The sequence below is a fragment of the Natrinema sp. DC36 genome (assembly GCF_020405225.1).
GTDB lineage: Archaea > Halobacteriota > Halobacteria > Halobacteriales > Natrialbaceae > Natrinema.
This window is the reverse complement of record NZ_CP084472.1, coordinates 2,917,375-3,028,203: the sequence shown is the minus strand read 5'-3', so window position 1 is coordinate 3,028,203 and position 110,829 is coordinate 2,917,375. Positions and strand designations below refer to the sequence as shown.

General features: G+C 64.5%; 118 protein-coding genes and 2 pseudogenes (1 of these 120 only partly in view). 51 read left to right on the top strand and 69 right to left on the bottom strand.

Annotated elements, in window-relative coordinates:
• From LDH74_RS15650 to LDH74_RS15630, 5 genes are all read right to left on the bottom strand, one after another.
• Positions 1–1,238 carry the 5' portion of a DUF3488 and transglutaminase-like domain-containing protein gene (locus LDH74_RS15650; protein WP_226039637.1) on the bottom strand. It extends 1,066 nt beyond the left edge of the window, so only the first 1,238 of its 2,304 coding nucleotides appear in the window; the start codon lies at positions 1,236–1,238; its stop codon lies off the left edge, out of view.
• Positions 1,235–2,377 carry a DUF58 domain-containing protein gene (locus tag LDH74_RS15645; protein WP_226042539.1) on the bottom strand — a complete coding sequence of 381 codons (1,143 nt, stop codon included), beginning with the start codon at positions 2,375–2,377 and terminating at the stop codon, positions 1,235–1,237. The genes LDH74_RS15650 and LDH74_RS15645 overlap by 4 nt, the downstream gene beginning before the upstream one ends.
• Before the next feature lie 14 nt (positions 2,378–2,391).
• On the bottom strand, positions 2,392–3,372 hold the full coding sequence (locus LDH74_RS15640) for a MoxR family ATPase (RefSeq protein WP_226039636.1): 981 nt from the start codon (positions 3,370–3,372) through the stop codon (positions 2,392–2,394).
• Between the two features lie 264 nt (positions 3,373–3,636).
• The gene (locus LDH74_RS15635; RefSeq protein ID WP_098725289.1) at positions 3,637–3,831 is read right to left on the bottom strand and encodes a cold-shock protein; all 195 of its coding nucleotides are present in this window, start codon (positions 3,829–3,831) and stop codon (positions 3,637–3,639) included.
• Between the two features lie 96 nt (positions 3,832–3,927).
• Positions 3,928–4,311 carry a hypothetical protein gene (locus LDH74_RS15630; protein WP_226039635.1) on the bottom strand — a complete coding sequence of 128 codons (384 nt, stop codon included), beginning with the start codon at positions 4,309–4,311 and terminating at the stop codon, positions 3,928–3,930.
• A gap of 126 nt (positions 4,312–4,437) precedes the next feature.
• Here LDH74_RS15630 and LDH74_RS15625 point away from each other — a divergent pair, with 126 nt between their 5' ends.
• Positions 4,438–4,641: a hypothetical protein gene (locus tag LDH74_RS15625; RefSeq protein WP_226039634.1), complete on the top strand. Its 204-nt coding sequence runs from the start codon at positions 4,438–4,440 to the stop codon at positions 4,639–4,641.
• Between the two features lie 17 nt (positions 4,642–4,658).
• Here LDH74_RS15625 and LDH74_RS15620 read toward each other — a convergent pair whose 3' ends face one another.
• Both LDH74_RS15620 and LDH74_RS15615 read right to left on the bottom strand, forming a co-directional pair.
• A complete protein-coding gene (locus LDH74_RS15620; RefSeq protein ID WP_226039633.1) occupies positions 4,659–5,687 on the bottom strand; it encodes a 5,10-methylenetetrahydromethanopterin reductase in 1,029 nt (342 codons plus the stop codon).
• Positions 5,684–6,454 carry a coenzyme F420-0:L-glutamate ligase gene (locus LDH74_RS15615; protein ID WP_226039632.1) on the bottom strand — a complete coding sequence of 257 codons (771 nt, stop codon included), beginning with the start codon at positions 6,452–6,454 and terminating at the stop codon, positions 5,684–5,686. The genes LDH74_RS15620 and LDH74_RS15615 overlap by 4 nt, the downstream gene beginning before the upstream one ends.
• Positions 6,455–6,605: 151 nt before the next feature.
• Here LDH74_RS15615 and LDH74_RS15610 point away from each other — a divergent pair, with 151 nt between their 5' ends.
• Together LDH74_RS15610 and LDH74_RS15605 are read left to right on the top strand one after the other, a co-directional pair.
• Positions 6,606–6,977, top strand: coding sequence for a helix-turn-helix domain-containing protein (locus LDH74_RS15610; RefSeq protein WP_226039631.1), 372 nt, complete (start codon positions 6,606–6,608; stop codon positions 6,975–6,977).
• Complete coding sequence (locus LDH74_RS15605; protein WP_226039630.1) at positions 6,974–7,120, top strand: hypothetical protein; 147 nt, start codon at positions 6,974–6,976, stop codon at positions 7,118–7,120. Before LDH74_RS15610 ends, LDH74_RS15605 begins: the two co-directional genes overlap by 4 nt.
• A 259-nt stretch (positions 7,121–7,379) precedes the next feature.
• On the opposite strand, the gene LDH74_RS15600 is transcribed toward LDH74_RS15605, so the two are convergent.
• The 5 genes and pseudogenes from LDH74_RS15600 to LDH74_RS15580 form a co-directional block, all read right to left on the bottom strand.
• Positions 7,380–9,032: a hydantoinase B/oxoprolinase family protein gene (locus tag LDH74_RS15600; protein ID WP_226039629.1), complete on the bottom strand. Its 1,653-nt coding sequence runs from the start codon at positions 9,030–9,032 to the stop codon at positions 7,380–7,382.
• Positions 9,029–11,110 carry a hydantoinase/oxoprolinase family protein gene (locus LDH74_RS15595; RefSeq protein ID WP_226039628.1) on the bottom strand — a complete coding sequence of 694 codons (2,082 nt, stop codon included), beginning with the start codon at positions 11,108–11,110 and terminating at the stop codon, positions 9,029–9,031. The genes LDH74_RS15600 and LDH74_RS15595 overlap by 4 nt, the downstream gene beginning before the upstream one ends.
• 12 nt (positions 11,111–11,122) lie before the next feature.
• Positions 11,123–12,328: pseudogene (locus tag LDH74_RS15590) on the bottom strand (Nramp family divalent metal transporter).
• 269 nt (positions 12,329–12,597) lie between these two features.
• Positions 12,598–13,143, bottom strand: a complete 546-nt coding sequence (locus LDH74_RS15585) for a ribbon-helix-helix protein, CopG family (protein WP_226039627.1) — start codon at positions 13,141–13,143, stop codon at positions 12,598–12,600.
• 80 nt (positions 13,144–13,223) lie between these two features.
• Positions 13,224–13,775 (bottom strand): YfcE family phosphodiesterase, encoded by a 552-nt coding sequence (locus tag LDH74_RS15580; protein WP_226039626.1) that lies wholly within the window; start codon positions 13,773–13,775, stop codon positions 13,224–13,226.
• 156 nt (positions 13,776–13,931) lie between these two features.
• On the opposite strand from LDH74_RS15580, the pseudogene LDH74_RS15575 reads away from it, so the two are divergent.
• Positions 13,932–15,274: pseudogene (locus tag LDH74_RS15575) on the top strand (NUDIX domain-containing protein).
• 281 nt (positions 15,275–15,555) lie between these two features.
• Here the strand turns inward: LDH74_RS15575 and LDH74_RS15570 are convergent.
• On the bottom strand, positions 15,556–16,059 hold the full coding sequence (locus tag LDH74_RS15570) for a hypothetical protein (protein ID WP_226039625.1): 504 nt from the start codon (positions 16,057–16,059) through the stop codon (positions 15,556–15,558).
• Between the two features lie 131 nt (positions 16,060–16,190).
• Here LDH74_RS15570 and ddh point away from each other — a divergent pair, with 131 nt between their 5' ends.
• A complete protein-coding gene (ddh, locus tag LDH74_RS15565) occupies positions 16,191–17,132 on the top strand; it encodes a D-2-hydroxyacid dehydrogenase (RefSeq protein ID WP_226039624.1) in 942 nt (313 codons plus the stop codon).
• 419 nt (positions 17,133–17,551) lie between these two features.
• Here the strand turns inward: ddh and engB are convergent, their stop codons facing one another.
• The gene (gene engB, locus LDH74_RS15560; RefSeq protein WP_226039623.1) at positions 17,552–18,169 is read right to left on the bottom strand and encodes a GTP-binding protein EngB; all 618 of its coding nucleotides are present in this window, start codon (positions 18,167–18,169) and stop codon (positions 17,552–17,554) included.
• A gap of 84 nt (positions 18,170–18,253) precedes the next feature.
• Positions 18,254–18,727 carry a hypothetical protein gene (locus LDH74_RS15555; protein WP_226039622.1) on the bottom strand — a complete coding sequence of 158 codons (474 nt, stop codon included), beginning with the start codon at positions 18,725–18,727 and terminating at the stop codon, positions 18,254–18,256.
• Positions 18,728–18,853: 126 nt separating this feature from the next.
• Here LDH74_RS15555 and LDH74_RS15550 point away from each other — a divergent pair, with 126 nt between their 5' ends.
• Positions 18,854–20,146, top strand: a complete 1,293-nt coding sequence (locus LDH74_RS15550) for a TIGR00341 family protein (RefSeq protein WP_226039621.1) — start codon at positions 18,854–18,856, stop codon at positions 20,144–20,146.
• A 98-nt stretch (positions 20,147–20,244) separates the two neighbouring features.
• On the opposite strand, the gene LDH74_RS15545 is transcribed toward LDH74_RS15550, so the two are convergent.
• Entirely contained in the window at positions 20,245–20,565 is a 321-nt protein-coding gene (locus LDH74_RS15545; RefSeq protein WP_226039620.1) for a hypothetical protein, read from the bottom strand.
• A 70-nt stretch (positions 20,566–20,635) separates the two neighbouring features.
• A complete protein-coding gene (locus tag LDH74_RS15540; protein WP_226039619.1) occupies positions 20,636–21,625 on the bottom strand; it encodes a GTPase in 990 nt (329 codons plus the stop codon).
• Positions 21,626–21,707: 82 nt separating this feature from the next.
• Here LDH74_RS15540 and LDH74_RS15535 point away from each other — a divergent pair, with 82 nt between their 5' ends.
• Positions 21,708–22,079: a DUF5518 domain-containing protein gene (locus LDH74_RS15535; RefSeq protein WP_226039618.1), complete on the top strand. Its 372-nt coding sequence runs from the start codon at positions 21,708–21,710 to the stop codon at positions 22,077–22,079.
• 87 nt (positions 22,080–22,166) lie between these two features.
• On the opposite strand, the gene LDH74_RS15530 is transcribed toward LDH74_RS15535, so the two are convergent.
• The 4 genes from LDH74_RS15530 to pdxT form a co-directional block, all read right to left on the bottom strand.
• Positions 22,167–22,520 (bottom strand): four-helix bundle copper-binding protein, encoded by a 354-nt coding sequence (locus LDH74_RS15530; protein ID WP_226039617.1) that lies wholly within the window; start codon positions 22,518–22,520, stop codon positions 22,167–22,169.
• A gap of 116 nt (positions 22,521–22,636) precedes the next feature.
• A complete protein-coding gene (gene hisE / locus LDH74_RS15525; protein ID WP_226039616.1) occupies positions 22,637–22,921 on the bottom strand; it encodes a phosphoribosyl-ATP diphosphatase in 285 nt (94 codons plus the stop codon).
• Positions 22,922–23,389 carry a bifunctional nuclease family protein gene (locus LDH74_RS15520; protein WP_226039615.1) on the bottom strand — a complete coding sequence of 156 codons (468 nt, stop codon included), beginning with the start codon at positions 23,387–23,389 and terminating at the stop codon, positions 22,922–22,924.
• A gap of 113 nt (positions 23,390–23,502) precedes the next feature.
• Positions 23,503–24,120, bottom strand: coding sequence for a pyridoxal 5'-phosphate synthase glutaminase subunit PdxT (gene pdxT, locus LDH74_RS15515; RefSeq protein WP_226039614.1), 618 nt, complete (start codon positions 24,118–24,120; stop codon positions 23,503–23,505).
• 126 nt (positions 24,121–24,246) lie between these two features.
• Between pdxT and LDH74_RS15510 the strand changes: the two genes are divergently transcribed.
• Together LDH74_RS15510 and LDH74_RS15505 are read left to right on the top strand one after the other, a co-directional pair.
• Positions 24,247–24,462: a DUF4177 domain-containing protein gene (locus tag LDH74_RS15510; protein WP_226039613.1), complete on the top strand. Its 216-nt coding sequence runs from the start codon at positions 24,247–24,249 to the stop codon at positions 24,460–24,462.
• A gap of 96 nt (positions 24,463–24,558) precedes the next feature.
• Positions 24,559–25,539, top strand: a complete 981-nt coding sequence (locus LDH74_RS15505; protein ID WP_226042538.1) for a hypothetical protein — start codon at positions 24,559–24,561, stop codon at positions 25,537–25,539.
• A 129-nt stretch (positions 25,540–25,668) separates the two neighbouring features.
• Here the strand turns inward: LDH74_RS15505 and LDH74_RS15500 are convergent, their stop codons facing one another.
• Positions 25,669–25,830 carry a preprotein translocase subunit Sec61beta gene (locus LDH74_RS15500; protein ID WP_097379553.1) on the bottom strand — a complete coding sequence of 54 codons (162 nt, stop codon included), beginning with the start codon at positions 25,828–25,830 and terminating at the stop codon, positions 25,669–25,671.
• Positions 25,831–25,948: 118 nt separating this feature from the next.
• On the opposite strand from LDH74_RS15500, the gene LDH74_RS15495 reads away from it, so the two are divergent.
• Positions 25,949–26,218 carry a thioredoxin domain-containing protein gene (locus tag LDH74_RS15495; RefSeq protein WP_098725315.1) on the top strand — a complete coding sequence of 90 codons (270 nt, stop codon included), beginning with the start codon at positions 25,949–25,951 and terminating at the stop codon, positions 26,216–26,218.
• Between the two features lie 170 nt (positions 26,219–26,388).
• On the opposite strand, the gene npdG is transcribed toward LDH74_RS15495, so the two are convergent.
• Positions 26,389–27,057 carry an NADPH-dependent F420 reductase gene (gene npdG, locus LDH74_RS15490; protein WP_226039611.1) on the bottom strand — a complete coding sequence of 223 codons (669 nt, stop codon included), beginning with the start codon at positions 27,055–27,057 and terminating at the stop codon, positions 26,389–26,391.
• Positions 27,058–27,236: 179 nt separating this feature from the next.
• Positions 27,237–27,494, bottom strand: a complete 258-nt coding sequence (locus LDH74_RS15485) for a hypothetical protein (RefSeq protein ID WP_226039610.1) — start codon at positions 27,492–27,494, stop codon at positions 27,237–27,239.
• A 107-nt stretch (positions 27,495–27,601) separates the two neighbouring features.
• On the opposite strand from LDH74_RS15485, the gene LDH74_RS15480 reads away from it, so the two are divergent.
• From LDH74_RS15480 to LDH74_RS15460, 5 genes are all read left to right on the top strand, one after another.
• Positions 27,602–28,432, top strand: coding sequence for a glycerophosphodiester phosphodiesterase (locus tag LDH74_RS15480; protein WP_226039609.1), 831 nt, complete (start codon positions 27,602–27,604; stop codon positions 28,430–28,432).
• Positions 28,433–28,668: 236 nt separating this feature from the next.
• Positions 28,669–31,140 carry a cbb3-type cytochrome c oxidase subunit I gene (locus LDH74_RS15475; protein ID WP_226039608.1) on the top strand — a complete coding sequence of 824 codons (2,472 nt, stop codon included), beginning with the start codon at positions 28,669–28,671 and terminating at the stop codon, positions 31,138–31,140.
• Between the two features lie 103 nt (positions 31,141–31,243).
• On the top strand, positions 31,244–32,011 hold the full coding sequence (locus LDH74_RS15470) for a Nif3-like dinuclear metal center hexameric protein (protein WP_226039607.1): 768 nt from the start codon (positions 31,244–31,246) through the stop codon (positions 32,009–32,011).
• Positions 32,012–32,121: 110 nt separating this feature from the next.
• Complete coding sequence (locus tag LDH74_RS15465) at positions 32,122–32,406, top strand: hypothetical protein (protein ID WP_226039606.1); 285 nt, start codon at positions 32,122–32,124, stop codon at positions 32,404–32,406.
• 85 nt (positions 32,407–32,491) lie between these two features.
• Positions 32,492–33,571, top strand: coding sequence for a deoxyhypusine synthase (locus LDH74_RS15460; protein WP_226039605.1), 1,080 nt, complete (start codon positions 32,492–32,494; stop codon positions 33,569–33,571).
• Positions 33,572–33,620: 49 nt separating this feature from the next.
• Here the strand turns inward: LDH74_RS15460 and LDH74_RS15455 are convergent, their stop codons facing one another.
• Both LDH74_RS15455 and LDH74_RS15450 read right to left on the bottom strand, forming a co-directional pair.
• Positions 33,621–34,007 (bottom strand): pyridoxamine 5'-phosphate oxidase family protein, encoded by a 387-nt coding sequence (locus LDH74_RS15455; RefSeq protein ID WP_226039604.1) that lies wholly within the window; start codon positions 34,005–34,007, stop codon positions 33,621–33,623.
• Positions 34,008–34,080: 73 nt separating this feature from the next.
• Positions 34,081–34,761, bottom strand: coding sequence for a glycosyltransferase (locus tag LDH74_RS15450; RefSeq protein ID WP_226039603.1), 681 nt, complete (start codon positions 34,759–34,761; stop codon positions 34,081–34,083).
• Between the two features lie 283 nt (positions 34,762–35,044).
• On the opposite strand from LDH74_RS15450, the gene LDH74_RS15445 reads away from it, so the two are divergent.
• A complete protein-coding gene (locus LDH74_RS15445; protein ID WP_226039602.1) occupies positions 35,045–35,269 on the top strand; it encodes a hypothetical protein in 225 nt (74 codons plus the stop codon).
• Positions 35,270–35,587: 318 nt separating this feature from the next.
• On the opposite strand, the gene LDH74_RS15440 is transcribed toward LDH74_RS15445, so the two are convergent.
• The 3 genes from LDH74_RS15440 to LDH74_RS15430 form a co-directional block, all read right to left on the bottom strand.
• Entirely contained in the window at positions 35,588–36,583 is a 996-nt protein-coding gene (locus LDH74_RS15440; protein WP_226039601.1) for a linear amide C-N hydrolase, read from the bottom strand.
• 532 nt (positions 36,584–37,115) lie between these two features.
• On the bottom strand, positions 37,116–37,838 hold the full coding sequence (locus LDH74_RS15435; protein WP_226039600.1) for an aspartate/glutamate racemase family protein: 723 nt from the start codon (positions 37,836–37,838) through the stop codon (positions 37,116–37,118).
• A gap of 118 nt (positions 37,839–37,956) precedes the next feature.
• Positions 37,957–38,511, bottom strand: coding sequence for a hypothetical protein (locus LDH74_RS15430; protein ID WP_226039599.1), 555 nt, complete (start codon positions 38,509–38,511; stop codon positions 37,957–37,959).
• A 7-nt stretch (positions 38,512–38,518) separates the two neighbouring features.
• Between LDH74_RS15430 and LDH74_RS15425 the strand changes: the two genes are divergently transcribed.
• Positions 38,519–39,169, top strand: coding sequence for a hypothetical protein (locus LDH74_RS15425; RefSeq protein WP_226039598.1), 651 nt, complete (start codon positions 38,519–38,521; stop codon positions 39,167–39,169).
• A gap of 140 nt (positions 39,170–39,309) precedes the next feature.
• Here LDH74_RS15425 and LDH74_RS15420 read toward each other — a convergent pair whose 3' ends face one another.
• Positions 39,310–40,092: a MarR family transcriptional regulator gene (locus LDH74_RS15420; protein ID WP_226039597.1), complete on the bottom strand. Its 783-nt coding sequence runs from the start codon at positions 40,090–40,092 to the stop codon at positions 39,310–39,312.
• Between the two features lie 251 nt (positions 40,093–40,343).
• Between LDH74_RS15420 and LDH74_RS15415 the strand changes: the two genes are divergently transcribed.
• From LDH74_RS15415 to LDH74_RS15400, 4 genes are all read left to right on the top strand, one after another.
• Positions 40,344–40,778, top strand: coding sequence for a hypothetical protein (locus tag LDH74_RS15415; protein ID WP_226039596.1), 435 nt, complete (start codon positions 40,344–40,346; stop codon positions 40,776–40,778).
• Between the two features lie 9 nt (positions 40,779–40,787).
• Positions 40,788–41,336 carry a hypothetical protein gene (locus LDH74_RS15410; protein ID WP_226039595.1) on the top strand — a complete coding sequence of 183 codons (549 nt, stop codon included), beginning with the start codon at positions 40,788–40,790 and terminating at the stop codon, positions 41,334–41,336.
• Between the two features lie 22 nt (positions 41,337–41,358).
• Positions 41,359–42,105, top strand: a complete 747-nt coding sequence (locus tag LDH74_RS15405) for a hypothetical protein (protein WP_226039594.1) — start codon at positions 41,359–41,361, stop codon at positions 42,103–42,105.
• A gap of 237 nt (positions 42,106–42,342) precedes the next feature.
• Positions 42,343–43,779, top strand: coding sequence for a DUF389 domain-containing protein (locus LDH74_RS15400; protein ID WP_226039593.1), 1,437 nt, complete (start codon positions 42,343–42,345; stop codon positions 43,777–43,779).
• Here LDH74_RS15400 and LDH74_RS15395 read toward each other — a convergent pair.
• Together LDH74_RS15395 and LDH74_RS15390 are read right to left on the bottom strand one after the other, a co-directional pair.
• Complete coding sequence (locus tag LDH74_RS15395) at positions 43,705–44,100, bottom strand: hypothetical protein (RefSeq protein ID WP_226039592.1); 396 nt, start codon at positions 44,098–44,100, stop codon at positions 43,705–43,707. The genes LDH74_RS15400 and LDH74_RS15395 overlap by 75 nt on opposite strands.
• Before the next feature lie 70 nt (positions 44,101–44,170).
• Entirely contained in the window at positions 44,171–44,824 is a 654-nt protein-coding gene (locus tag LDH74_RS15390; protein ID WP_226039591.1) for a class I SAM-dependent methyltransferase, read from the bottom strand.
• Between the two features lie 252 nt (positions 44,825–45,076).
• Here LDH74_RS15390 and LDH74_RS15385 point away from each other — a divergent pair, with 252 nt between their 5' ends.
• Positions 45,077–45,916: an ion transporter gene (locus tag LDH74_RS15385; protein WP_226039590.1), complete on the top strand. Its 840-nt coding sequence runs from the start codon at positions 45,077–45,079 to the stop codon at positions 45,914–45,916.
• 434 nt (positions 45,917–46,350) lie between these two features.
• Positions 46,351–47,733, top strand: coding sequence for an FAD-dependent oxidoreductase (locus tag LDH74_RS15380; protein ID WP_226039589.1), 1,383 nt, complete (start codon positions 46,351–46,353; stop codon positions 47,731–47,733).
• 43 nt (positions 47,734–47,776) lie between these two features.
• Here LDH74_RS15380 and LDH74_RS15375 read toward each other — a convergent pair whose 3' ends face one another.
• The 3 genes from LDH74_RS15375 to LDH74_RS15365 form a co-directional block, all read right to left on the bottom strand.
• Complete coding sequence (locus LDH74_RS15375) at positions 47,777–48,241, bottom strand: pyridoxamine 5'-phosphate oxidase family protein (protein WP_226039588.1); 465 nt, start codon at positions 48,239–48,241, stop codon at positions 47,777–47,779.
• Between the two features lie 67 nt (positions 48,242–48,308).
• Positions 48,309–49,295 carry an LEA type 2 family protein gene (locus tag LDH74_RS15370; RefSeq protein ID WP_226039587.1) on the bottom strand — a complete coding sequence of 329 codons (987 nt, stop codon included), beginning with the start codon at positions 49,293–49,295 and terminating at the stop codon, positions 48,309–48,311.
• A gap of 146 nt (positions 49,296–49,441) precedes the next feature.
• Positions 49,442–50,041, bottom strand: a complete 600-nt coding sequence (locus LDH74_RS15365; RefSeq protein WP_226039586.1) for an alpha/beta hydrolase — start codon at positions 50,039–50,041, stop codon at positions 49,442–49,444.
• A gap of 186 nt (positions 50,042–50,227) precedes the next feature.
• On the opposite strand from LDH74_RS15365, the gene LDH74_RS15360 reads away from it, so the two are divergent.
• The 5 genes from LDH74_RS15360 to LDH74_RS15340 all read left to right on the top strand — a co-directional run bounded on the left by LDH74_RS15360 (position 50,228) and on the right by LDH74_RS15340 (position 55,331).
• Complete coding sequence (locus tag LDH74_RS15360; RefSeq protein WP_226039585.1) at positions 50,228–51,823, top strand: choline dehydrogenase; 1,596 nt, start codon at positions 50,228–50,230, stop codon at positions 51,821–51,823.
• Between the two features lie 102 nt (positions 51,824–51,925).
• The gene (locus tag LDH74_RS15355; RefSeq protein WP_226039584.1) at positions 51,926–52,591 is read left to right on the top strand and encodes an AIM24 family protein; all 666 of its coding nucleotides are present in this window, start codon (positions 51,926–51,928) and stop codon (positions 52,589–52,591) included.
• Positions 52,592–52,660: 69 nt separating this feature from the next.
• The gene (locus tag LDH74_RS15350; RefSeq protein WP_226039583.1) at positions 52,661–54,046 is read left to right on the top strand and encodes a sodium:calcium antiporter; all 1,386 of its coding nucleotides are present in this window, start codon (positions 52,661–52,663) and stop codon (positions 54,044–54,046) included.
• Positions 54,047–54,095: 49 nt separating this feature from the next.
• Complete coding sequence (locus tag LDH74_RS15345) at positions 54,096–54,836, top strand: ZIP family metal transporter (protein ID WP_226042537.1); 741 nt, start codon at positions 54,096–54,098, stop codon at positions 54,834–54,836.
• Between the two features lie 51 nt (positions 54,837–54,887).
• Complete coding sequence (locus tag LDH74_RS15340; RefSeq protein ID WP_226039582.1) at positions 54,888–55,331, top strand: DUF2391 family protein; 444 nt, start codon at positions 54,888–54,890, stop codon at positions 55,329–55,331.
• Positions 55,332–55,353: 22 nt separating this feature from the next.
• Here the strand turns inward: LDH74_RS15340 and LDH74_RS15335 are convergent, their stop codons facing one another.
• The 3 genes from LDH74_RS15335 to LDH74_RS15325 all read right to left on the bottom strand — a co-directional run bounded on the left by LDH74_RS15335 (position 55,354) and on the right by LDH74_RS15325 (position 57,173).
• Positions 55,354–56,220 (bottom strand): GNAT family N-acetyltransferase, encoded by an 867-nt coding sequence (locus tag LDH74_RS15335; protein ID WP_226039581.1) that lies wholly within the window; start codon positions 56,218–56,220, stop codon positions 55,354–55,356.
• 82 nt (positions 56,221–56,302) lie between these two features.
• Entirely contained in the window at positions 56,303–56,728 is a 426-nt protein-coding gene (locus tag LDH74_RS15330) for a universal stress protein (RefSeq protein ID WP_226039580.1), read from the bottom strand.
• Between the two features lie 109 nt (positions 56,729–56,837).
• Positions 56,838–57,173, bottom strand: coding sequence for a hypothetical protein (locus tag LDH74_RS15325; protein ID WP_226039579.1), 336 nt, complete (start codon positions 57,171–57,173; stop codon positions 56,838–56,840).
• A gap of 126 nt (positions 57,174–57,299) precedes the next feature.
• Between LDH74_RS15325 and LDH74_RS15320 the strand changes: the two genes are divergently transcribed.
• Both LDH74_RS15320 and LDH74_RS15315 read left to right on the top strand, forming a co-directional pair.
• Positions 57,300–57,890, top strand: a complete 591-nt coding sequence (locus tag LDH74_RS15320) for a Rieske 2Fe-2S domain-containing protein (protein ID WP_226039578.1) — start codon at positions 57,300–57,302, stop codon at positions 57,888–57,890.
• Between the two features lie 114 nt (positions 57,891–58,004).
• A complete protein-coding gene (locus LDH74_RS15315) occupies positions 58,005–58,457 on the top strand; it encodes a response regulator (RefSeq protein WP_226039577.1) in 453 nt (150 codons plus the stop codon).
• Between the two features lie 28 nt (positions 58,458–58,485).
• On the opposite strand, the gene LDH74_RS15310 is transcribed toward LDH74_RS15315, so the two are convergent.
• From LDH74_RS15310 to LDH74_RS15300, 3 genes are all read right to left on the bottom strand, one after another.
• Positions 58,486–59,367, bottom strand: coding sequence for a TIGR01548 family HAD-type hydrolase (locus tag LDH74_RS15310; protein ID WP_226039576.1), 882 nt, complete (start codon positions 59,365–59,367; stop codon positions 58,486–58,488).
• A gap of 40 nt (positions 59,368–59,407) precedes the next feature.
• Positions 59,408–60,037 (bottom strand): metalloprotease family protein, encoded by a 630-nt coding sequence (locus tag LDH74_RS15305; protein ID WP_226039575.1) that lies wholly within the window; start codon positions 60,035–60,037, stop codon positions 59,408–59,410.
• Positions 60,038–60,173: 136 nt separating this feature from the next.
• The gene (locus LDH74_RS15300) at positions 60,174–60,578 is read right to left on the bottom strand and encodes a UPF0146 family protein (RefSeq protein ID WP_226039574.1); all 405 of its coding nucleotides are present in this window, start codon (positions 60,576–60,578) and stop codon (positions 60,174–60,176) included.
• A gap of 39 nt (positions 60,579–60,617) precedes the next feature.
• Here LDH74_RS15300 and LDH74_RS15295 point away from each other — a divergent pair, with 39 nt between their 5' ends.
• Entirely contained in the window at positions 60,618–61,139 is a 522-nt protein-coding gene (locus LDH74_RS15295) for an archaemetzincin family Zn-dependent metalloprotease (protein ID WP_098725348.1), read from the top strand.
• A 53-nt stretch (positions 61,140–61,192) separates the two neighbouring features.
• Here the strand turns inward: LDH74_RS15295 and LDH74_RS15290 are convergent, their stop codons facing one another.
• From LDH74_RS15290 to LDH74_RS15265, 6 genes are all read right to left on the bottom strand, one after another.
• Entirely contained in the window at positions 61,193–63,007 is a 1,815-nt protein-coding gene (locus LDH74_RS15290) for a ribosome biogenesis/translation initiation ATPase RLI (RefSeq protein ID WP_226039573.1), read from the bottom strand.
• Positions 63,008–63,009: 2 nt separating this feature from the next.
• The gene (locus LDH74_RS15285) at positions 63,010–63,327 is read right to left on the bottom strand and encodes a hypothetical protein (protein ID WP_226039572.1); all 318 of its coding nucleotides are present in this window, start codon (positions 63,325–63,327) and stop codon (positions 63,010–63,012) included.
• Between the two features lie 119 nt (positions 63,328–63,446).
• Entirely contained in the window at positions 63,447–64,319 is an 873-nt protein-coding gene (locus tag LDH74_RS15280; RefSeq protein WP_226039571.1) for a hypothetical protein, read from the bottom strand.
• A gap of 362 nt (positions 64,320–64,681) precedes the next feature.
• A complete protein-coding gene (locus tag LDH74_RS15275) occupies positions 64,682–65,734 on the bottom strand; it encodes a hypothetical protein (RefSeq protein WP_226039570.1) in 1,053 nt (350 codons plus the stop codon).
• Entirely contained in the window at positions 65,731–66,303 is a 573-nt protein-coding gene (locus tag LDH74_RS15270) for a hypothetical protein (RefSeq protein WP_226039569.1), read from the bottom strand. Before LDH74_RS15270 ends, LDH74_RS15275 begins: the two co-directional genes overlap by 4 nt.
• Positions 66,304–66,428: 125 nt before the next feature.
• The gene (locus LDH74_RS15265) at positions 66,429–69,044 is read right to left on the bottom strand and encodes a vWA domain-containing protein (protein ID WP_226039568.1); all 2,616 of its coding nucleotides are present in this window, start codon (positions 69,042–69,044) and stop codon (positions 66,429–66,431) included.
• Between the two features lie 454 nt (positions 69,045–69,498).
• Here LDH74_RS15265 and LDH74_RS15260 point away from each other — a divergent pair, with 454 nt between their 5' ends.
• The 7 genes from LDH74_RS15260 to LDH74_RS15230 all read left to right on the top strand — a co-directional run bounded on the left by LDH74_RS15260 (position 69,499) and on the right by LDH74_RS15230 (position 77,058).
• Entirely contained in the window at positions 69,499–70,104 is a 606-nt protein-coding gene (locus LDH74_RS15260) for a hypothetical protein (RefSeq protein WP_226039567.1), read from the top strand.
• A gap of 182 nt (positions 70,105–70,286) precedes the next feature.
• Positions 70,287–71,420 (top strand): CARDB domain-containing protein, encoded by a 1,134-nt coding sequence (locus LDH74_RS15255; RefSeq protein WP_226039566.1) that lies wholly within the window; start codon positions 70,287–70,289, stop codon positions 71,418–71,420.
• A gap of 340 nt (positions 71,421–71,760) precedes the next feature.
• On the top strand, positions 71,761–72,942 hold the full coding sequence (locus LDH74_RS15250) for a signal peptidase I (RefSeq protein WP_226039565.1): 1,182 nt from the start codon (positions 71,761–71,763) through the stop codon (positions 72,940–72,942).
• Positions 72,943–73,103: 161 nt separating this feature from the next.
• Complete coding sequence (locus LDH74_RS15245) at positions 73,104–74,288, top strand: DUF5305 domain-containing protein (RefSeq protein WP_226039564.1); 1,185 nt, start codon at positions 73,104–73,106, stop codon at positions 74,286–74,288.
• A gap of 111 nt (positions 74,289–74,399) precedes the next feature.
• Positions 74,400–76,010, top strand: a complete 1,611-nt coding sequence (locus LDH74_RS15240; protein WP_226039563.1) for a long-chain-fatty-acid--CoA ligase — start codon at positions 74,400–74,402, stop codon at positions 76,008–76,010.
• 295 nt (positions 76,011–76,305) lie between these two features.
• The gene (locus LDH74_RS15235) at positions 76,306–76,599 is read left to right on the top strand and encodes a helix-turn-helix domain-containing protein (protein WP_226039562.1); all 294 of its coding nucleotides are present in this window, start codon (positions 76,306–76,308) and stop codon (positions 76,597–76,599) included.
• A 45-nt stretch (positions 76,600–76,644) separates the two neighbouring features.
• On the top strand, positions 76,645–77,058 hold the full coding sequence (locus LDH74_RS15230; RefSeq protein ID WP_226039561.1) for a hypothetical protein: 414 nt from the start codon (positions 76,645–76,647) through the stop codon (positions 77,056–77,058).
• 49 nt (positions 77,059–77,107) lie between these two features.
• On the opposite strand, the gene LDH74_RS15225 is transcribed toward LDH74_RS15230, so the two are convergent.
• Together LDH74_RS15225 and LDH74_RS15220 are read right to left on the bottom strand one after the other, a co-directional pair.
• Positions 77,108–78,025 (bottom strand): NAD+ synthase, encoded by a 918-nt coding sequence (locus LDH74_RS15225; RefSeq protein WP_226039560.1) that lies wholly within the window; start codon positions 78,023–78,025, stop codon positions 77,108–77,110.
• 391 nt (positions 78,026–78,416) lie between these two features.
• Positions 78,417–80,318 (bottom strand): PINc/VapC family ATPase, encoded by a 1,902-nt coding sequence (locus tag LDH74_RS15220; protein ID WP_226039559.1) that lies wholly within the window; start codon positions 80,316–80,318, stop codon positions 78,417–78,419.
• 224 nt (positions 80,319–80,542) lie between these two features.
• Here LDH74_RS15220 and LDH74_RS15215 point away from each other — a divergent pair, with 224 nt between their 5' ends.
• Positions 80,543–81,643, top strand: coding sequence for a M20/M25/M40 family metallo-hydrolase (locus tag LDH74_RS15215; protein WP_226039558.1), 1,101 nt, complete (start codon positions 80,543–80,545; stop codon positions 81,641–81,643).
• Between the two features lie 48 nt (positions 81,644–81,691).
• Here LDH74_RS15215 and LDH74_RS15210 read toward each other — a convergent pair whose 3' ends face one another.
• Complete coding sequence (locus LDH74_RS15210; protein WP_226039557.1) at positions 81,692–82,060, bottom strand: hypothetical protein; 369 nt, start codon at positions 82,058–82,060, stop codon at positions 81,692–81,694.
• A 234-nt stretch (positions 82,061–82,294) separates the two neighbouring features.
• On the opposite strand from LDH74_RS15210, the gene LDH74_RS15205 reads away from it, so the two are divergent.
• Positions 82,295–83,878, top strand: a complete 1,584-nt coding sequence (locus LDH74_RS15205) for a carboxypeptidase M32 (RefSeq protein WP_226039556.1) — start codon at positions 82,295–82,297, stop codon at positions 83,876–83,878.
• A gap of 277 nt (positions 83,879–84,155) precedes the next feature.
• On the opposite strand, the gene LDH74_RS15200 is transcribed toward LDH74_RS15205, so the two are convergent.
• A complete protein-coding gene (locus tag LDH74_RS15200) occupies positions 84,156–84,545 on the bottom strand; it encodes a hypothetical protein (protein ID WP_226039555.1) in 390 nt (129 codons plus the stop codon).
• Between the two features lie 93 nt (positions 84,546–84,638).
• Entirely contained in the window at positions 84,639–85,229 is a 591-nt protein-coding gene (locus tag LDH74_RS15195; RefSeq protein WP_226039554.1) for a hypothetical protein, read from the bottom strand.
• Positions 85,230–85,436: 207 nt separating this feature from the next.
• Between LDH74_RS15195 and LDH74_RS15190 the strand changes: the two genes are divergently transcribed.
• From LDH74_RS15190 to LDH74_RS15155, 8 genes are all read left to right on the top strand, one after another.
• Positions 85,437–86,183, top strand: coding sequence for an SDR family oxidoreductase (locus tag LDH74_RS15190; RefSeq protein WP_226039553.1), 747 nt, complete (start codon positions 85,437–85,439; stop codon positions 86,181–86,183).
• Between the two features lie 99 nt (positions 86,184–86,282).
• Complete coding sequence (locus tag LDH74_RS15185) at positions 86,283–86,804, top strand: hypothetical protein (protein ID WP_226039552.1); 522 nt, start codon at positions 86,283–86,285, stop codon at positions 86,802–86,804.
• 380 nt (positions 86,805–87,184) lie between these two features.
• Complete coding sequence (truA, locus tag LDH74_RS15180; RefSeq protein WP_226039551.1) at positions 87,185–88,030, top strand: tRNA pseudouridine(38-40) synthase TruA; 846 nt, start codon at positions 87,185–87,187, stop codon at positions 88,028–88,030.
• A 92-nt stretch (positions 88,031–88,122) separates the two neighbouring features.
• Complete coding sequence (locus tag LDH74_RS15175; protein ID WP_226039550.1) at positions 88,123–88,359, top strand: hypothetical protein; 237 nt, start codon at positions 88,123–88,125, stop codon at positions 88,357–88,359.
• A 54-nt stretch (positions 88,360–88,413) separates the two neighbouring features.
• The gene (gene pepF, locus LDH74_RS15170) at positions 88,414–90,258 is read left to right on the top strand and encodes an oligoendopeptidase F (RefSeq protein ID WP_226039549.1); all 1,845 of its coding nucleotides are present in this window, start codon (positions 88,414–88,416) and stop codon (positions 90,256–90,258) included.
• Between the two features lie 122 nt (positions 90,259–90,380).
• On the top strand, positions 90,381–91,613 hold the full coding sequence (locus LDH74_RS15165) for a proteasome-activating nucleotidase (protein WP_226039548.1): 1,233 nt from the start codon (positions 90,381–90,383) through the stop codon (positions 91,611–91,613).
• 393 nt (positions 91,614–92,006) lie between these two features.
• Entirely contained in the window at positions 92,007–92,492 is a 486-nt protein-coding gene (locus LDH74_RS15160; protein ID WP_226039547.1) for a pyruvoyl-dependent arginine decarboxylase, read from the top strand.
• A 54-nt stretch (positions 92,493–92,546) separates the two neighbouring features.
• Complete coding sequence (locus LDH74_RS15155; RefSeq protein ID WP_098725374.1) at positions 92,547–92,942, top strand: DUF5811 family protein; 396 nt, start codon at positions 92,547–92,549, stop codon at positions 92,940–92,942.
• Positions 92,943–93,287: 345 nt separating this feature from the next.
• Here the strand turns inward: LDH74_RS15155 and LDH74_RS15150 are convergent, their stop codons facing one another.
• Complete coding sequence (locus tag LDH74_RS15150) at positions 93,288–94,034, bottom strand: V-type ATP synthase subunit D (protein WP_226039546.1); 747 nt, start codon at positions 94,032–94,034, stop codon at positions 93,288–93,290.
• Positions 94,035–94,130: 96 nt separating this feature from the next.
• Entirely contained in the window at positions 94,131–94,334 is a 204-nt protein-coding gene (locus LDH74_RS15145) for a zinc ribbon domain-containing protein (RefSeq protein WP_226039545.1), read from the bottom strand.
• Positions 94,335–94,398: 64 nt separating this feature from the next.
• Here LDH74_RS15145 and LDH74_RS15140 point away from each other — a divergent pair, with 64 nt between their 5' ends.
• Positions 94,399–94,683 carry a hypothetical protein gene (locus tag LDH74_RS15140; protein WP_226039544.1) on the top strand — a complete coding sequence of 95 codons (285 nt, stop codon included), beginning with the start codon at positions 94,399–94,401 and terminating at the stop codon, positions 94,681–94,683.
• A gap of 36 nt (positions 94,684–94,719) precedes the next feature.
• On the opposite strand, the gene LDH74_RS15135 is transcribed toward LDH74_RS15140, so the two are convergent.
• The 5 genes from LDH74_RS15135 to LDH74_RS15115 form a co-directional block, all read right to left on the bottom strand.
• Positions 94,720–95,733, bottom strand: coding sequence for an ABC transporter ATP-binding protein (locus tag LDH74_RS15135; protein WP_226039543.1), 1,014 nt, complete (start codon positions 95,731–95,733; stop codon positions 94,720–94,722).
• Positions 95,734–95,815: 82 nt separating this feature from the next.
• Positions 95,816–96,763 carry an ABC transporter permease subunit gene (locus LDH74_RS15130; RefSeq protein ID WP_226039542.1) on the bottom strand — a complete coding sequence of 316 codons (948 nt, stop codon included), beginning with the start codon at positions 96,761–96,763 and terminating at the stop codon, positions 95,816–95,818.
• 1 nt (position 96,764) lies between these two features.
• Positions 96,765–97,688 (bottom strand): ABC transporter permease subunit, encoded by a 924-nt coding sequence (locus tag LDH74_RS15125; protein WP_226039541.1) that lies wholly within the window; start codon positions 97,686–97,688, stop codon positions 96,765–96,767.
• A gap of 6 nt (positions 97,689–97,694) precedes the next feature.
• Positions 97,695–98,840: an extracellular solute-binding protein gene (locus LDH74_RS15120; RefSeq protein ID WP_226039540.1), complete on the bottom strand. Its 1,146-nt coding sequence runs from the start codon at positions 98,838–98,840 to the stop codon at positions 97,695–97,697.
• A gap of 121 nt (positions 98,841–98,961) precedes the next feature.
• Positions 98,962–100,575: a long-chain-fatty-acid--CoA ligase gene (locus LDH74_RS15115; RefSeq protein WP_226039539.1), complete on the bottom strand. Its 1,614-nt coding sequence runs from the start codon at positions 100,573–100,575 to the stop codon at positions 98,962–98,964.
• Between the two features lie 178 nt (positions 100,576–100,753).
• Between LDH74_RS15115 and LDH74_RS15110 the strand changes: the two genes are divergently transcribed.
• A complete protein-coding gene (locus LDH74_RS15110) occupies positions 100,754–100,978 on the top strand; it encodes a hypothetical protein (RefSeq protein WP_226039538.1) in 225 nt (74 codons plus the stop codon).
• 54 nt (positions 100,979–101,032) lie between these two features.
• Here the strand turns inward: LDH74_RS15110 and LDH74_RS15105 are convergent, their stop codons facing one another.
• The 9 genes from LDH74_RS15105 to ahaH form a co-directional block, all read right to left on the bottom strand.
• A complete protein-coding gene (locus LDH74_RS15105; protein ID WP_226039537.1) occupies positions 101,033–101,311 on the bottom strand; it encodes a hypothetical protein in 279 nt (92 codons plus the stop codon).
• Between the two features lie 197 nt (positions 101,312–101,508).
• Positions 101,509–102,918, bottom strand: a complete 1,410-nt coding sequence (locus LDH74_RS15100) for an ATP synthase subunit B (RefSeq protein WP_226039536.1) — start codon at positions 102,916–102,918, stop codon at positions 101,509–101,511.
• A gap of 3 nt (positions 102,919–102,921) precedes the next feature.
• Positions 102,922–104,685 (bottom strand): ATP synthase subunit A, encoded by a 1,764-nt coding sequence (locus tag LDH74_RS15095; RefSeq protein ID WP_226039535.1) that lies wholly within the window; start codon positions 104,683–104,685, stop codon positions 102,922–102,924.
• Between the two features lie 3 nt (positions 104,686–104,688).
• The gene (locus tag LDH74_RS15090; protein ID WP_226039534.1) at positions 104,689–105,021 is read right to left on the bottom strand and encodes a V-type ATP synthase subunit F; all 333 of its coding nucleotides are present in this window, start codon (positions 105,019–105,021) and stop codon (positions 104,689–104,691) included.
• Positions 105,018–106,070 (bottom strand): V-type ATP synthase subunit C, encoded by a 1,053-nt coding sequence (locus tag LDH74_RS15085; protein ID WP_226039533.1) that lies wholly within the window; start codon positions 106,068–106,070, stop codon positions 105,018–105,020. The genes LDH74_RS15090 and LDH74_RS15085 overlap by 4 nt, the downstream gene beginning before the upstream one ends.
• Complete coding sequence (locus LDH74_RS15080) at positions 106,067–106,648, bottom strand: V-type ATP synthase subunit E (protein WP_226039532.1); 582 nt, start codon at positions 106,646–106,648, stop codon at positions 106,067–106,069. The genes LDH74_RS15085 and LDH74_RS15080 overlap by 4 nt, the downstream gene beginning before the upstream one ends.
• 22 nt (positions 106,649–106,670) lie before the next feature.
• Positions 106,671–106,928 (bottom strand): hypothetical protein, encoded by a 258-nt coding sequence (locus tag LDH74_RS15075; protein WP_226039531.1) that lies wholly within the window; start codon positions 106,926–106,928, stop codon positions 106,671–106,673.
• Positions 106,929–106,951: 23 nt separating this feature from the next.
• On the bottom strand, positions 106,952–109,192 hold the full coding sequence (locus LDH74_RS15070) for a V-type ATP synthase subunit I (RefSeq protein WP_226039530.1): 2,241 nt from the start codon (positions 109,190–109,192) through the stop codon (positions 106,952–106,954).
• Positions 109,179–109,511: an ATP synthase archaeal subunit H gene (gene ahaH / locus LDH74_RS15065; RefSeq protein ID WP_226039529.1), complete on the bottom strand. Its 333-nt coding sequence runs from the start codon at positions 109,509–109,511 to the stop codon at positions 109,179–109,181. Before ahaH ends, LDH74_RS15070 begins: the two co-directional genes overlap by 14 nt.
• A 157-nt stretch (positions 109,512–109,668) precedes the next feature.
• Here ahaH and LDH74_RS15060 point away from each other — a divergent pair, with 157 nt between their 5' ends.
• Positions 109,669–110,292 (top strand): methyltransferase domain-containing protein, encoded by a 624-nt coding sequence (locus LDH74_RS15060; RefSeq protein ID WP_226039528.1) that lies wholly within the window; start codon positions 109,669–109,671, stop codon positions 110,290–110,292.
• 23 nt (positions 110,293–110,315) lie between these two features.
• Here the strand turns inward: LDH74_RS15060 and LDH74_RS15055 are convergent, their stop codons facing one another.
• Complete coding sequence (locus LDH74_RS15055) at positions 110,316–110,813, bottom strand: type IV pilin (RefSeq protein WP_226039527.1); 498 nt, start codon at positions 110,811–110,813, stop codon at positions 110,316–110,318.
• Positions 110,814–110,829 lie beyond the last annotated feature (16 nt).

Sequence of the window (110,829 nt, the reverse complement as noted above, 5' to 3'; positions counted from 1 at the left end):
GCGGTGCGCTCCCGGAACTCGCTCGAGGTACCTTCGGGCGTCTGCAGGTGGTGGTCGGTGACGTCGTCGGGATAGTTCGTCCCGGCGGCCCGGAGCGCGGACGGACTGGGGTCGACGATCGCGCTCTCGACCCTGTAGCTGTCACCCGCCTCGAGCGGCGTTTCGGGGCGCGGCTGGCCGTGGGTGGAAACGCTCGTCCGCCGCGTCACGTCGCCGCCGAGCGAGATCGGCTGTGGGGCGACGGGCATGATCCCCAGTTTCGTCTCGGCGGTGATGGTCTGTTCGACCCGGTCGTAGTTGCCCGGCGGCGATCCGATCCGTCCGTCGTACCGGTTGCTCTGCCCGGTCCGGATCCACTCGTCGCCGGTGAAGCGATCGTAGACGCCCGTGCGCCAGTACGACTGTCGGTCGGACTCGACCGTAAACCGCACTTCCGGTGAGAGATCGACCTGTCCGGAGATTCCCGACCGCTGGGGCGCGGTATCGAGCGTCGCCTCGAGCGTGCCGGGTTCGCCCTGGACGAGGTGGGTCGGCCCGGACGGCTGGCCGGGGACGATCGTGACCGTCATCGAGAGGACGACGATCAGCGCGAACAGGGCCGCGAGCAGGTCCGCCTGCCGGATCGAGCCGCCCCGTTTCTCGAGTTCGCCGGCGGCGACGGCGCCGATGGCGGCGAGGGTGCCGGCCAGGGTGGTGAGCGTGCCCGCGTCGCCGGTCAACACGAGAAAGCCCAGCGCGGCCCCGCCGGGGATGACGCCGAGCGCGTACCGGCCTCGAAGGGCGAGATACCACGAGAGGAAGACGGGAGCGGGCGCGAATCCCAGCGTCCAGACGCCCGCCTGCAGCATCCGGAGGAGGGGGAGACCGGTCGCGAGCGCGACGGTATCGGAGACGAGTGCGTCGGTGGCCGTAAAGACGACGCCGGGATCGACGCCGGCCGACGTGAGGTAGTAGCTGAAGCCGATTCCGGTCGCTGCCAGCGCGAGGACCGCCGCGGTCAGCGGCCGGATCAGCCGCGCGAGTACCGTCGCCGCGACGAGCATCGCCGCGACGAGCGCGAACAGTGTCTGACTGCCGCCGACGACCTGCGTTATTCCGTAGAGGACGCTCACGTACGACGCCGTTAGAGCAAGCACGCAGCCCAGGGCGACGGGCCGGACGATGTCGGAGTCGACGGATCGGTCCGTATCGAGCGATATCGTCCGATCGCCGACGCGTCCGGACGAGTCCGTACTCATGGACTCACCTCCGATCGTCCGCCGTCGTCGCGTTCGCGTCGACTGTCGTAATCGCCCTGGCCGCGTTGCGCGTTGTGATCCCCCCCGCCGCGTCGCTCGTCGTGATCGCCATCGCCGCTTCCCTCTCCTCGCCCTCGATCTCGACCGCGGAGCCGGTCGAAGGGGATCTCGCGGTCGTCGACGACGATCGTCGTCCCGTCGGCGTCGGTTCGAACCAGCACGTCGGCGTCCCGCCGCGTCCGGTCGTCGAGTTCGCCGGGCCCGGCGACGGCCAGCAGTCCCAGCAGTTCGCGGTGGTGTTCTCGGCCGTCTCCCGGCTGCTGCGTCTCGTCGGGAAGGCTGAGCCCGACCGGCGCGCCTCGCTCGAGGAGAACGGTGACAACGCTTGCGGTGGCCGCCGCCCACTCATCGTCGCGATCGGCGAGCTCGTCGAATCGACGCGAACGGCACTCCGCGGCGACCGTGACGGCTCCGACCGCCTCGTCGTCAGCGTACTCCGCGACGACCAGTTCGTCGTCGGGGCGCTTGGCGGCGGTCTTCCAGTGGACGTCGCGGAGCGGATCCCCGCGTTGGTACTCTCGAAGGTGATCGAACTCCTCGCGGTCGCGCCGATCGGCGACGCCGGTGAGGGCTCGAAGGTCGGCGGCCGGGCCGTTGCCCAGCTCGTGAACGTACGGATAGACGAGCACGGGCGTCATTTCCTCGTACTCGAATCGGCGCTCGACGAGGCCGACGACGTCGCTGACGACGATCGACAGTGGACCGACCCGGTGACGGCCCCGCGCCTCGAGTCGCACGTCGTAGGTAACCGTTTCATCGCCCTCGAGAGTCGTCTCGGCGACGGGTTCCGCGGTCGACGAGAGGCCGTCACCGACGGTGTCGCGGACAGTTGCGGCGATCGCGCCGTCGGTCTCGATCGCGATCTCGACCCGTCGCTGCTCGCCGATGAACCCCTCACTGACGGGCTGCCGGTCGACGCGCGGTCGGTCGGTTCGGGCGGTCGTGACGAGGCCGGCGAGCAGGACGACGACCAGCGGGACGACGATCGCGTTCAACGCACGGGGGCCGAACCCCCAGCTCAGCGCGACGGCAACGAGCACGGCCACGACGACGGTCCAGCCGCGGTGCGTCAGCCGCAGTCGAGGTGGGGCCCTCATTCGACGGGAACGCGCTCGAGTGCGTCCTCGACGACCGCGTCGCCGGTGCGGTCGCGACCGTCCGTCTTGATCCGGTGGCTCATGACGACGGGGGCCTCGGCCTGCACGTCGTCGGGAGTCACGTACTCCCGGCCGTTCGTGACGGCGCGGGCCTGTGCCGCCCGGAGCAACGAGATCGTCCCGCGGGGACTGACGCCGATGTGCGCGTGCTCGCGGGTGTACGCCGCGAGCCGCGTCACGTACGCTCGAACCGGCTCCGCGACTTGCACCGTCGAGACGGTTTCGCGGGCGGCGACGAGCGTCTCGCGGTCGGTCACCGGCTCGAGCGACTCGATGGGATGGTCGCCGACGGTCCGGCCGAGCAGTTCCGCCTCCTCCTCGGGCTCCGGATAACCGAGGTGGAGCTTCTTCATGAACCGGTCGAGTTCGGCGAAGGGCAGATCGTAGGTACGATTCGGTTCGACGGCGTTCTGGGTCGCGATCACGGTAAACGGCGTCGGCAGCTCGCGCGTCCGGCCGTCGGTGGTGACCTGCCCCTCCTCCATGGCCTCGAGCAGCGCGGCCTGCGTCTTGGGCGGTGCGCGGTTGATCTCGTCGCCGAGGACGATGTTTCCGAAGACGGGGCCGGACTGGAACTCGAATTCGCGTGTCTGCTGGTTGAAGATGTTCACACCGGTGACGTCGGTGGGGAGGAGATCCGGCGTGAACTGGACGCGACTGAACGTGCAGTCGACGGATTTGGCGATCGAGCGCGCCAGCATGGTCTTGCCGACGCCGGGAACGTCGTCGAGCAGGACGTGTCCGCGCCCGAGGACGGCGGTAACGACGTGCTCGATGACATCGTCGTGGCCGACGATTACGCGCGAAACGTTCGTCTCGATGGCGGCACACAGTCGTTCGACCGTCGAAATTCGGAGGGTGTCGCCGTCGGCCGTCAACTCGGTGCCTGCGTCTACTGTCGGGTTTGCATCAGTCATACTGTCGAAGTGTCTGCGGGGACCCGGCCGACCCGGTCATTACGACGACATCCGTTGCTCCGGAACATATGCTTTGTGTCACATGAACTACCAGTTATGTGAGAAGACGCCGCCGCTGTCGTCCCTGTCGTAACGCTCCGCTCGGGACGAGCGCGATCCTCGAGTGAGTCGCGAACGATCTCACACGAGACTCGTTCCACTCACACCCGAGAGCCGTCGCTACCCGAGTAGCAATCAGAAAACGATACCACTCGACGGAACAGCTTAGACTCGCTCGAGGTTCGTCGCGCGTGGCCCTTTTTCGGCCTCCTCGATATCGAACTCGACCTCCTGCCCCTCTTCGAGGTCCGGGCCGCCGACGTCTTCCATGTGGAAGAACACGTCGTCGTCCGCGTCGTCAGTTTCGATGAATCCGTAGCCGCCTGTGTCGTTGAAGAAGTCGACCGTACCTTTCGCCATTGCATCTCAATAGAACCGCGACGAAGATATAAATCTTCGGGAGCACATTCGCAGGCACCCCTCGAGAAGTCCGCTATTACCCCGGCCAGTCATTCGTTACCACTCCTTGCAGTCGGGACAGACCAGATCGCCGTTCGAACGCCAGACGCGGTCGGTCGCGCCGTCGCACCGACTACAGTCGAACTCGCCCCAGGCGTACGTGGAGAGTCCGGGATCGCCAGTGGGGTCGTCCGCGCCCGCTGACGGTCTGTTGGAGTCGTCCGCGCCCGCTGACGGAGCGTCGGAGTCGACACTCGATGCTGGTTCGGCGTCGACTTTCGGCGTGGGGTCGGCAGTAGTTTCCGGCGTTGGCTCGTCGTCGGTTCCCGCTGTCGAGTTGCTGTTGCCGTCGCTGTCGCCGTCTCCGTCGGTACTCGAGTCGGCGTCCGGTTCGTCGGTAGCGGCGGACGCGAAATCCGAGAGCGTCGCGTCGTCGGTCACGGACGGGAGTACGAGCGCCGGCGGCTTAATCGCTCGCCTCCGCTCCCGAGGACGACGTACAGCGACCGGCGTTGAACGGGGAACGGGACCGGTACGGCCAAGTAGCACGGGTCACAACGCCAGAATATGGACACCGTCACACCGCTGAACGTCGCGAACCGCGTCGTGGACGATCTCTTCGAGATGACCGAACTCTTCACTGACGTCGCGATGGGCGCGGGACTCGCACCGCTGCTCGTCCTGATTGGCGCGCTCCTCGTCGCCGTCTCGATGGGCGTTTTCGGCGTCCTCACCCTCGGTGCGGTCGGCAACCTCTTCACCGCGAACTGACCGCGACGACTGACTTTTCACTCGCGTTGCATCTCGTTCGCCCGAGCGAGCGCCTCGCTCGCCCGATCGATCGCGTCCTCGAGATCCGGACCCAGCGGCGAGCCGACGACGATCCCGTCGACGTGCTCGAGCGCCGCGGCGAACCGGTCCGCGACCGTATCAGTCGTTCCCGCGATACAGAACGCGTCGATCATTGCCGGGGTAACGCGATCGAAGGCCTCGGGAAGCGCTCCCCGCTCGAGCGCCTCGCTCACCGCGGTCGCGGCGTCGCGGTCGATATCGTGACGCTCGAGGACCGGCTCGGCGGCCCCGCCGACGATGAAGGCGACGGGCGGCCGGGCGGCCTCGCGCGCCGCGGCTTCGTCGCCGGCGACGCTGACGCTCGCGAACGCGAGCGACTCGAACTCGCCGCGCTCGTCCGGTCGTTCCTCACTCCCCCGCTCGAGCTGGCCCGCCGCCCACTCGAGGTCCCGCGGGTGGGCGGCGTTGACCAGCACGCCGTCGGCGTGTTTCGCGCTCATCCGAAGCATGTGCGGGCCCTGCGCGCCGACGTAGACCGGAATCTCCTCGGACGGCGGCTCGAGGTTGAGCGACGCGTCCCGCGCGGTGAACGTTCCCTCGTGGGTGACCGTCCGGCCGTCCCAGAGCTCTCGAGCGAGATCGAACGTCTCGAGGACGCGCCGGAGCGGGCTGTCGCGCTCGAGACCGAGGTTCGACAGGGAGGAGCGGTCGCCCGCGCCGACGCCGAAGACGCCTCTGCCGTCGCTGATCTCGTCGATCGTCGCCGTCTGCGCGGCCAGTTTCACGGGGTGCGTTTCGTACGGATTGACGACGCCCGGCCCGAGCCGGATCTCGTCGGTGGCGTCGGCCATCCGGGAGAGCACCACGAACGGATCGCGATTGAAGTAGTGGCTGCTCGCGAACGCGATGTCGAACCCCTCGTCCTCCGCGAGCGCGGCCAGGTCGGCCACTCGTTCGGGCGGGTGTTCGGGCGTGAGCTCGATGCCCCAGGTCGGATCGTTGCTCGAGTCGGTGTTCTCACTCATTCACTGAACCTCCACTCTCGAAGCGACTGACGAACGAAGTCGCTCTCGACGGATCGAAAGAGCTCGTCGCTCCCCTCGTGCTCGCCGAACTCCCAGCCCCGGACGACGACGGCGGGCGTCCCGCCTGCTCCCTCGCCAGTAATGAGGTTCGCGGCGGCGGCGAGTTCGTCGACGACCGACTGGACGGTGACGCCGAGTTCGTGGCCGTCCCGGTCGAGTTCGCCCCGCCAGTCCCTGCTCGCGGGCATCCCGGCCCAGCCGAGCGCGACGCCGCGCTGGCCGTGTCGGAACGGCCGGCCGCAGGTGTCCGTGACGACCACCGCGACGTCCTCGAGGCCCCGCCGCTCGAGCCCCGCTCGAATCCGCTCGGCGCTCTCGGTCGGTCGCTTCGGCAGGAGTAACAGGTCGTGATCCGGCACGTTCGAGCGGTCGATCCCCGCGTTGACGCAGATGTGGCCGAACCTGGTCTCGGTCAGCAGAAAGGGAGCGTCGATCAGCAGTTCCGTGCTCTCCTCGAGGACCGCCTGCGCGAATCGCGGGTCCTTCTCCTCGTCGGCCAACTCCGCGATCCGGTCGGCGATCTCCCGCGCCCGGCCGCTGACCGGGTAGTCCTCGAGATTCGCCGTCCGGCCCTCCGCCTTCGAGACGACCGTGCTGGCGACGGTGAGCACGTCGCCGGGCTCGAGGGCGGCCCGATCCGCGACGAGTTCGGCGATGTCGTCGCCGGAGCGGATCTCGGGCAGGTCCGCCACGCCGTTGAGTTCCATACCGGAGGGTGGGCGAGCGGCGCTAAAAACGCACCGTCACCGGAGAATGGAGCCACCGACGGCCGATTCGTCCCGATCACCGAGCAACGAATCGAGACAAAGGGTACAAACGAGGAAAACAAACATATCTTCCAAACACGAAAACGTAGATATGCCGATCGATATCGACACGTTCGAACGGGAAACGGAGTTCGAAGGGGACCGGACTCAGGCGGAGCAAGTACTCTTCTTTCTCGTTTCGAATGAGGATAAAGCGTTCAGGCGACGGGAAATCGCCGATTCGACGGGTATCGATCCGAACGTCGTCAGCGCGGTACTGAGCCGATTGAAGGAGAGAGATCTGGTGCGACACAAGCCACCGTACTGGGCCGCCGGTGATCCGGAACGCGTTCGGTCCGCCATCGACCTGCGTCGCAGCCTCGATACGCTCAACGAGCAACTCGGCACGGAAGATATGGACGCGTGGCGTGACGCCGGCGCTGACGAGCAGCATCCGAGCCAACGGGGGACGGACGGCGAATGAAGTACGAACGCGGCGACGTCGTCGAGGCCGGTGATCCGTTCAACGAGGAGAAACCGAGTCGCCCGTTCGTGATCGTCAGCACCACTGCCCATCCGTTCGACGGAGAACAGTACATCGCAGTCACGTTGACGACGCGAACGTGATACGACGAGACGATTCCGCTCGGCGAGGACGACTTTCTCGATGGCGGGCTCCCGAAACGGAGCTCCCTCGTCCCCTGGGGTGTCGTCTCGCTGTCTCACGCCGATATTCTCGACTGGTTCGGCCGAGTGGAACAGACACCGCTAGACGAAACGGTCGACAGACTCGTCGGCTATCTACGAGAGTAACCGTCTCTCGAGAACGATCGATTGGTCCTCAGTCGTCCCCCAAAAGCCGCCTGATAGTACTGTTCTCGAGCGCCTACTCTTCTCGCTCGTCCGGCTCCCCGTGCCCGCCGCCGCCGGGGGTCCGCACGGTGACGGTCGTCCCGGCGTCGACGTCGACGGTCGTCTTCGCGGGAACCGCCTCGCCGTCGATCAGGTTCTCGCCGGTCGCGCCGTCCTCGCCGCCGTCGACCCCCTTCGGCGCGTGGCGTCGGCGCTCGGTCAGCAGCGACACCGTCGCGTCGGTCTCGACGGTGACCGACCGCTCGAGTCCTTCCCCACCTCGATATCGCCCGCGACCGCCGCTGCCCTCCCGGAGCGCGTAGCGCTCGACCCGCAGCGGGTACTCGGTCTCGAGGGCCTCGACGGGCGTGTTGAGCGTGTTCGTCATGCCGACCTGGACGCCGTCCATCCCGTCGCGGTCCGGACGCGCGCCGAAGCCGCCGCCGATCGTCTCGTAGTAGGTGACGGAGCCGTCCCGCGCGCCGATGGTGAGGTTGTTCATGGTGCCCTGCCCTTGCGCCGGCACGCGGTCGGGTGCGGCCCGCGCGAGCGCGGTGAAGACGGTGTCGGTGACCCGCTGGCTGGTCTCGACGTTGCCGCCGACGACCGCCGCGGGCGGCTCGGGGTCGAGCAGCGATCCTTCGGGCGCGCTGATCTCGACCGGTTCGTAGCAGCCGTGGTTCGGCGGAATTTCGGGGTCGGTGAGACAGCGCACGACGAAGTAGACGGCGCTCTTCGCGACCGCGAGCGGCGCGTTCAGGTTCCCCGCGAGCTGGTCGTCGGTCCCCGAGAAGTCCACGTCGATGCGCTCGCCGTCGATCGTCACCGCGACGCTGATCTCGATATCCTCGTCGGTCACGCCGTCGCCCTCGAGCACGTCGGTCGCCTCGTAGGTGCCGTCGGGGAGCGCCGCGATCTCGCGCTCGACGCGCTCGCGGGAGTAGTCGATCACGGCGTCGAACCCCTCGAGGACGGTCTCTCGGCCGTGCTCGTCGAACAGCGACTCGAGCCGGGCCTCGGCGCGTTCGTTGGCCGCCCGCTGCGCCCGGAGGTCGGCGCGGCGCTCGCGGGGGTTGCGCACGTTCGCGAGGACGAGCGAGCGGATCTCCTCCCTGACTCGTCCGCCCGCGACGAGCCGGGTCGGCGGGAGCCGGAGTCCCTCCTGGTAGATCTCCCGCGAGTCGGCCGGCATGCTGCCGGGGGTCATCCCGCCCACGTCGGCGTGGTGGGCGCGCGAGACGGCGTAGCCGACGATATCGTCGCCGATTCGGCCCTCAGTATCGCCGTCGAGAGCACGCTTGTCGTCCGCGCCGCTCCCGTCACGGCCGGGCGCGAGCGGCGAGACCATCGTCACGTCCGGCAGGTGCGTCCCGCCGGTGAAGGGGTCGTTGAGCACGAACACGTCGCCCGGATTCGGGTCGCGCTCCCGGACGGCCGCGACGGCCGCCGGCATCGCGCCGAGGTGGACCGGGATGTGTTCGGCCTGCGCGATCAGCCGCCCGTCGGCGTCGAACAGCGCCGTCGAGCAGTCCCGACGTTCCTTGATGTTCGGCGAGTACGCCCCCCGGATCAGGGTCTGTCCCATCCCTTCGGCGACGCTCTCGAGCTGGTTGCGGACCACCTCGAGGGTGACCGGATCGATGCTCTCGTCGCTTCCGTCGTCCGAGTCGTCGGTATTCACGGTCATTGGTGTCCCTCCGCCGTGTCGCTCGCTCGAGTCAGTACCAGGGTGCCGTCAGCGAGCACGTCGCCGGTCCACGCGGGCGGGATGACGGTCGTGCTCTCGGCCTGTTCGAGGATCGCCGGTCCGGACACCGTCGCGCCGGGTGCGAGCCGATCCCGATCGAAGACGGTCGCCGACCGCGCGCCGTCGGCGAAGTGCACTCGCCGGGTGCCGATGATGTCGTCGCCCGCGCCGTCGTACCGGACGGTCGGCTCCGAGCCGGGAACCGTCGCCGTCGCGCGGAGGGTAACGATCTCGATCGAGTCGTCCATCGCGTAGCCGTAGGCCCGCTCGTGAGCGTCGTGGAAGCGTTCCGCAACCTCGTCCGCGTCGAACTCGTCGTCGACGGCTACTGTCAGCTCGAAGCTCTGGCCCGCGTACCGGCAGTCGGCGGCGCGCTCGACCCGCGCCGCGTCCGGATCGGACGCGTCCGCGAGGACGTCCGCCACGAGGTCGTCGTAGACGCCCTCGAGATCGGCCGGATCGGCCGCCCGGAGGTCCGCTCCGACGGTCCGAGCCGCGTCGTAGCTCTCGTCGGCCGCGAGGAGGCCGAAGGCCGACAGGACCCCGCTCGGTCGCGGGACGACGACCCGGTCGACGGACAGCGAGTCCGCCAGCGCCGCGGCGTGCATCGGGCCCGCGCCGCCGAAGGCCACGAGTGCGAACTCGCGTGGGTCGTGCCCGCGCTCGACGGTGACGGACCGGATCGTCCGCGTCATCGTCGCGTTCGCCACGCGGTAGACCCCGCGAGCGGCCTCGAGCGCGTCCTCGAGGCCGGCCTCGTCCGCCAGTCCCTCGAGTGCGTCGCGGGCGGCGTCGACGTCGAGCGTCAGTTCCCCGCCCAGCGCGGTGTCGGGGCCGATGTAGCCGAGCACGACGGCGGCGTCGGTGACGGTCGGCTCGGTCCCCCCGCGACCGTAGCAGGCGGGACCGGGCTGGGCGCCCGCAGAGCGCGGGCCGACCCGGAGCGCGCCGCCGGGATCGACCCAGGCGACGGAGCTACCGCCCGCGCCGACGGTGTTCACGTCGACCATCGGCGTCCGGATCGGTATTCCGTCCACCTCGGCGTCGGTCGTCCGCTCCGCTCGCCCGTCCCGGACGAGACTCACGTCGCTCGAGGTGCCGCCCATGTCGAAGGTGACGAGCCCCTCGACGTCGGCGTCGTCGACGGTCGCCGCAGCGCCGACGACGCCGGCGGCCGGCCCCGAGAGCGTCGTCGTCACGGCGTGCTCGCGAACCGTTTCGGGGTCTGCGATACCGCCGTTGGCCTGCATGATCCACGGTGCCGGGATCCCCGCCGCGTCGGCTTCCTCGACCAGCCGGCCGACGTAGCCGTCGATGGCCGGTCGGAGGTAGGCGTCGACGGCCGTCGTGGACGTCCGCTCGAACTCGCGGAACTCGGCGAGCACCTCGTGGGACGCGGATATCGGCACCGCGAGCTCCTCGCGCAGCGTCTCGGCGACGGCTCGCTCGTTATCCGGATCGGCGTACGCGTGCAGCAGGCAGACAGCGACCGCTTCGACATCGCGCTCGCGCAGGGTTGCTGCGATGTCGCGGACCGCGTCGGCGTCGACCGACCGCTCGACTCCCTCGGTCGTCGTCCGTTCGTCGACTTCGAACCGCAGTTCGCGAGGGACCAGCGGGTCGGGCTTCTCGGCCTCGAGGTCGTAGAGATCGGGTCGGTCCTGGCGGCCGATCTCGAGGACGTCGCGAAAGCCCTCGGTCGTCACGAGCGCCGTCTTCGCGCCGTCGCGCTCGAGCAGGGCGTTGACGGAGACGGTCATCGCGTGCGCGAAGCCGTCGATCTCGCTCGGCGCGATCCCGGCGCGGTCGCAGGCCTTGTCGATTCCCTCGAGGACGCCGACGTGCTGGTCGTCGGTCGTCGGCACTTTCGCGGTGACGAGCCGGTCGTCGACGGAGAGCGCCACGTCGGTGAACGTGCCGCCGACGTCGACACCGATGCGCGTGTTACCGTCCCCCGTCGATTCGTTGGTATCCATCGATGCGTCCGCGTTCGAGTCGTGTGCGTTTGAATCTGTCATTCGATCCGTTAGTTAGACGAGCAACACGTCGTAGAGCGTTCGGAGGCCGATACCGATCACGACGAGCGTGACGAGCCCGCCGAGAACGTTCTGGAGGGTGCTGTTCGTGTACTCGCCCAGCAGCTCGTCGTTGTTCATCGCGTAGATGAGGAACACCGCCAGAATCGGCAGCAAGAGCCCGTTGGCGACCTGTGCGAAGACGATCACCTGCACGGGGTTGTAGTCCAGCGCCGAGAAAACGATGCCGACGCCGAGGATCGTCATCCAGATCGCCCGGAACCGGGTCGACGTCAGGTCCCGCTCCCAGCCCAGCGCGCCGGCGGTGGCGTAGGCACCCGCGAGCGGCGCGCTCATCGCGCTCGTGAAGCCGGCCGCGAAGAGGCCGATCGCGAAGAACGTGAGCGCGTAGCCGCCGAAGACCGGCTCGAGTTGGTCGGCCATCTCGCCGACGTTACTGATCGAGGTTCCTTCGGGGAACACCGCGGCGGCCGTGACGACGATCGCGGTCGTGATGATGCCGCCGACGATGACCATGCCGATCGTGTCCGCGCGACACTCGGCGAGGTCTTCGGCACCGTCCCACCGCTCCTGGACGGTGCTCGCGTGCAAGAACAGGTTGTAGCCGACGACGGTGGTCCCGACGAGGCCGGCGATGAGGTACGCCGATCCCTCGGGGACGGCCGGGACGAGTCCGCCCGCCAGGGAGCCGAGATCGGGCCGGACCATGATCGCGTTGACCACGAACGCCAGTCCCATGACGGTGACGAGGCCGATGAAGACCCGCTCGATCAGCTTGTAGCTCCCCGTCCACAGTAGGCCGGCGGCGACGAGACCCATAATCGGTCCCCAGATGTTCTCGCTAACGCCGGTGATCGTCGCCAGGCCGGCAGCGCCGCCGACGATGTTGCCCGTCTGGAACGCCGCGGTTCCGATGCCGATCGCGCTCACGACGAGTGCGACGGTGATCGCCTGCGGGATCGGGTTATCGAACTCGTTTCGGAACGCTTCGCCCAGCCCTTCCTGCGTGATCAGTCCCAGCCGCGCGCTCATCTCCTGGAGCACGATCGTCGCCAGGATCGAGAACGCGATCGTTCACACGAGCAGGTACGCGTACTCGGCACCGATCACGCTCGCGGTCGTTACCGTCCCCGGACCGACGAACGCCGCCGCGACGAGCGCGCCCGGTCCGATCGCCTTCACTCGGTCGATGACGCCCATGATGTGTACTCACATGCACCACTCTCCGAGATTCCCAAAAGGGTTGTTAAGAGTCGAACATACGGACGCTCCGGCGACTCGAGGCGCTGTGATCGTCGTATGAGTTCGTATGAACCCGTGTGATCGTCACGGTCCGTTCGCAGTGTTCGAGCGCGTTCACTGATAGCTGCTGAGCGCATTCATCCGTCAATCGTCTATTGCAAACCGGCGTTCGTGCCGAGCGATCGGTAGTCGATAGCCTGTTCGCATCAGTCGGCCATCCGTTCGCGTCAGTCGGCCGCCCGTTCGGTGACGATCACCTTCGAGACGCCGCCCTCGAGTTCGATCTCCGTCGGCAACTCGACGGTGCTTCGCTCGATGAACCGGGTCATGAACCAGCGAACGGCCTCCGAGGGAAAGACGAGGTGGTAGACGCCCTCGCCCTCCTCGCGGACATCGAGGAAGCCACAGAAGGAGAGCCACTCGAGCAGGTCGCCGACTTCCTCGAATCGGGCCTCGTACTCGCGGGCGTGGTAGTCGGAGACCCGATCGGCCGCCTCGACGAACGCCGGATCGGGATCGCCGCCGGCGTAGCAGTGCTCGAGGAAGGCGTGCAGGAAGTCGATATCGAGCAGGACGTGCTCCCCCGAGGAGAGCATCCGGTAGTACCGCTCGAGGTTCTCGCTCGGCCGTTCGTTGGCCGCCTCGAAGTTCGCCGCGTAGAAGGTGAGCGCGCGGCGGACGACCTCGCTCTGTCCGTTGCCCGTCTCGGCGACCAGCGTCTCGAGGGCCGCGGCCGAGTCGTCGTCGAGCGATACCGTTACGCGCTGTGTCATGGTCTCACGGGGGTACCCGAGACGGGTATAGTTCACGCTCGAGCGGCGTCGCCCGCACTCCCCTCGCGGTTTCGGAGTCCTCACCCGGTTCGTAACTCGACGGTCACGTCCCCGTCGGCGACGGTCGCGACGAACATCGTCTCGCGAGTCGTGGGTGCAGCGCCGGTGGCGCTCCCCGGATTGAGTACCCGGATGCGACCGGCGGCGCGGCCCTCGTCGGCCGGACGGGACTCGTCGAACGCGACGGTCTCGTCGACCACCGCGTGGGTGTGACCGGCGACGGCGACGAGATTCGTGTCGGCCTCCGCGCCCGCTTTCTCGCGGGCCGTCTCGACGACTCGCTCCCGCCAGTCGCCCGACGATCCGTCGCCGTGGGTGACGACGAACGTCACGCCGTCAACCTCGAGGGTGGCCGTCGTCGGCGCGTCGAGCGTCGCCGGATCCACGTTGCCTCGAACGGCCGTCAACTCGCCGCCCGTGAGGTCGACGAACTGCTCGTAGGCTCCGAACGACTCGAAGTCGCCCGCGTGGATGGTGTGATCGGCCGCCTCGATCTCGGTGACGACCCACGCGGGAAGCTCCGGCTCTCGAGTGGGCACGTGGGTGTCGGAAACGATCGCGATACGCGTCATAGCCGTGCGTTCGTCTGCAGTTCCGAAAAGCGTTCGTCAGCGGACGACCCCTGGTCGTCCGTTTCGCTCACTCGAGGACGGGCTCGGGGCGAGTCCCTCGCGGTCCGTAGCGGCGCGTTCGAAAGCGACACCTTCCCGGTCGCCGTGGGCCATCGTATGTGCCCGGACACCGACACCCCGAGCGATGACCCGGCTCACGTCGTCACCGCGTTCCTCCGCCATCGGGGCGACGTTCTCTGCTTGCGCCGCAGCGACGCCGTCGGCACCTACCGGGGCCGGTGGGGCGGCGTCTCCGGGTTTGCGGAGGGCGACCCCGACGAACAGGTCCGCACGGAGATCCGCGAGGAGACCGGCCTCGCGCCCGGAGAGACGGTTTCGTTCGTTCGATCCGGACGGCCGGTCGAATTCGAGGACGCCGATCTCGAGCGCGAGTGGGTCGTCCACCCCTATCTGTTCGCCTGCGACGCCCGGGAGATCGAGTTGAGCGAGGAACACGACGCCGCCGAGTGGGTTCCGCCGACCGCGATCCTCGAGGGCGTCGGCGACGACCGCGAGGGACCCGACGGCGAGACGGTCCCCGAACTGTGGACCGCGTACGAGCGCGTGGCACCCACCGTTCGATCGATCGCGGCCGACGACGAGCACGGCGCCGCGTTCCTGTCCATACGAGCGCTCGAGGTGCTGCGCGATCGAGCGGGGCTGCTCGTGGCCGAACGCGGCTCGTCCGGTGGCGATCCCGAGGGCGAGCGGGACGAACTCGCCGAACTCGCGGGCCGGTTGCTCGAGGCCAGGCCGTCGATGGCCGTTCTCCGGAACCGAGTGAATCGGACGATGGCCGTGCGGACGGTGGTGAGGGCGCGGAGACGGGTGCCGCCGCGGTGCTCGAGTCCGCGCTGTCGAACGTCGATCGAGCCCTCGCGGCCGACGAGGCCGCCGCGAAAAACGCGAGCGAGCGCCTCGAGGGCAGCGTCGCGACCCTCTCGCGATCGGGGACCGTCCTCGAGGCGCTCCGAACGAGCGAGCCGTCGCGCGTCTTCGTCGCCGAATCGCGGCCGGCTCGCGAGGGGATCGACGTCGCGGAAACGCTGGCCGAAACGACGGCGAGCGCCGTGACGGTCCACACCGACGCGGCGACCGCGTACGTGCTCGCCGGAGAGGACGTCGACCGCGTCGTGGTCGGCGCCGACACCGTCCTGCCCGACGGCGCCGTCGTAAACAAGACCGGAACGCGAGCGCTGGCGATCGCCGCCGACCGCGAGGGGATTCCGGTGTCCGTCGTCGCGGCGACGGACAAGGTCTCGACCCGCGAGGCCGTGAACCTCGAGTCCGGCGATCGATCGGCGGTTTACGCCGGCGACGCGTCGATCGATGTCCTGAACCCGACGTTCGACGTAACGCCCGCCGACTGCGTGTCCGAGATCGTGACCGAACGCGGAGCACTTGAACCCGATGCTGTGGGTGACCTGGCCGCGGAATTGCGCGGGCTCGAGGAGTGGTAGCGGTATTCGGACGCGGCTGCCCATCGGGGCTCGTGACGCAGCGGATTTTCGGACGCGAACGGATGTCCGTGAGGCTTTTGCGTCCGACGGGGGTATCATCGATCGGTGGCGATGACGAGAGTTACCCCCGCTTAGCCCCTTGTGATGATAGCTTTCACCGAGCCACCGTCTCAGCGGCCCGGAGACGTATCTCCCTGCGATCCTGTCGAATCCGATGTGGCGCGACGGATGGGGTCCCGTGGTGACCTGACGGATGAGTTCCGCGGTCGCCCGTACCGCGATTACCGCTCGAAGTCGGTCCAGCGTTCTCCCACGGCGAAACCGATCTCGTCGTCGCGGTCGTCCGAGCCGAGAACGACGGCGAGCAGTGCGCTATCCGTGTCCTCGATCGTCACCGTTTCGTTCGCACGCGTTTTCCCGTCGATGTCGAACCCGTCAGCCAGTTGGACGGAAACGTCGTAGTCGCCGATGGTTCCCCAGACTCCCTCGTAGGATGCCGACGCGTTCGAGTCCACGTCGGCTTCCTCGTCGTGCGATGCGACGTCGAACGCGTCCGAGAGAGCGATCTCGTCGTCCGGACCGATGATGTCGATCGTCCCGTCGATCGGCTCGTCGGTCTCGTTGAAGACGGCCACGTCCTCGAGTCTCTCGTTTGCCCTGGCCGAACACCCGGCCAACCCAGTAGCGGCCATCGTTCCGACTCCGATCAGTGTGCTCCGTCGAGTGACGCGACTCGTTTCGATCCCGTGCTCGCCGTTCGAACCGGTGTCAGTTCGTTGTTGCATAGCAGGACGTTACGACCGGTAGTATATCAATATGAAAGAGTGGTCTCCGAGTCAGAAAACCCGTCGATGGGGTCGGTTTCCGGATCGCAATCGACCAAAGGTTCAATCTCGCCTCGTTCGTAGCGGTGCGTATGCGTACCCAACTCGAGTCGCCGGTCGACAGTCTGGGCATCCACGAGTCGGTCCGCGACGTCTTTCCGCCGGAGGAGCTCGCGACGCACCTCACCGATCTCCCGATCGAGGTCGAGGTCATCGACGACGACGGGATCGCGGGCTGCGACGCGGTCGTCACCCTCGAGTACCGGGAGGCGTTCCTCGATCTGGAGTGGGTCCACTCGATTCAGGCGGGAGTCGACAGATTTCCGTTTGACGACCTCGAGGAACGCGGCGTCGTCCTCACGAATAGCACGGGCATTCACGACCGAACCGTCGGCGAGACGGTCGCGGGCTACCTGCTCACGTTCGCTCGGCGGCTCCACGACCACGTCGCGAACCAGCGGGAACGCCGGTGGGAGCGACCGGCGTGGAACGAAGCGTTCACGCTCCCCGGGTCGACGGCCTGCGTCGTCGGAACAGGCACGCTCGGTCGCGGTGTCGCGGAAACGCTGGGCGCGCTCGGGGTCCGCGTGACGGGGGTCCGGCGCTCCGACGATCCGGTTCCCGGTTTCGACGAGATCTACGCGAACGACCGGTTGTTCGAAGCGATCGCTGACGCCGAGTTCGTGATCGTTACCGTGCCGCTGACCGACGAGACGCATCACCTCTTCGACGCCGAGACGTTCGACGCCATGCGCGACGATGCGTACTTCGTGAACGTCGCTCGAGGGCCGGTCGTCGACGAACCGGCGCTGATCGACGCCCTCGAGGCGGATTCGCTCGCGGGAGCGGCGCTGGACGTTTTCGAGGAGGAGCCGCTACCCGAGGACTCGCCGCTCTGGGAGCTAGACGAGGTACTCATCTCACCGCACTGCGCCGCGTACACGCGAGACTACTTCCGAGATGTGGGCGATATCGTCCGTGAGAACGTCCACCGAATCGAGGACGACGAGGCGCTTCACAACCGAGTCGTCTGAGGACGGTCCCGATTTGGAGTCCGAGACGACACTGGCCTCGAATCACTGGCCGGGCGCACGACTCTCGTAGTACTCGAGTCGTGCAACCCAACGGAAGAGCAAGCTCTTCCGAGCATCGCGGACGCGTTGCGTCCGCTCAGCGGGGAAGGGCAGGCGTTTCCCAGTCAATCACCGCGAGCGACCGAACGCGCGGCGCTTCGCGCCGCGCAAAGACGAGCGGCCAACGGCCGCGAGTCAGGGAGCGAGCGGGCCGATGACCGATGTGGAGAGCGCGAAGCGCTCGGAACGGAGGGAAGAGTGCTTTTCATCAACGCTAAGCGGGAGCGGAGCTCCCGCGAGGTCCGAGAGAGCGCTCCGCGCTCTCTCGAGATTTTGCCGAGTGCGGTCGCGAAGCGACCGCACGCAGCGCAAAAGGTTGGTCAGAAGAATTTGAACAGATCGTCCCTGTTCTGCTCGTGCAGGTGGCTCCGGACGGCCTCGTTCAGCGGCTCGAGTTGCCCCTTCTTCGCGCTGATGGGGGCGATAGTGTCCTGCCACTGCTTCCAGGGCGGGTAGAGGCCGAGGCGGTCGCAGAGGGCGTCGAGGCGCTCGTCCTCGTCGTCGACCTTGTCCATCTTGTTGACGGCGACGATCGTCGGGACGTCGAGATCGCGCAGGAAGTGGAACATCTCGACGTCGTAGGGGATCTCGTCGGGTCCGGAGTGGCGGTCGATGATGTCGATGACGCTCTTGCCGTCGACGACGAGAATCGCGACGAGGACGTTGTCGGCGTACTCCTCGAGGTAGTGAACGATGTCGGTCTTGATCTGCTCGCGGTGCTCCTCGTCGACGCCGCTCATGAAGCCGAAGCCGGGGAGGTCGGTGATGACGAAGTCCTCGGGGGCCCAGTCGTAGTGGTTGGGCGAGCGGGTGACGCCGGGTTTGCCGCCGGTGTCGAAGCTGTGGCCGGTCAGCTCGCGCATGAGCGTGGATTTGCCCACGTTCGAGCGGCCGACGAGGGCCATTTCGGCCCCTCGGTTGGGGCGAGTATCGAACATGTCCCAGTGTAGGCGTCTCGTCCCTTTATATACACTGAACGGAGTCGAGCGCTCGATCGCGCTCGCCGACGTGCGGACGAACCGTTATACCACCGTCCCCGCGAGCAATCCGACGCCGAACGCCCCGGCGACGAGCAACGCGACGGCGAGAACCCGTCCGCTCGAGGGCGTCGCCTCGAGGTCGACGTGGCGGCTGTCGAAGGCGATCTGGCCGCCCTGCCAGGACAGCGAGGTGCCGCCGGCGAGCATCGCCGCGGCGATGAGCCACGAACTCGTATCATCGGTGGCGACGGCGGACCGAACCGTCAGGAGAACGACTGCGACCGAGAGGACGACGTTCCCGGCTCCGACGAAGACGTTCCAGGGCACGGCTCGTCGGCCGATCGAGACCGAATCCGCGAGGCTGCCGGTGATCCACAGGAGCGACGCGAGGACGAGACCGGCGACGACCGTCGCGGTGACGGGATCGGTGAGAACGTCGCGCCCGACGACTGCGAGGAGGCCGCCGGCGAACACCAGTATCACCGCACCGGCTACCGAGGCGAGACGCCGTATCATACGCACACTCCCAGAAATTACTATAAGAAAACGACGAAACGACTCGATCCCCTCGAGACGGAACCGTCCGCCGCGGTGGGACGGAATGCCCCGGAGTTATGACCCCCCGTGGTCTCAGACGGACACGTGCGGCTCGTACAGTTGACGGTACCGACGGGGAAGCGAGAGACTATCCTCGAGACCCTCGACGATCGGGAGATCGACTACGTCGTGACTGACGAGACCGGTAGCCGTGAGTACACGGCAGTCATCTATTTTCCGTTACCGGACGCGGCCGTCGAACCGGTACTCGACGAACTACAGGAGGCGGGCGTCGATGAGGACGCCTACACGGTCGTCGTCGACGCCGAAACGGTCGTCTCCCGTCGATTTGAGGCGTTGCGCGAGGAGTACGAGGAAGGCGATGTCGGCTCGGATCGAATCTCCCGCCAGGAGCTACAGGCGGAGGCCGACGATCTGACGCCGAGCTTTCCCGTCTACGTGGTGATGACGGTCATCAGCGCCGTCGTCGCGACCGCGGGACTGCTGCTGGACTCGCCTGCGGTTGTCGTCGGCTCGATGGTGATCGCGCCGCTAATCGGGCCGGCGCTAGGGGCCAGCGTCGGCACGGTGATCGACGACGAGGAACTGTTTATCGAGAGCATCACCTACCAGATCCTCGGCGTCGTGGTCGCGATCGGGGCAGCGGCGATCTTCGCGGTCCTGGTTCGGTCGATGAACATCGTCCCGCCCGGCCTCGTCCTCTCGAGCGTCGGCGAGATCTCCGAACGACTCGCGCCCGACTTGCTGTCGCTCGCGATCGCGCTCGGCGCGGGCATCGCGGGGGTCGTCAGCATCGCGACGGGAACCTCCGTCGCGCTCGTCGGCGTGATGATCGCGGCGGCGTTGATTCCGCCCGCCGGCGTCGCGGGGATCACGCTCGCGTGGGGACAACCGACGGCCGCGATCGGGGCGACGGTTCTCGTCCTCGTCAACCTGCTGTCGGTGAACCTCGCCGGCCTGTTGACGCTGTGGTACGCCGGCTACCGCCCGGAGAACCTGTTCCAGATGGGCGAGACGGAACAGCGCGTTCGCCATCGGATCGTCGGACTCATCGTTATCGTCCTCATCTTCGCGGTGTTCCTCGGCGGGATCACCTACGCCTCCTACGAGGCGGGGAACTTCGAACAGGACGCCCGTGACGAAGTAGAGACAGTCCTCACGGACGGGCAATACGAAAACTACGAACTGCTCGAGTTCGAGGTCGTAATGGACGACAACTATCCGTTTCGGAATCCGGAGCGGGTAGTCGTGACGATCGGCGGCCCGCCGGACGAGTCGGCACCCGAACTGGCCGATATCCTCCACGAACGGATCAACGACCATACCGATCAGTCGGTCTCGGTCGAAATCAGGTACGTCCAAATTCTCAAGCGGTAGCCGCTGCGGATTCGCGACTCGCCTGCGGCCAGTAACCCGTTCGGGAGCCGCTCCCAGTCCGTGACTTGACACCGACGAGACCGACGGTTCGTCGCCCGTTATCGCCGAAACCGCTCGAGGATCCTCGAGCGGGCGGATTCGGATTCGGGCGTGGATCCGGAGTCGGAATCGGTCGTGGGACCGTCGCGGTCGGTACGGCCGGGACGGCTGATCCGTCGCCGAAGCCACGTTCTCGGCCCGCCGATACGATTGACGAGATACGTCGGGAAGTAGAGCGTCGCTGCGCCGAGCGCAAGAAATCCGATCCCTCCGACGAGCTGCCCGCTCCGAAGGAATCCGACGCCGACGACGAACATCGGTCCCGCCATCGAGAGTCCCGCGGCGGTCTGGAGCAGCCAGAGAATACCGGGCCCTTTCATTGCCGGGACTCGAGTTCGATCGCGATCATGGGTTGTTCTTTGAGCCCGCTGTCCGAAGGTGTGACGATCGCTATCCGTCGAACGGCAACTCAGGCTCGTAGCCGATCGCCTCGACGGTGGCGTCGACGACTCTCTCGAGGTTCGCGCCGGTCTCGACGCTCATGGTGAAATCGGCCGCGACGGCGTCGGTCAGGTCTCCCTCCTCGAACCGGTCTTCCTTGTTCGCGATCGTGAACACGGGGATGTCCTCGAACCGGGCCGAGATCGCGTCCCGAAGCTCGAGTTGCGGGCCGATCGGATAGCCACACTCGCCGGTGGGATCGACCATGACGAGCATGCAGTCGGCGAGGTGCTCGATGGCGCTGACCGCCTGTGACTCGATCTCGTTGCGATCCTGTGGCGGGCGGTCGAGTAGCCCGGGGGTGTCGACGATCTGGTAGCGGATGTGGTCGCGCTCGAAGTGGCCGACGCCGATCCCCTTCGTCGTGAAGGGGTAGGAGGCGGTCTCGCCGCGAGCGTTCGTGATGGTATTGACGAACGAGGACTTGCCGACGTTCGGGTAGCCGGCGACGACGATCGTCGGTTCGTCGGGGTTGATCTCCGGCAGGTCGCGCAGGTCGTTACGCGATTTGTTGATGTACAGCAGGTGGTCGTCGACCTGCTCGACGATGTCGGCGAGCCGGGCGAAGGCCTGCTTGCGGTGCTTGCGCGCCGTGTCCACGTCGGTCTTCCGGAGCCGGGGCTGGTACTCCTCGTGGATCTCGCGGGCCTTTCGGCTGGCCCACATCACTTCCGACAGCGCCTGTCGGAGTTTGTCCACGTCGACGATCGCGTCGGCCAACTCGTAGTAGAAGGGATGGACGTCGTCCTCGTACTCGAAGTCCGGCCACGCCGTGACGACGTTCTCGAGGTTGTCCGAGATGATGTTGGCCGCCGTCTGGAGCATCGACTGCTGAGCCTCGAGGCCGCCCTTGGCCTTGCCGGCCCGCGCCGCCCGCGAAAACGCCTTGTCGATCAGCTCTTCCGACGTGGGCGTCGTCGGAAGGTCTTCGAAAATCATGGCTACGAGTAGAACGCGCGGTCATAAAAGGTCGTTCGTTGTCCGCCGCGAACTTATCCCCGTCGCTGTCCTTCGGTCTAGCATGACAAACTGGCGCGCCGTCTTCGTCGGGTTCCTGATCGCGACCGTCTTCGGAATCGTCGGCCTCGTCGTTCCGGGCGTCGGCCAGCTCGCCGCCGGGCTGCTCGGCGGCTTCGTCGCCGGCTACATGGCCGGCGGCGGTATCGGTAGCGGCGTCTGGCACGGGCTGCTCGCCGGCTCGCTCGGCGGGATCATCGGCGGCCTGCTCCTCGCCGTCGCCGTCGGTCTCGCGGGTCTCGCGCTCGGACCGCTCGGCGGAGCGATCTCCGGCGCTGCCGGGATCGGTATCTTCCTGCTCGCCGTCACGATTTCGATCGTGATGGCACTCGAGAGCGCGGTCGCCGGTGCCGTCGGTGCCGCGGTCAGTAGCTGATCGCGGTCAGCGTCTGATCGCTTCGAAAAATGGAGCTGGTGTGTCAGGATCGCTCGCGTTCCGATTCGGGCCGCTCGGCGCGTCGTTTCAGGCCGACGCCATCTCCCGACAGCTTTCGGCGCACTTCGGCAGTACCTCGGCACAGGCCTGACAGTGGTCGTGATCGTGCTGTTCGCACTCCTCGGCACACTCCTCGCAGAGATCGGCGCAGAGCTCGCCCAGTTCGTCCTGGTAGCCCGAGTTCCGCGCCATGAACCGCGCGTGGAGCGACGCGATGTCGGCCACGTCCCGGCAGAGGCGGATGCACCGACCCATGCCTTCGCCCTCGTCCGCACAGGCGTCAGCACACCACTCGCAGACCTGCGCGGCCTCGAGACAGTTGTCGATACACTCCTGCATCTGCTCGTTCGAATGCGCGTTTTCGAGTTGTTGTAGTGCCATCGCCAGTATCTCTATTGCCCAGCCGATTCAAGGTAGCCGCGGCGAATGCAAGCGTCGGCGAATGTGTGCGACGGAGCGGCGAAATCGAACGCCGGAGCGGCGGCCCATCGCGGCCGCTAGCGCCGCGCCTCGAGTTCCGCCTCGAGATCCGATAGCTCCATGTCCTTCATGGAGAGCAAGACGAGCAGGTGGTAGACGATGTCGGCCCCCTCGTGGGCGATCTCCTCGCGGTCGTCGTCCTTTGCGGCCAGCACGAGTTCGGTCGTCTCCTCGCCGAGTTTCTCTAACACTTCGTTCTCGCCCTTCTCGTGGGTGAACAGCGACGCGGTGTAGGAGCCCTCGGGCAGCGTTTCCTTCCGGTCTTCGATCACGGCGAACAGCTCCTCGAGCGTCTCGTCCATCTACATCTCACCCGACACGTTGCGGATGTCTTCGAGTTCGTCGAACTTCTCGCTATCGTCTCGGCCGTCCTCGAAGACCGCTTCGGTGACCTCGATCGGCGCGTTCGTCCGGGCCGCCAGTGCGAGCGAATCGCTCGGCCGGGCGTCGACGACCGTCTCGCCGCGGGCCGTCTCGAGGTGGAGGTCGGCGATGTAGGTCCCGCCCTGTCCGTCGTCGCGTTCCTTGATTTCGTTGACGACGACGCGGTCGATCCGACTGCCCAGCTCCTCCATGACGTCCAACAGGAGATCGTGCGTCAGCGGCCGTCCGATGTCCTCGGCCTCGAGCCCGCGGGCGATGCTCGTCGCCTCGCTGAAGCCGATGAAGATCGGCACGACGTCGTCCTCGCCGTCGACGGTGAGAACGACGACTGGGACCGGTCCCTGGGGGGTCCCCGCGACGCGAACCGCGTCGATGGATGCCTGCATACCCGTACCGTGGGGAAGGAGGGAGAAAACATGTCCGGTCGCGAATGCATGCACGGAGCGCCCCGGGAGCGCCATCGAACGCAGCGCCGGGATGTCGTCCTCGAGCCGCGGCGTTATCGGGGCTCCTCGAGCGCCGGCGTCGTCGCCGCGTCGTTCTCGAAGAAGGCCAGCCCGTGAATCCGGCTGTCCGGCGTCAGTTCCGGGTGGAACGAGGTGCCGACGACCGGTCCGTCCCGAACGGCGACCGGGCGGTCGTCCCACGACGCGAGGACCTCGGCGTCGCCGACCGAATCGATGGCGGGTGCGCGAATGAACACCGCGGGATACGGCTCGTCGAGGCCCGCGACCGCGAGCGGCGCTTCGAAGCTGTCTCTCTGCCGCCCGAATGCGTTTCGCTCGACGCTCACGTCGAGGATGCCGAGTTCCTCGACCCGGTCGTCGCCGGCGTCGCTCGAGGCGACGATCAGCCCGGCACACGTCGCGAGCAGCGGGTTGCCGGCGGCGACGTGCTCTCGGATTTCGGCGGCGATCCCCTCGCTGTGGATCAGTCGGGAGATGGTCGTCGACTCGCCGCCGGGCATCGCCAGCAGGTCGCAGTCGGGGACGATTCCCGGCTCGCGGATCTCGCGGACGGTGACCTCGCGGTCGCGAACCGCGGCGGCGCGCTCGATGGCCGCTGCGTGTTCCTCGACGTCGCCCTGAACCGCGACGACGCCCGCAATCAGTGACATGCCCCGGCTACGGAGGGGGTCGTCAAAAACGTCGCGCCATCGGAACCGGCCGCGCCGTCGGACCCGGTCGGTTGGGACATGTCTGCCGTATCCTTACTGCCCTCGGCCACATCAGACGAACCAGAGATGAGTCAATCCGACGCGCCTCGATGGGAGTACAGGACGCTCAGACCGATTCGCGGTGAAACGAAAAAAGAGGCCGAGGACCCCCAAGCGGCGCTGAACGAGCACGGCGCTGACGGCTGGGAACTCGTCGAGACGATCGACTACACGGGCGGCGGGACCAAGTATTTGATATTCAAACGCCCCGCCGAGACGAGCACCGGTGCCGATGACGGGTGAATCGCTGTGACCGACACCGACGACCTCGATAGTGAGATAGCTGACGACGCCGACACCGAGACGGACGGCGACTCCGACATCAGCACGGCAAACACGATGCGCGAACGCGCCGGCGAAAGTCGGCTCAAAATCTGGCTCCTGCTCGCCGCCTCTCGGCTGCAGGTGACCGCCGTCCTGGCGCTCAGCGTGTTCGTCGCGTTCGTCGTGTTCGTCACCCTCACGCCGTCGCCCCTGCACGCGCAGCTCCAGACCGGCGACACCATCGAGACGATGTTCTCCACGATGATCGGGGCGATCATCACCGGCGCCACGCTCGTCGTCACCATCGGCCAGCTGGTGCTCTCCCAGGAGAACGGCCCGCTCGGCGAACAGCGCGACCGGATGGAGAACTCGATGGACTTCCGCGATTACACCGAGGAGCTCATCGGGTCGCCCAGTCCGGCGGATCCGTCGGAATTCCTCCGTCAACTCGTCTTCGTGGCCGAACTGCGGGCGAAGGCGCTTCGCGACGGCGTCGCCGACAACGACGACGACCGGCTCCGCGCGGAGGTCGACGAGTTCACCGACAGCCTCGTGGGCAACGCCGAACTGGTCATCGATCAGCTCGAGGACGCAACGTTCGGGAACTTCAGCGTCCTGTTCGCCGCGCTGAACTTCAACTACGGCTGGAAGATCTTCCAGGTCGAACGGATCGCCAACGAGTTCGAAGACAGCCTGAGCGACGAAGAGCTGTCCAATCTGGACGATCTGAAGACGTCGCTCAGCCTGTTCGGGCCGGCGCGAGAGCACGTCAAGACGCTGTACTTCGAGTGGGAACTCGTCACGCTCTCGCAGATGATAATTTACGCGGCAATTCCGGCGCTGGTCCTCGCCGGTATTATGCTCATGGTCGTCGACGCGGGCACGTTCCCCGGGCGAACGCTCGGCGTGGCGAATATCACGTGGGCTGTCGGCGCGGCGTTTACGGCGACGCTCGTGCCGTTTCTGCTGTTCGCGTCCTACGTCCTCAGAATCGTGACGGTCGCCAAGCGAACGCTCGCGATCGAACCGCTGATCCTCCGCAACTCCCAGCGGTAGCGACGATTCGGATTGCCGATCCGAGTTCGGTCGCGGTGACCGACTCGTACCGACCGTTTCCCTCTCACAACGGGGTTCCAACAGTGCTGTGGCTACTCGAGGCGATGCTGAAAGAAGGGAGCCGATGCGTTACGAGACGAACGTCAGCAACTGGACCAGCACGCCCAGCATGACGCCGAACGCGATGACCGTCTTGGGGTCGATACGGATGGCGTTCGAGTCCTCGGAGTCGAAGTACCGGACGAGTCCGGCACTGGACATCAGCCCGCCGGTGTTCTGTCCTTTGTCCATACCCGTCTCTATGGGCCCCTGAAACTAAACCTTTCGACCGGAGCCCGTCGTCGATCACGGCAATGGGTTGGCAGTGGGAAACCCTTATGCGCAGCGCGTGGCAACTAGCGCTGACCGCATGACTGTCACACTCAAGGACTTCTACGCAGACTGGTGTGGCCCCTGCAAGACCCAGGATCCGATCCTCGAGGACCTCGAGGACGACTGGGAGGGGCGATTCGAAGTCGAGAAAGTAAACGTCGACGAGCAACAGGATATCGCGAACGAGTACCAGGTTCGGTCGCTGCCGACGCTGATCATCGAGAACGACGACGGCATCGTCGAACGCTTCGTCGGCGTCACCCAGCGCAACGACATCGAGGACGCCCTCGAGTCGGCTGGCGCATAGACGACGCGTACGGGCGATTTCTTCCCGTTTTCGTGATCGACGAGCGACCGCGCCGGCCGCGTTCGCTCGGCGCGATCGCTCGAGGCGCAGGTGCTCCTCGAGCGGGTCGAACCGTGAGAACGCGAGTGGATCGAACCAGGAAGTGGTCGCATCGGCTCAGCCGACGCCGTCTAGAGCCACTTCACGCCGACGTCGTGCATATCTTCGTTGTACTTCGCGATGTTGATGACCAGCGGCGTAACGCTCTCGACTTCGGCCGCGTTAGCCAGCGGTCCGGCCTCGAGCGCGCGCAGGCCGTCGATCTCGTTCGCGATCGACAGGACGGTCTCTTTCGCGTCGTCGTCGTCCGCGACGACGAGCGTGTCGAGCCCGAGGTCGTTATCGAGGTTCGACAGCGCGTCGGCCGCGAGGTTGTGGAACGCGCCGACGACCGGCACTTCGTCGGGGGCCCGCCCGGCGACGAGTTCGGTGACGCTGCCCGCCGACGGCGGGTGGTAGTGCAGGCCGTCCTCGTCGCCCTGCATACCGACCGCGGGCGTCACGAGGACCGTCTCCGCGTCGAGACTGTCGGCGACCGCTTCGACGGTGTCGCCGACGTAGTACGGCGGGACGCTGAGAATGACGACGTCGGCTCGATCGGCCGCCATCTCGTTGCCGAAGCCCTTGACGTCGGCGTCGGCACCGCGCGCCTCGAGTTCGTCTTCGTACTCCGCGACCGCGTCGCGAGCCTTCTCGGGATCCCTCGAGCCGATGAGGATCTCGTGGTCCGTGTCCCGGGCAAACCGCAGTGCGAGCCCTTCGCCGATGTCGCCGGTGCCGCCGAGCAGTGCAATTCGCATACCTACTCTCGGGAGGGCACCCGAATAAAAGGGCCGGAGATCGGCCGATATCGCCGGGTTCTCGGACGGGAGACTGAACGCGAGAGAGGGGAACGTCGCCCGCCCTCGAGTGGACCGACATCGGTCCTCGGGTGACGAGTCCGAACGGGCCACCACACGTCCGACTGCGACGGGTGTGACTACGGCGCGTCGTCCTCGGTCGGGTTCATCGCCGCGCCCAGCCCGCCGTCGTAGGCGTCGCGCTCGGTCACCTCGCGGATCCGCTGCTCGAGTCGGTCCTCGAGTTCCTGCCGCCGCTGCTCGTCCACGTCGGCGTCGGTCCCCAGATTTCGCAGGTCCTGTCGGGCCGTTCGCAGGACGGAGACGGCCTCCTCGGTCTCGAGGTCGTCCGCGCGATCGAGCGCGCGCTCGACGCCCGCGAGCGTGGTCTCGGTCATAGCGGCGGTTCGCGGGGAACACGCATCAAAGGCCGGCCGGGAAGCGCCACGTTGGCGACTCGCGGCCGACCCACAGGTTTCGTTACCCGGCTCCCCGTCGATCCGGTATGGCACGCCCCGCCGTCATCGCTCACCGCGGCTACGCCGGCGTCGCACCCGAGAACACGATCGAGGCGGTGACTCGAGCGGCCGACCGCGACGAGACCGCGATGCTCGAGATCGACGTCCAGCCGGCCGCCTGCGGAACCCCGGTCGTCGTCCACGACGAGCACCTCGAGGGGGTCCGCGACGGCCGGCCACTGACCGACGCTACAGGGCTCGTGTGGGAGACGCCGCTCGCGGAGCTTCGATCGGCGCGCGTCCTCGGCACCGACGCGACGGTGCCGACGCTCGCGGACGTGCTCGAGGCCGTCCCCGAGACGGTGGGTCTCAACGTCGAACTGAAGACGCCCGGCCGATCGGACCTGCGGGTCGGCGAGTCGCTTTCGGGGAGCGAACGCGCCGAGCGCTGCGAGGTCTGGCTGCCGTTCGTCGAGCGCGTCGTCGCCGACTGCGAGGCCTTCCGCGGCGAACTCCTCTTCTCGTCGTTTTGCGAGGGAGCGATCGCGGCGCTGCGCGAGGTCGCCGACTACGCTGCAGCACCGCTGGTGTGGGACGATCTCGAGGCCGGCCTCGAGATCGCGCGCCGCTACGACTGCGAGGCGATCCACCCGCCGCGGAACGCGATCATCGGGACGGAACTCGCCGGAACGACGTACGCCGGCTTTTCGGCGGGGGAACCCGATATCGACGTCCTCGAGGCGGCCCGCGCGGCGGGGCGAGCGGTCAACGTCTGGACGGCGACGAATTGGGTCCAGTTCGACCAACTCGCGGCGGCCGGCGTCGACGGGATCGTCGCCGACTATCCCGGACTGAGTGGGGACTCGAGCGGCCGATAACGACGGCGATCGGCGCGATATCGCGCGATTTGATCCCAGCGTCGTCACCGGATGGCAAGTACTGCCTGCAACTGCGCCGGATACTTTGATACGACAAATCGTGCAGAGGAAGTGTTGACTATGTATCTCGTCGCGCGTTCGGAGAGCCGTTTCGACCGTGGGTTCGCGGGCGAAACCGGCCCTGCCACGTTCCGAGACGATGTCTACTCGAGGCGCCGGTCAGGAGGTGGGGTTCGATGAGTGATTTTCCACCGCGGACGACGATCAAGCGGTGGCTGGTGACGACCAATCACAAGGACGTCGGCCTTCTCTATCTGGCGACGGCGCTGTTCTTCCTCGTCGCCGGCGGCGTCCTCGCATTGCTGTTTCGCGCTCACCTCTGGGAGTTCGGCGGCACCGGACTCCTCACCAACACCGAGTACAATCAGTCGGTCTCGATCCACGGGCTGTTGATGGTGTTCTGGTTCATCTCGCCCTTTGGCTTCGGCTTCGCGAACTATATCGTCCCGCTCCAGATCGGGGCGAAGGATCTTGCCTTCCCGCGGTTGAACGCGCTGAGCTACTGGTTCTACCTGTTTTCGGGACTCCTCGTCCTGTTCTCGTTCTTTCAGGGGACGACGTGGGCCAACGGTTGGTACATGTACGCGCCGCTGAACGTGCCGATCTACAACCCCGGCTACACGCTGACGATGGGTGGTAACACGACGATTCTCGCGTTAGCCCTGTTTACCATGTCGGTCACCCTCGGCTCGGTGAATTTCCTGACGACGATCCACCGCTGTCGCGCCGAGGGAATGGGTACGTGGAACATGCCGCTGTTCACGTGGGCGACGCTGCTGACCGTCTGGATGATGCTCTTTGCCTTCGCGGCGCTGCTGGCCGCGCTGATCCTCATGCTCACTGACCGTCTCCTGCTCACGCAGTACTTCTCCTCACCGGAGCAGGGCTCGAGCCTGCTGTGGGCACACATCTTCTGGTTCTTCGGGCATCCGGAGGTCTACATCGTCTTCTTCCCCGCGCTGGGGATCATCTTCGAGACGTTCCAAACCTTCTGCGGTCGGCGGCTCGTCGGGCGGAAGTGGGTCATCATCGCGATGGTGCTCGTCGCGGTGCAGTCCTTCCTGGTCTGGATGCACCACATGTTCCTGACGACGATCAACCTCCCGATCAAGACGCTCTTTATGGCGACGACGATCGGCATCTCGCTGCCCTTCGACCTGATGGTCTTCGCGCTGATCTACACGATGGTTAAGGGCCGCGTGCGCTTTACGACGCCGTTCCTGTTTAATCTCGGCGCGCTCGTGCTGTTCATCATCGGCGGGATCACCGGCGTCTTCCTCGGTGCCGTCGTGCTGGACTACTCGTTCCGCGGGACCTACTGGGTCGTCGCGCACTTCCACTACGTCATGGTTGCGGGGGTCACCGCGCTGATCGGCGGCCTCTACTACTGGTGGCCCAAGTTCACCGGAAAAATGTACGACGAACGGCTCGGAAAGCTCAGCTTCGCCGTCTACTTCGTCGGTTTCAACCTGCTGTACTTCCCGATGTTCCTCGCCTGGGAGACGCCCCGTCGCGTCTTCCACTTCCCGGAGGGGACCGAACTCTACCACCAGATGGCGACTGTCGGGGCCTTCGTCATCGCCACGTCGGTCCTGCTCGTCTTCATCACGCTCGCGAAGAGTTTCGTCTCGGGCCCCGACGCGCCCGATAACCCGTGGGCGTACTCGCGGACCGCCGAGTGGGCGACCACGTCGCCGCCGCCGCTCGAGAACTGGCCGAACCGGCCCAGCTATGCGAGCGGGGAGCTCCAGTTCGTCGACGACGCGACGGCAGCCGACGGCGGTGCGGTCGCTCACGAGCGAACCGGACAGGCCGAGCCGCTCGAGGCGGACCACGAGGATCACGCGAGTATCTGGCCGTTCGGAATCGGAATCGGCATGTTCGTCACGTTCCTCGGCCTGTCGGGACTGACGCCCTTCGTCGTCGACTTCGCGACCGCACGTGGCGTGGAACTCGCCGGGAACACCGCCGGATCGGAGAACATCCTCTACCCCGTGCTTTCGCTCGTCGGCGTCGGCATCCTGGGAGTCACGCTCTTCGAGTACGGGCGCGAGGAGTTCAACGCACCCGAGATGGCCATCGCCGAGCGCTGGCCGTTCGAGGGGGTCGGCACGACGAAGACCGGCGTCTGGTTCTTCCTGGCCTCGGACGTCGTCGTCTTCGGTGCCGTCATCGGGGCGTACGTGTTCATACGGCTCCACACCGGCTGGGGCGAGATCGAGACCGTGCCGCCGTCGGCGACGATCGGTCTGATCAACACCTACGTACTGCTCACCTCGAGTTTCACGGTCATCCTCGCGCTGGTGATGGCCGAACGCGGGAACAAGCGCGGGCTGCTGGCGTCGATGGCGGTCACGCTGCTACTCGGACTCACGTTCCTCTCCGTCAAGGGCTACGAGTGGAGTCTGGAGTTCGCCCACGATATCTACTGGTTCACCGACCTCCAGTATTCGATGTACTTCGTGACGACCGGCCTCCACGCGCTCCACGTCATCCTCGGCCTGCTCATCGCGGCGTTCATGATCTACCGGATCGTGACCGTCGACGCCTACCTCGAGGACGATCGACCGGTCGAGTACTTCGGGCTCTACTGGCACTTCGTCGACATCGTCTGGGTGATCCTCTTCCCGCTGTTCTACCTGATGTAGCGCGCCCCTCTTCCGCTTTTTCCGCACGCGGCGGTCGCCCGAACCGCCCCGGTCCCGCTGGGAATCAGCCGGATACAAGGGGTCCGCCGTCGAACGGCGGAACATGAACCTCTCGAGCGTCGTCGATCGACTCGACGAAGAGCTTCGAACCGCAGACTACGCCGACGTCGACGCCAGCGCGAACGGGCTGCAGGTCGGCCCGGAGGAGGCCGATATCGATCGCGTCGCGTTCGCCGTCGACGGCGTCCGCGAAACGGTAGACCGCGCCGTCGAGGCCGACGCGGACCTGCTGGTCGTCCACCACGGGCTCTCGTGGGGCGGCTTCGACCGCGTGACCGGCCGCACGTACGACCGAATCGCGCCCCTGATCGAGAACGACCTCGCGCTGTACGTCTCGCACCTCCCGCTGGACGGGCACCCGGAACTGGGCAACGCCGCCGGCGTCGCCGACCTGCTCGGACTCGAGAACCGCGCTCCCTTCGGCGAACTCGGCTCCGAGCACATCGGCCAGCGCGGAACGGCAGCTGGTTCCTACACCCCTGACGAGCTCCAAGAGCGCCTCGAGACCAATCTGGATACCGGCGGCCAGCCCGTCCAGCACCTCGCTTTTGGCCCCGACAAGATCGAGGATGTCGCAATCGTCACCGGCAGCGGGGTCGACTGGCTCGACGAGGCCGTCGACGCCGGCGCGGACGCGCTGGTGACCGGCGAGGGGAAAGGAAAGGCCTACCACGAGGCCCGTGAAGCCGGGATTCACGTCTTCCTCGCGGGTCACTACGCGACGGAGACGTTCGGCGTGCGTTCGCTGCGGGATCTGGTCGAGGAGTGGGGGCACGAGACGACCTTCCTCGACGTGCCGACGGGACTGTAGCACCGGTCCCTGGATCCGGCTCGGGGGAGTCGACGCCGGTCGCGGGGATGGGTGAAATCCCTCTTTCAGGTACCCCGTCCGTTATGTCAGACGCGTCGAAACGACGCGTCGTGGCTTCGTCATCGACACTGCCGACGACTCTCTCAGTATCGACCTACGTCGAGGAGGGCGCTCGTATCGCCGCGATCTTGCTCGTCTGGGGCGTTATCGCCGCGTTTTTCGCCTACGGCATCGCCGAGATCGGCGGGCCGGGGAGCCTCTTCGAAACGATCGGTCCCCAACTCGGCGCGCTCTTCGCACTGACCGGACTGCTCAACGCGATCCTCTATCTCCTGTATCGCACCGTCGATTACTGGCGACGGAGCGTGACGGGGGCGCTCGAGCCCGAGGGGTGACACGGAGTCGAAACCGATCATCGGCGGACCAGCGAGACGGAGCTGGACCGCGACGTTCAAACCGCTCGCCCGCCCACTCGAGGACATGAGCGACGAGCACGAGGGCGACAACGGGAGCGACGCTCCCGACGCCGGCGACGAGGCGAACGACCACCACGACCCCGACCGGGAGACCTTCTCGCACGACCCGATCGGCCACGCCGAGGTCCGCGCCGGAATGACGGTCGGCGAACTCGCGGACGAGTACGGCAACGCGGGCGTCGGCGCGGCGGACCTCCACGAGGCCGTCGACGTCACCGAAGCGATGTTCGATGACGACGTGACCGTCTTCTTCGGCCTCGCGGGCGCGATGGTCCCGACGGGGATGCGAGCGATCGTCGCCGACCTGATTCGGGACGGCTACATCGACGTCCTCGTCACGACCGGCGCGAACCTCACGCACGATTCCATCGAGGCCATCGGCGGGAAACACCACCACGGCGCGGTCCACGCCGAGGGAAAGACCGAACGGGAACACGACGAGACGCTGCGCGACGAGGGCGTCGACCGCATTTACAACGTCTATCTCCCCCAGGAGTTCTTCGCCGACTTCGAGTCGCACCTCCGCGAGGAGGTCTTCCCAGTGCTCGAGGCCGAATGCGAAGACGGGGACCTCGTCTCGATCCAGCGGCTCACGGAGGAACTCGGCCGGGCGAACGCCGAGGTGAACGAACGCGACGAGATCGCGGAAGACGCCGGGATCGCCGCCGCAGCGTCCGAGAACGACGTGCCGATCTACTGTCCCGCCATCCAGGACTCCGTGCTCGGCCTGCAGGCGTGGATGTACTCCCAGACGTCGGCCTTCTCGCTGGACGCGCTGGCTGACATGACGCCGCTGACTGACATCGCCTACCACGCGGAGGAAGCCGGTGCGTTCGTCGTCGGCGGCGGCGTTCCCAAGAACTTCACCCTCCAGACGATGCTCGTCTCGCCCGACGCCTACGATTACGCCGTCCAGCTGACGATGGACCCCAAACAGACCGGCGGCCTCTCCGGCGCGACGCTGGACGAGGCCCGCTCGTGGGGCAAACTCGAAAAAGATGCCGAGAACGTCTCGGTGTACGCCGACGCGACGATCACGCTGCCCCTCGTGGTCGCCGCCGCTCGAGAACGGCTCGAAAACTGATTTCACGGCGCTCGAGGGAGCGATAGCGCCTCCCTCGTTCGAGCGCTCATCAGTACGTCTGGTACGTCGCCGAGCCGACCTCGATCCGGACCAGCGTGTTTTCGGCGTACGCGTCGGACTCCGCGTCGTACTTCTCGTTGATCCGGCGGCGAGCCGCGGCCGTCTCGCTTTCGTCGTCGACGACCGTCGCCGTGCCGAGTAGCGATACCATCCACTGCGCGTGCCCCGCCTCGTCGTTCTGTACCGAGATGGCGACCCGCGGATTCTTCCTGATATTCGCCAGCTTCCGACCAGTTGTCACGATCTCGACGACGCCGTCCGCGTACCGGTACCAGACCGGCGCGACGTGGGGCCGTCCCTCGGCGCAGGTTCCCAGATGGGCCATCAGCGGCTCGCTCTCGAGCAGGCGTTCCGCCTCCGGTGGTACGTTCGACACGATGGTATCGGCCACGCCGAGCGGTAAAAGAGTGGGACCTCGAAGCGGCAGGTTGCGAGCGATCGGGCCTCGATCAGTACTCCGCTCTGAGCCGCTCGAGGTCGAGTCGCGCGTAATGCCACAGCGTCCCCGTCAACCCGTCCTCGGAGATTCGCCGGCCCGAACTTTCGACCAGCACGGTCGGGCAGTAGGCCGTCGGGTAGCGGCGCGCGAGCCGTCGGCTGAATGCCGTGTCCTCGTTCGACACGTCGGGAAAGCCACCGATCTCCTCGAAGGCCCGCCGGTGGACGAAGCAGTTGAACCCCGGCAGGATCGGCCGCTCGAGCCGCGAGAAGACGTGGTTGATCGTCACTTCCATGAGCTTCGCTCGGCGGGGACCGGTGATCCGACAGTAGGAACTGGCGGCCGCGAGCGTGTTGGCCTCGACGAAGCCGAGCAGTTCGGTGAGATAGTTCGCCCGCACCCGCGTGTCCGCATCGACGAAGGCCAGCCACTCGCCGGACGCGCGTTCGGCCCCGAGGTTCCGCGCCGCGGCGATCCCTCCGCCGGATTCGGGGACGACCGTCGCGTCGTATTCGCGGGCGATCTCTCGGGTCGTGTCGCTCGAGTCGCCGTCGACGACGAGTATCTCGTACTCGTAGGCCGTATCCAGCGCGGTCAGGCTCGCGAGGGTTCCCCGGAGGTAGTCCGCCTCGTTTCGCGCCGGCACCACGAAACTGACGTCTGCGTTGCCGTCGCGCTCGTCGCCAGTCATCAGTACTCGAGTGATTACGGGGACGGGTTCTCAAGCTATCGGACTTGTGCGGGCTGAAACGAGCGTCGACCCGCGGTTTGAGCGAGTCGGTGGCCGCGACAGACCGTGCGAACAGCTCCATGGCACTTGTTTTCAGGCAGCTACCCGCAGAGACCATATCTATCATGAACTTTTATAACCATGGGCTCAGTAGGGGTGAGTACAGATGTCGGTCGTACACGTAGCAGCCTGAATTCGTTGCCGACGAGTACCGATTTTCGACGATATCCCACACCCGACCGACATGAGCACACAACGCCTGCAGTCCACGACCGACGCCGAACCGACACCGAATCGAACCGCGACCCGAACGCAACCGGCTCCCTCGAGCGCCGTCACCGAGGACCCGCGAACGGCCACCGACCGCGCTCCCCGAACGTTCTCGCAGCAGAGTACGGGGCGACTCGAGAACCTGATCGACGAGTGGAACGCGGCTTTCGCGAACGAAGACGCGGGACGCGGCCGGTAAGGCCGAGGTTCGATATGGTTTTCGCTGCCGAATCCAAACCGTCTTTGGAGCGACGGCGGTAGGATCGCGTGGCCGATGACGATGCACCCGCTCCGAGCCGGACTCGGCATCCGGTGGTGACGAGCCCTATGAGTGCCGAGGCCTTCGATTCACTCGTTACGCTTGTACCACCGCCGTTTCTCGATTGGTTCCGCCACTCGAGAACGGCCGGTCGCCAACGTCACTAACTACCGATGTATCCGTAGTGACTACTCCCACGACTGAAGTCGTGGGCTTTCTCCTGCGTTCCATGTAAGAATGCGCCGGAAGCAGCTAGGATTAGCCCGATGGAGCCGGGACACCAAGAAACTCGAACGGCTCAGTCTCGACAAGTTCGTCGGCGACATCGCCGGCGAAGACGTTCGCCTGGTTCTCACCGAGCGACAGCGATCGAACTCCGGCATCGGCTTCGAAGTCGATCCCGTCGAGGTCCAGCCAGAAAACGTTCGGTGAGAGCGCCGACTCGAAGTAGTAGCGTCGGTCACGGTGATCGGCGACCGTGCGCCAACGCGTCGAGGAGATATGCGGTGCGTCCGGCGTACTGATCCCGTACGGCACGGAGACGTTGCGGAGCGCGCCGAAGACGCTCGCCGTTGCGGTTCGACGGTTCTGGGTCTGTGGGATCGCGTTCACGTAGAAACTCGCGCGGGCGAATCGGTCAGCCGGACGATTCGTCCCCGGTAGCATGACTGTTCCGCCGATCTCCGACCAATACTCGTCGAGTGCGAGTTGTTGGTCGAACGTCGGGGAATTCGTCATCACCTGATACTTCCGACCGTGGTGGATCGTCAACTCGCCGTCGACGTACTCGAGGATGGCACTGTCACCCGTGGCGTCCGAGATGGACAGGTGGAGGGTGGCCAACCGGCCTTCGTCCGGGATTTCGTCGGAAACGACCACGAATTCTTCGTTCCGGTGGTTCTCGACTGCCTCGGCCACCGTCGCGAAGTTGTCGAGGACGTACTGCGCCCACAGCGAAATCGACAGTCCAGGTCTGTCGCCATCCCACTCGGGATAGTCGGATTCGGTGAGCCACAGGACGTTCGCGACTAGACCCGCCTCGTTCATCCCGTCGGTCGTCGCGATGTCGTACGCGGATGCGACGACACTGCCGTACTCGGCGGTCCACCGTATCGAGGCAGGACCGACTTCGCCCGTTCGCTCCATTCCGCGTGGGAAGCCCCAAATGTTCGTTCCGATCTTGCCGTGCCAGTCCATCGACCGGCCAGTGAGCACGATATTCTCGGGTCCGAGATACACTAATCGCGTACACATCTACGGTCTCCCTCCGGTCTCTCGGCCGTTGTGTGCCATAGGCCAGAACATAATTCTGCCCTACTTCGATCAGGAACATAAGTTGCATTCGGTCCGAACTGATACGTCCTGGTTGGGCAGGCGTTAGTCTCTCGAGTTCGGAAACGAGCACAATAGTAATATCTATGACGTGTACGATGTGGCTCTCTTGGTCCGTAATCACATACGGAATTGACTTGACCGTCGGCAGCAGGTCTGCGTGCGCGGTGCTGGTACCGAGAGTTCTATAAATCGCCCTAGCGCGTGTCGTCTATAGTCTCAACCGTGCTGTCAGACAGTGAAATCAGCCGGCGTATGACGATTCACCTACCCCAGAAATTTGTGCGATAAGGCGTACGTAGCCGTCCTCGTTCTCGAGTGGTCCTGTCGGCTAACGTCTTCAGATCAAAATCTGATTCACTTCAAGAATACGTGTAAGCCGTTCCTGTTCGAGTGCCGAGGCCACCGATGTACATGTACCACATCCTTTGATCGGCTGGCGTGACCGGGAGCCTCAATCGTCGAGGACGGGGCGAAGACTCCGCTCGACGGCACGGTCGACGTGAAGTGCAGTCGTATCGAACAGCGGGATCTCGGGGCAGTCCCGTTGCTCGACCAGGAGCTCGATTTCGGTACACCCGAGGACGATTCCCCGGGCACCCTTCTCGACCAGACCGTCAATCACGTCGAGATATCGCCCTCGAGACTCCTCTCGCACCTGTCCAGTCGTCAGTTCCTCGAAGATGATCCGGTCGACGGCTTCGCGGTCGTCGATACCGGGCACGACCGTTTCGACTCCGCGCGAGCCGAACCGCTCGTGGTAGAACGCCCCCTCCATCACGGCTTTCGTCCCAAGCACCCCGACCGTCTCGACCCCGTCGGCGCGGATCGCATCAACCGCGGCGTCGACGATGTGGAGAAACGGGATCGACAGCTCGTCGACGAGTCGCGGAGCGACGCGATGCATTGTGTTCGTCGCCATGACGACGAAGTCGGCACCGCCGGCTTCTAGATCGAGCGCCGCGTCGACCAGTAGCTCACCCGCCTCTTCCCACCGTTGGTCCCGAATACAGCGTTCGATCCGGGCGAAGTTAACGCTGCGAATGAGGATGTCACCCGCGTTGTGCCCGCCGAGCGCATCGTTTACTTTGCGATCAATGAGCCGGTAGTACGTCCGAGTCGACTCGCTGCTCATTCCGCCGAGGATGCCGATCGTCTGGGGTTCTGTGAAGGACATTCGACTGCCACTCGCCGTCAGTTCTACGTCCCTCCGTTTAGCGATATCTGAATGCACGTCGGACCGGACCAGAACTGTCGTTCCCGGAAATCGGCGCATTCGAATTCGAGTGGGGAAGCTACGGTCGGTCGGGGAACAGCGCGAGGTGGCTGATGATGATTCGACTCTCCAGCCCACCTGCCAACGCGCCCGAGAGGACCCCGATGGTGCTGATGAACGCACCGGTCCGGACGAGATCGATGAAGCCCACGGTCGGCTCCTCCAGGCTCGGCCAGTTGGACATCAGATTCGGCGGGAAGACGACCAGTTCGATGACGAGGATGATCGTCCACACGAGTCCGAATAAGCCGATCATCGCCAGCAGGAGGACGAAAAAGACCGTGACGTTAACCAGAGCCGTGTGTTCGGTGACGATCCGATGTCGCTTCCGCGGGAAGGAGAGGTTCTGGACGAACAGGAGATAGAGCGTCGCAGTGACGATACTGACGGTCGCGAACAGCGCTGCCGTCACGTTGCTCATGTGGAAGCCGACGTCCCAGGATTCGGCGCTGAAGACGATGACGAGCGTCGGTGCCAGCGCGGCCGTCGATAGCTTCGGTAACGAGAGCGGCAACAACGGTGCTCGGCTGTTCTCGAGCGCCTGCAGGATCCGGTCCGGGGTTTCGGACGGCACTGGCCGCGTGGAAGGTCAGCCGCTCTCCCGGACCGCGCGGGCGGGCCTCAGCCGCGGAGAGCTCCGCGGCGATCCGATGGAGATCCCGCTCGACGTCCGCGTCGATCGGCGGAACGGCCCGTCGTTCCGGATCGAATCGGAACGGCTCCATGACGCCCCCGTCGGCGTCGCGATGGCGAGCGCCCAGCATGTGCCCGACGAGGTGGACCACGAGCGTCGCCGTATTCCAGCGGACGGCGGCGTCCTCGAGCGAGCGTCGCGGTTCGTTGCGGGGCGCACTGCGGAGGGTGTTCGTCGAGACGATCGCGACGCGAGAGAGCGGCGACGCCAGTCCGGGGACGAACCGCTCCGTGCTCGAGACGAGCGGAACGTCCGTCACGACGAAGACGAAGTCGTACGGCCCCTCGACCATCTGGTGTGTGGCGCGGTCGAGGAACTCCGAGGGCCGTCGCCTGTCATTGTCTGCGAGCGCGACCGCGTCCTCGAGGTAGAACCGCCAGGTAACGTCCGTGACCGACGCGAGTTCGTCGACCGTATCTTCGGCAGCTTGCGTCGCAAACGACTGGAGCCGGCCCGGGTCGGTTCCCGGTGCGTGCGCGACCAGCACCCCCACGTCGATCTGCAGCCCGGTCGCCCCCTCGCACTCGGCTGCCACTAGCGTCGGATCGTCGCGGTCGCCCGATCGAGAACGACACATCGTCCGACGGTTCATCGTGGACGTTCTTAACGGCTGGTGGCGACAGCTCCGTGTGAGTACCGTGCGACAGACAGACCCCGCCCTGCCGAATTCGAGGCGTGTTACAACCGAGAGAGGTCGAACTTCTCCGTGAGGGGAGTCGCTTCGGTGCGATATTTCGTATAGACACCTTCGGCCCACTCGCGTGCGGTCTGTGAATCGGTATCGACGTACGTGCGTAGCAGACCCGTCTCATCGTCGTAGATGCCGACTCCGATTCGGTCGTCACAGAGCGTTAGACCGAACGGGATGTCATCGTGGATCCAAAACGTCAGATTTCCGTTTCCGATGACTGTGCGTGCCCGTTCCGGGTTCGACGTAAGGATCTCCTCGAGTACCGCCGACGGATAGACGGCCTCCGTTTCCATCCCGGCATTGATGCGGTCGGACAACTCGTCTATGTGCAGCGGGTTGATGGTCGCCGGGTCGAGCCCCCGCAACGTCTCAGTCGCTTTCACCAGCGACATGAATCGATTCACCGGGCGATAGGGATCCCCGGGTGCAGCGGTCGTCACGGTCGCGTCCGTGAACGCCGCGATATCGATGTCGATGTCGTGAGCGGCCGCTGTGTGGAGGATGGGGGCGAGTTCCGACGCTGCCTCGATCGTCGACTGAAATTCGGCGACCTCCGCAGCGGTTACCTCACCGAACGGCGTGAGGACGAACTCTCCGTCGGTGCGTTCGATCAAGCCACTGTCCCTGAGCGATCGGGTGAATCGGTGGACGGTCGATCGAGAGACGTTCAGGCGTTGTTCTAACTCTCGTCGATCTATCCCACCTTCCTCGCGGAGCGCGTCGAGTACCGGCTTTTGCCTGACGATTTCGATGAGTCCCTCGGCATCCATTCGCACGCTGATAGTGACTCATGATGATATTAAGTCCATTGGTCAGTTATCGATTTCGCGGCAGTGAGACGGGCAACTCGCTTCTCTGGCCGCTATATCGAGAGAAACTGCACCACCTGCCGAACGTCGTCTCACGATTTGAGACGATGTCACCGGCTGAAATGATCCCACTCGGTTCATATAACCGACTGTCGCGCCTGCTGACTGGTACTGGAGAGGGAATGACAACGGATCCTTCACCGATACCACCAATGGAAAGCAATACACAAGACGTCGATATCGAGGCCGAACGCGCGACGGAAGCAGCGGAAACCGAATCGGGGCTCGAGCCGAACATCGCGGGGGCGCTCTCGTATCTGTTCGGATTTATCACGGGACTGCTCTTCTTCGTGATCGAAGGGGACAACCGGTTCGTGCGGTTTCACGCCGCCCAGAGCATGGTCGTGTCGGGCCTGTTCGTCCTGGCGTATATCGCGGTGAGCGTCGTCGGGACGATCCTCACGATTCTGTTCGCCAGTATGAACACGTTCATCGTCGGGAGCATCATCTCGTTGTTCCTCGGGCTGATCTGGCTGGGACTCGCGCTCGGCGGGTTCGCGATCTGGGCCTACCTCGTAGTCACGTCCTACCGAGGCGAGACGATCCGCCTGCCCGTAGTCGCTGGAATCGCCGACAAGCTGGTCTGAGGTGACGGCGTGCCCACGAATCGGGAGGAAACGGAGAATACGGCAGGACGAGCGAGTGATCGCCGAGCGAATGGGACCGGCGACGATGAGATGGACGGAGTGGGATCGACACCGCCGTTCGAGACGTACGCCGACGACGAGTACGGCTACCGACTCGCGTATCCGACGACCTGGTCCGCGAAGACGGAGCCTGCGGGCGGGGCGTCGTTTGACGACCGGACGGGCTCGGGCGGCGCGACCGTCTCCGTCGACGAGGGCGTCACCCTCACGCTGGCGGACTACGTCGCGGACTTCCTCGAGGCCCTCGAGGTCGACGAGCACGTCCGAACGATCGAGCGCCTCGAGCGCCGAGATAGCGTCCTCGAGACCGGGGAGACGGGTCAGGTGATCGATTACGCCTACTGGGCCGAGCCCGACGGTGAGCGCTGGCGGCTCACGTACCGCTTCGTCCGCGAGGGCAAGACCGGGTACGTCCTCGGAGTGGACTGGAACGACGACGACGGACTCGACGAACTCGCCGCGCGAATCGTCGAGTCGTTCGCCGTCGAAACGAACTGAACGCGGAAGTACGACACGACACATGGACAAATCACGCGGACAATCCGGACTGGATCGATTCCCGAACACGAAACTGACTGCCCGCACCCTGCTGACGCTGGCGGTCGTCCTCTCGGTCGCCCTCGCGGGCTGTACCGGGATGGGCGGAGTCGGTGTCGGTGGAGACGGCGAAAACGATGGAACCGGCAGCAGTACTGGCGACGGTGACGACCTCAACTCGATGGTCGGTGCGGAAGACGACTGGTTCAACCTGAGTCGACCGGGCCACTACGCCTTCGACCTCGCGGGGATGGACGAGGAGACCGGCGAACAGGTCTCCGGGCAACTGGTATACGATATCGAGGACGCTGGCGAGGAGGTGACCGTGAGCGTCGACTACGAGTTCGGCGACGAGCAGTATCAATCGACGATAACCAGTCCCCGTGACGAGGTGATGGGGCAGCTGTTCCTCACACCCGCACACGCGCCGGTCTTGGCCCTCCAGAGCGCCTCCGTGCTCTACTACTTCGAGATGGGCTTTACGAACCCCGCGGTCGGTAACCGCAAACAGACCACCACCGACGAGGGGACCCAGATCACCGAGGTCACGGAGAAACGCTCCTACGCGGGGCTCGAGTGCGTCTTCGTCGAGACGACGGTCGACGGCGAACGCTCCCAGCAGAGCTGTCTCCGCGGCTCGGACGGCGGGAGTGCCCCCTACGTGGCCACCTACACAGAGGAGGGCGAACTCGAGCTCGAGGTCGAACTCGTCGAGTACGAGTCGAACTGAGTCGACTGATCGTCTCGAAGCGCGATCGACGGTACCGGTGTGGCACTGTTCGACCCCCGGCGTCAGTCCAGCGTTCTGGTGATCGATTGGACCGCCTGCCGGTCGTCGAACGAGAGCCGTTCGAACGTCGGCTACTTATCGGCATTATATCACGAAACTTTCTGAGGGGGCCCATATGCACACTGTTACGGCGTTTAGTCGGCAGTTAGTAAATGCCCTCTACTCCGACCGGTCGGTATGCGACTCATTCAGGTCTTCGTTCCCAGCGACGACCACGACCTGGTACGGGAGACGCTCGCGGAGATGGAGGTGGAGTTCGTCTTCAGCGACGCCGACGATCATCGTGACGGGAGTCTGGCGAACATCCCGGTTCCGGCAGGGGCTGTGGACACGGTCCTCGAGCACCTGTACGACGCCGGCCTCGCGGACGACACGTACACCGTCGTCACGGAGGTCGATCGGGCGACCGTGCCGAACGCCGAGGAGCTGACGGACCGCTACGTCGAGGGTCCGAAAGGAAAGCGCGGCGCCTCGCACGCCGAGATTCGCGAGCGCGCGAAGGACCTGACGCCGGATACGGCGACGTACCTCGCGTTCGCCATCGCGAGCGCGATCGTCGCGGTGGCCGGCCTCCTGCTGGACTCCGCCATCGTCATCGTCGGCGCGATGGTGATCGCGCCGTTCGCGGGGTCGACGCTCTCCGCGAGCGCCGGCGCCGTCATCAGCGACCGCGAGATGGTCGTCGACAGCGCCACGTCACAGGTGACGGGGCTCGTCGTCGCCTACATCGGCGCTATCGTGATGAGCGTGTTCTTGCAACAGACCGGGTTCGTGCCGTCGACGCTGGCCGTCGGTCGCGTCGGCCAGGTGAGCGGGTTCGCCACGCCGAACCTTCTGACGCTCATCATCGCCATCGCGGCCGGGTTCGCCGGGGCGCTCGCGCTCGCGACCGACCTTCCCGTCTCGCTGGCCGGCGTCGCCGTCGCCGCGGCCATCGTTCCCGCCGCCGCGGCAGCCGGCATCGGCACAGCCTGGGGCGAGCCGCTCATCGTCGCGGGCGGCATCGTCCTGCTCCTGATGAACATCGTGTTCATCAACCTCACCGCGTACCTTACGCTCATCGCGCTCGGCTACCGCTCGTCGGTCATCAGAAACGTCCGCGAGAACGCCACCGTCTCGCTGCGCACGGGCGCGTACGCCATCATCGTCCTGTTGTTCCTGATCGTCGTGGTGGTGACCGCCTTCGGGACGTACCAGCACCTCGTCTTCGAACAGCAGGTGAACAGCGAGGTCCAGGACGTCCTCGAGGAGCCCGAGTACAGTACGCTGGAACTCGCCGGCGTCGGTACCGAGTACAACGACGGGAGCGCGTTCAGCGACGAGGTCTCGGTGACGGTAACCGTCGGACGCACGAGCGGTCTCGAAGACGAGAAACTGGCGGCGGATCTACAGACCGCGATCGATGCGCAGACGAGCCGATCCGTCCACGTCGACGTTCAGTTCGTCGACTACCAGCGCGCGGCGCCGACCGGAGCGACTGACAGTGGGCGGAGCGCGTGGTGGCCGCTCGACGAGTGGCTGCCGGGCTGGGCAGGCTCCTCAGTTCCGCAGTCGGTGCCACAGGCTGTGGCACTTCCGGCGGATCTTGTTGCAGAACGAGCCGACCCGACGTGACCCTGTGAGGAGCCGCAACGCGCGGATTGACCGACCGAGACGGAACAGACGGAACGGTCGGAACCACGGGACGACGGTGAGGATGAGGAACCAGTTCGAGCGAACGAACGCCCTCGGACCCTGGTCCGACCACCGATAGAGGAGCGCGACGTCGAGGAGGAAGACGACGAGGAGCCACCGGAGGACGCCCCGAACCGTCGTCGCGAGCGATTCGGAGACGACGAGTAGCTCAAAACCGATCGCAACGTCGACGACGAACAGGACGATCCACACGAGCGCCACGATCTCGACGAACGGTGGCCACCAGCGTTCGGCGTCCATCTACTGACTCGTAGCACGTCTCCACTCAAAACCTTGCGTCCGTCGAACGCTCGAGCCGCCCAGAAATCACCTACTCCTGCGAAGTTCGGAACGCGCGGACGGTATCTCGCTTGCCCACCTCGGTATCGATCTCGAGCATCCCCAGCTCGGTAAACACGCGGTTCCAGTCGCGGTGGTAGAGGGGGAAGTCGTCATTGACGTAGCTCACGTCGGGATCGGTCGACTCCGAGTGATCGGTCTGCTCATCGGCCTCGCCCTCGCCCTCGTCTTCGCCTTCGTTTTCGACCGTGATGAGGAGGTCGTCGGTGATCCGAGAGATATCCTCGAGAACCCACTCCGCGTCGGGGTGGAGGTGCTGGAGCGTTTCGACCGAGTAGACGACGTCGAACCGGTCGTCGTCGAAGTCGCCGACGACGCCTTCGATGGTGTCGTGGTAGAACGTGCCGGCGGCGGCGAGGTCGGGGTAGGTCTCTTCCATGACGTCGAACGCGTCGTCGTTGACGTCGATCCCGGTCAGGTCGTCGAAGCCGTGTTCGTGGAGATGTGCGAGGTGCCGACCCGAACTACAGCCGAGCTCGAGGATGGACGCGTCTCGGTCGACAAATTGCACGAGGTGCTCGAGAATCGACTCGCTCCGCTCGTCAGGGCCGTAGTAGGCGTAATACTCCGGGGAGTACTCTCCGGTCCGCTCTGCCCACTGGCGACGGACCTCGTTAGAATTCACGTGTATCATTGCCGGTGAACACCTAAAGTCTACTCGGACTCCGTCTGGTCCTCGTCGGGCGTTGTTCCCCGGTTCGTATCCGCGTCTCGCTCTCGATGCGAAATCAGTCGGCATCGTCGACGCTGGCTTCGTGCGTGAATGCACCGATTGCCTCTCCCTCCGATGGGACGATCACGAGCCGGGAACCGAAAGGTTTCCCTCACTCCGATAACCGAGGGCCTACGTATCTCGCACTCGGAGTACGACTGTCGAATGACGATCGAATCGCCGCCCGGCGGCCGTGACGTTCGGGAAACCGTCCGCTTCTATCTCCTGGATCACCGGACTGCGCTGGGAAAGACGATCGACATCACGCTGTTGGTACTCAACCTCGTCTTCGTCGCCGTCTTCGTCGCGGAAACCTATCCGCTCTCCGTCGAGCTTCAGTCTCGGCTCTGGCAACTCGAGATAGCGATCGCCGTCGTGTTTCTGATGGAGTACGTTCTTCGACTCTACGGTGCGGCGAATCGCCTCGAGGAGGCCACCGATCCCTACACCGTGGTCGACCTGATCGCAATTCTTCCGACGTTCCTCGTGGTGTTGCTGCCGGGCGTCGCGATGGTCGCCAACGTCGGCTTCCTGCGCGTGGTTCGGGTCGTCCGTGTCCTCCGATTTTACCGCTTTACGCAGGACGCGGAGTTCTTCTTCGGGACGATTTCGGATAACGCCTTACGCGCGCTGCAGTTGCTGTTGACGGTGCTGGTGCTCCTCTTCGTCTCTGCGGGCCTGTTCTACAGCGCGGAACACGTCGTCAACCCCGACGTCAGTACGTTTGGCGACGCGTTCTACTTCGTCGTGGTAGCGCTGTCGACCGTCGGATTCGGCGATATCGTTCCGATTACGACCGCGGGACGGTGGGTCACGGTGGCAGCGATCCTGGCCGGTATCATCGTTATCCCGTGGCAGGCGAGCAAGATCATCCGCGAGTGGAGCCATAGGGAGAAGATCAACGTCACGTGCCCGAACTGTGGGCTCTCGTATCACGACCGCGATGCGTCACACTGCAAGGCGTGTGGCCACGTCATCTATCAGGAGCACGACTCGCGCGAGTAGACCGAAACCGGAAACGGATCGTCCCGACTCGGAGACCACAGAGCTAAGACAACGACTCGAGGGTTTACTTCCGTTCTGTACGCGCGTTTTCCTCCTGCCGCTGTGCAACGAGCGATTCGTCACTCCCGCGCTCGGGAGCACGAGTTGTCACCGGTACGTCGACTGTCGATACAACAGGGGCTGAATGGCACCGGATTGCCGGGGATGAGAGGCGTGAACGAGAGCAGATTGCCGGATTTCGAGTGGGTTCTCTCAGCTGTATCCCCGGATTCGGCCCCTCTGTCTGAAGGTATGGGCACTCTCTTCCTGGTATCTGCGGTCCGAGAATACAGCCGTCGAGGAGGGATACGACAAATGACGAAAACCCACTCGAAAAAATATGAGTTATCAGTCTGGAGTCGAACGAATGCAATACCGACCCACACCGATCAATAATGTCTGGCAAATACGACCTCGTAATCGTCGGCGGAGGTATCAGTGGTGCATCACTTCTATACACGACCGCGAAGTTCACTGATATCGACTCGATCGCGCTGATCGAGAAGGAATCGGAGATCGCAGCGATCAACTCCCACCACACGAACAACTCCCAGACCCTCCACTTCGGGGATATCGAGACCAACTACACGCTCGAGAAGGCCGAAGAGGTCAAAGAGGGGGCGGAACTCCTCGCGGGGTATCTGGAGAACACCGATCCGGACCGGGAGATGCACGCCAAGCGCAGCAAGATGGTGCTCGGCGTCGGTGACGAGGAGGTCGCGGAACTCGAGCAACGGTACGAGGACGACGGCTTCGGCGACCTCTACCCGAAGCTTCGACCGATCGGTCGCGAGGAGATCGGCGAGATCGAGCCGAAGGTCGTCGAGGGCCGCGATCCCTCGAAGGACATGCTCGCGCTGCAGACGCCGGACGGCTACGTCGTCGACTACGGCGAGACGACGAAGTCGTTCGTCGCCGAGGCCGAGGAGGAGGCGAACGTCGATGTCTTCACCGGCACGGAAGTCACGGACATCACGCCGACGCTGGACGGCTACACGATCGAGACGGACGACGGCCGCTTCGACTGTGACGCGACCGTCGTCGCGGCTGGCTCGCACAGCCTCCAGATCGCGAAGGAACTCGGCTACGGCCAGGACAAGGTCCTGCTCCCCATCGCCGGGAGCTTCTTCCTCGCGGACGACCTCCTGAACGGGAAGGTTTACACGCTCCAGATGAAGAAGCTGCCCTTCGCCGCCGTCCACGGCGACGCGGACGTCCACGACGCCTCGATCACGCGGTTCGGGCCGACCGCGAAGCTCGTCCCGACGCTCGAGCGCGGCCGTATCACGACCGTCAAAGACTTCCTCGACGTGTTCGGACTGAACGCGGCGGCGTTCCTGAGCTACGCCAACATCCTCTCGGATCGGATCCTCCTGCCGTACGTGCTCCGGAACCTCGTCTACGACCTCCCGAACGTCGGCCGGAAACAGTTCCTGCCCCACGTCCAGAAGGTCGTCCCGAGCGTCGAACTCGAGGACATCGAACGTGCCAAGGGCTACGGCGGCGTCCGCCCGCAGATCGTCGACACGAAGAACAAGTCCCTCGATATGGGCGAGGCGAAAATCGTCGGCGACGACGTCATCTTCAACATCACGCCGTCGCCGGGCGCTTCGACGTGTCTCAAGAACGCGATGCGGGACACGCACACGGTGCTCGAGTTCCTCGGCGACGAGTACGAGTTCGACGAGTCGGCGTTCCGCGAGGAGACGATCGACAACTTCCCGCGCGGCGACGACTCCGACGGACCGAAGGCGGTCAAACCCAGCGCCGACGACTGACCGCCCGGACACAGCGAGACGGAAACGGACGTACTACCGGACGTTATTCGGATTTTTCGCCCGTTCCTTTCCCCATCCGTTCGCTATAGTCCCAGCTGTAGACCGCTCGCGGCTCGAGTCGGATGCGAACCTCGTCGCGGTCGTCGTCGAGCAATCGCCGTGCGAGCGGGGACCCCGTCCCGCCGAGGTATCGCTCGATGAGGTCTCGCAAGACCGTCTTGTCGCTATCGGACGAGAGTTCGACGGTTCCGTTCCCCCTGATCCCGCGGTAGGGGACGTCGTTGGTCGAGATGTCGAAGGCGACTTCGGGATCGTGTCGGAGGAAGCGTACTACGTCCGCGTTCGCCCCCGTCGCACACTCGAGCGCGCCGTCGCGATAGCGGTACCACAGCGTGACGAGCCACGGCGAGTCGTCCGGCCGTCGGGTGGCGATTCGGATCGGGATCGTCGCCTCCTGCAGGAACTCCTCGACCTCGTCTTCGGTCCACGTTCCGCGGAAGTCGGTCATGTCCGGGTACACGTGGCGGAGTCCGAAAAAGCCGACCGGACGGTAGTCGCTTCGGCGCGATCGACGTTCACGGATCGATCGGCCTCATCGCACTCGTCGACTCGTTCCTCGCTGACTCGTTCGCACTCGAGTCCGCTGTGCCGAACAGGTCCGTCTGGAAGGTTCGTTCGTACGAGATGAACTCGAGCGGAACCGTACGTTCGACGCCGCCGTACTCGAGGGTCGCGTCGAAGTCGACGGTCAGATTCGACGTCTCGTCGTTCCGAAGGTGCGTGACCCACCACTCGTCGAGCCTGGAGTTATTGATGGCCGCAGTCGCCTCGAGCGGTTGCGTACTGTCGGGCTCCAGCACGGTCTGTTCGGCGGCGGTTCCCCGTCCGACGACGATTCCGTTCAACTGGACCGTGTACCTGATTTCCGTGAGCGGTACCGGGATCGGCGTCGGGTTGGTCACCGTCGCTGACGCGTCGATCGGCGTTCGGTTCACGGTGGCGTTCCCCCACGCCGCGTTCGTGTCGTTGACGACCATCACCGTCCGGCCGAACGCCTGAAACTCCTGACTTTCGTTCGTTTCGAGTGGCTCGAGCAGGTCCGTGTGGACCGTCCGGGTTTGCGTCCAGTCGTCTGCCGGGAGTTGGATGCCGGCGTAGTCGACGACCACGTCCGGTTCGACGCGTACCGTCGTCGTCTCGTTGTTGTTGATGTGGGAGGCCCACCACGCCGGGATCTCGTCGTTGTCGAGCCACGTCGAGACGGTGACGGTGCTCTCGTCGCCAGCGAGGTGGACGCGGTTTTCCTGCTCCGTCGCGAATTCGATGTCGTTCATCGAGACCGTGTACGAGACGTCCGCCGCGGCGTCGCCGACGCGGAGCAACAGCGGATTGTCGACGCCGATCCGCGTTTCGACTTCGGTTCGGTCGTTCGTGACGGTTCCCCACTCGTTGTCGACCGATTCGACCTGCGGGCGGTCCACGGCGAGGACGCCGTAGGCCGCGGTTGCGACGAGCAGGACGACTGCGACGAAAATCACGATTCCCGTTCTACGACGGACCATCTGCCGACGCTTCCACGCGGCCGTAGTTCCGGCGTCGCGTTACACGTTCATGCCATTGAAATCCGGGGCGATCGATCGCTCGGTGCTCGAGCCACGCGGAACGCCGTGACGGCGCGGGTCATCCGTCGACGACGGGAAACGAGCGCTCACTCCAGCGCCGCGGGGCCGTCCTCGATCGTCGCGGCGCTGACGACGGCGTCGTCCGGCGTGTAGAAGACGACGCCGGTCGCCTCGAATTGAAACGGCGGCAGGTGTGACTGGGCGCGCTTTGCCTCCCGCAGGAAGGTCGGCGCGATGCGGTTCGGGGTGTCCTCGAGTTGTCGGTCGGTGGCGAGCTCGCCCAGCATCTCGCGGTCCGTACCCCCGGTCGGGAGAATCGACCATGGGAGAGGGAGCTTCATCGCCAGCGAGACGAGCGGGTTCCGCATGTCCGCGTGGAACCCCCACCACGGACTCAGGTAGACTCGGTGCTCGGCCCCCTCGAGATACTCGGCGACGAGGCCGCCCGTGCTGTGGGTCAGCAGCCGATAGTGTTCGAGGTCGTCGACGTACTCCGCGACGGGCTTCACCCACTCCGTTCCGAAGTCGGTGACGACGGTCGGAATCTGAAAGACGGTGACGCGGTAGTCGGCCTCGACGAGCCGATCGACGAGCCACCGCACGTTCTCGTGTTCGATCCGGTTCCCCCACCCCAGCACGAAGACGAGGTCGCGCTTTCCGGCCCGATTGAACGTTTCGCGTCGCATACACGCGCGGACGAACAACGTCCACATAGACGTACCGGTGCGTTCGGTCGCGATCGGTCGCTCCGCGGCCCTGGACCCGCGTACTCCGTCGCGGCACGCTCGCTCCGGTGGACCCCGACGGAGTGGTGCCGGCCCGTTTCCGCGAGGCGAACTACTATATCTATCTCTGATATGTGTTAGCATATCATGGAAGGGGAAGAACGATCCGCCGATTACGTGATCGTCGGCGCGGGGCCGGCGGGATGTGTGCTCGCGAACAGGTTGTCGGCTGACGCCGACACCGAGGTACTGCTGCTCGAGGCCGGGACGCCGGACGAGAACCGCGAGATCGGCATTCCGGCGGCGTTCTCGGACCTGTTCCAGTCGGGAGTCGACTGGAACTATCACACCGCGGCCCAGTCGGAACTCAACGACAGGGAACTCTACTGGCCCCGCGGGAAGACGCTGGGCGGCTCGAGTTCGATCAACGCGATGATCTACGTACGCGGCCAGCCCGAAGACTACGATCACTGGGCGGACCTGGGAAACGACGGCTGGGGGTACGAGGAAGTTCTTCCCTCTTTCATGCGGGCCGAAGACAACGAGCGCGGCCCCTCGGATTCCCACTCGATCAGCGGGCCGCGCCACGTCGCCGACCTCCGGTCGCCGAACGAACTCAGCGAGGCGTTCGTCGATGCCGGACGGGCGGTCGGCCTGCCCCACAACGAGGACTTCAACGCCGGCGAGCAGGACGGGGTCGGCTTCTACCAGGTCACCCAGAAGGACGGCCGTCGCCACAGCGCCGCCGACGCGTACCTGAAACCGGCGCTGGATCGGCCGAACCTGACCGCGGTGACGGGAGCGCGAGTGACGCGGGTCCGCTTCGATGGGACGAACGCCGTCGGCGTGGAGTACGCTCGAGACGATGCCGACGGGAGTCCCGCGACGGTCGATGCGACCGAGGAAGTCATCCTCTCGGCCGGTGCCGTCAACTCGCCCCACTTGCTCATGCTCTCCGGCGTCGGCCCGGCGGACCACCTCGCGGAACACGGTATTTCCGTCGTCGAAGACCTCCCCGGCGTCGGTCGAAATCTGCAGGATCACCTGCAGGTCGGGGTCAACTACGCGTGCGAGAAACCGATCACCCTCGCGGACGCGGACTCGATCCGGAACCTCCTCACGTTCCTGGTGTTGAAGACGGGACCGCTCACCTCGAACATCGCCGAAGCGGGCGGCTTCGCGACCGTCACCGAGGACGCCGACCGGCCCGATATCCAGTTTCACTTCGCACCGTCGTACTTCGTCGATCACGGGTTCGACAACCCCGACGGGCACGGCTTCTCCCTGGGCGCGCTCCGGCTCCGTCCCGACAGCCGCGGCCGGATCGCGCTCGAGTCCGCCGACCCCTTCGACGAACCGGCCATCGACCCGCAGTATCTGACCGAGGGCGACGATCTCGAGGTGCTTCTCGAGGGGCTCAAACTGGTCCGGGAGATCCTGCAGGCGGAGCCGTTCGACGAGTATCGCGGGGCGGAGGTCCTCCCCGGCTCCGACGTGCAGAGCGACGAGGGGCTGATCGAGCACATCCGCGAGACGGCCGAGACGCTGTACCATCCCGTCGGTACCTGCAAGATGGGCGACGACGACACGGCCGTCGTCGACGACCGGCTCCGGGTCCGCGGGCTCGAGGGGTTGCGCGTCGTCGACGCCTCGGTGATGCCGACGATCACGAGCGGCAACACGGACGCGCCGACGACGATGATCGCCGAGAAGGCGGCCGATTTCGTTCGGAACGGTGCCTGATCGATGTCGGGCAGTCGTTCACGCTGCCCTGAAAGTGGTGTATCAGTAACTATTTCTTCGCACCCGCCCAAGGGTCAGGAGAGCCAACAGGCTCGAGACACTATGAACGTCGATGAATTCGTCAGCGCGAACGAACCGAAAGACGGCGGCGAGACCTTCCAGCTCGAGAACGGCAAGCTACTGGACGTCGACCTCGACGGTTCGGTAACTGCCAAGGCCGGATCGATGATCGCGTACGACGGGGATATCTCCTTCAAGGGGAAGTCCTCCGCCGAAGGCGGAATCACCGGCTTCCTCAAGGAGAAAGCCACGAGCGAGGGAACGCCGGTGATGGAGGCGACCGGAACGGGTCATCTTTATCTGGCGGATCGGGAGAAGAAGATCCAGATCCTCGAACTCGACGCCGGCCAGTCGATCTCGGTCAACGGGAACGACGTGCTCGCGTTCGAGTCGAGCGTGAACTACGAGATCCGAACCATCAAGAGCATCGCCGGCTTCTCGGCTGGCGGCATGACCAACGTCTTTCTCGAGGGTCCCGGCAGCGTCGCGATCACGACCCACGGCGAGCCGCTGGTCCTGACACCCCCCGTCAGAACCGATCCCAGTGCGACCGTCGCCTGGAGCGGGACCACCCCCGGCAGTCACGTCGACGGCGCCCTCTCGAACATGATCGGGCAGTCCTCGGACGAGACCTACCAGCTCGAGTTCACCGGCTCGGAGGGTTTCGTCGTCGTCCAGCCCTACGAGGAGCACGCGCCACAGCAGTAGCAGGCCGTATTGCCATCACACCGTATCACGTATCACCGCTCGACCGGTACGCGTTCCTATACGAGTTCTATGAGACGACGAGCGCTCGGCGCGATTTCGGCCGCGGTCGCACTGACACTCCCCTGGGTCGCCGTAGTGGTGGCTACCGATCTCCTCCCCTGGCTCGCGACGGCCCTCGGGTTCGACTATCGAGCACCGGCTGCGCTCCGAACGCTCTCGACGCTCAGCACGGTGATCGTGACCGGAGTCGCCGTCCTCGGTGCGGCGTTCCTCCTCGCGTGGGCCGCCGAAACCGCCGAAAAGGACGTGCCACAAGCGTTCGCGATCGCGGTCCTCGCCGTGTTGGCGGTCGCGCCAGAGTACGCCGTCGACGCCCTCTACGCGTGGAACGCGGGCGTGTTCGCGGGAACCGAACGAGGAGTCGAGGCCGGCAACCTGGCGGTCGCCAACATGACCGGCGCGAACCGGATCCTCATCGGCATCGGCTGGGCCGGCGTCGCTCTCTTTACGATCTTCCGCCGGGGGTCGTCGGCCGATCCCGCCGTCGAGAACCGCCCCGGCTTCCTCACCGACGTCGTCATCCTCGATCGAGAAATCGGCCTCGAGATCGTGTTTCTCCTCATCGCGACGCTCTGGGCGTTCCTCGTCCCGCTCAACGGCGGGATCGACATCTTCGACATGCTGTTTCTAGTCGGCCTCTACGTCTGCTACATCGCGGTTATCCTCCGCGGCGAGGTCGAACCGGACATGGACCACGTCGGCGTGCCGGCGTACCTTCAGGGCTTCTCCAGACCGGGCCGAATCGCGACCGTCCTCGTGCTCTTCGCCTACTCCGGCGTGATGATCTTCACCGCCGTCGAGCCCTTCGCACACGGGCTCGAGGAACTCGGCGAGAGCGTCGGTATCCCCTCCTTCTTCATGATTCAGTGGATCGCGCCGCTGGCCTCCGAAGCGCCGGAGCTCATCGTCGTCGTCTACCTGGTGAACAAGGCGCGCTCGACGGCGGGCTTCAACGCCTTGATCTCGTCGAAGCTCAACCAGTGGACGCTACTCATCGGGACGCTCGTCGTCGTCCACTCCCTCGCGCTGGGTCGCTACGGCGTCCTCGCCTTCGACTTCAAGCAATCCGCGGAGATCTGGCTGACCGCCGCCCAGTCCTTCTTCGCCGTCTCGCTGCTGGTCCGGTTCGAAATCTCGGTCAGGGAGGCGCTCGTCCTGCTCGTCCTGTTCCTCTCGCAGGTCCTCCTCGAGTTCGCCATCATTCGGGAGTACGTTTCGCTCCCCGTCTCGAGTACGGAACTCCTGCTCGTCTACACCGCGATCTACATGGTCCTCGGGACGGCGCTGTTCGTCAGCCGGCGACGAGCGTTCGGTCGTCTCGTGCGGCGAACGGCGGGGACCATCGGCGACGCGATGCCGATGGGTGGAGACCGTCCGGCCAGCGTCGACGACTGAATCGGCCGGCCACAGACCGATACTTCTCGGCGTGGTATCGTCCGCGTGGATGCTCTCGAGCGACGCACTGTTTTCGGACGCGGTGCTCACACCGGTGTTCGCGATCGCCCTCGCGCTGGTTCATCTCTTTGCCGGCCGACTGGGCTTCGGCGGTCGGTTCCCGCGGAGCCGATGGCTGTCGATCGCCGGCGGCGTCTCGGTCGCTTACGTCTTCGTCCACCTCCTGCCAGAGGTCGGTGAGGCAGCGGCGACGCTCGCGGAACACGGGAACCCGACCGTCTTCGCCGAACACCACGGCTACCTGATCGCGCTCCTCGGGTTCGTCACCTTCTACGGCCTCGAGCACCTCGCTCGACGGTCGAATACCGATTCGGACGGAATCGTCAAATTGGCCGGAACCGACGTCTTCTGGATCCACGTCGGATCGTTCGCCGCCTACAACGCGATCGTCGGCTACCTCCTGTGGGACCGTGAACTCGGCAGTGTCCTCCTGTTTACCGTCGCGATGGCGCTGCACTTCCTCGTCACGGACGACAGCCTCCGAGACCACCACGGGAAGCCGTATCACCGCCGCGGACGGTGGGTGTTGTCCGCATCGGTGCTCGCCGGCTTCGCCGGCGGCTACGTCCTCGAGGACACCGAACTCCTCATCGCGGTGTTCGTGCCGTTTCTGGCCGGCGGGATCATCCTCAACGTGATCAAGGAGGAGCTGCCGTCGGATCGGGAGAGCCGATTCTGGGCGTTCGCCGGCGGTGCGGCGGGCTACGCCGCGCTGCTGTTGTTCGTGTAAGCTCGCCGCCGCAAACGGGACCGTTTTATCGCTCCACCGTAATCTCCCGCTATGAAGCTTCGCCGGCCGCGCCGTCCGCAGGACTTCCGACTCGCGGACTCGGCCCAGCAGATCGTCGGCGGATTCCTGCTCGCCGGTCCGTTCGTGGTCACCGAAGAGGTCTGGACGCTCGCGGGGAACATGCACGACCTGCAGGCGCTGGCGATCGTCGCTATCGTCTTCACTATCGGCTACGCGGCGCTGTACAAGGCGGACACGACCAGAGACGCGGACGACGAACAGGAAGTCGCCGGGATTCCGATCCGTTTCATCTCGCTGATGCTGGTCACCTTCGGTTCGGTCACCATCCTCGCGCTCCTGTTCGGTGCTCCCGAGACGTTTCTCGAGCCCGAGACGAACGGCGAGTTCGCCGAGGTCACGTTCAAAGCCGTGGCCGTGGGCTCGGTCTTCAGCGTCATCGGCGCGGCGACGGCCGACAGCATCTTCGCGAAGTAACGGCGCTCGCCTGCCCTCGACGTTAGAGGTGCGAGTCGTCGTACGACTCCTTGGATCGCTCCGCGTGGGAGTTCCCGCAGGCGCTACACTCGAGTCGTTCCATGTTGTCCATCGAGACGTCGAGCGAGCCGCAGTTCGCACAGTAGTAGCCGTACTGTTCCTCGTGGCCCTCGTCTTCGTAGGTGATGAAAAACGGTGCCGCGGTGCCGGATTTCTCCCCGTCACGGGCGATGTACACCGTCTTTCCGTCGTCGCTCGTCGCCGTCAGGTGACCGTCCGTCGTCTCCGTTTCGGGAAATTCGTCCACCTCCGCGTCCTCCGCATCCGATTCGTCTTTCGCCATCTTCTCATCACCCGACTCATCCGCCCGCGACTCCGTCGGGAGCTCCACGTCGATATCCGAATCCGTGTATACGTACTTTACCAGGGACTCGCCGGCGACCTCGATACGGCGGTCGCCGTCGTGCTCGAGACCGAACCGTTCGACGAACTGGTGGCCCTCGGTGTTGGCCTCGAGGACGGTGACGCAGACGTGATCGGCACCGCCGTCGCGGAGCGCCTCGGTCGCGGTCTCGTACAGCTCCGTTCCGATACCCTTGCCTCGGTGCTCGGGGTCGACGAACAGCCAGTTCACCTCGCCCCACTCGTCCTCGAGGCGTCCCTCGACGAAGCCGGCGATGGCCGTACCTTCGATCCCCTCGCCGGTTTCGACGAGGTGAAGCAGGGTGTTCTCGTCGTCGATCTTCTCGGCGATGGCCTCGTCGGCGAACTGACCGTCGGTAATCCCGTCGATCTGCTGTGGACTGAGCCTGAACGAGCTCGTCATCGAACTGTCCACGACCTCGCGAATCCGCTCGGCCTCGTCGGGTTTCGGTTCCCGAATTTCCATACTGGATGAACGGTCCCGTTCCGGATAAGATGGCTGCCGGCGGAAACAAGCGACGCTCCGAGTCTGCCCGGCCGTGAGTGAGTTATTCCCCACCACCGCTGCCGGTGACGACCACCGGACGGTCCGAACTGAGAATGATTCCCTGGGTCGTGCTGCCGAAGATCGCTTTCCCGACCGGCGAGCGCTTTCGGCCGCCGAGGACGATCGAGTCGACGTCGTAGGCCTCGGCTTCCTCGAGGATGTCGTCTTCCGTGTCGCCGCTGTCCTCGAGGATCGTCACCTCGATGCCGGCGGCCTCGAGGGTCTCCTGTGCGCGGCGGACGGAGCCGATCCGCGAGGCCGACTTGAACTTCTCGAACTCCTGTGGGAGGTCGTCGCTGTCCTCGGTGAAGACGAACAGGAGGTAGGCCTCGACCGACTCCGCGGCGTTCGGCAGTGACGTTACGTATTCGGCCTGCGCCAGCGCACGCTCCTCGGTCGTATCGACCGGGATTAACACGCGATACATGGCCCGACGTTCGGATGGGGTGACAATAAAACCCGCTTTGAGTCCCGCTGTTTCGGAGACGGTCGGGCGACTATCACTGTTTGCAACCGATCGCACAACCGCCGTCCGATCAGTCCTCGTCGGGTTCCGCTTCCTCGGCTTCGCTTTCCGTTGCTTCCTCGTCGGGTTCCGCTTCCTCGGCTTCGCTTTCCGTTGCTTCCTCGTCGGGTTCCGCTTCCTCGGCTTCGCTTTCCGTTGCTTCCTCGTCCTCGTCGGTTCCACCGGTCGATTCCTCGTTCGCGTCGCTTTCGCCTTCGACCTCGATCTCCGCTTCGACCTCGATCGTCAGCCCGTTCGCCTCGAGTTCCCCCTCGAACTCGCGCTGGTCGCCGACTTCGATCTCGAGTTCGTTCGAGTCCACTTCCACTTCGACCTCCACGTCGACGGTGACTTCTGCGTCGTCCATACGCGTCGTTCGCTCGGCGTCCCTAAAGGAATATCGCGCGCTCTCGGTGACCGGATTCGACCGCTCGATCTCGGAGGCGGCAACTCGGTCCGGAACGTACTTTTAGGCTGGCCGAAAATAGGGCGTATGACCGATCCCGTCCGAGTAACGCTCGAGGGACACGACGAATCCGCCTCCGTTCGCGTCTACGACGACGAGGGCGACGTGTCGACCGACGACGCGACGTTTCGATTCAGCGTCGACGGCGGAAGCGAGGGGGGCTCGAGCAGCGACGAAACCGATGCGACTGATGAAACCGATGAAACCGACGGGATCGCCCCCGAACGGCCGGCGACGGCGAGCGACGACACCAGACGCATCGCTCCGCTCGCGGCCGTTCCGACGGACGGAACGCTTCGGTGCGAGGCTCGGTCCGGGAATCGGGGAACCGAACTGATCCTCCGGCGGACGGGCGACGAGGTGTCCGCGTGGCGGAACTCGTGTCCGCACAGGCCGACTGTTCGACTCGATCCCGGCCCCGGCGCGATCGTCCGCGACGACCACCTGGTGTGTCACGAACACGGCGCGCGCTTCGAGTGCGGTGACGGCGTCTGCACGGCGGGACCGTGCCGCGGTGCGACGCTCGACTCCGTCGCCGTGATCGTTCGCGATGAGACCGTCTACCTGGCCGACGATCGATTCGATTCGTGCCACCGACTGGACGAGCCGGTCGCGTGATCGGCCCGACCGACTTGTTCGGTCGCGACGCCGCCTATCGATACCTGTGTACAAACGAGTACATTCAGTTTGAATAACCGTATACTTCTTTTCCGACTCCCTCCAAACAGGTGTATGTCTCCACCGATCGAGGATGCGATCACCATTCTGCTAGTCGAACCCAACCCCGGCGACGCGCGGCTGTTCTCAGAGTCGTTCGAGGACGCGAACATCGCGAGCGACATTCACACGGTCACCGACGGCGAAGCGGCGCTCGATTTCGTCCACCAGCGCAACGACCACGCGGAGAGCCCGCGTCCGGACATGATTCTGCTGGATTTCCAGCTCCCCGATGTTGACGGCGCTGATATCCTTTCTGAACTCAAGTCCGAACGGGCGCTCCGATCAATCCCTGTGATCGTACTGACGAGTTCGGCGTCGGAGGAGGACATCGCCCGTTCGTACGACCTCCACGCGAACGCGTACGTCCAGAAACCGGTCGAACCGGACGAATTCATCGATCTCGTCCGCTCGTTCGAAAATTTCTGGCTGACTTTCGTTCGTCTCCCCGGCGAACAGCTCTCCTAGCCGGTCGGAACCGACGCGCTCGAGGCCGTTACGACTCGAGCAGGTCCGGTAGCGCGTTGATCGACTCGAGGATCGCCGCCGCGCCCTCGCGCTCGTACTTCTGCCGTCCCTCCTCGCCCGTCAACCCGCCGGTCAGCACGCCGATACCGCGGTAGTCCCGGGTCGGATCGGCGTCGCCGGCGTTGACCGCCGTCCGGATATCGTCCAGCGTGTCGCCGACGAAGACGACCGACTCGGCGTCGAATCGCTCCGCGAGCGTCGTCAACGCCCGCGGGTGGGGCTTCCCTTCTTCCCAGTCGTCCATCGTAAAGCGGTGCTCGATCGGAATCGCGTCGTCGAGCCCGACTCGATCGAGCGCGATCTCGGCTTCGGCTTCCGGTCGCCCGGTCAGGACGCCGACGTCGTACCCCTCGAGCAGCCGATCTCTCGCGTCGGCTTCGAGCAACACCGGCTCGTCGTGGATAAACCCGCGCGTTTCGCGCTCGAGGTCGGGTTCGCCGCCCTCGAGCCCGCGATAGAGATCGTCGCCGAGGTACAGTTGCTGAAAGACGTCGCGGAGTCGCTCGCGGTCCCAGCGGTTCGTCACGCGCTGGGTCGCCCGCGCGCCGATCGCCTCGCGGACGACGGTTTCGGCCGCCTCGAGGCCGCCGCCCGCGGTGGCGATCCCGTCGGTGTATTCCTCGAGCGACTCGCGATAGCCTTCCTCGGTCGCGAGGATGTAGAGCGCGGCGGCGTCCGTCAGCTCCCAGTCGTTGTTGAACCCGCCCGCGTCTTTGAACAACTGAATGTCGTCCTTCCGGATCGTCCGGTCGTAGACCGTGTCGACGGATTCGACGATCGCCCGTCGGTAGGAATCTGCAACGTCGACGAGTACCCCGTCGATATCGAGGACGACGGCATCTGCGTTCATAGCCGTCCGAACGGGCCGACGGGGATAAAAGAGACCGATTTCAAAGCCCGCCGAGTCCCACGACCCACGCCGCCAGGACGAACAGACCGATCGCGTAGAGCACGTCCGCCCAGAGCCACGAGAGCAGGTTCGCAATGTAGATTACGACGACGATCGGAACGCCGAGCAACACCCTCGGCGACCCCCGCCACTCGGCGCGCGACCGAGTCCAGAGCACGTTCGCGTCCCCCCTGCTCGGAAACGCGTGCATCCCGATCGAGAGTCCCAGCCAGCCGAGGACGGTTGCGGCGGCGATCGTCCCGTTCGAGACGGTTTGGAGATCACCGACCGTCGCGACGAGCGCTGCGAGACTCAGGAACGCAGCGAACGCGACCACCGTGTTGACGAGAAACGGCGCGACGCTGACGACGAACGACGCCCGATACCGATCGGGCGTGACGTGTCGGACGTACCCCGGCGGATCGCCAAAGCGGAAGTACGCGACCTCGAGGACGGGAACCCCGACGAGATCGCAGGCCTGTTTGTGGGCGAACTCGTGGACGACGACGCCCGGAACCGTAAAGAGCCGGAACAGGAACCGAACGAGGGCGACGATACCGACGAGTACCGCCGCCAGCACCGCAATGGCGACCGCGATTACGACGGCGTAAGTGACGTACTCGGCGTTCACGATTGTTGAACTGTCCCGCGTCAAGATAATTCATTCGTGCTGGCCTCACGGTTGTGTCGGTCTCACACACGCATCTGGCTTACGAACGTACCAATTTCACGCGCGTCTGACTCACAGTCGTACCGGTTTATCACGGTCACTCGGGCAGCGCTCGAGCCACGTACAGCGTCCCCGCCGCGATCGTCTTCCGTTCGACCGGTACTGCGGGCTGATCACCGCCCAGCGTCGTAAACAGGAAATCGGCGTCGGCATTGCGGGCCACCTCGAGCGCCGGCCGGTGAAGTTCCGGCGGCAGGTTCCGCGCGTACACCACGTCTGCGCTCGCGTAAATCGCGGGGTCGGGATCGACGATATCGTCGCGGACGAACCGCACTCCCTCCGGCACGTCGCGGTCGTGGATATCGGTCGCGGTGACCGATACTCCCCGTTCCGCGAGCGCTCGAGCGGGGTCGGTCCGGCGGCCGATCCCGACCTCGACGGCGCGCTCGTAGCGCGCGAGGTGATCGTTCATCGTCTCGAGATTCCGGCGAGAGTGGGCCACGGCGGGACGTTTATGCCACCCGCGGCCATAGCCCTTGCTATGCTCGTCGATATCGTGCCGGTCGGCAACGTCCCCGCCGAGGTCAAGCGGGCGGCCTCCACCGCGTTGCGATCGGTCTACGACTGCGACGTGTCGGTCAACGACTCGCAGTCGGTCCCCAACGGCGCTTACGACTCCGATCGGAACCAGTACTCCGCCGAGACGTTCATTCAACTCGCCGAACGGGTCGGCCGCGGCACGAAAAACATCGCAATCACCCCTCACGACCTCTTCTACCGACGGCGCAACTACGTCTTCGGACTGGCCTACCTCGACGGCAGCGGGAGCGTCGTCTCCACCTATCGGCTGCAGACCTCGAGCGACGGCGGCTTCTCGAACCAGAGCGCCGCCGACATCTTCGAGGATCGCGTCCGCAAGGAGATCGTCCACGAGATCGGCCACACCTACGGCCTCGAGCACTGCGACAACAACCGCTGCGTGATGAACTTCTCGCCGACGGTCCGTGAGGTCGACATCAAAGAGGAGAACCTCTGTGGGAGCTGTCAGCGGCTGATTAGCTAATTCCGAGTATCAATTCTTGACGCGGTACGACTGCCGAATTCCGAGCCGACGACCTACGGCGCGTAGTAGTACTCGCCCTCGCTTTTCTGCTGGCTATCCAGCTGCGAGTCGGGCTTGTTGATCCGCGGCCGGGAGGTGCGCTCGTCCCGGCGGAAGGTAACCTCGAGGTTCGCGAGGAACTCGTTCATGCCGTCGCGCATCGGTTGTGGCTGGCCGGCGTGACCCTGAACCGCGGGTTCGCCGTCGAAGACCATGAGGCGATCGGCGAGCAGATCCATCATGTAGATGTCGTGGTCGATAACCATCACGGTGGCGTCTTGCTGTTCGGCGTAGCGCCGAATCGCCTTGGAGGCCTGGACCCGCTGTTCGACGTCGAGGTGGGCCGAGGGCTCGTCGAGCAAGTAGAGATCGGCCGAGTCCGACAGGCAGGCCGCGATGGCCACCCGCTGGCGTTCGCCGCCGGAAAGGTCCGACAGGTTCTGCTCCATGATCCGCTCTAACTGGAGCGGCTGGGCGATCTCGGTGTTCCAGTACGAGGAACCGAACTGGTCCGTGATCGACGAGAGGAACGCGTCGACCCGCATGTGCTGGTCGATCGTGACGTACTGGGGCTTGTAGGAGATATCGAGATCGAGGTCGGTGTCGCCGCCATCGGGCGTGAGGTTCCCGGTGAGCAACTTCGCGAACGTCGACTTCCCGATCCCGTTCGGACCGACGACTCCCAGCACTTCGTTCTCACGAATCGCGCCGCCCTCGACCTCCAGCGTGAACTCGCCCTCGCCGTAGCTCTTGGTGAGGTCGGGGTACTCCACGAGCGTATCGCCGTAGGTTTCGGTTCGGGGCGCGTGCTCCTCGAATTCGATCGGATCCGGCCGGATCCGCATGTTCTCGTTGTCGAGGTAGCCCGAGAGGTACTCGTTGATCCCGTTGCGGACCGATTTCGGCGAGGTGATGACGCCGTACGCACCCGGCTCACCGTAAGCGACGTGGAGCGTGTCCGCGAGCAGGTCGAGGATCGCGAGGTCGTGTTCGACGACGAGCACCGACCTGTCCTCCGCCTCGGCGAGTTCGCGGATCAGCCGCGCCGCCGTCACGCGCTGGCCGATATCGAGGTACGGCGTGACCTCGTCGAGGAAGTAGAAGTCCGTATCGCGGGCGAGCGTCGCCGCGATGGCGACCCGCTGGAGTTCCCCGCCCGAGAGGTCGTCGATCGACTGCTCCATGACCGGCCCGATCTCGAGCCGTTCGACCAGTTCGTCGAGCGCACCGCGCTCGTCGGTTCGCTCGAGGAGCTGTCGGGTGTTCCCGTCGAAACTGTTCGGGATCTGATCGACGTACTGGGGCTTTCGCGCGATCGTGATGTCGCCGTCGCGCACGTCCGCGATGTAGTCCTGCAGTTCGGTCCCCCGATAGGCCTCGAGCACCTCGTCCCAGCCCGGTTCCTCCTCGTGGCGGCCGAGGTTGGGCTCGAGTTCGCCGGCCAAAATGCGGACGGCGGTCGTCTTCCCGATCCCGTTGGGACCGAGGATCCCGGTGACCTGGCCCTCCTGCGGTGCGGGGAGGCCGTAGAGCGAGAAGGCGTTCTCGCCGTAGCGGTGGACGGGCTCGTCCTGGAGTTCCTGCGGGAGGTTGATGATCTCGATCGCGTCGAAGGGACACTTCTCGACGCAGATACCGCAGGTCTCGCCAAGACAGATCTCCTCGGAGATGTGGATCTGTTCGGGCTGGCCCTCGGCGGCCTCCTCGCCGCGGAGGGTGATACACTCCTTTCCGGTTCGATTCGGCGGGCAGTAGTTCTTGCACTCGTAGCTGCACCGATCGGGCTGGCACCGGTCTAAGTCTACGACGGCGATGCTGTCGTCCGCCATGGTTAGCCCGAGAACTCCGCGGTCAGCAGAATGCCCCACGTCACGAACCACAGCGAGAAGGTCATGAACGCGATGAACAGGTAGTGTTTCGCCCCGAACTCGTCCTCGCCGTAGATCCCCGAGGCGTTGATGAAGATGTACTGGACGAGGATCGCTCCCAGGACGAACGCGAGTGCCTGCGTGTTCTGGGCTGCTGTCTGGGAGAGCCCGACCCAGTTCGCGGAGGCCAGCGCCGCGCCGACGCCCAGCAGCGCGGACAGGGCGGTTACGCTGACCGAGCGGATGTGCTCGCGCCGGTCACTGATCGATTCGGTCGACATGGATCGAAATCCGAGGCCAGCGCTAAAAAGGTGTTCGCATTGTGTACGAATCGGTGCCCGTCCGCGGCGTCTCACTCGACCCGCCTCGCTGACGGTGCGGACTCGAGGGGGACAACCGATCACGTGATTTCGAAGATATCTCCGTCGGTACGATCGCTGGTGTCGGAGTACGTCGCTTGGTAGGACTCACCGGTCGGCCCGTCGACATCGATGTTCGAGAGTTCGATGGTAACGGTTCCTTTCTCGTTGCCCTGTGCGGTGTACGTGAGCTGAGACGACTGCGAGTCGAACGATGCATCGCCCTTGCCGCTTTGGACCGTGAGGTCGGCGTCCGTCACGCTACTGTAGTCGACGCCGCCGTTGTCCTGCGGATCGGAGAAGTCGATCGTCGCGACGCCTTTGTTGCCGAGCCCGTCGACGCTAAACGAGACCGTCTGCGTCGTACTATCGGTGGTGACGTCGTTCGCGTTGAACGTCGCAGCCCCGGTAAACTTCCCTTGACCACACTGGATATCGACGGTCGCGTTGAACGTCGGCTCCGCGATTCGTATCGTCGTCCCCGTTACGCCGTCGACGCGAACGACGACGTTCTGTGGACCGACGCTCTGCTTTGCCGCGCATTCGATTGTGACGTTCGTTTCGTCCCCGGCGGCGACCGTATCGCCGGTCGTCGGCGATGCGACGGCCAAGAGACTATCGTCGACGCTCCCATCGCCGATGGACTGGATCGTCACGTCCTGCACCTCGAGCGATTCGTCGACGTTATTGACGAGGGTTCCGACGCGGAGCGGATCGCTGTCGGCTCGCAGTTCCGTCCCGCTTACGTCGCCCGCGCTCTCGATGCCGAGGTAGGCGTTCGAATCCGTGGCGGTCCGGATGTCGGTACCGCGGTCGGCCGCGAACGAACTGAACCCGAACGACGGGCCGACGAGTAAGAGCGTCCCCACTACCACTACCACAGCACCGGCTTTCGTGATCGAATGCTTGCCCATTGTCCCCCGCTACACGGTATGCTTTCGGTCCGCCGTGCCTCATCCTCGGCTCCGTCGTGACCTAGTATAGCGTACCTATCCCCTCGGATAATCAGGACAAAAGGACTGTCTATCTTCCAAACCGTTTACTACGTTTATTCCGTTCGAAATACGATGGATCAGATCCTCTCGCGGTTGACCTAATCAAGGTGCCGCCTCTACCTGTGCAGAAAGCGTTCTGTATCAGTTCTCACGCCGACTTCTGTGTCGAACGCCGATTCCGAGAGAACACGTCGTGGTCCGTCGGACTGTTATCTCCGAACCGCCGGGTTAGAACTGCAGAACGTAATTTCACGAATCGACCCGACCCCCTCCCGCGAGTCTCACAGACCGAGAGTGATTTCGACCGGTATCTCCTCGTTTGGCTCGTTCGAATTCGCACCCTCGACGTATAGCACGATAGTGACGGTTTTCCCTTGCATATCTACCTGATTGTAGGTGCCTCCGTTCTCACCGTCGCGGAACTGTTCGATATCGACGACGACCGACTCTCCGTTCGTTATCGCCGTAGAGCTCGACAAATTGTACCGGTTGGTTCCGACCTGAAGACTGCCGTCAAGATTGACCGTCCCAGTCGAATCAACCGTGACTTCGTCGCCTGCGGAGGGAAAGATGAATCCATCATCGAGCATATTGATGTGTGTCGAATCACTGGCATCGGTTACCGTAATTCCAGTCACAGTTGCTCCGTTTGTACCAGTGTTCTCGAGTTCGAACTGAACTCTGCTGTTCCCCTGTCCCTCGTCGTATCCGGTCGGTGCGAGGGCTTCTGGCGTCCCTTCGACGACCTGGAGATCAATGTCAGGGTCGTTAATCGGGATCGGATCGTCGGTCAGTTTTCCATCGCCGGCGCTGTCGTCCTCGTCACAATCGTACGAAATCCCGCCGACGGTGTACGTGGCTTCGGTCACCGAAAGTCCCGACCCCTCCGCGTCGATCAGGAACGTCACTTCTGCGTTACTGGCGGTTCCGCCACCTTTTCCACACGCCAGGCTCACCGGTTGGGGCGGGTCTTCCGGATCGAGAGTTGATAGCTCGCCATCGTTAGCCACCTGTAAAATCGAATCGTCTGCCCCGCTCACCGAGGCGACTTCGACCGTAACCGAACCGAACGAATTTTCGATGTTGTTCTCGAGTTCGATAGTATCGACTTCGTTACTCTCACATTGCCTTGTGAAGAACCCCGTGCAGGTACGAGTGATCTCGCTGGTCTCCTGATCCGTAATTCCGAGATACGCCGTCGCCGGCGTTTCAGCCGCATTCACTTGTACCCCTCTGTCGGCAGTCAGCGACGATATTCCGAGTACCGGTGCAAGCATCGCTACTGTCCCGAGCAACACGAATACGATCCCGAGTTTCGTGAATCTGCTCGTCATGGTGGCCGGTCCATTTCACCGAGTCGCATCCGCCGGTTCTGTACCACGTGGACGACCGCCGAGACGGCAAACAGCCCGAATATCGCCGTCGCCCAACCGAGTTCCGGAACCGTCTCGGTCGGAACGACCTCGAGCCACAGCCCCGCCATCACGACCGAGCCGACCGCAGTTAACCCGAGGTAGTAGACAGCCCACGGGACCGAGTCGCCGGGGACGATATCGAGATAGACGTCCAGTTCGGCCGCCTCGTCGGTGAGTTCGATCGTTCGATCGTCGAACTCGATCATACCGGCTCGCTCGAGCGTGGGGAGATGCGTTTGCTGCAGTGAGGTGTAGACGCGCTTTCGCTCGGCCGACGTGATCGCTTCGACCTCCTTGTCGAGTTCCCAGGCGGCGACGTGTTCGGCGAGATCGCCGAGCGTGACGGGTTCGTCCTCGCGCTTGCAGTAGTGGATGGCGTATCGGCGACGCTGGTTGCTTAGCAGGTCGAAAATTTCGCCTTCTTGTGACTGATCGTCTCGCTTTGTTGACCTTGCTGTAGCCGACTGGCTCTCGCCTGTTGTCGCCATCCCCCTAATCAGTACGAATAACAGTTCTATTGATATATAATGCTTGTTGCCGAGTGTGAATTATATATCAGTCGATGAGTCTGTGTCGAAGTTTTGGCACTGCGTAAGAGACCGACTGCTGATAGTTAGTTGTCTATCGTGATTGTCTGTTCAGAGACACTGATCGCGTATCCGCTCGTCGTTTTTCGTTTGTTCGTGACGGAAACTCCAATCTGTATATCCTCATCGATCCTGACTTCATTCTTCGCGATTTCGTCGATGAACAGTTCGTTGAGATCGCTGGCACTATCGGCTTTGTAGAACTTCCCGCCAGTCTCGTTTGCCCATCTCTCGAGTTTCTCTTCGGGAATCGAACTGTTTCTCGGCCCAGTGAGCCCGACGGTGTAGAGAGTAACGTCACTCTCGTTGGCCTCCTTGACGAGCGCGTCCATCTGGTCGTTGTAGCTCTCGTCACTGTTTTTCCCGTCACTCAATAGTACCATGACACGTTTCTGATCTGCTTTTCCGTTCTCTTCGTAGTCCTCGAGGGCCTTCCTCACTCCAGCGGCCATGTTTGTTCCGCCTTGTGCGTTCCCGACGACGTTCTCTCTAGCTGTCTCAAGGTTGTTGTTGTTGAGTGGATGGAGAACGTTACCGTTGGTATTGAAGTCATAGACGCCGACTCGGTCACCGTTAGTCTTATTCATCAAATTGATGAAATTCTTCGTTGCCGCAACTCGGTGTCTGCTTGGATCGTTGCCCGGGTGTTCATATTGCCCCAGCTCGGCAGAGCAGCCCCACCTATTACAGTCAACCCGCACTTCGTCCCAGTTTTCGGGAGTGGCATAGTCACGATACCCGAGTCGCTTCTGCTCACCGCTGGTCGTGTTTCTGACCACTACACTTCGCCAATATCTTTCATTCCTAAATGGTTTGTTGACGGAAATGGGTTCCCAGTCGGCACCATCTATATCTACGGTGCCTATTCGGGACTCATGCGGTCCCATCGATCCAGACCGATCAAGTACGAACGTCGCGTCGATCGGTGCTCTCGTATCGCCGTACTCGAATATCTTGTTTTCATCGGCGTCCGAAAGCGGTGTGTCCGTCCGTAGCGATCGATCGAAGTTGATCTCGACGTTGTCACCGATCCCCGCACCGTTGCCGGCGACGACCGCACCGTCGATCGTCACCCCGTCTGCGATCTCGATATCGGCGCCCGGCGCGTAGACAACGCCCTGAAAGTCGCCGTCGATCGTTATCTTCGAGTCGCTCGAGGCGTAAATCCAGAGGGCGTTCGCTCGGTCGTCGGGCTCGATGTCGACGTTCGAGAGCTCGATGTCTCCATCGACGTAGATACTCGTCCGGTTGTCCCCTTTCACCTCGACATTTTTGAGGTCGACGTCACTATCGACGCTGACGTGAACGTTTCCGTCCGACGAATCGAGGGTATCGATAGATCCGGTTCCCTCGTACAATCCCGCTGTGACGGTCCCGTCAGCCGAAGGATTTCCATCAAGGTAGTTCGTTTGAACGTCGTCGATTTCACTGTCGATCTCATCGATGTCGCTATACGAGCTAGACAATTCGGTTGCGAGTGCATCCCTGTCGCTTACACTCGCACCTAACCAGTACGCGTTGTTATCCTCGTCAAACGGACCCCTGTTATGTACCGGGTCGACAGTGAGACCGTATCCGATCGATGAGATCTCTGGATTACCAATAGAACTGAGATCACCATTTACGACTGGTATGCCCGCTATGTTTGCGTGGTTGTCGAGAGTGTACGTATCGTAATTCGCCAGGAGGAGGTCCTCGCTCTCGTTGGTCCCGGTCCTGTGATCATCGTATCCGTTCACCTCCAGTCGGTTACTGAATCGGTCCGATGTTCCTTCGATATACAGTCCGCCGTATACCGTCGGTTCGATATCTACGAGGTTCGCGAGCGGTGTCTCCCCGTCGACGGTCGCGACGACGGTAACCGTCTCTCCCGCTTCGTCGTGACAGATAACGTTCTCATCGACGTTACCGGGGTTAGTGCAGGATACCGGGAGCTTACTTTCGTCGGTCGCATCGAACTCCTCTTTTAGAAAGTCGTACCATCCGTGATGGTACGAGGTGCCGGTAACCTCGACCGTCACGTAGTTCACGTACTCGATATCGTCACCGAATGACTCGAAAGTGTTTAAGCCGGTTTGCTGTGCAGTGTGTTCTCCGCTCCCGATGGACCCGTCAATCGTCGTGGGCGAAACGTCGACTCGTCCGACGTGTTCACCGTTGACGGTTTCGGTGTAGTATCTGAGATTCGGATCCGTAACGACCGTCGCTCGATCACCGTTGAGGCGCCAGAGCCCTCCACCTTGATACGCGAACTTGTTCCCTCCCTCGTCCGTTGTCACTAACGTGCGCAGTTCGATGGGATCGCTTTCATCCCTCTTATAACCGTCCGATACCGCTACTGTGAGCTCGCCATCGGCTACGATTTCGCTTTCAGTCTCCTCATCGAGATAGACCGATTTCGGCGTATCGTTTTGCAACCCGAGCGTCGCTAAATCCGAATCGAACTGTTTCAGTGTTTGCTCGGTTTGTTCTGCGTGTGTTTGTGACTGAAGCGCGTCGAACATCGCCGATCCGGCGACGAACACCAGCATTGCGCCCATCATCACGAGCGCGAACAGCAGAACAATGCCGATGAGCGGACTGGCGGCCCGCGTCTCCGAATCGCGGGTAGTGCCCCAGTCTCCCCCTTCTTTGTTGGCCATTACCTGCTTAATAGCTCACCGATCATAAAAGCACACATGATATTTCGAAAAATCTGACCAACACATATATTGTCAAGTACTGCTTGAGTGAGTCTTCTGTCGTCGCTCGGTGCCCGATTCCCGACGATGGCTTCAGGCAGTCGTATGGCGATGTGTCGTTTCCGTCTCCGATTTCTGCTGTAGTAGTAGCTCGAGAACGCCGGCATCGTCAGCCGATCACCGATCCCTCGAGTCGCTGGCGCTCGCAGATTGATCGATGGCATTTCAGGGACTGCTTGCGGCTATCCGCGGCCTCGATAACCAGTTCAAGAGCGGCTTGAACGACCGTATGGCCGGTCTTTCGGACGTTCTGGATACTCAATACAAAGTGGGTGACGTTCGTGGGGGCGAGTAGGAACTGCGTTCTGGCACCCGTCGCAGGTCGGTGCTGGGATGTAGAACGGAGATCATACCAATGAGAATGAACCGACGTAATGTGTTAGTTGGACTGGGAACGATTGTCGCGGGCGGCGGAGCCGCACTCGGAACGGGTGCGTTTAGTAGTGTGGAAGCCGACCGGACCGTGAACGTGAGCGTGGAGGGTGACAGTAGCGCGTTCCTGCAACTTGATCCGTCATCGAGCGGATACGCTAATAACACGGAGGGAACACTACAGATAGATCTCGACGCCAATGGACCGTCCACCGGGAACGGTCTCAACGCGAACGCAACGACGACGATCGATCCACTGTTCACCGCTGGCAACGAGGGCGATGGGGGAATCGATCTCCATATCACCGCCGACGGTACCGCGTCGAACATTACGGTCAACGAAGGAACCGCGATCGAAAACACGGTCACGGATGGTACTAATGACCTGGGTACTATCGAGTTCATCTTCATGGATTCGGGTGATAACACAATCGTTAGCAATGATGGTACGAACAATGTCAACATCGCTCAGGGGGCAACTGAAGACATCACGCTCAAGATTAACGTTCCTGATATCAACCCGAGCAATATCGACGCCAGTACGTTTCTCGATACTATCACTATCGTTGCGAACGATGACGGTACGTGACGACGACCGTCCCACGCCCTCTCCGCAAGGTGAGCAATCTCTCAGTTAGAGAGCTCGAGTCTCATGATTGGGACTTCGGTCGACAGCCGTTAGATCCGCGCTACGGCAGACCGTCGACCGGCTTCACTTGCAGTATAGCATCTTGACCAGCTACCCGAACGACGCGATACCGCGTGTTTCAGATGCCGTCCAACAGAGTACTACTCACCGCCGCTGCAGTCTGCTTTCTCGTGGCACTCGTAGTACCGACAGCCGCGGTGACGCTAGGCGAAGACCGTGAAGTTGATGACGTTTTCATGGAGCCGACCGACTCCCGATATGCCACGGTTGACGGTGGTGAACTCAGACTCGACCTCGAGAAACTCAACGACCGCGCGATAACGCGCGAAGACGATATCTTTACGATCTCGGTCACCGACGACGACGTCGAACGGGTCTGGATCGAGAACCACGTTCCCGGACTCACCTTCTACAGGGGCGACGATCCGACGAACACCATCAGCCGATCGAACCCCCTCGAGCCGACGCCGGGCTCGACGACCAGTATCGGCGTTGCGGTTGACACGCACGATACGGTCAGCGGGACGGAGACGTTCACGGTCGTCGCGCAGTACGAGGACGAGGACGAGGTCGAAACCGAGTCCGATATTGACGGCTCGAATCTGACCGTCTCGTCGACGAACGTCGAGGCTGGCGAGACGGTCACGGTCAACGCGACCTACCGAAATAACGGCGACGGATGGGGCACCGAAACGGCCCGGCTGACGGTCGATGGGACCGTCGTCGACCGGCGAACGATCGCCCTCTCGTCGGGCGAGGAAGAGACCGTCAGCTTCGAACGGCGCATGGAGTGGCCCGGCACGTACGATGTCGGGATCGAGGGGATCGGGCATCAGTCGGTAACCGTCGAGGGTCCGCAGGTCGAGGTCTCGAGCGCCACCGTCGACGACGCCACGATCACCGCCGGCGAGACCGCTACCGTCCGGGCGACGGTTCGGAACCCGTCCGATAGGTCACTCGAACGCACGCTCGAGCTTTCGGTTGACGGGATCGTCGTCGATACCAGAACCGTTTCGATCCCGGCTAACGGCGAGCGGACGGTGACCTTCCAGTGGCGGTTCGCGGCGGCGGGGACCTACGAGGTCGCGGTCAGCGGCGTGTCCGCGGGTACGGTGACGGTCGAGGAGCCGGGCCCGTTTTCGATCCAGAACCGCGACCTTTCGGCGGCGACGACGGCGGCGCTCGCGCCGCCCGCGACGGCCGGACTGTTGGCCCTGGCGGTCGTCGCGAATCGGCGGTGGACCGTTCTTCGCTAGTCGTGTTTGTTACCACGTCTCGAAACCACGACCAGTACGGACAAGTGTCCTGCTCAGTCGGCAACTAGGGATTTCCACGCCCTCCCCAGCCGACTCGTTCGCTCGCAGGCTCGCTCACTCATCCCTCGCACGACGTCACCGACGCGCTCTCGAGCGGACTCGAGCGCGTCGCCAGCGCGCGCCACCGCGGGGTGACAGCCAGTGGGGCCGAAACGCGCGGTCTCTCGAGTATGCGACGACTCCGTGACTCCCCGTCAGAACTCTCGCGGGCTTTATACTGGTGAAGAAATATAGTGTAGTCGAACAGTCAGCCAATCATGATCGTACTCGTCACTCGTCGATGACTACCGCGTCACTCCTCAAGCGGGGGCTCGGCTTCGGCCTCGCGCTGGTCGTCATCCTGCTGATCGTCGGGCAGCTCCTCGGACAGCCGATTCTGCTCGGCTACGTCGCAACTGGCAGCATGGAGCCTGCGATGGATGCCGGCGACGGGTTCGTCTCCGTTCCCAGCGCCGTCACGGGCGACATCGAGGAGGGCGATGTCGTCGTTTTTCAGGCCAGAGAGCTCCACGGCGGCGGGCTGACGACCCACCGCGTGGTCGGTGAGACGGACGAAGGATACGTCACGAAAGGCGACGCGAATCCGTTTACGGATCAGGACGGCGGTGAGCCCCACGTCACGGACGGCCAGATCGTCGCCAAAGCCTGGCAGGTAAACGGCGAGGTCGTGACGATACCCCACCTCGGAACGGCCGTCATGGGCATTCATGGCATCGCAACGGGGACCTACGAAACCGTCGCGCAGATCCTCGGCCTGACGACGACCGCATCCGGCAACGGGCTCGGCGCAATGCTGGTCGCGATCGGCGTCGCCATGCTCGGCTTCGGGACGGTGTTCGAGCGGCTCGGCCCGGCGCGGCGCGAGACGAGCAGACGGCGCTCGCGCGAGAACGTGATCGCGTTCTGGACTGCACTGGGGCTGATTCTACTGGTGTTCGTCACGTTCGCGACCGCGGCGATGGTCGTTCCGTCGGGAACCGCCGAGTACGGGCTCGTGAGTACCGAGTCGCCAACCGACGATCCGCAGGTCGTCGCACCCGGTGCGACGGCCGAACTCACCAGGACGGTCGATAACGCCGGCTACCTGCCGGTAGTGGTCGTTCACGACGCCGAAAGCGGCGGGATCGCGGCCAACCCAGAGTGGCAGACGATCGGGATTCGCGGGAGCGGGGAGACGACGGTGACGCTGTCCGCGCCGGAGGAAACGGGAGAATATACGCGTCATCTCGGTGAATACCGGTATCTCGCCGTTCTCCCACCGTCGGTACTGGTCTGGCTCCACGGGATCCATCCATTTGCCGCGATCGCCGCGGTAAACGGGGTCATCGTCGGGATCACCGTCGCGATCGTCCTCCTGATCTTCGGCAGCGGCGATCTCCGGATCCGGTCCGCGGGGGATCACGTCCCGCTCTCGACCCGCCTCGAGCGACGGCTGCGGAAGTGGCTCCGCGATCGAGAGTAGCCGCTCGAGGCCACTATCCTTATAATGGTCGGTTTCTTTCACTTACGCATGTATTGTTCCGGTGACCGACCAGTTCGGAAACGGACAGCTCGGCCAGCGGGCGGGCGTGGTCGGCCAGCGGACGAGTTTAAACGGCGAGGTCGAATCGGGAGGGGTGACAAATGATCGATAGCCCGCGGCTCGAACTGGTGCTCGCCAGACACGGACGCGCGATCGCGATCGCGCTGGTCGTCGTCGGCGTTCTCGCGATCGCTGCGACCGGCTGGGCAGTCGCGAATCCGGTGACGACGACCGCGGCCCAATTCAGCGAAGAACGCGTCACGACCGACGCGGAAACGAGCGCCGTCGTCACCGAGAACGGCACGCTCTGGACCGAGGGCGATCGCCTCGAGGATAGCTCGGTCTACTTTCTGAATGCCACGCCGGAATTGACGATCCGGCCCGAGACGAGGATCCGGAACGAAACCGGCGGGGCCCCTATCGAGGATGGGGACGTGACGCACGAACTACGGCTTCGGTTCGAGGCGACCCGCGACGGCTCCACGTTCTGGAACGAGAGCCACGAGGTGCTAGCTGAGTCGGCGTCGGTCGAGAACGGCGTCGCGACGTCGAACGCGACGATCGACGTGGAATCCTACCGGCAGCGACAGCGGCAACTCGAGCGCGAGGTCTCCGGCGTCGGTTCGGTCGAGTTGTCGATGGCACTTCGCGTCGAGTACGATACGGGCCGCCAGCAGGGGACCGTGACGGCGACGACGCCGGTAGAGATAACGGACGACGCCTATTGGCTCGGCAACTCGCTGTCGGATTCGGCGACTCATAGCTATCGGAGCGGGACGGCGCGGACGACCGAGTCCCGCAGTGCGACGCTCGTTGGCGGTCTCTCGGTGCTCGGAACGCTGTCGCTGGCCGGTGCAGCGCTCGTCGCCCGCCGGTCTCCCACGGATCTCGAGGCGGCCCGTCGAGCGGTCCACGAACAGCGCTACGCCGAGTGGATTTCGCGGGGCTCGATCCCGATGTGGATCGGCGACTATCACGTCTCGCTCGACACGCTCGAGGACGTCGTCGACGTCGCGATCGACACGAACGAGCGCGTCGTCCACGACCAGCAGCGTGGACTGTTCGCGGTCGTCAACGACGGCGTCGTCTACTACTACAGCGACCGCGGCCTCTGGGAGGAGACCGCCTGGCCGGAGATGGACCTCGAGGAACAGACGGCCGTCATCGACGGCGACGGTGAGCTGTCGCCCGAGGATCTCTCGGAACTCGACGGAAGCGACGAGTTCGCGGCGGCCGACGATCCGGACGGGTTCGAGGACGACCAGAACGTCTGGGAGCGACTCTGAACGGGACGACGCTTTCGGTGACGACGAGCGAGCGTGCTGTCCTCTCGGACGTTCTTCACGTTCGACACTAAACGAAATACGTATAGGACTAATTCGCAAAAATTGCGGCACATGGAAACGCCACTCGTCGTCACTGATTTCCTCGAGCAAGCGCGGGAGTACTACGGAGACGAGGAAGCGATCGTGGGGGTCGACGGTGACCGGTTCACCTACGCTGAGTTCGGCGAGCGGGCCGACCGGTTCGCCGCGGCGCTCCAGGACCGTGGAATCGAGAAGGGCGACCGCGTCGCCGTGCTCGATCCGAACACGCACTACCACCTCGAGGCGGCCTTCGGCGCGATGCAACTCGGTGCGGTCCACACGCCGCTGAACTACCGCCTCGAGCCGGCCGATTACGAGTACATCCTGTCGGACGCGGGCGTCGACGCGATCTACGCCGACTACGCGTTCGCGGAGAAGATCGAGGCGATCCGCGACGAGGTGCCGACGGAGACGTTCGTCACGAACGACGCAGACGCGGTTGAGGGGAACTGGGAGGAGTTCGACGGCGTCCTCGAGGACGCCGGGACCGAGTTCGATCAGCCCGAGATGGCCGAGGACGAGATCATCACGATCAACTACACCTCGGGGACGACGGGCGATCCGAAGGGGGTCTGTCGCACGCATCGGACCGAGACGCTCCACGCGTATCTAATGTCGATCTATCACGAGATCACCGACGACGACACCTATCTGTGGACGCTGCCGATGTTCCACGTCAACGGCTGGGGACACATTTATGCGGTGACCGGCATGGGCGCGACTCACGTCTGTACGCGCGGGGTCAATCCCGACGAGGTCGTCTCCTCTATCCGCGAGGAGGACGTCTCCTTCCTCTGTGCGGCTCCGGCGGTGCTCAACCAACTGATCGACTACTACGAAGCCGAGGGGGAACCCGAGATGGCCGGCGAGAAACAGGTTCGGGTAACGACCGCCGGGAGCGCGCCGCCGGAAGCCACCATCCGGGCCGTCGAGAATCGCTTCGGTTGGTACCTGAAACACCTCTACGGGGCGACCGAGACGGGACCGCTGATCACTATCTCCGACGCCAAGCGCCTCATGAACGACGAGAACCGCTTCGAGATCAAAAAGCGCCAGGGGATGGGCGTTCTCGGCACCGACGTTCGCGTCGTCGACGAGGAGGGGAACGACGTCCCTCGTGACGACGCGACGCTCGGTGAGATCGTCGTCCGGGGCAACCAGATCATGGACCGCTACTGGAACAAGCCCGACGAGACCGACGAAGCGTTCAACGACCGCGTCGAGGGCTACTATCACACTGGCGACCTCGCGACGGTCGACGAGAACGGCCTGATCGCGATTCGAGATCGCAAGAAGGACATCATCATCTCGGGCGGGGAGAACATCTCGAGCATCGAACTCGAGGACGCGCTGTTCGATCACGACGCGGTCGCGGACGCGGCCGTGATTCCGGCACCGAGCGATAAGTGGGGCGAGACGCCGAAGGCGTTCGTCGTCCCCTCGAACGGGGATCCGACCGATCCGCCGGTATCGGCCGACGAACTGACCGAGTTCACCCGCGACCGACTGGCGAGTTACAAGGTCGTCCACCGGGTCGAATACGTCAAAGAGCTCCCGAAAACGGCGACCGGAAAGACCCAGAAGTACGAACTGCGCGAACAGGAGTGGGAGGACGAAGACCGGATGATCGGCGAGGGGTGATCGGCGAACGCTGAGCGGCGAGGTGGACTGGTAGAGGACGATTTCTGCGGGACGAACACCGACGAATCGTTCGCTGATCGAATCGTCGTCTCGTTCCGAGAGCCGCGAGGCGAATACGTTCGAAGTACTGATTCATGTCGTCGCTGACGGCTTTCGTCCGATCAGGGACAACAGTCATATCTCGCTATTTGGCGACTCAGAATACAATTTACGAAATAAAATATATTGTAACTTATTTCAATGCCCGTCGGGTAAGGCTCAACTTTTATACTGCTGGGGCCTTTCGATTCGTAATATGGCAGAGACCGACGGGGAGGAAATCGAAGACTTGCCACCGAGTGCGAAACTCGTCTTCAAGGTTCTCGAGTACGACGGGCCGCTGACGCAGAAACAGATCGTCGAGGAATCGATGCTCTCGGCCCGGACGGTGCGGTACGCGCTCGAGCGACTCGAAGAGATCGGGATCGTCGACGAGGACATCTACTTTGCGGACGCTCGGCAGAGCCTCTATCGGCTCGAGGAGCCGGTTGCGGCAGACGGGAACGGCGTCGAGGACTCCCCGAAAAAGGACGCTTGCTGCGCGGAATAACGGTCGGAACGGTAGTATTATTTTTCAGTAGTGACCGTCCCCGGTATGGATAAAGAACGGCTCCCGCGATGGGGCTGGCTGCTGATCGGCCTGTTTCTCGCGGCGATGGTCGCAAATCTGTTGAATCTATTCGTGCTGGGGCCGACTATTCTCCCGGAGACGTACCGAGTGATTACGGTTATCGCGATCATGTCGCCGGTACTGATCTACGTCGGCGTCTGGTACGACGAAGAGCAGCAACCGTACTGGGAGCGTTCGCGGGCGAAGATCGGCGGCGACGTCCTGTTTGTCGTGACGGGGGCAGCGATGGGATCGGCGGTCGTGCTCGTGGCGATGGCCGGTCTGGATCTCATCGGCTTTCTGTCGGATCTCCTCGCGATGGCCGGCGGCTTCCTCCTGTCGTGGGGGCTGTTCTGGTGGCGCAACCCGAACCTGTACGCCGCCAGGTCTGATCAGTGACAGCCGGTCGTCGTGATCGGTTGTGGAGCGACACGACCGCGGCCGCCGGTCACTCGAGCGCGTCCGAACCGTCGAGAAGTCCTCCCTTGCCACGGCCAGCGATCCCCGGCGTCGGCGGTGTCGCGCGTTTGTGTTCGGTGTCTGCGTGCAGCGAGACGATCTCCTCGGCCGTGTCGCGATCGAGTTGCAGTTCGGCGACGGCCTCGTCGAGGGAGCGGCCCTCTTCGACGAGCCGGTACAACAGCGGGTCGATGACGTCGTAGCGCGCGCCGAGTTCGTCGGCGTCCGTCTGGGTGGCCCAGAAGCCCGCCGTCGGTTCCTTGCTGACGATCCGGCGGGGGAGTCCGATGTGTTTCGCGAGCGCCCGAACCTCCGTTTTGTAGCAGTCACCGATTGGATAGGCGTCGGCTGCGCCATCTCCGTACTTGGTGAAGTAGCCGAGCAACCACTCCGAGCGGTTCGCCGTGCCGAGGACGACCCGCGACTGACGGTTGGCCGCGTAGTAGGCGGTGAGCATCCTGAGCCGCGCGGTCGCGTTTCCGATTTCGCGGTTCCGCTCGTTCGGCCGGTCGTCTGCCTCAGTCTCGGACTCGAGTTCGCTCGCGACCGTTTCGTCGAAGACGTCCAGCAGCGGGCGCAACTGAATCTCCTCGAAGTCGATTCCCATTCCCTCGGCGATCGTGTGCGCGTCGCTGACGTGGGCCTGCTCGGTCATGTGGCAGGGGAGTCCCAGCCCGAGGACGCTCTCACTACCGACGGCTTCGACCGCCAGCGCCGTCGTCAGCGTCGAGTCGATGCCGCCGCTCATCGCGACGACGACCCCGTCCGCGTCGGCGTCGGCGACGGTCGCACGGATATCGGCGACGATCCGCTCTCGAATCGCCTCGAGCGATCGGCGATCCGTGAAAAAGGGCCCGTTCGTGTGTTCGATACTCTGGTAGACGAACGTCTTACTACCTGCTCCCATATGTCTGAATCACCATGTTGTTCTCTAATTATCCCAATGATCGTCTCGTATATGAAGCTACTGCCTAAATTATGGTCAATTGTGGTGTGTTCCTCGTTCACACGGATCGGTTTCGCCGCCGATCGATGACCGTTTGTCCATCTCGATCCGTCGAGGCCACGAACTTCTGATCGGTTGGAGTCTCGCTATGCTGGCAGAGTGATCGGCATTCGTGCAAAATCGGCTGACTGCGCTCGCGCGCGGTTTGTCTCTCGGGTCCACTCACTCCGTTTGTATACCGCCCCGCAAAACTGCTCACTCCGTTCGCTCACGGGCTACCGCCCGTTCGCGTTTTCGCGGTTCTCACTCCCTTCGCTCGCTCCGAACCGCGCACCGCTCGCGGTTCAACTTCTTACGACGGAACGATCGTCACCGGATCTTTCCGGTCGATCGCACGCTCGAGTTCCTCCGCGATCGCGCTCCCACGCGAGACCTGTATTTCGCCGCCGCGGCTCACCGTTGCGGTAAAGAGGTAGTCGCCGGCGGCCTGAACCTCGACCGTCTCGCCGTGGTTGCCGTCGACGGGGATGACGATGTGACGTGAGGTGATCTCGGGCTGGACCATCTGACCGGCCTGGGAACCGCCGCTACTGCCGCCACCGCTACCGCCGCCGCCGTTCGCGCTGGCTCCGCCGGCACCGCCCGGACCGCCCGGACCGTAGTTTGGGTTCTCGTCGTGCGTTCGGACGTCGATATCGATCCCGAGCCGGTTCTCGACGTCGGTGATTCGACCGCCGCCCTTGCCGATGACGCTCGAGATGTCGTCCTCCTCGACGTAGACAACGGCCTTGTCCTGGCCCTTGAGTTCGACGTCGACGTAGCCGTGGGCGATCGAGCGGATCTCCCGTTCGATCTCCTGTTTGGCGATGCGGTCGACGCCTGACTCGTTCGCCGGACCGCCGTCCTCGTCTTTCAGCGGGACGGTGACGACCTGGCGGTTGAAGGTGTAGATCTCGTACTCGGGCTCGCCGGTCTGGAAGTTCGTAATCTGAATCACGGGGCGAGCGAGATCCTCCTCGGTGAGTCCGGCGGGCACCTTGACCTCCGTTCTCACGTCGTAAACGGTGTGAACCTCGCCGGCTTCGATGTAGACGACGGTGTCGACGACCTGGGGAATCATCCCGAGTTCGACGCGACCCACGAGTCGCTGGAGCGCGTCGATCGCTCGCGTCGCGTGGACGACGCCGATCATGCCGACGCCGGCCAGTCGCATATCCGCGAAGACCTCGAAGTCGTTGGTTTTCCGGACCTCGTCGTAGATGGTGTAATCCGGCCGGACCATCAACAGGGCGTCGGCGGTCTTGGCCATCTCGCCGCCCAGTTCCGTGTACTGGGTGATGTCGGGACCGACCTGCAGGTCACGCGGCTTCTCCATCGTCTTGACGGAGTAGTCGTGATCCGAAATGTAGCGGGCGACCGCCTGCGCGAACGTCGACTTCCCTGCGCCGGGCGCCCCCGAAATGAGGACGCCGCGCTGGCGCTCGAGCAGCCGGTCTTTCAGCTCGTCGGCGTGCTCGTAGTCGTCGATGTCGGTCTGGGCGATCGGCCGGACGGCGGTGATCTCGATGCCGTCCGAGAAGGGGGGTCGGCCGATCGCGATCCGGTAGTCCCGGAACTGGACGATGGTCATCCCCGGTTCCGAGAGCTCGAGGAAGCCGTCGGGGGACTCCTTCGCACCGTCGACGACCTCGCGAGCGTACTCGTCCATCGTGGCCTCGTCGAGTGGTTCGTCGGCGATCTCCTCGTAGCGCATCGCGCCGAGTTCGCCGCGCTTGGCCTTCGGCACGGCGTCCGTCTTGAGGTGGACGCTCATCGTCCGGTCGTCGAAGAACTCCTCGACGGCCAGCGTCCCGATCTCGCGAACCTCGGGTGAGACGTGCTCGACGTCGAGTCCCTTCGCCTCGGCGACTTCGGCCTGGACGACGTCGCTCGTGACGAAGGTCGCGTCGAGCTCCTCCGCGAGATCGCGGATCAGAGCGTCGATCTCGCCCTCGGAGGCGTGGCCCCGCTCGATGGCGTTGGGCCGCTCGCCGACGTACTCGAGGTCGACGACGCCCTCGTCGGCCAGGTCGGCCAGCCGCTGGAGCTCTTCGAGGCCGTCCCAGCCGCTGTCGATCCCGTCGTTCGCCTGCGCCTCGAGTTCCGCGACGACCGCCTCGGGGACGCAGATCGTCGCTCCCTCGAACTGCCCGTCTTCGATAGTCGCCGAGACGCGGCCGTCGATGACCACGCTCGTATCCGGCACGACGTTCATACATAAACTGGTCGACGTACGCCTATAAGGGTGTTCACAGCAAATCCGCGTACAACGGTTCCACGTCACACGCGACATTCCGTGATAGCTCCGGCGCGCCCGTGCAGCAGCCCTGCTCGTTGAAACGCATCGCAACGATCCACCGCGCTTCCGGATGCGACTGGCGAAACCGTTCGGTGGCGGCTTCCGGTGCACTGAACATTACAGCCACCGACGTGTGGGTCATGACTCTCGTCGATCTGACCCGCGAGTTGGTGTCGATCCCGAGCCACGAGGACGAGACCGCCGCCGGCGACTTCCTCGAGGCGTGGCTCCGTCGCGAGACCGACGCCGACGTGACTCGAGACGCCGCGGGCAACGTGATCGCTCGGAAGGGAACTGGCGAGGAAACGCTCGCGCTGGTCGGACACCACGACGTCGTGTCACCGGCCGAGTCACAGGTCGCGAGCGGCGGCGGAGACGGCGACGGAACGAACGAGTACGTCGTCGACGAGCGCGACGGTCGCCTCTACGGTCGCGGCACGGCGGACATGAAGGGGGCGCTCGCGGCCGCGTTGCTCGCCTTTCGCGACGCCGACCCCGCCGGCGAGTTGGTCTTCGCGAGCTTCGTCGGCGAGGAAGTCGGCGGCGTCGGCGCACGGCATGCGATCGAGCAGGGGTTCTCACCCGACTACGCCGTCGTCGGCGAGGGATCGACGAACTACTCGGGACCGGACGTCACCGACGTCGCCGTCGCACACAAGGGCCGGCGCGGGAGTACGATCACCGCCCGCGGAACGGCAGCGCACGCCAGCGAGGCCGACGCCGGTGAAAACGCCATCTACCGCGCTACCGCGGCCGTGGACCTCGTTCGCGATCTCGAGCCCCCGTCGGTCGACGCGGCGGGCGACACGCTCGAGGGTCGGCTCACAGTCACCGAGATCGAAGGCGGCTCGGCGATGAACGTCGTCCCGGCCCACTGTGCGTTCACCGTCGACGAGCGGACGGTGCCGGGCGAACGTGCGGCCCTCGAGCGGGTCGCGGCCCTCGAGGGAGTCGAGTTGACGGTCGATCAGGATCTGCCGCCGATGCGCTGCGAGGACGAGCCCTTCGCCGACGCGGTTCTGGCGGCCGCAACCGACGCGCAGGCGGGCGAGCCCGAACTGGTGACGAAACCCCACGCGACCGACGCGGGGTGGCTCTCGCAGGCCGGCACGGAGTGTGTCATCTACGGCCCGTCCGAGCCCGGCGAGGCCCACACCGACGACGAGAGCGTCTCGATCACCGTCCTCGAGCGCTGCCTCGAGACCTATCGACGGGTCGCAAAGCGGTGGCCGGCGCGGTGATTCCGTCGCGGTAGCTCTATTCGATCGGTGAGATACGATCGTCTATTTTTAGACCCCCGGGACGCCGACCGCCTCGAAACCGGTGACGCCGAGCACGGCGAGGGCGTAGAGCACGATCAGGACGGTGACCCACGCCACGAGCCCGATCATCGCCGCGGCGGTCCAGTCGCCGGGGTACCGCCAGTTGATGACCGCGACGTACGCGATCAGTGCCAGTAGCGGCCCGACGAGCGGTATCCAGCCGACGACGAAACCGACGATCGCCCAGACGATGGCTCCGATCAACGCGGTGATGATGGCGTGATCGTAGTCTCCCCGACCGACGATAACTCGCGCACCCGCGTAGATGCCGAGCGCGCCGATCAGCAGGCTTACGATGAATACGATAGCTGACGCGATTGGTGATGCAACGACCATAGTGAAACGACTTACGTCAGCTCGGTGGAACAGTCCGCTGCTTGCACGTTCCATCTGTCTCTCATCAGTTGGCGAGCGCGGCGTGATAGCAGCGTGCAACGCCTTTGCAACGGCGTGCTGATCGTTTCGAGAGTCGACAGGTCTCCGAGTACCCCCGCCCGCCATTCGCGCTCGATCGCTTCGAAGTGACCGGAACCCGGACGTTGATACCGATTCCGAGCGAACGATACGTCTATGGCGACCGATCAGGCTCCGAGCGACGCGAGCGAGGCCGACACGTACGAACAGTTCGAAGACCGGGTGCAGCGCATCTCGAACGTGGGCAACGCGGCCGGAATCCTGCGGTGGGATCAGGAGGTCGTGATGCCCGACGACGGGACGCCCGCCCGCGCACAGCAGCTCTCGACGCTGTCCTCGATCAGTCACGAACTCCTGACTGCCGACGAGACCGGCAAACTACTCGAGCGCCTCGAGTCCAACGACCTCGAGGACGATCAATCCGCGGTCGTCCGCGAGGTTCGCCGCACGTACGACCGCGAGACGAGCGTTCCGGGGGAACTGGTCGAGGAGATTTCGGCGACGGCGTCGAACGCCCATCCCACGTGGAAGCAGGCCCGGGAGGAAGACGACTTCGAGCAGTTCGCGCCGACGCTCGAGAAACTGGTCGAACTCAAGCGGGAGTACGCCAACCACATCGATCCGGACGCGGATCCCTACGCCGTGCTCTTCGCGGACTACGAGCCCTACATCGACCTCGAGACGGCCGAACGGGTCCTCGAGCGTCTGCGCGAGAACCTGGTCCCGCTGATCGATGCGGTCCAGGAGAGCGACGCCGAGCTGACGACCGACGCCTTCGCGGGTCAGTTCGATGACGACGATCAGGAGGCGCTCGCACGGGACGTGCTCGACTCGCTGGGCTACGACTGGGACCGCGGTCGACTCGACACGGCACCGCATCCCTTCTCGTCGGGAACGCAGTTCGACGCCCGCGTCACGACCCGCTTCGAGGAGGACGACCTGCTCGGGTCGATCACCTCGACCATCCACGAGTTCGGTCACGCGAATTACACGCAGGGGCTCCCCGACGAGGGGTACGCCACGCCGCTGGGCGAGGCTCGAGACCTCTCCGTCCACGAGTCCCAGTCTCGACTCTGGGAGAACCACGTCGGCCGTTCGCGCCCCTTCTGGGAGCACTTCCTGCCGATCGCTCGCGAGCGGTTCCCGGAACTCGAGGACGTGACGCCCGAAGCGGCCTACCAGTCCGCGAATCAGGTCCACGACGACAATCTCATCCGGGTCGAGGCCGACGAACTCACCTACCACCTCCACATCGTCATCCGCTTCGAGATCGAGCGCGACCTGATCCGGGGCGACCTCGAGGTCTCGGAGGTCCCCGAAGTCTGGAACGACAAGTACGAGGAGTACCTCGGCGTTCGTCCCGAAACCGATTCGGAGGGCTGCCTGCAGGACATTCACTGGTCTCACGGCGATTTCGGCTACTTCTCGACGTACTCGCTGGGATCGGTGCTCGCGGCGCAGTTGTACGCCGCGGCGGAAGACGATCGCGGGAGCGAGGCGTCACGCGCCTCGGAAACACCGAGCGGCGATGAGCCGCGAGGCGAGTTCGACGAGCAGATCCGCGAGGGCGAGTTCGACGAACTCAACGGCTGGCTCCGCGAGAACGTCCATCGCCACGGCAAGCGCTACGTCACGCCCGACCTGATCGAGCGAGCGACCGGTGAGGGGCTGACCGCGGACTACTTCCTCGAGTACGTCACCTCGAAGTACGGCGAGCTGTACGACCTCGAGAGCTACTGAACCGGCGGACTCTGTCGTATCGCTCGATTATTGGCGGACGAACGGAGATCGTCGAATCGATGGTATCTCGCTCGTCGGTTCGTCTCGGTGGCGCGCTGATCCGCGGCGGACGAAAGCGAGGTGCGGACGGGCTGAAAGCCCGCGAATAGACGGGCGAGAAGCACCCGTGAGGAGAAATCGGCTGGGGTGGGTGTGGAAATTCCCGGTTCCACGGTCGTCGGAGTGTCGTTGTCAGAGTCGCCTTCAACTATTCGGACGAGACGGGAACTGCGATCGATTAGAAGAGTCCCCGTCCAAGCACGACCACCGTCACGTTGTTCGCGAACGCGAACAGCCCGATCGAAACGAGGACGCCAAGAAATCCCTCGAGCCCCAACTGCACGGGCCGTTCCAGTCGTCGCGGAACGGCGCGGGCGCGAGCGAAGAGCACCGAAAACAGGCCGACGACCAGCACGGCGATGCCCAGATGAACCGTAACCACGACCGCGAGGTGATGCCCTAACAGCCACGCCATCAGCGGGTTCGTCTCGGACTCGAGGCCGACAGTCGCCGCGGCCGCCACCGAGGTCAGCAGGTCGACGGCCAGCCACAGGAACAGCACGACCGCGACCCAGCCCCAGTACTCCTCGAGTCGCGGCGTCCGGCCCGAGGTACGGTCGCCGCTCATGTCGTTTTCCGGTTTCGGTAGCACGCGGATCAAGGTTGTGGCCCCGATACCGGCCCGGTTCGCGACGTCCGCGATAGCGGTTGCCGCCGGTGATCAGGTGTGTGGAATCCGCCGCAACAGTGAGACGTAGATCCGGCGGCGCGTCAGTAGACATGCAACCGTGACGCCGACCACGACTGCGGCGATCAGACCGATCGCACGTGCGTGTCCCTCGAGACCGGCGACCGCGGATCCACCCGTATCGAACAGCCCGAGCGACGCTGCGAGCAGGCCGACGATCCCGACGATCGGAAGCGCCAGCGCCGCGAGCGCTCGGACGGTGCTCCCACCGTCGTCCGCAGTGGCTTCCCGTCGGTGGACGAACCGAACTCGGGCCCCAGCGTGGTTCCCGCGATGACGGTGTTTGAACTCCCGCCACCCGTTCGGCGTCGACGTGTGACAGGTCGTCGAGTAGACGACCACGTCGTCGAACTGGTCGGCAAGCACGTGGAAATCGCGCCGGAACGCCGAATCCAGCCGGTGAGCGACGATGACGCGGACGCCGTCGACGCGAACGTCGGCGGCCGTCGATGCGCCACTCCGCCGCACGTCTGCCGTCGGAAACGTCGTCGAGAGCCGCTGTGAGATGGCGTCCCTGTCCGACGGACTGGTCGAATACGTCCACTCTTCGAGCGCCGCTGCCACTCGTGGCGCTCGAACGATACTGCGATCGCTACTGCCGCTGCTCGTCCCCCAATGGCCCCCCATTGTACGGAATTGTTTCTCAGTTGTCTATATATCGCTGTCGAACGATTTCCGCCCCGCCTCGTCTCATCAGCGGGGATCGGTTCGGAACGAGACAGCCAGTGCCGGCCCCCGGTTTTAGGGACAGGGTGCGCATTACTGCCGACTATGGGAAATACGTCACTCGCCGAGAAGGCGGCGATCGTCACGGGCGCGAGTTCCGGAATCGGCGCGGCGACCTGTCGCGAACTCGCCGCCGCGGGAGCGAACGTCGTCCTCGCGGCCCGCAGCGAGGACCGAATGACCGATCTCGCAGCGGACCTCGAGGCAACCCACGACGTCGAGACGCTGGTCGTTCCCGCGAACGTTCGCGAGGAAGACGACGTCGACGCGCTCTTCGAGGCGGCCGTCGACCGCTTCGGCGGGATCGACGTGCTGGTGAACAACGCCGGACTGGGTCGCGGGAGCGACATCGAATCGCTGTCGACCGACGACTACGAGACGATGCAGGAGACCAACGTCGACGGCGTCTTCTACGCGACGCGGGCGGCGATTCCCCACGTCCGCGAGCGCGAGGGACACCTGATCTTCGTCGCCAGTTTCGCCGGGAAGCACCCGCGGCCGTCCAATCCCGTGTACGCTGCGACGAAGTGGTGGGTCCGGGGCTTCGCCAAGAGCCTCGCGGCCCAGATCGGTGACGACGATGTCGGGATCACGATCGTCAACCCCGCCGAGGTCCGCTCGGAGTTCGGGGCTGCTGAAGGCGAGCCTTTCACCGAACGGTACGACGAGGACGAGGCCGACGAGCCCGCGGACATCGCCGAAGCGATTCGCTTCGCCGCGAGCCGTGAGGGCTCGAGCGTGAGCGAACTCGATATCAATCGTCGGGACAAGTTCGCGGATACCTTCCACTGACGGGAGCGAAACGGGCAGCCGAAATCCACCGCGCCCCTATAAAACGAGGCTGGGAGTGCCGGGTCGAGACTCACCCGTCCCCGACCCCCTACCACGAGTATGCGAATTTCCATTCCGCGCGTTCCGGGCGTCTACTTCGACACCGACGGCGAATCGACGGCGAAGACCATCGCGCTGAGCGCTGCCGGCCGACGAGCGCCGAAACCGCAGGGGTACGCCCTCCAGGCCCTTCCTTACATCTGGTCGTTCGACGTCGACCTCCGCGAGGTACCGACCGAGCATCCGATCCAGTACCTCCATCCGGAAGGGGCACGGAGTCTGGGCGATCTCTCCCGGCAGCGCAGCCTCCGCGATGTCGGGACCGAACTCGAGTCCGTCCTGCGGTTCGTCTGGTCGATCAATCAGGAAGTGGAGTCGGCGACGGGGCAGTTACTGGGAATGTCCTCGGACGACGACGGCGTCACCATCGAGGTCCAGGACGGGGCCATCAGCGCCGACGGATCGACGCTCGAGACCGACGAATTCGACCTCGACGATTCGGATATCGGCGAGTCCGGCACCGACGAATTCGACGTTCACGAGCCCGACCACGACCGGTTCGATCCCGACGATGAGCTGTGAGTCGCTGATTGGAACACGGAGGGACGACTTCGCCGCCCAACAGTCGTGTGAATGAACAGCGTATTCTGATGGAATTGAGTGTGACAAGGCGCCCTGCTATCGTGACAACAGGGAATCGCCACGTCCTCCCCAGCCGATTTCTGCTCACGGGCGCGCAGCGCCCGTTCGCATGGTTCGCGGGACCTCCGGTCCCGCGCTAACGCTCGCACGGCTTTGTGCCGCGGTTCATTCGCATTCACCGCGGCTCGGCGCGCGCCACCGCACGTCGGTCGATCGGGTCGGAGTGAAACGCGCCTTCTCTGGGCTGTGCGGTCGTCACAGCGTTCGGGGACGAGCGAACCGTATAACCTGCTGGCCGCGCTGGGTCGACTCGAGATCAAATGCCCCTTCGCGCGTTCAGAATCGCTTACGACGGCACGGACTATCACGGCTTCCAGCGCCAGCCCGACGTCCCAACCGTCGAGGACGCGATCTTCGACGCGCTCCGCGCGCTCGAGGTCCTCGCCCCCGACGCCGACAAACCCGACGGCTACGCCGCTGCCGGCCGGACCGACGCGGGCGTCTCCGCGCTCGCCCAGACGATCGCGCTCGAGGCCCCCGATTGGCTCGCACCGCGGGCGCTGAACGCCGAACTTCCCGCGGACGTTCGCGCGTGGGCGGCCGCCGACGCGCCGGAGGGGTTCCACGCGACGCATCACGCGAACCGCCGAGAGTATACCTATCACCTGTATGCACCGCAATCTCCGCCGGTGAACGCCGATACGCCCGATCGCTCTCTCGACGACGAGCGGTTCCGCGCGGCCTGCGAGGCGCTCTCGGGCGCCCACGACGTTCACAACCTGACGCCGGACGACCACAACACCGAGCGCTCGCCCTCGCTCGAGGCCCGGCGTGACGGCGCGTACCTCGTCGTCACGGTCAGTGCGGGCGGCTTCGCCCGCGAACTCGTCCGCCGACTGGTATCGCTGGCTCGCGACGTCGGTGCCGGCGACGCCCCGTTCGCGAAAATCGATCGCGTCCTCGAGCCCGACCCGCTGCCCGGCCACGAGGGAATCGCACCCGCGCCGCCGGAGCCGCTCGTGCTGACCGACGTGGACTACCCCGGCCTCGAGTTCGAGATCGACGACGCGGCGGCCGAGAGCGCTCGAGCGGTGTTCGAGCGTCGGCGAATCGACCGGCAGACCGGGGCTCGAGTGGCGGGGCAGGTGGCCGACGGGATGCAGTGACGGGGAGGTAGTTCAGCGGTGAGCGTTCGGATCACCGGCCCTCGGGTGGCTGTGTACGAGCGTTTTTCACGGCCGCGGACACACGTCGGCGCATGGATCTCTCGCCCGAGGAGTACGGCGCCTACTGGCGCGCGTCGAGCCGCGTCGCTGCGGGCGTGCTCGTGTGCTTCTTCGGACTCCGTCTCACGTCACCGCTGCGGACCCATCCCGAGGCGGGTGCGTCCGTCCTGGGCGTCATCTTGCTCGTCTTGCTCGTTCTCGTCGGAACGTACGTCGCGATGCTGGGCGTCGCTCGAGTCGTCCGGACCGCGGTCGACGCGGAAACGTAGGCGTCCGCGTGAGCGTCCGATACCCTTTACCTCCTCCGTTTCAAAATCCGAGATATGAGTTCCGTCCCCGAGCGCTCCGAGGTCGACGAGGCGTACACCTGGGACCTCGAGAGCATCTACGCGACCGACGACGACTGGGAGTCCGCCTACGAGGCGGTCGCCGAACGCGTCGACGACCTCGAGTCCTACGAGGGGCGGGTCACCGACGACGCCGAAACCTTCCTGGCGGTCCTCGAGTTGCGCGACGAGATCATGCGCGAGGTATCGACGGTCGCGGCCTACGCCCGCATGCGCCGCGACGAAGATACGACGAATCAGGAGTATCAGGCGCTGACGGCCCGCTCACAGTCGCTGGCCTCCAACGCCCAGTCCGCCGCCTCCTTCATCGACCCCGAAATCCAGGAGCTAACCCGCGAGGAGTTCGAGTCGATGGTTGAGGCCGAACCCGACCTCGAGACCTACGACCACTACGTCGACGACGTCCTCCGGATGAAACCCCACACGCGCTCGGCCGAGGTCGAGGCGCTGTTGACCGATCTCGGCGAGGTGATGGGTGCGACGGGCGAGGTGTACACCATGCTCTCGAACGCGGACATGGAGTTTCCGACGGTCGAGGAGCCTGAGAGCGAGGCGCTACGCGCCTCGGACGAGTCGAGCGGACAGGGCCCGCGAGACAGCGAGGCGGTCGAGATCACCCAGAGCAACTTCACGAACCTGCTCAAGCGACCCGACCGCGAGTTCCGACAGCGGGTCTACGAGGGCTACTTCGACGAGTGGGCGTCGGTCCGAAACGCGGTCGCGGCCAGCTACAAGAACAGCGTCAAAGCCGACGTCAAGACCGCTCGAGCGCGCAACTACGACACGTCGCGCGAAGCCGCCCTCGACGGGCCGAACGTTCCAGTCGAGGTCTACGATACGCTTGTCGACACCGTCCACGACAACCTCGACAAGCTCCACCACCACGCCGAACTCAAGGAGCAAGCGCTGGGGGTCGACGACCTGCAGATGTGGGACCTCTACATGCCCCTGACGGGCGACGAGGGACCGGACCTCGAGTACGATCAAGCGACCGAGTACGTCGTCGACGCGCTCGCGCCGCTGGGCGAGGAGTACCAGTCCCGCGTCGCCGACGGACTCGATTCCCAGTGGGTCGACGTCTACGAGAACGAGGGGAAACAGTCTGGCGCGTATTCGGGGGGCACCTACGACACCCAGCCATTCATCCTGCTGAACTATCAGCGCGACATCTCCTCGATGTACACGCTGGCCCACGAACTCGGCCACTCGATGCACTCCGAACTGACGAAAGAGGAACAGCCCTTCATCTACTCGAACTACGAGATATTCGTCGCCGAGGTCGCCAGCACCGTCAACGAGGCCCTGCTGACCAATCACCTCCTCGAGACCGTCGACGACCCCGAGTTCCGGAAACACGTCCTCAACGAGTTCCTCGAGCGCGTCCGCTCGACGCTCTACCGCCAGACGCTGTTCGCGGAGTTCGAACACGAGACCCATCGCCTCGAGGAAGCGGGCGAACCGCTGACCGCCGATCGACTGGACGAGGTCTACCGCGGACTGAAGGAGGACTACTACGAGCCCGCCGTGATCGACGACCGCATCGCCACCGAGTGGATGCGCATCCCGCACTTCTACCGGGCCTTCTACGTCTACCAGTACTCGACGGGTATCTCCGCCGCGCTCGCGATCGTCGACGACGTCCTCGAGCGCGGCCAGCCCGCTGCCGAGGACTACCTCGAGTTCCTCCGCCGCGGTTCCCGGGAGTACCCGCTCGAACTCCTGCGGATCGCCGGCGTCGACATGAGTTCCTCGGAGCCGATCGATCGCGCGCTCGAGACCTACGGCCGGCGCCTCGAGGAGTTCGAGTCGCTGCTCGAGTGATCGGCGCTCTGCTCTCCCCCGACGGCCTGCCATAGCCGGGCCGACTGTACTGCCATCCGACAGAAATTCCTCCGGGACCCAAAGGCACATTTACTGTCGCTATCTTAACGGCGTATATCAGGATGTCTCGAAGCCCGTCTATTCCCGACCGACCTCACCGCGATATCGACGCCGATCTCCCCGACGACGAGCGGCTCGAGGCGCTTCGCGGGCACTACGAAGAGCTCGTCGACGTCAACGACAAGCTGTCGGCCCAGCTCGACGACGCCGAGGACCGCCGCGAACGCCTCCGGGAGAAAGTCGACCGCGTCGAACGCGAAAACGAGACGCTGAAGAGCTCGTCGCTGTACATCGCCACCGTCGAGGACGTCCTCGACGACGAGCAAGTCATCGTCAAACAGCACGGCAACAATCAGGAGGTGCTCACGGACGTCTCCGCTCGGATCATCGATAGCGTTGCGCCGGGCGACCGCGTCGCGGTCAACGACTCCTTTGCGATCCAGACGGTGTTGAACACCGAAACCGACGCGCGCGCCCAGTCGATGGAGATTACCGAGAAACCGACGGTGACCTACGCCGACATCGGCGGCATCGACGAGCAGGTCCGCGAAGTCCGCGAAGCCGTCGAGCAGCCCCTGGCCGAACCCGAACTGTTCGACGAGGTGGGGATCGATCCGCCCAGCGGCGTGCTCCTCTACGGCCCGCCGGGCACCGGGAAGACGATGCTCGCCAAGGCCGTCGCCAACGAGACCGACGCCACCTTCATCAAGATGGCCGGCTCGGAGCTCGTCCGCAAGTTCATCGGCGAGGGCTCCCGGCTCGTTCGCGACCTCTTCGAGATGGCCCGCGAGCGCGAACCCGCCATTATCTTCATCGACGAAATCGACGCCATCGCGACTCGCCGAACGGAGTCCAAGACCTCCGGCGACGCCGAGGTCCAGCGGACGATGATGCAACTGCTCTCGGAGATGGACGGCTTCGAGGCCCGCGGCGAGATCCGCATCATCGCCGCCACCAACCGCTTCGACATGCTCGACCGCGCCATCCTGCGCCCCGGCCGGTTCGACCGCCTCATCGAAGTCCCCGAACCCAGCGAGGAGGGCCGCGAGCAGATCCTCGCGATCCACACCCGCGGGATGAACGTCGCCGACGACATCGACTTCGCCGATCTGGCCGCCGACACGGACGGCTACTCCGGTGCGGACATCGAGAGTCTCGCCACCGAGGCCGGCATGTTCGCCATCCGCAACGACCGCAACGAGGTCACCCACCAGGACTTCGCGGACGCCCTCGAGAAGATCGAGGAGGACGACTCGAGCGACGTGATCTCGTCGGCCGGCTACTTCTACCAGTAAGCACGAAGTTTTGCGCTGTCGTTCGAGAGAGCGAAGCTCTCTCGTGACGGAGCGAATCGGAGATTCGCGAGGTCCGCGAGACCAGAGGTCTCGCTTGATGACGAAAGACGCCGAAGACGTCTTTCGAACCACGGGCGCGGCTCCGCCGCGCCCTCGGCAAAAATTCGATTAAAAGCACTCCTCTTTCTCCGCCGCTCACTTCGTTCGCTCCGGGTCAGTCGTCGGCCCGCTCGCTTCGCTCGCGGTGACTGTCGGTGAGTCGCCTGCCTTTCCCGGGTTCGCGCGGCTCTCGCCTCTGCTCGAGCCGCGCTCCCGGCCGTTGTACTCGCTATCAAGACGGTGTGTTCGACCCCGGATCGCAAGCCCTTACGCCGCTGGTCCCCGAAAGCGAGTATGAGCACGATTCGAGTCGTCTGGGGGGCCGCGTCGGCTCCCACGGCGATGGCGTCCTACGACGCGGCCCTCGCCGAGGCCGGCGTCGAGAACTACAATCTCGTCTCGGTCTCCTCCGTCATTCCCGCCGAGACCCGCGTCGAGGCCGTTGGCACCGCGCCCGACCTCGGCCCCGCGGGCGAGCGACTGACCGTCGTCGAGGCTCGAGCCACCACCGCCGGCCCCGGTCGCGTGAGCGCGGCGCTGGCGTGGGCGCAATCGGTCGACGACGGCCCGGGCCTGTTCTACGAGACCGCGGGCGAGATGGACCGCGATGACGTCGAACGCCGGGTTCGCGAGGGACTGGACGCGGGACGGGAGCTTCGCGACTGGGAGTTCACGGACCCGCGGGCGGCCGTCGAGAGTCGGCAGGCCGATTCGGGTCGGCACACGACGGCGGTCGTCCTCGCCGTTTACGGGGACAGCGAGCCGATCCTCTCGGATTGACTGAAGGCGAACCCTTTTGACCCGGCGGCGCATTGCTACGGGTACACACTTCTCATGAACGGAAATACGCCGTACGCAGGGCTACCGGGCGAGACTGGTGCTGGGCAGCGTGCAGCGGCGGACGTTCCGGACCTCTCGAGCGCACAGAAACGACTGCTCCACCGCGACGTCTCGCGGATCGCGGCCCGCACGCGCGAGTTCCTCCCCAACGAATACGTCGTCGACGCCGACGTCTCGACCGGGATGACCGGCCCGCAGGTCACCGTCGCCGTCCGGCCGCCGGTCGGCCACGCGGTCAGTGCCGGCTTCACGCCCGACCTCGAGGAGGCGGCCCCCGAGGAGGTCATCACCGCGGACGAACGCGACGAAGTCGCCCGCGGGCTGGCCGCGAGTGCGGCACTGCAGGTCAAACAGGCGATCAGCAACAACGTGCGGCCGACCGGCAAGTAGCCGGGCCCGTCATCGAGGCTCCGCGCTCGATCGGCTCGTCCCATCGGGACGGAAGCACACTCCGCTTTTCGACGCGTCGGCTCGATCGATAGCGCAGCTGCTCGAGCTGGTGGCGTCGACGCTTGAGGATCGATCGCCGGCTCGACCGACGAATCGGCGCTGAATCGCTCGAGGGTCACAGTGCGGACAGACGGAACCGAACGCGGCGTCCGACGGTGCGTCTCTGCGGTGCTCGTCGGGGAGGGAAAACTGAGTCGGGGACGATCCACACTCCGGACGGGCCGTCGGGATCGAATCCGCGAGTGAACGCCCGGTCGATTGACCGAGCGAATCAGCCCGTCCGCTTCACTGAGTGCTCGTCGGGGACTGTGCGGCGGTGTCCGGCTGAATCTCCTCGAGTTCGTCCCGTTTCTCCTCGGCTTCTTCGGCTTCGGCCTCCGCTTCTGCCTCTCGCTCCGCCTTCTCTTCGGCTTCCTTCTTCTCCTTGATCTTCTTCAGGCGGAACGTCTCCTCGCGTTCCTGTTCCTCGAGTTTCTGCTCGATGTACTCCTGATTGTCGTACAGTTCCGGCAGGAGCTTGAACTCGAGTGCGTTGACGCGGCGCTTGGTGGTCTCGATCTCCCGGAGCATCTTCTTCATCGCCGTCTCGACCTCGGCGGCGAGGATAATGCTCTCGAGGAGGTCCTCGTAGGCTTCGGCGGCCTCGTCGATGCGGGCGGAGGTGCCCATGATCCCGTAGCCCCGCTGGTCGAGGCTCTTGGTGACTTTGGAGGACTCGATCTGCGGGACGACGACGCCCATGATGTTCTTGGATTCGGTGGTGATCTCGGGGTGTTCCTGCAGCGCCGCCGCGGCACCGCGGACCGCGACGTCGCCTTCCATCGCCCGAGCCATGTTGATCTTCTTCTGAGCGGCCTCGTAGTCGTCGGCGAGGTCGCCGCGGACGTCCTGGGCCTTGTCCAGAATGTCCATGAACTCCATGATCAGCCCGTCGCGTTTCTTCTCGAGCGTGCCGTGTCCCCGCTCGGAAAGCTCGATGCGATCCTCGATCGCCATCAAGTTCTTGCGGGTGGGCTTGACGTCGTTGGCCATCTTGTGGGGGGCTAGCGCCCCCAGTCGGATAACTGTTTACAGTTTCCGCGCACCGTTCGCCGCCGAACGGCGGGGAACTCGACCTCGAGGGTCGGGCTACCCGAGAAACAGATCGACCATGTCGCCCGACGACTGGCCCTTGTAGAGTTCCGAATAGCCGCAACTCGTACAGCTCACGACGTGAAATCGACGGTTCTGGACGTCGAGGAGCTTCGAGAGGCCGCTCCCGGTCGTCGAAATTTTGTCGATCTCCGTCTCCGTGTGGCCACACTTCGGACAGCCGCGATCGTCGTCTCGCATACGTGCTCTATTCGTATCATCTCACAAATCTTTTGTGCTCGGACCCACGAGTATCGACCGAGCCATGGCCGCCGTCGTCGTCGTGATCCTGCTCCTCGTCTCCCTCGTAATCCCGCTCGTCCTGTGGCTGGCGATCAGTCGAGAAACGTCGGATCCGACCGTCATGGACCGGCGGGAAGCGGAACGGATCGCGAAAGAACGCGGCGGTCGAGAGCCGTCGCGTTCGGCCCGCGACCGGAGTCACTCGGTCGACGGCCGTCGGCAGCCGTGCGACGGCCGTGTTCGCGACGACGAGCAGGACCGATCCGATCGATCCGCTGGATTCGATCGGAGCGAGCGCGACGGGTGACCGTTGTTACTTTTCGATGGGGTCTCGCGACACCGCCTACTCGAGGACGTGGACCCGCTGCTCGTCGATCGAGAGCGGGATCGATTCGCCGACCCGATAGCCGTCGATACCGTCGGCGTGCAGCGTCACGGGCGTGTCGTCGGGCAGCGTCGCCGCGAGCCGGGTTCGGTCCCCGAGATACGTCACGTCGGTCACGTCGGCCTCGATCGGTCCCTCGCCCAGATCGAAGGCGGCGGGCCGAGCCGCGACCTGCACCGAGCCGTCCGTCTCAGCCGACACGGGCAGTTCGGCAAAGCCCAGATCGACGTGGCCGTTCTCGGCGACACCCTCGAGGAGGGTCGAACTCCCGACGAAGTTCGCGACGAAGGGGTTGGCGGGCCGGCGATAGATCTCCGCGGGCGGTCCCACCTGCTCGAGCGTGCCGTCCGCGAGGACCGCGATCCGATCGCACATCGCCATCGCCTCCTCCTGATCGTGGGTGACGTAGAGCGCGGTCACCTCGAGGTCGGCCAGCAACTCGCCGATCTCGTCGCGCAGCCGGGTCTTGAGTTCGGCGTCCAGCCCCGTCATCGGCTCGTCGAGCAGGAGGACGTGTGGTTCGATCGCGAGCGCCCGCGCGAGGCCGACCCGCTGTTCCTGGCCGCCCGACAGCGTCGTCGGCCGTCGGTCGGCCAACTCGGCGATGTCGAGCATGGAGAGCAGTTCGTCGGCCCGCTCGCGGCGCTCGGCTTTCGGGACGCCCTGCATCTTCGGCCCGAACGCGACGTTCTCCCGGACGGTCATAGTGTCGAACAGGGCGTAGGACTGGAAAACCAGCCCGACGGTTCGCTCCTCGGGCGGGACGTGGGTGACGTCGCCCCCGTCGAACAGCACCCGGCCGTGAGTCGGCGTCTCGAAGCCGGCGATGGTCCGCAACGTGGTCGTCTTCCCGCAGCCGGAGGGGCCGACGATCCCGAGGATCTCGCCGTCCCGGATCGTCAGATCGATCCCGTCGACGGCCACTTCGTCGCCGTAGGCCTTCGTGAGCGACTCGAGGGTGACGTCGCTCACGGCCGGCCACCTCCGGCTGTCGCCGCGAGCCGAGGTCGGTGAGCGATTCGATTCGGTTTCCGATCGACGGTGTATTTCGGTGTCATCGTTGTGCGGTCGAAAACCCCCTGTTACCGAGCAGTTGGAGGACGAGTATCGCGGCGACGACGATCACGAAGTAGACCGAGACGGCCGCCGCAGACTGGAGGTGCGTCGCGTTCGAGATGTTCCGGTAGAGAAAGATCGCGAACGGATCCGGGCTTCCGCTCGCGACCATGTACGTGAAGTTAAACTCCGCGGCCGCGAGCGTCCAGGTGATAATACAGCCGGCGACGATCCCTCGTTTGGCGTGGGGGACGATGATCGTCAGAAACGCCCGCGGCCACGAGGCTCCCAGCGATCGGGCGCTCTCCTCGAGGCGGATCAGATCCATCGACTGGAACGAGCTCTGGACCGTCAGGACCATGTACGGCGACTTGAGGAGACAGTAGCCGACGATCAGCCCCAGCGCCGAGCGGCCGTGTTCCGGGTAGGTCTGCACGAACGCGATTCCGAGGATCAGCCCCGGCACGAGCGGCAGGATCGCGAACGTGTTGACCCAGTTCCGCGCGAAGAAGTCGTACCGCGCGAGCGCGTACGCGACCGGGACGCCGATGATCACGTTCAGGACCATGCCGCCGGTCGCGACTGCGAGGCTGAAGGCGAGCCCGGGGATCGCGTTCGCTCGCACGCCGTGCTCGCCGAAGCCGAGTACCTGTCGCCAGTGCTCGAGCGTCACGAACCCCCGTGGGATGACGCCGGCCGCCGACTGTGCGAACGACGAACCGAACGTGACGAGGACCGGGACGGTCAGGAACGCGACGACGATCGTGACGACGCCGACCAGAACTGGACGGCCAACTGCCGTCGACAGCGCCGTTCTCGATCGCGACCACTCTTCGTTGGCGGCCGTCCCGGTTGTGCCTCCGTCCGGACGCGGATCGGCGCGTGCCGCCCCGGATGTCGCCGCCGGGTGATCGCCGTTCTCGTCCGATTCCGTGAGCCCGGTCATCTCAGATCTCCACCGCATCGTTTTCGACGAACTGCAGTCCGACGAACGTGAACGCGACGATAAAGACCACGTAGACGAGCCCGATCGCGGCCGCAACGTCCGGGTTGTACGAGCCGACGCTCATCTCGTTGTGTATCTGGAGGGTGATCACCCGGTGGCTCTGCAGGATCAACACGGTCCCGAAGATCGCGAGTCCGGAGCGGAACGTGAGAATTACGGCCGCGACGATCCCCGGGCGGATCTCGGGGAACGTGACGTGATAGAACGTCTGCCACCGGCTCGCGCCGAGCGCGCGTGCCGCCTCTTCGGCCTGCGTGTTGATCTCCGCGTAGGTCCCGCGCAACACCATGGTCGCCCGCGGGAGCAACGAGTAGACGAACCCGAGAAAGAGGCCGGTGATCGCGGTCGCGCTCGCGAGTTCGAGCGGTGCCCCGCCCGTCGCGACGGCGACCGCGTTCGTTACCAGCCCCTGTCGGCCCAGCAGGACGATGACCAGGTACGCGACGATGATCCCCGGCAGCGCGATGGGGAACGACACCGCCGCGACGACGAGTCGCTTGGCGGGCAGATCGTACTTCTCGAGGACGTGTGCGACCGCGACGCCGAGCGCGACGCTGACGGCCGTCGCGAGCCCGACGAACCACAGCGTGTTCCAGGCGACACGCCGGTACTCCGCGGTCGTCGCGAGCGTCTCCCAGGCCTCGAACGACCAGCCCTCCATCCAGATCGTGTCCTCCGCGAGGCTGATCCGGACGAGCATCGCCAGCGGGACGAAGCCTGCCACGACCGCGAGCGCGAAAAACGGGAGGCAGAGGACCGCGATCCGCCGGCGTTCGCGCTCGCGTTCGGTCGTCGGACGGGCGGTCGTCGACGCGAGCGTCGCGACTCGACGGACCGACGCCGTCGTCGATTTCCGGACTGACATCCGCGATCACTGGGCTCCCTGCAGTGGGGTTCGATCGACGAGTTCCTCCTGGATGTCGGTCTGGTTCTCGACGAGGGTCTCCTGATCGACGGTGAATCCGGCCGCCTCGTAGGACGACTGGTCGGGGAACTCGTCGGGCTGGTCGAGGTCGTTCGCTCGGATCGGGCGGACGTAGGCGTCGAAGAACAGCTTCTGACAGTCCTCGGTCAACACGTAGTCCATGAACAGCTTCGCCGCCTCGGGGTTGGGCGCGTTCCGCAGGAGCGCGTAGCCGTAGGGGACGTTCATCGCACCCGGCTCGCCCTCGGGTCCTTCGAGGATCGCGACCTCGATCTGGTCCTCGTCGAACTCGTCGTTGTTGTACTTGAGGTTCAGCCCGGTGTAGTCGTACTCGACGACGGTCGAGATCTCGCCGGCGGTCATCGGCCCCTCGACGTTGCGCCGGAAGTCCGCGCCGTGGTCGGCGATCGCCTCGTGGTACTCGATAACCGGGTCGAGGTTATCCAGATCGCCGCCGTAGGCCCGGTTGACCGACAGCGCGGAGGCCTGCCCGTTGGCGGTGTGAGGCGGCGTGAAGGCCAGATCCTGTGCGATGTCGGGATGTTTCAGGTCCTCCCACGTTTCGGGGGCGTCCAGTCCCCGCTCCTCGTAGACGTCGGCCCGGTAGGTCACCGCGGTCGTCATCTGGCGGGTCGCGGTCACGTGACCGTTGTCAGTCTTCAGATCGCCGGGGATGACGTCCCAGTTGGCCGGCTTGTAGTCGGTCGTCAGGTCGTCGTTCATCGCCTCGAGGCCGAACGAGTAGCCGCCGTTGTACGCCGAGTGGGTCGGGTTCCGGGCGTTGGCTCGCATGTCCTCGAGCGCCTCGCCGGAGGAACCCTGCGCGTCGTACAGCGGGAGATCGTACTCCTCTTCGAAGGCCTCCATGACGGCCCCCCAGTTCGACCAGCCGGTCTGGACGCAGTAGATCTGTAGTTCGTCGGGGAACGACGACGAGTCGATCTCGGTCTCGTAGTCGCCGTGACCGACGGTGAACGTCTGCCCACTGCCCCCTCCAGTGAGATCGCTTAGACAGCCCGCCATCGCGGCGGTCCCGGCGGCAACCCCACTCGAAAGCACTGTGCGTCGCGTCGTCCCTGTCGGGTCGGACATACTCGAGAATCCGCCAAAACCTACTAATCCGTTGCTATGTTCGGGTTACTGACCTATATAGGACGCCGTAGCGGCACGGACCGATCGGGTCCGATCCCTATCTGGTCGCCGGTCTCGAGCGTCACCCCTGTCCGACCATCCGCTCTTCGTCCTCCCACTCTTCCTGTCGAAGTTCGTACTTCTGGACCTTGCCCGTCGCGGTCGTCGGCAGCTCCGCGACGAACTCGACCCTGTGGACCACTTTGTAGCCCGCGAGGTGCTCGCGAGTAAAGGCCTCGAGGTCGCCCTCCGTCACGCCCGGATCGTCCGGGTCGCCGCTCGAGGGGACGACGAACGCCTTCGGCGTCTCGCCCCACTCGTCGCTCGGTGCCGGAATCACGGCCACGTCCGATACCTCGGGGTGGTCGAACAGCGCGTCCTCGAGTTCGATGCTCGAGATGTTCTCCCCGCCCGAGATGATAATGTCCTTCTTGCGATCCTGAATCGCGATCAGGCCGTTCTCGTCGATCGTCGCGAGGTCGCCGGTGTGGTAGTAGCCCTCGACGCGGTCGGTAAAGGCCTCCTCGGTCGCTTCGGGCTTCTCCCAGTACTTCTCCATGATCTGGTTGCCGCGGACGACGACCTCGCCCAGCGTCTCGTCATCGCGCGGGATGTCGTCCCCCTCCTCGTCGACCACCCGAATTTCGGTGCCCAGATAGGCCAGTCCCTGGCGCTTCTTGATTCGGAACCGATCGTCGCTGTCGTCGTCGAAGCGCCGGCGCGCGTCGGAGGTGGTGATCAGCGGCCCGGTCTCGGTCGCGCCGTAGACGTGCTTCAGGTACCAGCCGAACTCGTCCTCGACGGTTCGGATGGTCGCCTCCGGCGGCGCGCTGCCGGCAGTGGCGAGGCGAACGTCCTCGTCGCCGACCGTCTCGGGGCCGTTCTCCTCGTAATAATCGACCAGCATGTTCAGCACCGTCGGCGCGCCGCACATGTAGGAGACATCCTCCGATCGGACGGTCTCGAAGATCTCTCCGGCGTCGATTCCGCGCGTGCAGACGTGGGTCGCGCCGATTCCCGTCACCGCGAAGATGTGGCCCCAGCCGTTCGCGTGGAACATCGGCAGCGTCCACAGGTAGGTGTCATCGTCGGTGAGGTCCTGGTGAGCCACCGTCAGATAGGCGTGGATGGTCTCGCAGCGGTGCGTGCGACAGACCCCCTTCGGATCGCCCGTCGTCCCCGAGGTGTAGTTGATCGTGATGATCTCGTCCTCGGCCATCTCGGGGCGATTGTACTCGGTACCAGCCTTCTCGAGCACCGCGTCGAAGCTTTCCCAGTCACCGTCGACGGCAGCCGCGTCGTTCGTGATGAACGTCTCCGTCGGCACCTCGTCGCGAACCGCTTCGATGCGCTCGGCGAAGTCGTAATCCGCGTAGATCGCGTCGACCCCTGCGTCGGACAGGATGTACTCGAAATCGTCGGGCGTCAGCCGATAGTTCAGCGGGGTGTGGACCGCCCCCGTTTGCATGATTCCGTAGGCCGCCTCGAGGTGGTAGTGCGTGTTCGGATCCAGTACGGCGACGCGGTCGCCTTTTTCGATCCCGCGCTCCTGGAGCGCCGCTGAAAACCGATCGGCGCGTTCGCCGAGTTCGTCGTACGTGAACCGTTCGCCCGTGGTGGCGACGACCGCCTCGTCGTCGCCGTAGTGCGTCCGCGCCCGGTCGAGGAACTCCGGGGCGAGCAATGGTTTGTGCATACATACCACGATTCACTGGCGGAGCATACGGTTGTTTCGATCTATCGCACACAGTGACAGTTCGACACCGAATTATTGATTCGGTACTGTGGCCGTGATCGCAGTCCGACTATCTCTTCTAATAGTCTCCGGAAATTATTTGGCCTATAGTGTCAGAGTACTATTTAATACGGCACTGATGGTACAGAATCGCCACGCGGGTTACGTCCCCGACTGGCTGATCGAGGTCGTCATGGCAGTTCTAGTGACGATCTCGATTCACATCGCTACCGTACAGTTCGTTGGCATCGAAAGCGATGCTCTCGTTTTCTTTTTGATTATCGGCGCCGTCCTCGGTGTTCAAATCGTCATGCGAGCAGCCTGGACCGAGACGGCATCGGCTGATACTGACAGCGAACGCTGACCGGTCCTAGTTCTATCAAACACTGGACAAGGCGAAAACTCGAGTCGAACGCCGTCACTCCGAAGCCAGCCAAACTGTTCCCCATCGGCTACCGATAGCAACCGCAACAACCACGAGTACGAGTCCGGCGAGCCCGTACACGAACGATGAGAGATAGGTATCCGTGAGCCAGATCAGCAATCCTGATCCACCACCTCCACCCAATATCTGTAGAACGGTTATACCACGTTCATCGATGCGATCTTCAATATACGATGTCAAAATAAACTCATAGATGAGGAACACAAATCCAGCTATGACACCGATACAAATAGCGACTACTGAATCAGACATCGATAATATATAATACATTTATACTGCATTTATTTTTCTATTTCAACAGGAATCGGATCGTCTCAGTATCTCCCCTTTTTCTAATTCATTTCTCTGTTTACTGTTCCGCGTCGGCTGGCGCTCGAGGTGTCGCTAAACGATGAATCAAAAACGGCCGATCGAAACAGCAAAAACTGGATACGGGCGATCCGCGACGATCAGTCGGCCTGCACGGCTTCGGCCGTCTCGTCTTCGCGGTAGTGCTCCGCGATGAGCTCCTCGTCGATCCGGTTGAGCGCCTCTTTCGGCAGGGTCGACAGCAGATCCCAGCCGATATCGAGCGTTTCGTCGATCGAGCGGTTGGTGTCGTACCCCTGCTGGACGAACTCCGTCTCGAAGCGGTCGGCGAAGTCGAGGAACTTGTTGTCCCGCTCGGAGAGGGCTTCGCGACCGACGATGTTCACGAGGTCGCGCAGGTCCTCACCCTCCGCGTAGGCGGCGTACATCTGGTCGGAGACGTCGCCGTGGTCTTCGCGGGTCAGACCCTCGCCGATCCCGTCGTCCATCAGCCGCGAGAGGCTGGGCAGGACGTTGACCGGCGGCTCGATCCCCTGACTGTTGAGGTCCCGATCCATCATGATCTGGCCCTCGGTGATGTACCCGGTCAGGTCCGGAATCGGGTGTGTGTCGTCGTCCCCGGGCATCGTCAGGATCGGAATCTGCGTGACCGACCCCTCCTTGCCCTCGATTCGACCCGCGCGCTCGTAGAGCTGCGCCAGGTCGGTGTACATGTATCCGGGGTAGCCACGTCGGCCCGGGACCTCCTCGCGTGCGGCACCGATTTCGCGCAGCGCCTCACAGTAGTTGGTCATGTCCGTCAGGATGACGAGCACGTGGTAGTCCTTCTCGAAGGCCAGGTACTCGGCCGTGGTGAGCGCGAGTCGCGGGGTGACCTGCCGCTCGACTGCGGGGTCGTCCGCGAGGTTCATGAAGACGACCGAGCGCTCGAGCGCGCCCGTGCGTTCGAAGTCGTCCATGAACTCGTTTGCCTCTTCGGCCGTGATTCCCATCGCGCCGAAGATGACTGCGAACTCCGAGCCCTCGCCCGATTCGTCTTCCTCTGGCACCGTCGCCTGACGGGCGATCTGGAGTGCGAGGTCGTTATGGGGGAGCCCCGAACCGGAGAAGATCGGGAGCTTCTGGCCCCGAACCAGCGTGTTCATGCCGTCGATGGCGGAGACGCCGGTCTGGATGAACTCCTCGGGATACTCCCGCGAGTAGGGGTTGATCGCTTTGCCAACGATATCCTGTCGTTCGTCGGGGACGATCTCCGGGCCGCCGTCGATCGGGTTGCCGGAGCCGTCGAGCACCCGCCCGAGCAGATCCTCGGTGACGGGCATCTTCATCGTCTCACCCAGGAAGCGAACGGAGGCGTTGCGGTCGATCCCGCCCGTCCCTTCGAACACCTGAATCGAAACGATCCCTTCGCTCGATTCCAGCACCTGGCCGCGCAGCGTTCGCCCGTCCTCGGTCTCGATCTCGACGATTTCGTCGTAGCCGACCGGTTCGTCGACCTCGGCGAACACCAGCGGACCGCTGATTTCCGTGATAGTCTGGTACTCTTTCATTGTTTAATACAGTGCGCGCAGTTGGTCTGCGAGGTCGCTCTCGATGTCGTCGATGAACTCGTTCCACTCCTCGGCCGTGCCCATCCGGTTGAGCTGCGGCGCGGCGTCGACGTCTTGAATCTCTTCGACCGGGACGCCCGCTTCGAGCGCGTCGAAGGCCTCGTCGTTGAACGTCTTGATCGCCTCGAGCATCCGGTAGGTCTTCTCGGGTTCGCAGTAGGTGTCGACGTCGTGGAGCGCGTTCTGCTGGAGCCAGGCCTCACGGATGTAGCGTGCGACCTCCATCGTGAGCTGCTGGTCCTCCGGCAGCGCGTCCTTGCCGACGAGCTGGACGATCTCCTGCAGTTCGTCCTCCTCGTCTAACACGTCGACCGCCCACTGGCGGGTGTCCGACCAGTCGCCGGCGACGTTGCTCTCCCACCACGGGTCGAGCTGGTCCTTGTACAGCGAGTAGGACTCGTTCCAGTTGATCGAGGGGAAGTGCCGACGCTCCGCGAGGTCGGCGTCCAGCGCCCAGAACGTCTTGACGATACGCAGCGTGTTCTGGGTGACCGGCTCGGAGAAGTCACCGCCCGGCGGCGAGACTGCGCCGACGACCGAAATCGACCCTTCGCCGCCGTTCATCAGCTGGAACTTGCCGGCGCGCTCGTAGAACTCCGAGAGCGCAGCGGCCAGATAGGCGGGATACCCCTCTTCGCCGGGCATCTCCTCGAGCCGGCTCGAGATCTCCCGCATGGCCTCGGCCCACCGCGAGGTGGAGTCGGCCATCAGCGCGACGTCGTAGCCCATGTCGCGGTAGTACTCCGCGATCGTGATTCCCGTGTAGATACAGGACTCGCGGGCCGCGACGGGCATGTTCGACGTGTTTGCGATGAGGCAGGTCCGGGCCATCAGCGGGTTCCCGGTCTGGGGGTCCGGCAGTTCCGGGAAGTCCTCGATGACCTCGGTCATCTCGTTGCCGCGCTCGCCACAGCCGATGTAGACGACGATGTCCGCGTCGGACCACTTGGCGAGTTGCTGCTGGGTGACGGTCTTCCCGGAGCCAAAGGGCCCCGGAATGGCGGCCGTTCCGCCCTTCGCGAGCGGGAAGAGGCCGTCCTGAACGCGCTGGCCAGTCACCAGCGGTTCGGTCGGCGTCTCCTTGTCACCAGCGGGCCGGGCCTCGCGGACCGGCCACTCCTGGTGCATCTGGATCTCCTCGCCGTTGTCGAGTTCGACGACGGTCTCCTCGACGTTGAATTCGCCGTCACCGACGGTGGTCACTTCGCCGCCCTCGTAGTCCGGGGGCACCATGACCTTGTGGTCGATCGTGACGGTCTCTTCGACGACTCCGACGACATCGCCGGGTTCGACGGTATCGCCCGTTTCGACCTCGGGGGTGAACTCCCACTGCTTCTCGAGGTCGATCCCCGGGGCGTCGACCCCGCGGTCCAAAAAGGCCGTCCCCATCTTCTCCTCGAGGACGTCGAGCGGCCGCTGGACGCCGTCGTAGATGGAGTCCAGCATGCCGGGTCCGAGGTCGACGCTCAGGGGTTCGCCCGTGTTCTGGACGGGTTCGCCCGGGCCGACGCCGGAGGTTTCCTCGTACACCTGAATGGTGGTCAGGTTCCCTTCGATCTCGATGACCTCGCCCATCAGTCCTTCGTCGCCGACGTAGACGACGTCGTTCATCCGGGCGTCGAGGTCCGTGGCGGTCACGACGGGACCGCTCACGCTTTCGATTACACCGTCTTCGTCGACGGATTCGATATCTTCTGCCTGGCTCATAGTTTAGCTGTCTTCGTCCTCGTCCATCAGGTCGATCCCGATCGCGCGTTTGATCTGGTCGCGCAGTCCGCCGCCACCCGTGCCGCTGCCGATGGTGACGACGACCGGCTCGACGCTCGTTTCGACCTCCTGGCGAACGTTTCGCGACAGGTGATCGAGATCCTCGTCGTGCATGACGACGATCCCGACGCCCTCGTCCTCGAGGGCCGTCGTCGCCGCGTCGTCTAACCGTTCGTCTTTCTCGTCGTCCGGGACGTTCTCGAATCGGCGGACGCCCGCGAGGCGAAAGCCGGTCGTGAACTCCGGACTGCCGACGACTGCGATTTCCTGGCTCATAGGATCACCAGCTCCTCTTCGATCTCGTTCTCTGCGAGCCCGACCTCGCGACCGCGCGCGATAGCGCGGATGTTCTCGACCTCGCGTTCCTTCGCGAGGATGTACGACAACACGGCCGAGACCGAGGCCGGGTAGATGCTCGAGAGCGTGTCGGCGTACTCGAGCAACGCGGCGTCTAGTGCGTGCTCGAACTGGATAAGGCTGTCAGCATCGCGCAGCCGACCCAGCGCGCTCGAGAGTCGGTCGCCGTACCGCCTGCTATCGGCGATGTGGTCGACGAGCGCGTCGTAGTCGCCGACGAGTCGGTTGAGATCCGACGCGTCGAAGAGGACGCCGCCGTCGATGTAGTAGGTCGCGGGATCGAGATCGGCACCGCTGCGAGCGAGTCGCAGGGCGTTCCGGGCGTTCCGGAAGTCGATCTCGGCCTCGAGGAACTCGACGTACTTCGCTTCCGGTCCCTCCTGGGGTCGGCCGAGGTCCGCGAGCAGATTCTCGTAGAACTCCCGGTCGAGCGCGTTCTCGAGGGGAACGAGCGCGCCGGTTTCCTCGAACTCCTCGTAGGCGACCGTCAGCGGCTCGTAGTAGTTCGTTCCGTACAGCACTTCGATCGCGTCCTCGATCTCGTCGGCCTCGAGTAGCCGGTCGATCGTCCGGTCGTCGAGTTCGCCGGCGCGGATGAGGTCCGTCTGGATGTCCTCGGGATCGGTGTCGGTGTAGATTCCGCGGACGATCGTTTTCAGGTTCCAGACGTCGAACTTCCGCAGGTAGCGGGCGATCAGATCGTAGAGTCGCCCGTTCGACCAGTCCAACAGGTCGTCGAAGTGCTTCGCGAGGTTGCGGTTCAGCGCGTATTCGATCAGGTCGACGCCCGAAAACCGCGTGCCGAGCTCGTTGATCTCGCGTTCGTACTCCGTTTCCTCCATGAACCGCGCGATCTCGCTCGGCCCCATCCGGATCAGCTTGCGGTAGTCTTCGTCCGAGAACAGCGAGGCTCGGCGCGACCGCACGCGAGCGTTCACGTATTCCGGATTCGAGGCACCCGTGCTCATTGCTCGAAGAGTCGGTTGCTGATCGCCTGAAGGTTGTCTTCCCAGACGTCCTCGAGGACCGAGTCGAACGTGTTGTTGACTCGGACGCGGGACTGGTCGCTCTCGACGACGACGCCGCCGAGGCAGTCGACCTCGCCGGCGTACTCGTAGCCGTCGTAGTCCGTGAGGATCGACTCGAGCAGCTCCTGATCGTCGCTGCGACCGGAGACGTTGACGTCGTCGCCCTCGTCGAACTCGACGCTCGCTGCCTCGAGCAGATCTCGTGTGAGCTCCTCGCGGGTGTCGCCCTCGAGAGATGCGAGTTCGTCCTCGACCGCCTCGCGGACTTCGCCGAGCACGTCGCGACGGGCCTCCAGGCGCTTCTGTTTCGCCTCCAGCTTCGCGCTGGAGAGGCGCTGTTCGCGGAGTTGGTCGATTTCGCGTTCGACCTCCTGTTCCGCGTCGGCGAGGATCTCCTCGGCGTCGGATTCGGCCGCCGATTCGATCTCCTCGGCGCGCGTTTCGCCCTCCGCGCGGATGTCCTCCGCACGCGCGTTGGCCTCTTCTCGAATGTCTTTGACGACTGTGTCCAAACTCATTGGTGAGAGAAGGGGGGTGTGGTTATCCGACGATGAAGACGACGACCAGGGCGAGGATCACGAGCGTCTCCGGGAGGACGGTCATGATCAGGCCCGGGACGAACATGTCGTCGTCCTCGGCGATCGCACCGACGGCTGCCGCGCCGATACCGCGCTCGGCGTATCCCGCTGCGAGTGCAGCGAGACCGACGGCGATTGCCGCGGCACCTGCGTCGTTGAGTGTGGGCGCTGCTTCGACTGTTCCGCCGTTCTGAAGTGCAAGGTCTGCGAATTCAATCATTGTGTTAATTATTAGTCCTCAGTCTAGTTTCGATCGGTTCCGAACGGTTCGTAGTTCTCCCCACCGCCTTCATAAAACTTGTTAAAGAATTCGACGTACTCGAGGCGCACAGCCTGTAAGCCGGCGCTTGTCACGCCAAGCACTAACACGACGATGTGTCCGAGCACGAGAATAACAAGTCCACCGAGCAGGGCTGCGGTACCCGAGTGCATGAGGCCGCCGAAGACGACGTCGGCACCCTCGCCGTAGTGTTCCGCGACGTAGCTCGGTTCGTGATTTCGAAGGAAGTGGAACTCGCCGTCTGGGTCCTCGTAGGCGCCGAAGAACAGCAGGTTGACCACGAACGCCATGCCGGCCTTCGCGAGCAACACTGCGCCCATCCGGGTGTACGAGAAGACGTTGACGACGACGTCGAGCGATTCGACGAGTTCGACGGGTTCGCTGACGCCGAGCATGACGAACCCGATCAGGAAGACCAGCAGCGGTGCCGTAAGCGGGAACCCGCCCAGAAGCGGGATCGCTTCGGGGAACGTGAATAGCGACCACATCGGGAACCCGGTGAACCCGATCGGGAACGGTCCGTCGCTAGCAAACGTCGTGAACAGGAAGTCGGGCTTCGATCCCTCCGCCTGCGCCGAGAAGATCCAGATCCAGATCCCGTTGATCATCAGGATCCACGAGCCGCTGTGGAAGAGGGCGTCTTTGACCCCATGGCTGAGATTCTCGTAGAAGTCCAGGATGTATCCGATGTTGAGGTGGACGATCCCGGCCAGCACGCTAACGACCATCCAGCCCAGGGCGAAGTCGGCGGCCGCCGGCTCGAGCCCCTTGTTGAGCGGCAAGAGTTCGACGTTCAGCAGGTCGTGCCAAACGACCTCTCCGAGGATGTGGAGGCCGAATATCTCGCCGTACACGAATCCGAAGAGGATCGTGAACAGGCCCGCCCAGATCGCAACGCCGCCGAGACTGGTGACGCCTTTGCTGTCGAACTGCGTGGCCATGTAGGCCCCGATGGCCACGTACATGATCCCGTAGCCGACGTCGCCGATCATGAACCCGAAGAACAGCGGGAACGTCAGGAACAGGAAGATCGTCGGATCCAGCTCGCTGTACTTCGGTCGGTTGACCGCCTGTACCAGCAGTTCGAACGGCTTGGCCGGTCCGGGATTGTCCTGGATCGTCGGCGGCTCGTCACCCATCGTGACTGCCGAACCGCCGTCCGTGACGGCCTTCTGTCGCTGGTCGTCCGCCTCGGCAGCGCTGTCGTCTTCCTCGTCGGCCCCGGCGGGCGTTCCCTTCTGAACGTCTTCCGTGTGGGAGTGTGCGCCGTGGCGGTCGTAATCCGCCCGCTCGAGTTCTTCGATCTCGACGCTGTCGCCGACGGCGTCGTTCAGCGCGGCGACGAGTCGGTCGTACTCGTCGGTCGGAATCCAGCCCTCCGCGACGAACGCGCGTTCGGTCGTCGCGAACTGTAGCGGCGCTTCCGCCTGCTGGACCTCGATCGTTAGTTCCTCTTCGACCCGCAGGAGGAACTCGGCTTCCTCGTCTTTGATCTCCGCGAGTTCCGCGTCGATCTCGTCGAGCCGCGACTCGAGGTCCCGCTTCCGACTCTCGAGTTCGTCGACGTAGTCCTCGGGACTCTGCTCGGTGTCGGGCACCTCGTAGCGGGTGAACTCGACGCCGACCAGCGCGTCGTCGATGGGGTTCTCGTCGGCGTCCTCGGTGGGCGCGGCGACGACCGCCACGATATCGCCACCGGTGAACGTCTCGAACGCCCGAATGTCGTCGGACGCGGCGACGGCCGCCTCGACTTCCTCGAGGGGGCCCTCACCGACGAGGACATCGACCGTCTCGTACCCCGACAGCAGGTCGAGGTCGATTCCGAGCTCCGCGAACGGAGCGATGCGGTCGATCTTCTCGTTGATCTGGCGGAGCTCGTCGGTGATCTCTCCGCGCCGATCGTCGAGTTCGTTGACCCGCGTGCGGACCGACTCGAGCCGGTCTTCCCAGCCCTCGTCGATGCTTCCCGATTCGGCCTCGTCGGCCGACAGCTCGAGGGTGCTCTCGAGCGCTCGGACGGTCACCAGCTTCTCGGAGGCTCGATCGGCACCCGCCATCGGGTTACCGTTGTCGAACCCCTCCCAGGAGCCGTCGTAGTCCGAGAGATGCACCAGACTCAGCTCGTGAACCGTCTCGATGACCGCGGGCATGACGCCCCGCGAACCGGTCACCGAGACCTTGCTCATTCGCTCAGGTCTGAGCATGGACGTCCTCCTGGAACAGGTCGACGACGTGATCGGTCACGTCATCGACCCGATCCCGGGCGCGCTCGGCGAGCGCTTCACGCTTCTGTTCGCCGTCTTCGAGGACCCGCTCGCACTCCGCATCGATCTCCTCGCGAGCGTCCTCCAGGCGGCGCTCCTTCAACTCTTGGGCCTCCTGTTCCGCTTCCGTGCGAATCTCCTCGGCACGTTCCCGGGCCTTGGCTATTCGCTCGTCGCGGTCGTTTTCTGCCTGTGCGACGATCTCGTCGGCCTCCGCTTCCGCCGACTTAATTCGTTCGAGAACCTGTGGCCTCGGCATACTCTAAGCAATCGGACGTTTGCCAGAGCGCGTATATGGTAGTTGCGAAACTGCCTCAGCTCGAACCGGCCTTAATAGGGCAGTAATATCGACTTTCACCGCGTTCGGAGCGCGAATAACAGCAGACATATAGCGATCGGACCGAAACTCGTCACAAATGGGACTTCTCGAGAACAAGGCCCGCGCCCGACTGTTCTACAAGTACCTCTCGCGGGTCTACGATCGGGTGAACCCCTTCATCTGGAACGCGGAGATGCGCAGCGAGGCCCTGTCGCTGCTCGAGTTCGAGGACGACATGACCGTCCTCGACGTCGGCTGCGGCACCGGCTTCGCGACCGAGGGCCTGCTCGAGCACGTCGACGAGGTCTACGCGCTCGACCAGAGCGAACACCAGCTCGCACAGGCCTACGAGAAGTTCGGCACTCGCGCGCCGCCGGTGCACTTCCACCGCGGCGACGCCGAGCGGCTGCCGTTCGCGACCGATACGTTCGACGTCGTCTGGTCTTCCGGTTCGATCGAGTACTGGCCGAACCCGATCCTCGCCCTGCGGGAGTTCCGTCGCGTCCTCAAACCCGGCGGACAGGTGCTCGTCGTCGGGCCGAACTATCCCGATAACATCGTCAGTCAGCTGCTGGCCGACTCGATCATGCTCTTCTACGACGAGTACGAAGCCGATCGCATGTTCAAAACCGCCGGCTTCGAGGACGTGAAACACGCGTTCATGGGACCGTCGTACGATCCCGACGTCGCGATTACGACGATCGGTCGCGCACCGGAGTGATCAAGCGGGTATCGCAGCCCTCGTCAAGTCGCCGTCGTCTCGAGGCTAGCCACCCGTCGACCGTCGACGGTGAGCGTGACGGTGACCGAATCGCCCGTCGCGAGCGTCGGGCTGTTGTTGGCGATCGTTACGCCGGCCAGCTCCCCCGCCGTCCACGTCGAATCGCTTTTCGCGTTGAACGGGCCGTCGGGCGCGCCGTCGAATCCCTTCGCACCCACGAACGGAATCGGCGGCTGTGCGTCCAATTCCGTGCCGTCGACTGCGATCGTCACCGATAGCGCCTCGACGTCGATCGCATCGCCGGCTACGTGCTCGACCGTGATCGATGAGTCGTTTCCGTCGGCCTCGAGTTCGAAGCTCGCGGTCGGTCCGGGCGACTCGAGCGACCACGCACCGACGCCGGCCGCGACGACGGCCGCGAGACAGACGGTGAGTACGACTAACGCGAGGACGCCGACGACTGGACTTACGGCGCGTATGCTGCGTCTTTCCCGGCCATACCGGAGCGGCCCCACGTGCATAGCCGCCTTGGTTGCT

Bases quoted from the DNA above. Each gene is read 5' to 3' on its own strand.
- LDH74_RS15640 (WP_226039636.1), bottom strand. From the start codon at position 3,372: ATGACTGATGCAAACCCGACAGTAGACGCAGGCACCGAGTTGACGGCC.
- LDH74_RS15635 (WP_098725289.1), bottom strand. From the start codon at position 3,831: ATGGCGAAAGGTACGGTCGACTTCTTCAACGACACAGGCGGCTACGGA.
- LDH74_RS15625 (WP_226039634.1), top strand. From the start codon at position 4,438: ATGGACACCGTCACACCGCTGAACGTCGCGAACCGCGTCGTGGACGAT.
- LDH74_RS15620 (WP_226039633.1), bottom strand. From the start codon at position 5,687: ATGAGTGAGAACACCGACTCGAGCAACGATCCGACCTGGGGCATCGAG.
- LDH74_RS15615 (WP_226039632.1), bottom strand. From the start codon at position 6,454: ATGGAACTCAACGGCGTGGCGGACCTGCCCGAGATCCGCTCCGGCGAC.
- LDH74_RS15610 (WP_226039631.1), top strand. From the start codon at position 6,606: ATGCCGATCGATATCGACACGTTCGAACGGGAAACGGAGTTCGAAGGG.
- LDH74_RS15605 (WP_226039630.1), top strand. From the start codon at position 6,974: ATGAAGTACGAACGCGGCGACGTCGTCGAGGCCGGTGATCCGTTCAAC.
- LDH74_RS15600 (WP_226039629.1), bottom strand. From the start codon at position 9,032: ATGACCGTGAATACCGACGACTCGGACGACGGAAGCGACGAGAGCATC.
- LDH74_RS15595 (WP_226039628.1), bottom strand. From the start codon at position 11,110: ATGACAGATTCAAACGCACACGACTCGAACGCGGACGCATCGATGGAT.
- LDH74_RS15585 (WP_226039627.1), bottom strand. From the start codon at position 13,143: ATGACACAGCGCGTAACGGTATCGCTCGACGACGACTCGGCCGCGGCC.
- LDH74_RS15580 (WP_226039626.1), bottom strand. From the start codon at position 13,775: ATGACGCGTATCGCGATCGTTTCCGACACCCACGTGCCCACTCGAGAG.
- LDH74_RS15570 (WP_226039625.1), bottom strand. From the start codon at position 16,059: ATGCAACAACGAACTGACACCGGTTCGAACGGCGAGCACGGGATCGAA.
- ddh (WP_226039624.1), top strand. From the start codon at position 16,191: ATGCGTACCCAACTCGAGTCGCCGGTCGACAGTCTGGGCATCCACGAG.
- engB (WP_226039623.1), bottom strand. From the start codon at position 18,169: ATGTTCGATACTCGCCCCAACCGAGGGGCCGAAATGGCCCTCGTCGGC.
- LDH74_RS15555 (WP_226039622.1), bottom strand. From the start codon at position 18,727: ATGATACGGCGTCTCGCCTCGGTAGCCGGTGCGGTGATACTGGTGTTC.
- LDH74_RS15545 (WP_226039620.1), bottom strand. From the start codon at position 20,565: ATGAAAGGGCCCGGTATTCTCTGGCTGCTCCAGACCGCCGCGGGACTC.
- LDH74_RS15540 (WP_226039619.1), bottom strand. From the start codon at position 21,625: ATGATTTTCGAAGACCTTCCGACGACGCCCACGTCGGAAGAGCTGATC.
- LDH74_RS15535 (WP_226039618.1), top strand. From the start codon at position 21,708: ATGACAAACTGGCGCGCCGTCTTCGTCGGGTTCCTGATCGCGACCGTC.
- LDH74_RS15530 (WP_226039617.1), bottom strand. From the start codon at position 22,520: ATGGCACTACAACAACTCGAAAACGCGCATTCGAACGAGCAGATGCAG.
- hisE (WP_226039616.1), bottom strand. From the start codon at position 22,921: ATGGACGAGACGCTCGAGGAGCTGTTCGCCGTGATCGAAGACCGGAAG.
- LDH74_RS15520 (WP_226039615.1), bottom strand. From the start codon at position 23,389: ATGCAGGCATCCATCGACGCGGTTCGCGTCGCGGGGACCCCCCAGGGA.
- pdxT (WP_226039614.1), bottom strand. From the start codon at position 24,120: ATGTCACTGATTGCGGGCGTCGTCGCGGTTCAGGGCGACGTCGAGGAA.
- LDH74_RS15510 (WP_226039613.1), top strand. From the start codon at position 24,247: ATGAGTCAATCCGACGCGCCTCGATGGGAGTACAGGACGCTCAGACCG.
- LDH74_RS15505 (WP_226042538.1), top strand. From the start codon at position 24,559: ATGCGCGAACGCGCCGGCGAAAGTCGGCTCAAAATCTGGCTCCTGCTC.
- LDH74_RS15500 (WP_097379553.1), bottom strand. From the start codon at position 25,830: ATGGACAAAGGACAGAACACCGGCGGGCTGATGTCCAGTGCCGGACTC.
- LDH74_RS15495 (WP_098725315.1), top strand. From the start codon at position 25,949: ATGACTGTCACACTCAAGGACTTCTACGCAGACTGGTGTGGCCCCTGC.
- npdG (WP_226039611.1), bottom strand. From the start codon at position 27,057: ATGCGAATTGCACTGCTCGGCGGCACCGGCGACATCGGCGAAGGGCTC.
- LDH74_RS15485 (WP_226039610.1), bottom strand. From the start codon at position 27,494: ATGACCGAGACCACGCTCGCGGGCGTCGAGCGCGCGCTCGATCGCGCG.
- LDH74_RS15480 (WP_226039609.1), top strand. From the start codon at position 27,602: ATGGCACGCCCCGCCGTCATCGCTCACCGCGGCTACGCCGGCGTCGCA.
- LDH74_RS15475 (WP_226039608.1), top strand. From the start codon at position 28,669: ATGAGTGATTTTCCACCGCGGACGACGATCAAGCGGTGGCTGGTGACG.
- LDH74_RS15470 (WP_226039607.1), top strand. From the start codon at position 31,244: ATGAACCTCTCGAGCGTCGTCGATCGACTCGACGAAGAGCTTCGAACC.
- LDH74_RS15460 (WP_226039605.1), top strand. From the start codon at position 32,492: ATGAGCGACGAGCACGAGGGCGACAACGGGAGCGACGCTCCCGACGCC.
- LDH74_RS15450 (WP_226039603.1), bottom strand. From the start codon at position 34,761: ATGACTGGCGACGAGCGCGACGGCAACGCAGACGTCAGTTTCGTGGTG.
- LDH74_RS15445 (WP_226039602.1), top strand. From the start codon at position 35,045: ATGAGCACACAACGCCTGCAGTCCACGACCGACGCCGAACCGACACCG.
- LDH74_RS15440 (WP_226039601.1), bottom strand. From the start codon at position 36,583: ATGTGTACGCGATTAGTGTATCTCGGACCCGAGAATATCGTGCTCACT.
- LDH74_RS15435 (WP_226039600.1), bottom strand. From the start codon at position 37,838: ATGTCCTTCACAGAACCCCAGACGATCGGCATCCTCGGCGGAATGAGC.
- LDH74_RS15420 (WP_226039597.1), bottom strand. From the start codon at position 40,092: ATGGATGCCGAGGGACTCATCGAAATCGTCAGGCAAAAGCCGGTACTC.
- LDH74_RS15415 (WP_226039596.1), top strand. From the start codon at position 40,344: ATGGAAAGCAATACACAAGACGTCGATATCGAGGCCGAACGCGCGACG.
- LDH74_RS15405 (WP_226039594.1), top strand. From the start codon at position 41,359: ATGGACAAATCACGCGGACAATCCGGACTGGATCGATTCCCGAACACG.
- LDH74_RS15400 (WP_226039593.1), top strand. From the start codon at position 42,343: ATGCGACTCATTCAGGTCTTCGTTCCCAGCGACGACCACGACCTGGTA.
- LDH74_RS15395 (WP_226039592.1), bottom strand. From the start codon at position 44,100: ATGGACGCCGAACGCTGGTGGCCACCGTTCGTCGAGATCGTGGCGCTC.
- LDH74_RS15385 (WP_226039590.1), top strand. From the start codon at position 45,077: ATGACGATCGAATCGCCGCCCGGCGGCCGTGACGTTCGGGAAACCGTC.
- LDH74_RS15380 (WP_226039589.1), top strand. From the start codon at position 46,351: ATGTCTGGCAAATACGACCTCGTAATCGTCGGCGGAGGTATCAGTGGT.
- LDH74_RS15375 (WP_226039588.1), bottom strand. From the start codon at position 48,241: ATGACCGACTTCCGCGGAACGTGGACCGAAGACGAGGTCGAGGAGTTC.
- LDH74_RS15370 (WP_226039587.1), bottom strand. From the start codon at position 49,295: ATGGTCCGTCGTAGAACGGGAATCGTGATTTTCGTCGCAGTCGTCCTG.
- LDH74_RS15365 (WP_226039586.1), bottom strand. From the start codon at position 50,041: ATGCGACGCGAAACGTTCAATCGGGCCGGAAAGCGCGACCTCGTCTTC.
- LDH74_RS15360 (WP_226039585.1), top strand. From the start codon at position 50,228: ATGGAAGGGGAAGAACGATCCGCCGATTACGTGATCGTCGGCGCGGGG.
- LDH74_RS15355 (WP_226039584.1), top strand. From the start codon at position 51,926: ATGAACGTCGATGAATTCGTCAGCGCGAACGAACCGAAAGACGGCGGC.
- LDH74_RS15350 (WP_226039583.1), top strand. From the start codon at position 52,661: ATGAGACGACGAGCGCTCGGCGCGATTTCGGCCGCGGTCGCACTGACA.
- LDH74_RS15345 (WP_226042537.1), top strand. From the start codon at position 54,096: ATGCTCTCGAGCGACGCACTGTTTTCGGACGCGGTGCTCACACCGGTG.
- LDH74_RS15340 (WP_226039582.1), top strand. From the start codon at position 54,888: ATGAAGCTTCGCCGGCCGCGCCGTCCGCAGGACTTCCGACTCGCGGAC.
- LDH74_RS15335 (WP_226039581.1), bottom strand. From the start codon at position 56,220: ATGGAAATTCGGGAACCGAAACCCGACGAGGCCGAGCGGATTCGCGAG.
- LDH74_RS15330 (WP_226039580.1), bottom strand. From the start codon at position 56,728: ATGTATCGCGTGTTAATCCCGGTCGATACGACCGAGGAGCGTGCGCTG.
- LDH74_RS15325 (WP_226039579.1), bottom strand. From the start codon at position 57,173: ATGGACGACGCAGAAGTCACCGTCGACGTGGAGGTCGAAGTGGAAGTG.
- LDH74_RS15320 (WP_226039578.1), top strand. From the start codon at position 57,300: ATGACCGATCCCGTCCGAGTAACGCTCGAGGGACACGACGAATCCGCC.
- LDH74_RS15315 (WP_226039577.1), top strand. From the start codon at position 58,005: ATGTCTCCACCGATCGAGGATGCGATCACCATTCTGCTAGTCGAACCC.
- LDH74_RS15310 (WP_226039576.1), bottom strand. From the start codon at position 59,367: ATGAACGCAGATGCCGTCGTCCTCGATATCGACGGGGTACTCGTCGAC.
- LDH74_RS15295 (WP_098725348.1), top strand. From the start codon at position 60,618: ATGCTCGTCGATATCGTGCCGGTCGGCAACGTCCCCGCCGAGGTCAAG.
- LDH74_RS15290 (WP_226039573.1), bottom strand. From the start codon at position 63,007: ATGGCGGACGACAGCATCGCCGTCGTAGACTTAGACCGGTGCCAGCCC.
- LDH74_RS15285 (WP_226039572.1), bottom strand. From the start codon at position 63,327: ATGTCGACCGAATCGATCAGTGACCGGCGCGAGCACATCCGCTCGGTC.
- LDH74_RS15280 (WP_226039571.1), bottom strand. From the start codon at position 64,319: ATGGGCAAGCATTCGATCACGAAAGCCGGTGCTGTGGTAGTGGTAGTG.
- LDH74_RS15275 (WP_226039570.1), bottom strand. From the start codon at position 65,734: ATGACGAGCAGATTCACGAAACTCGGGATCGTATTCGTGTTGCTCGGG.
- LDH74_RS15270 (WP_226039569.1), bottom strand. From the start codon at position 66,303: ATGGCGACAACAGGCGAGAGCCAGTCGGCTACAGCAAGGTCAACAAAG.
- LDH74_RS15265 (WP_226039568.1), bottom strand. From the start codon at position 69,044: ATGGCCAACAAAGAAGGGGGAGACTGGGGCACTACCCGCGATTCGGAG.
- LDH74_RS15260 (WP_226039567.1), top strand. From the start codon at position 69,499: ATGAGAATGAACCGACGTAATGTGTTAGTTGGACTGGGAACGATTGTC.
- LDH74_RS15255 (WP_226039566.1), top strand. From the start codon at position 70,287: ATGCCGTCCAACAGAGTACTACTCACCGCCGCTGCAGTCTGCTTTCTC.
- LDH74_RS15250 (WP_226039565.1), top strand. From the start codon at position 71,761: ATGACTACCGCGTCACTCCTCAAGCGGGGGCTCGGCTTCGGCCTCGCG.
- LDH74_RS15245 (WP_226039564.1), top strand. From the start codon at position 73,104: ATGATCGATAGCCCGCGGCTCGAACTGGTGCTCGCCAGACACGGACGC.
- LDH74_RS15240 (WP_226039563.1), top strand. From the start codon at position 74,400: ATGGAAACGCCACTCGTCGTCACTGATTTCCTCGAGCAAGCGCGGGAG.
- LDH74_RS15235 (WP_226039562.1), top strand. From the start codon at position 76,306: ATGGCAGAGACCGACGGGGAGGAAATCGAAGACTTGCCACCGAGTGCG.
- LDH74_RS15230 (WP_226039561.1), top strand. From the start codon at position 76,645: ATGGATAAAGAACGGCTCCCGCGATGGGGCTGGCTGCTGATCGGCCTG.
- LDH74_RS15225 (WP_226039560.1), bottom strand. From the start codon at position 78,025: ATGGGAGCAGGTAGTAAGACGTTCGTCTACCAGAGTATCGAACACACG.
- LDH74_RS15220 (WP_226039559.1), bottom strand. From the start codon at position 80,318: ATGAACGTCGTGCCGGATACGAGCGTGGTCATCGACGGCCGCGTCTCG.
- LDH74_RS15215 (WP_226039558.1), top strand. From the start codon at position 80,543: ATGACTCTCGTCGATCTGACCCGCGAGTTGGTGTCGATCCCGAGCCAC.
- LDH74_RS15210 (WP_226039557.1), bottom strand. From the start codon at position 82,060: ATGGTCGTTGCATCACCAATCGCGTCAGCTATCGTATTCATCGTAAGC.
- LDH74_RS15205 (WP_226039556.1), top strand. From the start codon at position 82,295: ATGGCGACCGATCAGGCTCCGAGCGACGCGAGCGAGGCCGACACGTAC.
- LDH74_RS15200 (WP_226039555.1), bottom strand. From the start codon at position 84,545: ATGAGCGGCGACCGTACCTCGGGCCGGACGCCGCGACTCGAGGAGTAC.
- LDH74_RS15190 (WP_226039553.1), top strand. From the start codon at position 85,437: ATGGGAAATACGTCACTCGCCGAGAAGGCGGCGATCGTCACGGGCGCG.
- LDH74_RS15185 (WP_226039552.1), top strand. From the start codon at position 86,283: ATGCGAATTTCCATTCCGCGCGTTCCGGGCGTCTACTTCGACACCGAC.
- truA (WP_226039551.1), top strand. From the start codon at position 87,185: ATGCCCCTTCGCGCGTTCAGAATCGCTTACGACGGCACGGACTATCAC.
- LDH74_RS15175 (WP_226039550.1), top strand. From the start codon at position 88,123: ATGGATCTCTCGCCCGAGGAGTACGGCGCCTACTGGCGCGCGTCGAGC.
- pepF (WP_226039549.1), top strand. From the start codon at position 88,414: ATGAGTTCCGTCCCCGAGCGCTCCGAGGTCGACGAGGCGTACACCTGG.
- LDH74_RS15165 (WP_226039548.1), top strand. From the start codon at position 90,381: ATGTCTCGAAGCCCGTCTATTCCCGACCGACCTCACCGCGATATCGAC.
- LDH74_RS15160 (WP_226039547.1), top strand. From the start codon at position 92,007: ATGAGCACGATTCGAGTCGTCTGGGGGGCCGCGTCGGCTCCCACGGCG.
- LDH74_RS15155 (WP_098725374.1), top strand. From the start codon at position 92,547: ATGAACGGAAATACGCCGTACGCAGGGCTACCGGGCGAGACTGGTGCT.
- LDH74_RS15150 (WP_226039546.1), bottom strand. From the start codon at position 94,034: ATGGCCAACGACGTCAAGCCCACCCGCAAGAACTTGATGGCGATCGAG.
- LDH74_RS15145 (WP_226039545.1), bottom strand. From the start codon at position 94,334: ATGCGAGACGACGATCGCGGCTGTCCGAAGTGTGGCCACACGGAGACG.
- LDH74_RS15140 (WP_226039544.1), top strand. From the start codon at position 94,399: ATGGCCGCCGTCGTCGTCGTGATCCTGCTCCTCGTCTCCCTCGTAATC.
- LDH74_RS15130 (WP_226039542.1), bottom strand. From the start codon at position 96,763: ATGACCGGGCTCACGGAATCGGACGAGAACGGCGATCACCCGGCGGCG.
- LDH74_RS15125 (WP_226039541.1), bottom strand. From the start codon at position 97,688: ATGTCAGTCCGGAAATCGACGACGGCGTCGGTCCGTCGAGTCGCGACG.
- LDH74_RS15120 (WP_226039540.1), bottom strand. From the start codon at position 98,840: ATGTCCGACCCGACAGGGACGACGCGACGCACAGTGCTTTCGAGTGGG.
- LDH74_RS15115 (WP_226039539.1), bottom strand. From the start codon at position 100,575: ATGCACAAACCATTGCTCGCCCCGGAGTTCCTCGACCGGGCGCGGACG.
- LDH74_RS15110 (WP_226039538.1), top strand. From the start codon at position 100,754: ATGGTACAGAATCGCCACGCGGGTTACGTCCCCGACTGGCTGATCGAG.
- LDH74_RS15105 (WP_226039537.1), bottom strand. From the start codon at position 101,311: ATGTCTGATTCAGTAGTCGCTATTTGTATCGGTGTCATAGCTGGATTT.
- LDH74_RS15100 (WP_226039536.1), bottom strand. From the start codon at position 102,918: ATGAAAGAGTACCAGACTATCACGGAAATCAGCGGTCCGCTGGTGTTC.
- LDH74_RS15095 (WP_226039535.1), bottom strand. From the start codon at position 104,685: ATGAGCCAGGCAGAAGATATCGAATCCGTCGACGAAGACGGTGTAATC.
- LDH74_RS15090 (WP_226039534.1), bottom strand. From the start codon at position 105,021: ATGAGCCAGGAAATCGCAGTCGTCGGCAGTCCGGAGTTCACGACCGGC.
- LDH74_RS15085 (WP_226039533.1), bottom strand. From the start codon at position 106,070: ATGAGCACGGGTGCCTCGAATCCGGAATACGTGAACGCTCGCGTGCGG.
- LDH74_RS15080 (WP_226039532.1), bottom strand. From the start codon at position 106,648: ATGAGTTTGGACACAGTCGTCAAAGACATTCGAGAAGAGGCCAACGCG.
- LDH74_RS15075 (WP_226039531.1), bottom strand. From the start codon at position 106,928: ATGATTGAATTCGCAGACCTTGCACTTCAGAACGGCGGAACAGTCGAA.
- LDH74_RS15070 (WP_226039530.1), bottom strand. From the start codon at position 109,192: ATGCTCAGACCTGAGCGAATGAGCAAGGTCTCGGTGACCGGTTCGCGG.
- ahaH (WP_226039529.1), bottom strand. From the start codon at position 109,511: ATGCCGAGGCCACAGGTTCTCGAACGAATTAAGTCGGCGGAAGCGGAG.
- LDH74_RS15060 (WP_226039528.1), top strand. From the start codon at position 109,669: ATGGGACTTCTCGAGAACAAGGCCCGCGCCCGACTGTTCTACAAGTAC.
- LDH74_RS15055 (WP_226039527.1), bottom strand. From the start codon at position 110,813: ATGCACGTGGGGCCGCTCCGGTATGGCCGGGAAAGACGCAGCATACGC.